Origin of the sequence: Bartonella sp. AP20NXHL, assembly GCF_042196165.1 — a bacterium.
In the GTDB taxonomy this organism is placed as follows: Bacteria; Pseudomonadota; Alphaproteobacteria; order Rhizobiales; family Rhizobiaceae; genus Bartonella.
On sequence record NZ_JBHIPV010000001.1, the window covers coordinates 115343 to 230685 of the forward strand.

Here is a 115343-nt window from a genome sequence, read left to right on the forward strand (position 1 = left end):
ATGACAATAAATATGGTTATGAGTTTTATGTCATTCACGGAAGCTTTACCGTTATACTTTCTACGCACGCTATCGTGAAATGAGGTCGAGTGTATTGAGAGATATTTATTTAAAATACGTGCACAAATATGCAACACAAACGCATTTTGTTTAAAGCATTCTGTTTTACGTGAGAAAGTGACACCATTACGCAATACACAAAAACATAAAGCACGGCGCAATTCTATTTAAAGTGTCCTTTAAACACCTGAACCAATCGACAAAAGCAAAAGCGCAATCAATGAGAGAAAATACTCCTTTTTTCATTATTTGTTCATTTTGAGCGCTTGAATAAATGCTGATTGTGGAATTTCTACTTTTCCAAATTGGCGCATCCGCTTTTTGCCTTCTTTTTGCTTTTCCAAAAGTTTGCGCTTACGCGTAACATCACCCCCGTAACATTTCGCTGTTACATCTTTACGCAAAGCACGAATCGTTTCGCGCGCTATAACTTTACCACCAATAGCCGCTTGAACTGGAATCTGAAACATATGCTGGGGAATAAGATCTTTCAGTTTTTCACACATGGAACGCCCGCGCTTTTCTGCAATCGTGCGGTGAACAAGCATCGATAATGCATCAATAGGCTCTCCATTCACCAAAATAGACATTTTAACTAAATCACCTTCTGCATAATCTGTCATTTGATAATCAAAAGAAGCATAACCCTTTGAGATTGATTTTAGCCGGTCATAAAAATCAAAAACAACTTCATTCAGTGGTAAATCATACGTTACCATAGCACGGGTTCCAACATAGGACAAACCAACCTGTACCCCGCGCCGCTCTTGGCATAGTTCTAAAATTGACCCAAGATAATTATCAGGAGTCATGATTGTCGCCCGAATCCACGGTTCTTCTATGGAAGAAATTTTAACCACATCAGGCATATCCGCTGGATTGTGCAACTCTTTAACAGAACCATCATTCATATTCATGCGATAAACAACCGAAGGTGCTGTCGCGATTAAATCCAAATTAAACTCACGCTCTAATCGCTCTTGAATAATTTCAAGATGCAGAAGTCCCAAAAATCCACAGCGAAAACCAAACCCCAAAGCCGCAGATGTTTCCATTTCAAAAGAAAAACTCGCATCATTTAAGCGTAATTTGCCCATGGCTGCACGCAAATCATCAAAATCGGCAGCATCAATTGGAAAAAGTCCACAAAAGACAACCGGTTGCGCAGGCTTAAAACCAGGTAAAGCATTTTCACAAGGACGGCGCTCTTCAGTAATCGTATCCCCAACCCGTGTATCTGCTACCTCTTTGATAGAAGCAGTGATAAAACCAATCTCGCCCGGTCCTAATTCATCAACCTGTACCATTTTAGGTGTAAAAACCCCAACGCGCTCAACTGGATATTTTGCTCCTGTACCCATCATACGAATGGTTTGGCCTTTTTTTAAAATACCATCTATCACCCGTACCAAAACAATAACACCAAGATATGCATCATACCAGCTATCAACCAACATTGCTTTCAAGGGATTTGCAACATCGCCTATATGTGGAGGTGGTAATTGTGCAACAATTGCCTCCAAAACATCAGGAACACCCAAACCTGTTTTTGCTGATATTTCTACTGCTTGAGATGTATCAATGCCTATTACATCTTCAATTTGTTCTTTAACACGCTCAGGTTCTGCTGCTGGAAGATCAACTTTATTGAGAACAACAACCAACTCATGGGAATTATCAATGGCTTGATAAACATTTGCTAACGTCTGCGCCTCTACGCCTTGGCTTGCATCCACCACCAACAGAGAACCTTCACAAGCTGCCAATGAACGCGAAACCTCATAAGCAAAATCCACATGACCAGGTGTATCCATAAGATTTAAAATATAGGTTTCACCATTCTTTGCCTTATAGTGTAAACGTACTGTTTGTGCTTTAATAGTAATTCCACGTTCACGCTCAATATCCATGGAATCGAGTACTTGTTCTTTCATCTCACGTGTATCAAGCCCACCTGTTATTTGAATCAAACGATCAGCTAAAGTTGATTTGCCGTGATCAATATGCGCCACGATGGAAAAATTACGAATATAATTACGATCTATTGTCATATAAGGCGATTTAGCAAAGAATAATACAAAACGCAAAGACCAATTATGTTCCGGCTTCTATCAAAATAATATAAACCTAAAAAGCTTCTCAAAACACAACTTTTTATAGCCTAAAAAATGAGGCTTTTGTTTGCTAAATTAAATCCAAGGTGATAAAATGATCCTTTCACATCTTATTTGATAACTCATATCTGTAGTAAGCCGGCACCATCACACACTTTGCCAGCCTCCAATATTACGACGATCCTTTACACTTGAAAAAGTTTATAAGAGATATGCCTTTCTTGTACAGTCTTTACCCACATGCCCCCACCCACTTGTGATGTGTAAGCAAGTGATTTGGATTGATTTAACATGAAAATGATTTGACGTGAGAAAATTTTACGGTATTCAGGGTTCTAATTCAATGTGAATAGTGCTATATTATAATTATAAATCAATGTATTATCATATTTATATGATGGGCGTGTATATCACTTAGGCTTGCAATAAATTCGCAAGAAATGCTTTTTTATTTGTACGCAATAATCTTCTTTTTTAGTAATCTTATATAAAATAATATGAATATCGAGGGAGTTTCTTCTCAATTTTTAAAACTTTAGAAATATGCTCTATTGAGTGATGTTTTTATATACTTTTTATATAACTCCTTCCTTCCTCCATTAAGCATAAAGCACACCAATCCTCTTCGATTCATTGGATAACACATTGATTTATAATGATCGTTTATTGTTTTGCGATTTAAATTAAAACTCTGAATATCGCGAGCCTCTCTCATTTTAAATCTTCTCATAATGAATCAATAAATTTTTTGCTTTCCCATTATAAAACAGAGCTAGTGTATGGATAAAAACGTTTAAGAAATGAGTAAAAATGCCTCTCTCTTTCAAATGCCAAAGGCTATCATAATATTGAGAACTGATAAAGAAAATGCTAGTGCCCTTTATTTTAAGTAAAATGATGATGCTCTGTGGTTTTTCTATACTTCATGCGGACTGTCAATGAATATGATGTATATTGAGAAAATTATCTTTTAAAAAACGATTTAATGTACAACGTTATGGGGATACTTTGGGCGTTCTATTTTGCATGAGAAGCGTAACTCTATTAAAGGACAAAAGAAATAACGTGCGACAGTGCGTAATTCTCATTATTCAAAAACATTACCGTAGATGTTTTTGAAAGTTGTTAAAGCCAAATTTAAACATGATCGTAAAGATGAGCGTTAATTTTTACCTTTATATCACCTCATGCTTTGGCTCAATAAAGGTTGTCTTCCCGTTTCAGAAGTTAGGCAAACAGATACATGCAAAAGCTGGAATAACTTATAGAACTTCTTAATCATCTTAATATTAAAAAAGCTTCAAAAATGAAAACTCTACAAGCAAAAATCTCATGCAATAAAATCATAATAAAAAAATGTATAGCTAATCAATTTTTTTAATTGCTTTATTTTTTTTACGCCATTGTGAAGGTTGTAATTCAGCCACAATTATCCCAATCAGAATAAGCAAACCGCCCAATAAAGCTAAGGGAGATAAATGTTCGCCAGCCAAACGCCCAACAATACCAGCCCATACCGGTTCACCTGCGTAAATGAGTGTCGCACGCGTAGGGGAAATAGACTTTTGTGCCCAATTCATAGCTAATTGAATGATGGCACTCATTAATGCCAATCCTATACCAATATTAAACCACACCCACGAAAATTCAGGGATGCTTTCACCCATCAAAGGCATACAAGCAAATGAAAAAAAACCACTAAAAAATAACTGAATAATGGTTACACGCCGACTATCAACCTTGTTCGCAAAAATTCCGATGAGTATGACTTCTCCAGCAATCGCTAAAGCGCCTAACAAAGTTAAAATTTCGCCTTTTGAAAAATCAAAATTTCCCGGCTTTTGCCCTGAAATAAATACAAGCCCAATAAAAGCGAAAATAATACCAATCCAACAAGCTAAACGGGGAGGTTTTTTAAAAACAATCCATTGCAAGATTGGAACCATCGGTACATAAAGCGCTGTGATAAAAGCTGACTGACTACTAATAATTGTTTGAAGTCCAGCTGCTTGAAAAGCATAACCAAAAAACATGGCTAAACCTATCGCCATCCCAGCGAAAACTTCATAAACAGTTATACCTTTTATAGAGCGCCAAAAAATTACCCCACATATAAGAGATGCAACAATAAAACGAAATCCAACAAAAAACAGAGGACCACTATAGCGTACCGCAATGTGAATGACTAAAAATGTAACGCCCCACAATATTGTCGCAGTAAATATTGCCAATTCTGGCTTACTTAATAAAGGATATTTAAACTGTTTTAGATTCACCATGAAAAACTTTCTCTTCCAATTTTCCCCACAATTTATGAAACAATAAGCGTTCCAACTCCCTGTTCGGTAAACAGCTCTAGTAAAACAGAATGAGGAGTTTTACCATTTAAAATGACAACACCTTCCACGCCATTTTGAAGGGCTTTTATACAAGTCTCTACTTTTGGAATCATGCCTCCTGAAATTGTCCCATTTTTAATAAATTTCTCAGCTTCAGAAACTGTCAATTCTTTTAAAAGTTTACCCTGGTTATCCAAAACACCAGGAACATCAGTGAGAAATAAAAGGCGTTTAGCCTCTAATGCACCAGCAATAGCTCCAGCAAAAATATCAGCATTAATATTATAAGTTTTACCATCGCGTCCTGGAGCCACAGGAGCAAGAACCGGTATCATTTCAGAACATGCTAAAAGATCTAGCAATGTGCGGTCAACTTCAACAGGCTCACCAACAAACCCCAAATCTAAAACACGTTCAATATGCGAATCAGGATCAATGACAGTTTTATAAGCCTTTTCGGCAAAAACCATATTGCCATCCTTGCCGCATAATCCTATTGCCCATTCTCCCTCAGCATTGATGAGAGCAACAATTTCTTTATTTATGGAACCCGCTAAAACCATTTCAACCACTTCAACGATTCGCTCATCGGTTACCCGTAATCCGTTTTCAAATCGCGATTCAATCCCCATTTTCATTAAAATTTCAGCAATTTGAGGCCCACCACCATGAACAACAACAGGATTAATCCCCGATTGCTTTAATAGAGCAATATCACGCGCAAATGCTCGCCCCAAAGCAGGATCACCCATAGCATGGCCGCCATATTTTACCACGACCGTTTCATTTTCATATTTTTGCATATAGGGTAAAGCAGACGATAAAAATGCTGCTTGTTTTTCCAAAACATCTACATCACCGTTTTTAGCATCATCCATCAATAGAGCCTCCTCATCACTTTTTACCATCTCTTAATGAAATTTAGGAAAAGTGAAAACAATAAAACCAAACTTTACTCTATCCACCCCCCTGAAAATCGTCAATTTTCCTCTAAATTACGAAAAAGGAATAGCGAAATGAAATACAAAAACTTCCTTTAAAAATTGACAGCGAAAAATTAAACAAAATAGGCGTAAAAAACGTCATTATTTTATGATCTTATATATAAAATTGAAAAGCAAAATTTTGAAGCTACGCTGCACATTCAACTCATTAGTTTATCCCTACGGATACTTAACAATGAATAGGAATATATACAACCATTGATTTTATAAGATAAAAATAAAGTTTCTTATAATAATAAAATTAACATATTCCCAAGATTAAGAAATCACTCAACTGCTTTATAGCTTATCCCAATAAACTATAACTTTGGTTTTAAAAATTTGACTTTTTCTCAATCATAAAACATGAGGAAATGTCAACTGAACGCTCCTTATGGAGAATCATAATAAGTTAATTTATAATAATAATTTATCTTTTTATATCGTAAAATCGAAAAAAGGCTTTGCAACATTATCCATATATTGTGATAGCTCTTCAAAAGCATCTTCGTAAAAGCATTTAATTGTTTAGATTACTCTCTTCGTAAGATTTGATAAAATTTCTCATTTTCATGATCTGTCATTAAGTTTTTCTTTTTGCATAGCAATACATGCTTGAATTATTCAATGTTTTTTAGAATTGTTAATTCTTTTAATGTATTATTTTAATTATGTTATTTTATGAAAAAAGATTCATTTCGTATACTTCTCTTTCCATATCACTAACAATTTCAATAATATATCGTGCTGTTTTCTAAGCATATTGTGCTATTTTTTTATTGTATTTATTTTTTCTTTTTAAAGGTAACTTCCTCTATCTTCCCACCAACTTTTTATTATGCCAATAAATTCAATTAAGTGAATTCCATCGAATCTGTTTCCCTACAAGAGAGATACATCGAATACCTCAAAACGTGTTTTGTTATGTCTTCTTTAGCATTAAACACACATTATCTCATTCCACAATTTCTTTGGAACAAAATAAACTTGATTATAGCGTTTTTTATTATCTGGAAGAAGTATTTATGACATCAGAAATACAAAACTAAATCCGCATCTAAAAAGACATGATTACGGCTAAAAGCTAAGATGAGGCATATAAAAGCTATTCCAAATAAAATAACCCTTATTTTAAAGGAAGCAGTGATTAAAACTATGAAAAATGCCAAAAATAAAATCGGTTATAAGAAGTTGATACTTTATTTGAAATAAGATGGATTGCCTAACAGCTTATTTAGCGTTTCTTGGCAAGCTGCTACCTATTTTACAGTTTTATTATAGAGCCTTTAAAAAGAAATACAAAAAATACTGAATGCATAAAGGCAGTTATCATGACACTGGCAATATTTATTATCAATCACTCAATTGCGTTCTTATATGGATAAGCCCTTTTTAAAATGTCATAGACACTCAAAAATAAGACTTATCCATAAAACTCATGAAATATAAAAACTATCAGCAGCAGGAGTTTATCCTAAATTAGCTGTCTCTCTCTTTTCTTTTCAAGAAAAAATGCTTTTCAAAGACAATGAGATAATAGAAAACTTAATGAAAATAACTTTCCTACAGCTCTCACTAATTATTCTGAGAACATTCACATAATTTTAACCAGAAATATTTTCAAAAAATTCTTTCATACGTGAAAAAAAACCATGTGATTGCGGTGAATTTTCATGATTTGAGAGCTTTTCAAATTTTTGCAACAATTCACGTTGTTCTTGCGTTAATTTCTGCGGTGTCTCAATCGTGATATGGATGTAAAGATCACCCCTTGCTTGCTGACGGCGCAACATGGGCATACCTTTGCCTCTAAGGCGGAATTGACGTCCATTTTGTGTCCCTTCTGGAATCTTAACGCGTGCTTTAACACCATCAAGGTCGGAAACTTCAAACTCTCCTCCTAAAGCAGCTGTTACCATTGAAATAGGAACGCGACAGTGAAGATCTGCTCCTTCTCGCTGAAAAAACTCATGCGGTTTAATGGAAAGGAAAATATAAAGATCACCATTGGGGCCACCACGAATACCAGCATCACCCTCACCAGAAAGGCGAATACGCGTTCCATCTTCAATACCAGCTGGAACATTTACGCTCAATGAACGTTTTTTCTCTATGCGTCGTGTCCCCTGACATTTGGGGCATGGATCCGTAATAGTTTCACCACGTCCATGACATGAAGGACATGTTCGCTCAATAGAAAAGAAACCTTGTGCTGCACGCACACGACCAGATCCATGACATATTCCACAAACTTGCGGCTTAGAGCCCTTTCTCGCTCCTGATCCCTCACAAACATCACACGTGACGGAACTGGGAATATTAATTTCTGCAGTTTTTCCTGAAAATGCCTCTTCTAAAGTCACTTCCATATTATAACTCAAATCTGCACCACGTTCGCGACTATCACCACGCTTACGGTGTGTCCCTCCCATAATCTCACCAAAAAAGTCTTCGAAAATATCCGCAAATCCACCACCAGCAGCAAAACCGCCAAAGGGATTTGCTCCCCCTTGACCACCGCTATTTTCAAAGGCCGCATGGCCAAATCGATCATAAGCAGCACGCTTCTGAGGATCTTTAAGAACTTCATAGGCTTCGCCAATTTCTTTGAATTTTCGCTCTGCCTCTTTATCCCCCGCGTTGCGATCAGGATGATATTGCATTGCCAACTTACGAAAAGCAGATTTCAACTTTTTATCATCACATTCGCGAGTCACGCCAAGAATTTCATAATAGTCAACCTTCATCATGTATTCCTGATAATTTTTCTGTCATCCATCTTTATGGATAATATTGCTTTTAATTTATATTTTTAGCAACAAAGTTGCAACTTATCTCAAATAATAAAGCCCAGCCTTATATTTCAAAGGCCGGGTTTATAAATTAATCAACACATATGCTGACACTATTTCTTCTTATCATTAACTTCTTCAAAATCAGCATCAACAACATCATCATTCTTTGCCTCTGTTTCAGTGTCAGCGCTCGCTGCTTGTGAGGCTTCGTACATAGCCTGTCCAAGCTTCATACTGACTTCTGCTAATTTTTGCATCTTTGTTGTTACTTCTTCCGTATCACTGCCTTCAAGCGCAGATTTCAAATCAGATATTGCTGTTTCAATCTGTCCCTTTTCTTCAGCTGATACTTTATCGCCATATTCATTGAGCGACTTTTCAGTTGAATGAATAAGAGCCTCCGCTTGATTTCTAGCTTCAACACCTTCACGGCGTTTTTTATCCTCAGCCGCGTGCTCTTCTGCATCCTTTACCATTTTTTCAATATCAGCATCACTTAAACCACCTGATGCCTGAATACGAATTTGATGCTCTTTACCTGTTCCCTTATCTTTGGCCGAAACATTAACAATACCATTCGCATCGATATCAAAAGTAACTTCAATTTGAGGTATACCACGTGGTGCTGGAGGAATACCAACAAGATCAAATTGAGCCAATAACTTATTATCACTTGCCATTTCCCGTTCACCTTGGAAAACACGAATCGTCACAGCACTCTGATTATCATCAGCTGTCGAAAAAACTTGCGATTTTTTTGTTGGGATAGTGGTATTGCGCTCAATAAGGCGTGTGAAAACCCCACCCAAGGTTTCAATACCCAAAGATAAAGGCGTTACATCTAGCAACAACACGTCTTTGACATCGCCTTGCAATACACCTCCTTGGATGGCAGCACCCATTGCGACCACTTCATCAGGATTAACACCTTTGTGTGGATCCTTACCAAAGAAGCTCTGCACGACTTGCTGAATCTTGGGCATACGTGTCATACCACCTACTAAAACAACTTCGTCAATTTCACCAGCCTTTAATCCAGCATCTTTCAACGCAGCTTTACAAGGCTCGATGGTACGCTGCACTAAATCGTCAACGAGAGATTCAAATTTTGCCCGAGTCAATTTCATTGTTAAGTGCTTGGGACCTGATTGATCTGCCGTGATAAATGGTAAATTGATTTCTGTTTGCTGTGACGAAGAAAGCTCAATCTTTGCTTTTTCTGCCGCTTCTTTTAAGCGCTGTAAAGCTAATTTATCATTTTTCAGATCAATTCCTTGCTCTTTTTTGAATTCATCTGCAAAATAACCAACTAGGCGCATATCAAAGTCTTCACCACCTAAAAACGTATCTCCATTGGTTGATTTAACTTCAAAAACGCCATCTCCAATTTCAAGAACTGAAATATCAAATGTACCACCACCAAGATCGTAAACTGCTATTGTTTTTCCGTCTTTTTTGTCCAAACCATAAGCTAAAGCAGCAGCTGTTGGCTCATTAATAATCCGTAAAACTTCAAGTCCAGCAATTTTACCCGCGTCTTTCGTAGCTTGACGTTGCGCATCATTAAAATAAGCAGGAACCGTAATAACGGCTTGTTCAACTTTTTCACCAAGATAAGATTCTGCTGTTTCCTTCATCTTTTGCAAAATCATAGCTGAAATTTGCGACGGAGAATATTTCTTTCCCGCTTCTTCAACCCATGCATCACCATTGTCACCTTTAACAATTTTATAAGGCACAAGTGCTTTATCTTTTTCAACCATAGGGTCATCAAAACGGCGCCCTATCAAACGTTTAACTGCAAAAACTGTCCCTTCAGGATTTGTCACCGCCTGCCGTTTAGCAGGCTGCCCAACAAGCCGCTCCCCCCCATCAGTAAAGGCAACAACGGAAGGTGTTGTTCGCGCTCCTTCTGAGTTTTCAATAACTTTTGCGTTTTTGCCATCCATAACAGCCACACAAGAGTTCGTTGTCCCCAAATCAATACCAATTACTTTTGCCATATTATAATCTCCATTCAGCAAGCTACCTCAACCTTCATAAAGCATCTTTTTAAGATAGCTCCTCATAACACCTAAAGCCCGTATATTGCTTCAAGCAACATAAAATAATAATAAACTGCAAGTCGCAACAAGCCTTGCTGCCTCGTATATAAGAACAGGCTTTTATTGCTACAAGAGAATAATGAGAGAAACATCTCCAAAATAAAAAATTTATTTTAAAATAGGCGCTCTAATGACCCATAAATACCATATTTATGAGAGACTTGAGATTATAATATATTTTTCTTGCAATTCTCAACAAATATATCTTTCTATAAAAATTAAAAAAATAAAAGAGTGATTGCACTCTCGCTCTTGATCTTCTCATCATTGATAAAAAATACCCACGTAAAAGCTTTTTAAAAGGCGAATAATTTATATCACAAATATTACAAATTTTCCCCAGACTAAAATAGTCATCATATCTAATGCTCATATCAGTAAAGATATTATCTATCAATCTCCTTTCAAAAATTCTCCTTCTAATGGTCTCATTGTTTACTGCTATTTGAAATCTGTGCTTTAAACTCACCTAAAGCGTTTTTTCCTAACTGTATAATTTTGAACTTTGAAAATATATAAAAATGCCTCTGTATAAACGCTTTAAAATGCCAAGAGCTGTTATAATATTAAAATTGGTAAAGTGGTTGATGATTGTTCTATATTATATTTTATTAAGCAAAATAGTAGTGCATCATAGATTTTATACCATTTACAAATATTATTTATGAGATGAATACGGAAGTGTTGAGAGGTGTGTTGTCGTTGTAAACCTTACTGCCTTCCTTTAGAATCAAATAATTCTATGATTTTTATTCTCATACTCAAATCAATTTCATTTTAGTATTTCTTTCTTTTATTTTAAATAAAAGCTCTGCTAAAATAAAAAAATATTCAAAGTATGAATCTTATGAAGGAGGGTAAATCAATGATGACATCTATTATTAAGAAAATAACAAATCTCATCTTTAAGAATATAATCCATACACAATATCCATACAAAAAGGTTATCATAAATATCGTGTGTGCTCTTCTCTTTGCTGGTATAACCCTGCCAGCAGGTGCTCAGCAATATAAACTTGGCGACATAGAAATTCTCAATCCTTGGACACGAGAAACACCTAAAGGTATAAGAGTTGGTAGCGGTTATCTCTACATTATTAATCACAGTAATACCCCAGACCGTTTGGTTTCTATTTCCACAAACGGAGTAAAAACAACAGAGATACACTCTATGGCTGTCGTTAATGATATTATGAAAATGGAAAAAATGCACAATGGCATTGAAATTCCGGGAAATGGAGAAATCACGCTTAAGCCTGGCGGTGATCATATTATGTTTATGGGGCTTTCAAAACCATTCAAGTTAGGTGATAAAATTAGCGCAAAATTGACATTTGAGAAAGCAGGAACCATTGATGTTGATTTCTCTGTAAACGCTATGAAAGTACCATCACCTTCTAAATCCTCTCTTGTTCACTAAGCTCCTTTTATATAAATACACAATAAATACACACTTTATAAAATGAAGGAGCGTGAATTTTTTTTACGCTCCTTTATTTTTTGTTTAATGCCATCAGTAAAAAATTATCCTCTTTGATGAATTAACTATGGTCAATTTCAGGAATACGTAAAACTTGTCCAGGATAAATTTTATCGGGAGATTTTAGCATTGGCTTATTGGCTTCAAAAATAAATGTGTTTTTATTACCTTGCCCTTTTCCATAAACCTCTTCAGCAATTTTCCAAAGATTATCACCAGATTTAACCTCATAAAAGCGAGAAGTTTTTCTAGGCGTTGTATCTATAACCTTTAATTGATCAACATCTACAGAAGAGATACCTTGTGAATTGCCAACAACCAGCAGTGCTTTTTCAAGTGTTTCCCTGTCTGGAACTTCACCGCTTAAAATAGCTTTACCGTCTTCAACTTGAATATTGACTTTTTCTGTACCGAGTTGAAAATCATCAAATGCTCTTTTAAAATCCTTTTCTTTTGGTTCATGGTCCCCAATACCTAACTTTTCCCCTACAGTTTTAATAAAATTAAAAAATCCCATTACGACCTCCTTTCGTGTAGCAGAAACAAATTTTTGTGCATATATTGCCACATTCTTTTCTTTGCTCTTAAAACACATAGGCAGATTTTCTAAACTTCAACAATCAAAACTACATCTGTTCAATTATGAGACAAATACAATAATAAACTTTGTAATAAACCTTGATAAAAAAAGCCTTTATGAAAATTTTCTCTCAAATGAAGGGATCTTAATAGACATAGAAACATTATAAATTATGAAAGCAAAACAAGATTTTACAGTAATGACAAAAGGTTTTTTACTTTGCTACAATTTGTATCATATTTGTTTTGCAAAAAAAATATGAACTCCCATATAAATAAGTGTGGGTAATTTGCTACCACAGCAATAGAAAGGTCTAAGAAACCATGAAAGATACACCAACAATCACACAAACGATTGTACTTGTTGATGATGATCGCAATATTTTGACATCTTTATCTTTTGCGCTTGAGACAGAAGGATATCGGGTTGAAAGCTATACAGATGGAGCATCTGCACTCAAGGGTCTCACACTTCACCCTCCACACTTAGCTATTTTTGATATTAAAATGCCCCGAATGGATGGGATGGAACTTTTGCGTCGTTTGCGTCAAAAATCTGATCTTCCAGTTATTTTTCTCACCTCTAAAGATGATGAAATTGATGAATTATTTGGTCTCAAAATGGGAGCTGATGATTTTATTACTAAACCTTTCTCCCAACGTCTTCTTATTGAACGCGTGAAAGCTATTTTGCGCCGTTCTAATGCACGTAACCAACCGCTTTCTACAGGAACTTCTTCCACCTCTTCTCTCAAACGTGGAGATCTTGTGATGGATCAAGAACGCCATACCTGTACATGGAAAGATAAACCTGTTATTTTAACCGTTACGGAATTTTTGATTCTGCAAACCTTAGCACAAAGACCAGGAGTTGTAAAAAGTCGTGATGCTTTAATGGATGCTGCCTATAGTGATCAAGTCTACGTAGATGATCGCACCATTGATAGTCACATTAAACGTCTGCGTAAAAAGTTTAAACAAGTGGATGATGATTTTGCAATGATTGAAACACTTTATGGTGTAGGTTATCGTTTCCACGAGGTATAAAACTACTTTGTCGCAAAAATTTGAACGGCAATCAAATCGATGACAGACAATTCTCAACTGGAAACTTTACAAAAAACAACCGTTAATGGTACATCCTCAACGCCATTTCTTATGTTTTCTCGTTTGCATCTTCGAATACAACGTCTCTTTAGACAATTGCTTTTTTCCAGCCTTACACGTCGCATTGTTATATTAAACATTGCTGCCCTTGCCGTTTTAGTTACAGGCATTTTATACCTTAACCAATTTCGCGATGGTTTAATTGAAGCAAAAATTAAAAGTTTATGTACCCAAGGAAAAATTATTGCTGGGGCTATTGCTGCTTCTGCAACAGTAGATACAAATTCTATCCTCATTGATCCCCAAAAACTCTTAGAGTTACAGACTGGTGAAAGCGTTACACCAGCCCCTCAATCAACCGATTCTTGGGATTTTCCTATTAACCCTGAGCAAGTTGCCCCTCTTTTACGGCGTCTCATCACACCTAAAACGACAAGAGCACGTATCTATGATCGTGATGCTACTCTCCTTCTTGATTCGCGCGTTCTTTATTCTAGTGGAGAAGTTTTTAGTTATGATTTACCCCCACTTAAAACAGAACAAAACATGTGGGATCGCCTTACTTCATGGTATTCAAGCGCATTTTATGGTAAAGGTATTGCTCTTGACAGAGAACAAACAAAAACCAGTGGTATTGCTTATCCAGAAGTGTACCGCGCATTAAACGGATCTCTTGCTACGGCAAAAAGACGCAACAGACAAGGGCAATTAATTGTTTCTGTTGCCGTTCCTGTTCAACGCTATCGCGCAGTGGTTGGAGCTCTTCTTCTTTCAACCACTGGTTCCGATATTGATAACATTGTAAAAGGCGAAAGACTGGTTATCTTTAAAGTTTTTGCCGTTGTAGGTAGCGTACTTTTGGTTCTTTCTCTCTTTTTGGCCCATACGATTGCCCATCCATTAAGTAAATTATCTGCCTCGGCTAATCGAGTGCGTAATGGCAATAATCAGCGTGTAGAAATTCCTGATTTTTCAATGCGTGAAGATGAAATTGGTCACCTTTCAACTTCTATTCGTGATATGACCAATGCCCTTTATATGCGTATTGAAGCCATTGAACGCTTTGCTGCTGATGTAAGCCACGAATTAAAAAATCCTCTCACCTCTCTACGCAGTGCTGTTGAAACGCTCCCTCTGGCTAAAAATGAAGAAGCACAAGAGAAATTGCTTGAAATTATTCAACATGATGTGCGCCGCCTTGATCGGTTGATTACAGATATTTCTGATGCATCACGGCTCGATGCAGAGCTTGCACGAGAAACCGCAGAGATTGTTGATATGACACCGCTTTTGGAAAGTCTTGTTCATGCTGTTCAGGAAGTGTATCGTAATACGCAAACCATTGATATAAGCCTTAATATTGTCCCACGTCCTCATGGAAAAGCCTATCTTGTATTGGGACACGAACTCCGTTTAGGACAAGTGATTTCAAATCTTCTTGAAAATGCGCGTTCTTTTATTCCTCGGAATCGTGGCAAAATTTGCATTACTATGAAAAGTCATGCTTCAACCCTTATTTTAACCATTGAAGATAATGGCCCAGGTATTCGTTCAGAAAATATTGAACGCATTTTTGAACGTTTTTATACAGATCGACCAAATGAAGATGCTTTTGGGCAAAACTCTGGACTTGGCCTTTCTATTAGTCGGCAAATCATCGAAGCTCATAATGGGACAATTACAGCCGAAAATATTATTGATCCTACACTTGGGAAGTGTAAAACTGGTGCACGTTTTACTATTATGCTTCCGCTTGCTAAATAAATCTTTTATCCAAAGTAAAAGACATGAAAACAAAATGTGAAATACTCCACGCAAATTGCCTTCAACTAGGCGGCAAGGGGCTGTTAATTATAGGTCCATCGGGATCAGGAAAATCAACCCTCACCCTTTCTTTGCTTGACCGCGCTGAGTGGTCAAAACGTGAAGCGAAGCTTATCAGTGATGATTATACAATGTTGCGTGCGGAAAATGGAAAGCTTCACGGATACACTCCCGATAATTTAGAGGGCGGCATCGAGATTCGTGGCGTTGGTCTTTATATGATAGAATTTGAAAAGCACACAACTATCGATTGTGTTATTTTTCTCGGTCCGGAATATGAACGTTTTTCCACAAATAAAACTTTTCAATTTGAAAATTTGCACATTCCTCTTTTAAAACTTCCCTCTCTTCGTGAAGCCGATTGTACCGCCATTTGTCAAGCTATTGAAGCATTTTTGTTTAAAAAAATATGGCAAAAATCTGTCTAATTTTTTTCTAAAGATAAAAAAATCACAATTTTTGCCTTTTTTTTGCAAATTTTTCTTGGCAGCAAGATAAAGCCTTGTACAATGTCTTTCCCACCAATATGGTTGGGTCTTATTAGTTAACAGGAGTTTGCGTAAATGATTGGACTCGTGCTTGTAACGCACGGTGAGCTGGCTGTCGAATTTTTACATGCCGTGGAACATGTTGTTGGAGTACAAGAAAAGTTCGCAACAATATGCGTTTATCCCGATGACGATATAGATCAGCGCCGAGGTGATATTATAGCCGCAGTAACCGATACAGATACGGATCATGGCGTCATCATATTAACAGATGTGTTCGGTGGAACACCATCAAATATAGCTATTCCTGCTATTGAAAAAGGACGCGTTGAAATGATTGCGGGTGTTAATTTGCCCATGCTTATTAAACTGATTTCTATTCGCAAATGTCCGGATATTTCATTATCAGACGCGTTAAGAATAGCACAAGAAGCAGGGCGTAAATATATTAATGTACCAAGTATGATTAGCGGATAATAAAATACCAATGTTTTCCAAAGATACCCTCCCGTGTATAAGTCGTCATTTCAATATCTGTAATAAACGTGGGTTACATGCACGTGCTTCTGCAAAATTTGTACAAACTGTTGACAATTTTAATGTTACTGTTGAAGTTGAAAAAGATGGAAAAATTGTTGGCGGATCATCAATTATGGGACTTATGATGCTAGCGGCTTCATCCGGTTGCAACCTCACCATTCGTGTTTCAGGACCAGAAGCAACAGATGCTCTTAATGCTCTTGAAAAGCTCATCAATAACAACTTTGGAGAGGAAAACTAGTGCTTTTTCATCATAAACAAGGATGATAATTCTTAGAAAATAGGAACTTTCCATCATTATTTTGAAATTTAATTTCTCTTCCGCTTTTATACCAATATTCATATCCATTATGGATTGGTATAATTATCATAAATGTAAAAGCTTATAGTAATTTTGTTATGCTGGTTTTTTTCTTCCTTTCCTAACATTATTTGACCAATTTGAATAGTTTTGCGTATTATGGCTATTCCCCGACTTAATCATATAATTAAATCTTTACAGAAAAGAGAACTCTTCACCTTGTATTAGAATATGCTTTATTTTAGGCTAAAGATAAATGTCAAAATAATTTCGCACATCAACAATCTATCAACTTTTCTTATTTTCTGCTAACTTTGTAGCCTTTATAATACACAAGTAATCTTCCATTGCACATCATTGTGATACAGATCATGAAAACGCAATTCTTATCAATGTCATAACCATTTTCTTAAAACGAATAAGCTTTGTACGCTCATAATTATAGTAAGCATTTTTTAGACATTCTTTTTCTATACTATTGCCTTGTTTTATGTGGTACGTGCCCCGCCCTTATTATCTATATTGCGCTTGGGATAGCATCTTTCATTATAAGGAGATAATATCATGGGTCGTCTATTTAGTGCTCTCCAGATTCCTCAACAAACAACAAAAGCCCTCGTATCATTGCAAAATGGCTTACCAAAAGCGCAATGGATCAACCCGCAAAATTTTCATGTCACCTTATCTTTTTTTGGCGAAGTTGAAAGTTCTACAGCAGATGAAATTATGCATACCTTTAACACTATAGAACTTCCTTCTTTTACGCTACAGATAAAGGGTTTTGAAGTTTTTGGTTCAGAAAATGCTCCCCATTCTCTTGTGGTTCGCATTGAACCTTGTGAAAAGCTTACTCTTTTACATGAAAAGATGCAATATATTCGGAATAAATTAGAGTTAAAGCCTGATGAAAGACTGTTTATTCCGCATATCACTCTTGCACGAATATTTGATATTAATCTTAAAGATCTTTCTTCTTATCTATCTTTTCAAGATGATTTTTTTGTCCCTCCTTTTGAAGTTGATCATTTTGTTTTATTGTTATCGGCCTCTCCCTTAAATAAGGCTCCCTATATTGTAAAAGGAAATTGGCCACTTCAAAAATAAAAGGGTGTTTGTCACACCCTTTAAAAACTCTTTGAGAAAAGACCCTATATATATATGAAACTGCAGGGAATACTGCATTTTACGATAGAGGTTTGTTATTGATGTGTTTTAAGCCGAATCAGCTTCAACAGAAGCTTCTTTTGCTCCTCCTTTAGCTACACCCACTATAGCTGGACGTAACACCCTTTCCCCGATAATATAACCTGCCTGAACCACTTGTTGAACAGTATTATCTGGAACATCAGCATTGGGAATTTCAAACATCGCTTGATGAAAGTGAGGATCAAATTTTTGCCCCTCTGGATGAATTTTTTGCACCCCATGACGTTCTAATGCTGCCATCATGGCACGTTCAGTCATTTCAACGCCTTCTGCCAATGATTTCAAACCAGCATCACTCTCCCGTGCACCTTCTGGAATAGCTTCCAAAGCACGATTGAGATTGTCAGAAACCGATAACATATCCCGTGCAAAATTAGCAATGGAATAAGCCTTTGCATCCGCCACATCTCGCATAGTACGGCGTCGAAGATTTTCCATATCTGCAACAAGACGTAAAAGCTGATCTTTCAGTTCTTTATTTTCATCCTGCAAAGACGCTAAAAGATCACTAACCTCATTGCTTTCTGTTTCAATGACTTCGTGTTCCTCTGTTTTATGTGTTTTTAAAAATTCATCGGCTGCCTGTTTAAGTGTATTACGATCAGCTGGATTTTTTAAATCACAATTTTCAAATGAAGCGTCAGTAAATTTGTTTTTTTCATCAGACATAAAAATTTTATTCCTTCATAAGATTCGTTATTCTCGATATCGAAATTCTACAGACAAAAATCAAGGGGTAGCGATGTATATAATACAATGAGCTTTTATAGTACAAATACTTACTTGCATCGTTTTAACGCAATAACTGTGACACAAGTTGAGCTGTATAATCAACCATGGGCACAATCCTTGCATAATTAAGCCGTGTAGGACCAATAACACCTAAAGCACCAATGACTCTTTGTTGTGAATCTCGATAAGGTGCTACAACTAAAGAAGAACCAGAAAGAGAAAATAACTTATTTTCTGAACCAATAAAAATTCTAACCCCAGAACCTTCATCCGTTAAATCGAGAAGCTGTGCCATACTCTCGCGCGTTTCAAGATCATCAAACAAATGGCGTAACCGTTCTAAATCTTCTTCTGCTTTTACATCTTCAAGTAAATTGCTACGCCCGCGAACAATGAGGTGTATTTTATGATCAGCATCTTCTCCTCCCCAAAGAGCTAATCCCGTTTCAACAAGATGATGTGATAAATCATCAAGTGCGGCCCTTGTTTCTGCGCATAAGCGGGCAATTTCCCCTTTAGCTTCACTCAATGTACGCCCTTGAATATGGGCATTGAGAAAATTCGTTGCTTCCGTCAATTGTGCATGGGTAACCCCTTCTGGTAAATGAACAATACGATTTTCAACTTCACCTTGTTGAGTCACCAAAACGGCAAGAGCGTGCTCCCTATCAAGGCGCACAAATTCAATATGTTTCAATGTTCCTTCTTGTTTTGTTGCTAAAACAAGCCCTGCCCCACGTGAAAGATCTGAAAGAACTCGGCTTGCTTGAACAAGAAAATGTTCAACCGATTGTGCATGACCAGCCTCTTTGACTTGCATTTCAATATTTTCTCGCTCTTCGTTTGGCAAATCACCCGCTTCCATAAATGCATCAACAAAAAAGCGTAAACCTGATTGTGTCGGCATTCGACCCGCAGAAACATGTGGTGCATAAATCAAACCGAGATGTTCAAGATCACTCATCACATTGCGAATCGTCGCAGGCGATAATGTCTGTTGTAAAAGCCGCGAAAGATTACGTGACCCTACAGGTTCACCATCATTAAGATAAGCTTCAACAATATGGCGAAAAATATCACGCGAACGTTCATCAAGATATTTTAGTTCATTATCAATAGTTTTGTGCTTCATCACAATTGTTTCACTACTTTTAAAATCCTCATCTCTTATATAAGTTTTGTCAAGGTTTGGTCAAATAGTCTAAAGTAGTATAAAAATATATTATCCTATTGAGCTGTAAAATGCTACCTTTCAGAGTAATGCTTGATAAATTACGCAGGAAATATTTTTTGTTAGAGTGTGTGAGAAATATTTAAGATAAGAGTTGATCTGTAAAATGGTCTGCTGTAGGGACTTATCAAGAGAATCTAGATTGATTAAAAACCGCTGTAGATAGAAAATTTCACCCTTTAGAGCAAGCAGGAAATTGGAAATTTACCATAAAAATGCTATATAAATAAAGAGATGTCTTTCATATCTTTGCAAGGTTATCTTCATACAAGATAAAAAATTTTATTGGAATAAAATATCATTAAACGTGTAAAATAATCATATCATGTAAAATGTGTGTGTATGAGCATTAAAGTCGGTTTTTAGCACAAAAATAATTCCCCTTTCATTTTTGGAGAAATCTATATGAGAAGCATAGCAGATAAAAAACTTGTCATTGCTACACATAACACCGGAAAATTGCATGAAATCACTACTTTAATTACGCCTTTCGGTTTAATAATACAATCGGCAAAAGAACTGGGCTTGCCAGAACCAAAAGAAACGGGAAAAACATTTGAAGAAAATGCTTATATTAAAGCTTTTTCAGCAGCAAAAAAAACAGGACTTCCTGCCCTATCTGATGATTCAGGCTTAGAGGTAGATGCATTGGAGGGTGCGCCAGGCGTTTATACCGCTGATTGGGCAATTCAAGCCGATGGTACACGTAATTTTCCAAAAGCTATGAAAAAAATAGAAAATGAACTCCAAAAAGTCGGAGCACGAGAAAAAAGTCAACGGAAATGCCGTTTTATATCCGTCATTTGCATTGCATGGCCTGATGCTCATGCAGATTACTTCCGTGGATGCGTTGAAGGAACGTTCATTTGGCCTCCACGGGGAGATAAAGGCTTTGGTTTTGATCCTATTTTTTTACCCGATGGATGTGAAAATACCTTTGGAGAAATGTCAACAGAGCAAAAACACAACTGGAAACGTAATGATATTCCCCCTCTTTCACATCGCGCACGTGCTTTCAAACTTTTGGCAGAAAACCTTTTAGCATTCTCATGAATGAACCTTTTGGCATTTACATTCATTGGCCCTTTTGTGCAGCTAAATGTCCTTATTGTGACTTTAATTCGCATGTTCGCATCCATGGTGTTGATCAACCACGTTTTGTCACCGCCTTTAAGCGCGAAATAGAAACGCAATACCACAAAATAGGCCCACGCCATATTACAAGTATTTTTATTGGTGGAGGAACCCCTTCCCTTATGGAGCCGCAAACTGTCGATGCCCTATTGCAAGCACTTGCAAAAAAATGGGTAGTCGATGATAAAGTTGAAATTACATTAGAAGCTAATCCATCCAGTGTGGAAGCAGAGCGCTTTCGTGGATACCGTGCGGCAGGTGTTAATCGCTTATCTCTAGGGATACAAGCGCTCAATGATAAAGCATTGCGCAAACTTGGCCGACTCCATAATGTGGAACAAGCTCTTTGTGCCATTGCTTTAGCACGGCAAATTTTTCCACGTTTATCCTTTGATCTCATTTATGCCCGCCCCGAACAAACCCTTGAACAATGGAAATCTGAACTTGTACAAGCAATTGATTTAGCAGCGGACCATCTTTCTCTTTATCAATTGACGATCGAAGAAGGAACCGCCTTTAAACGGCTTCATGATGCAGGAAGACTTATCCTTCCCCCATCAGAGCTAGCAGCAGATCTGTATCATCTTACTCAAGAAATAACGGCACTACATGGACTTCCTGCCTATGAAATCTCAAACCATGCAATGCCCGGTGCCGAATCAGCACACAATCTTCTTTATTGGCGTTATCACCAATATGCAGGCTTTGGTCCAGGAGCACATGGACGTTTCATTGAGCACGCATCGAATCATTCCTCTTTCTGTTCAAAAACATTGTCATCACACCTTGAAAACCGCGAACGTTATGTCACAATAAATGAAAAGCATCCCGAACAGTGGCTTAATTTGGTAGAAACAACAGGACATGGCTGTATTGAAACGGAACATTTAACCACTGAACAACAGGCAAATGAAATGCTCCTTATGGGATTACGCCTTTGCGAAGGCTTAGAACTTATACGCTATGAAACCTTAAGCCCTAAACGTATCCCAATGGAAAAACTGATCGATTTACAACACCAAGAATTGATAGAAATGGTGGATAACCAACGCTTAAAAGCAACAACCAAAGGACGTATTGTTCTTGATCACATCATAAGCCAACTTGCAAATTAAAGTTTTTATAACAACATACTTATTTTAATCATAATTATCATTTTTCATAGCAAGGTGAGATTAGAATATTGTGAGCTTCTCTCATTTCAAAACTATTTATAGCAAGTTAGTTATCGCCATTTGCTTACACCTTAAAAATAGAGAAGCATGTGGATAAAAACTATAAAAAAGGAGTAAAAAGGCCTCTTATGAACACTCTTAAGTGCTAAAAGCTATTGCAATATTTTGAGCTAGAAAGTGTATGGTGCTCTAACTTTATTTTTCATAAACATAAAGATGGGGAAGCATTATAGATTTTATATTACAACATTCATAAGCACCGTAGTAGCACAAATGTGACAAACATTGAGAAAATTTCTCTAAAACAAATACGTGAATGCATAACACGATAATGTATTTTTTCTTTATGAAATCGTGGCACCATTAAAAGAACCATAGAAATAAGCATGAAACCATGCATCAATTTCTGATTATTTAAAAAGATCTTACTCTATTTACTTTTGAAAACTGTAAAGCCGAATAAAAAAGAAAGTAAAAAAGCACGCTGATTTTCACCTTTATACCTTTATATTTTTCCTCAATAAGATTGTATGTCTGTTTCAGAGATTATAAAAAATAGATATACGCAATACTTTTATCCTATTCTGGCATGTAAAAGCGGTTATCGCAAAAAGTACTGAACCAATATTTATTTGAGATACGCGGCTGTATGATTGGTATTGATTTATAGGTCACAGCAAAATCACGAGCTTTATTAAACAAATAATGCACTCAAATGGCAAATATACCCGATATGAATCGAGATTGCTTTGTTAGCGAGCGAAACGACGTTAATCCCATATAATCTTACTTGTATGCATAATGCTTATGAGTATCTGTACGCGTCCTTTAAGGTTATTTTATTAAAAAATTGAGAATAATACTAGGACAATCCTTGGCTCAAGAAGTCAACGTGCTGCTACAAAAAATTCTGTGTATCTTTATCATAACCAAGATTAAAGCTGATTAAATAAGCTCACCTTCTATCTCGTAATGATTTTGCAACGGAAGTTCTTGGGGACAAAAAAAGCATGGCAAAATATATGAAATAAAACAAACTTAAAGCGCTTTTCCTATAGGCTTTATTCTAAGAGAGTCTAATTGGAACAAGAAGTACCTTTTATGAGAGTGCAGAAAACATATCAAAACATGAGCTGTGAATGAGCGCATTTATGTTGTACGAACTTTTTACAATAGCAGCATGTTTTTGTGTGTCTTTATGGCTTCAACCTGTCATCACACAATGATGATATAATATTCATTGTTTTCCATATATGATTGCGTGTGACTTCCTTTCTACACTTTAAAGAACGAATATTTTCAATCCAATATGGTCTAAACAGTTCTACTTCTTCAAGCAGGTCTCTCTTGGCTTTCCAATTATGTAATTCACTTAACTAAAAACTCTACAGGCAAGAATCCCAACTTAAGAATATTCATCACTTACTCTAAAACCACTTAATATATTAAGTCTTACGAGACTCATATCACCACACCTTAAATGTCAATATCTTATAGCTCAACAAGATAAAGGTATTTTTGAACCAAAAATCTTTTCTTTATGCAAAAAATTCAATAATAAAACGCTCATAAATAGCAGTAAGAGTTTCCACTGCATCAAGGGCCACACACTCATCTACCATATGCATCGTTTGCCCTGGTAAGCCAAATTCAATCACTGGGCAATAATCCTTAATAAATCGCGCATCTGAAGTACCACCAGAAGTGGAACATTCTGGTATATTCCCTGTTACACTTTTAATAGCATTGGATAAAGTTTGAATGAGTTTATCATTTTTGGTCAAAAAAACATCTCCTAAACTTGGAATCCATTCAAGCTGATAAGAGGGATATTGGTCACCATTGTTTTTTGATTGCACCAAAGCAAGACGCTTTTCAATTTCCTTCATCAGTGTTTCTTTTGTCCAAAGATCATTGTAGCGTATATTAAAATGAACTGTTGTCTGCGCTGGGATAACATTGACCGCTAAATTACCGGTATCGATGCTTGTTAGCTCTAGATTACTGGGTTGAAAATTCTCTGTCCCTTTATCTAAATCAGTTTGTGTCAATGCTTGAATAAGCTTACTTGCCAAAGGCAAGGGATTAGCAGCCCGCTCTGGAAAAGCAACATGACCTTGGCGACCTTTCACGGTAATGATACCAGAAATCGATCCGCGGCGACCGATTTTGATGACATCCCCAACAGTCTTTACACTTGTTGGTTCCCCCACAAGAGCCGCAGTCCATTTTTCGCCTTTTTTTTCTGCCCATTTGAGAAGTTTGACGGTACCATTAACAGCAGGTCCCTCTTCATCACCGGTAATCAAAAAACTTACCATTCCTTTAATGGATCGTTTCTCAAGAACTCGCGCTAGCGCCGCAATAAAACAAGCGATTCCGCCCTTCATATCAACAGCACCCCGCCCATATAATTTCCCCTGATCTATGACAGCTTCAAAAGGTGAATAAGTCCAATCTTCCAATGCACCTGGTGGTACGACATCTGTATGACCCGCAAACATAAGATGGGGTCCTTCATTTCCCATTTTTGCATAAAGATTTTCAACATTATCTGTATTTTTATCCGTAAAAATAGGGCGCTCGACGTGAAATCCCATTTTTTTCAAAAATTGTTCCAAAGTTGATAAAGCCCCCGCTTCATGAGGTGTAACAGAAGGACAACGGATAAGTCTCTTTAGTAGCTGAAGTGGATCTGTAAGAACAGGCATAAGGTCCCTTCCCATTTTTTATAAGTCATCGGAACTTAAGGTTATTACGCTGAATTACAAAAAAGATAAAGAAAAAACATTGAAGACACTCAGCAAACCAAGCAGGGGAGAACAATCGTGCTGAGAGCTTCAATGGCTTCCTCATTATAAATGAGCAAGCACACACACAACAAAACACTCAACAAAAAGTTCCGTTAAATGTTGCCTTCATTTGAAAGTTTTTTACGCCTCTAAATTATATGAATCAAAATTAATTGCTTGCAATCTATGGGCATTTTCCTTCAACCAAGCACGGTACGTTTTACTATCAGGACATAGCTCTTCACAAAGAGCCCAAAATCTTGGTCCGTGATTCATTTCAACAAGATGAGCAACCTCATGAGCAACAACATATTCCACAACTTCTTTTGGTGCCATAACAAGGCGCCAAGAAAAAGAAAGACGCTTATCTATTGAACAAGATCCCCAACGACTTCTCGTATCTTTATAACAAATTGATTTGACTTTACGCTCTACTTTATGGGCATAATGTGCCACCAAAGGTGTTATAATAAGTGCTGCTTGTTTTTTCAAAACGTCAGCAATGCGTCTTGGGAGGTATTCTAATTGACCATAAACGATAATTTTAGGTCCTTGCTCCGCATCTGCTGTAATGATTTCTGTTACCCCACGCCCTTCTCTATGCTTTATGGTATGGGAAACACCTAATAAAGGAATCATTGCCCCCTCTTTGAGATAAGCATTTTCATGAGAGATTTGTAAACGAGCAAGACGTGCCTCAATCCAAGATCGATGCTTTTCAATAAAACTTTGAATCGTACAGAGACTTATCGCTGGTGGTGTTGTTACACAAATCTCTTGACTGCTGGTATCAATACGTAAGGTAAGACGGCGTGCATACTTATTTTCCCGCACCCGTACAGGTACAGAGCGATCAGAAAAAATAAAATGCTGCTTAGAAATGCTCATATATTTTTATCTTCATCAATAAATGTACCCCTTATTTTGCATTAATCTGATTAATAAAAGATCTCAATACTGTTTCAAGGCAATCTAAATCTTGTGGACGAGAAAAGCGATGATCTGCATCACGAACAAGTGTCAACGTTACATCATGGAGAGGTAAATGATCAAGTAAAGTCAATGTATGCTGATAGGGAATATCTTCATCTTCCATCCCTTGTAGAATATGGACTGGACACCCAACATCAATGCATCCTTGCATAACACAATTTTCGCGCCCATCTTCAATTAATTTTTTTGTAAAGGGCATTGGCTCTGTATCATCAACAGCAGGTCGTTCAATATAGCCTTTTTCTTCCAAAATCTTCCATTCTTCTGGGCCTAATTTTGGTTCCACCAATGTTTGTGTAAAATCAGGCGCTGGAGCAATCAATATCATGCCAGCAAGCTTCTTATTTTTCTGTGCTAGCATCATAGCAAGCCTTAGTGCAATCCACCCACCCATAGAGGAACCAATCAAAATTTGTGGACCCTCACAATAGGTTTCAAAAGTCGCTAAACTTTCCTTAACCCAACGCGAAATTGTTCCTTGAAAAAAATCACCTTCAGATTCTCCATGTCCAGAATAATCAAAACGTAAACAAGACAAATCATTCTTCTGAGCAAACTGATCAACTAACGTTGCCTTACTTCCCAACATATCGGATTGATAGCCAGGAAGCCAAACCAAACCTGGAGATTGGCGCCCCTTGCGATAGCGTACTGCAAGTGTGGTGTTCTCAAACGAAAAAAACTGACAAGGAATATGTTGATCCATGATTCTTTATCCTCCATAAAACAATTTCTTTAAATTAAGAGAAAACTTTTATAATCTAAATCATTCCAAAAAGTAATAAATCAAATAATGAAAATAACACGAATTATAGTTGTTTTTAGGTGCATAATTGTATATTAAATTAACTGTAGTTGAATCAAAATTTAAGGAGCATAAACCATTCGTAAACCGTTTAAAATGACACCTACCCAAAAAGACGGACCACGTTCAAATAAGGATATTCGGGTACCTCATGTTCAGCTTATCAATGATGAGGGACAACATCAGGGAGTTGTTGCGATACAAGAAGCTCTTGCTATGGCTGCAGATGCGGGACTTGATTTGGTTGAGATTGTACCAAATGCAGAGCCACCCGTATGTAAAATCATCGATTTGGGAAAATTAAAATATCAAACCCAAAAAAAAGCTGCTGAAACACGTAAGAAGCAAAAAGTCATCGAAATCAAAGAGATTAAGATGCGCCCAAATGTTGATGTCCATGATTATGGAGTCAAGCTCAAGGCTGTTCATCGCTTTATTGATCATGGTGATAAAGTAAAGATTACTTTGCGTTTTCGTGGTCGTGAGATGGCTCACCAAGATCTTGGATTAAAGCTTCTTCAGCGTGTGAAAGAAGATACAAGTGAAATTGCCAAAATCGAATTGGAGCCAAAGCTTGAAGGCCGGCAAATGATGATGGTGATAGCACCTAAATAGTTTTGCATTGGAATAATATTCGCATGCAACTCATCAGCATGAGCGTATGGTATTTTTAGAAGCACCACATAGAGTTTTTGTGGTGCTTTTAAGGTTTTATAAATGTGTATAAAGCCTTTTAAGAGTTTAATAATGCTTGATCGATTTATAAGAAGAATTCGTTATTTTGCATATTAAATGAGAAAGCTCAAACATCGTAAGGCCTTCTTATTTCAAGCACTCTTATCATGCAATGCGGCGAAATTGTTTGCTTACACATCACAAATGGAGATGATACATAAAAAATTATTAAAAAAGCAGAAATGTTTTTTGTGAGCCATTTCAAGTGCCAAAGGCTATCACAATACGGAAATTGGTAAATACAATAGTGAAACTCGCCGGTATCTTTTATTGAAAACTAAAAATAATGATGAACAACGAATTTTCGTTATACCTTTTACAGAAACTTTGCACTACATTCTTCACTCTCGCCGTCGTGAAATTGATATGATGAGCCTTGAAAGAAAAGACTATTTTTGTAAAAAAGATTAAGGGGCTTTTTAATTAAGAGTGTTTCAATCTTGCATAAAATAATGAGAGAATATAGAAGCACTTCATGGCTAAAAAACAAATTTCCTCTTTCGACAAACATCTTATTATCCGCCTTTTACGAGAAAATTTTCGTAAACATATGCGTTGGTACAGTGCGGCTATCTTCTCAATGATCATCATTTCTTGTACCACAGCAACCAGTGCATGGATTATGCGGGATGTTGTTAATCAGATTATTGATGCACAAAATTTTCCTATGATTATTTTGATTTCTAGCTTCATTGCTTTTATCTTTATTCTCAAAGGAGTTGCAACTTTTTTCCAAACTTACTTTCTAAACAAAGCAGGCAACAGTATCATTGCTGAACAACAGCGTAAAATTTTTGCACGACTTATGGAACAAGGAGTCTCTTTTTATCATAATAATACTTCATCTGATCTTCTTGTTCGTGTAACTCATAATGCAACAGCCGTACGTAATATAATTGATACTATTATCACAACTTTTGTACGTGATTTGCTTTCCGTTAGTGGTCTGTTGCTTGTCATGTTCATTCAAAACTTTGTGTTAATCTCCATTACTTTAATCGTAGGACCACTAGCTTTTTTAGGCGTTCGAATGGCTTTAAAACGCGTTCGCAGCTTGATGGAAAAAGAGCTCCTTTCACTTGGTGAAATTATCAAAATCGTACAGGAAACGGCTGTTGGTATTCGAATCATCAAGGCCTTTTCACTAGAAGAAGTCATGAAAAAACGGATGGACAAAGCCATTTGTGATGTTGAAAAACAAACAAACAGTATTGCAACACTCGAAGCTATTACCAATCCAATTATGGAAACACTCACGGGTGTTGCCATTGCAGGTATTATTTGTTTTTCCGGTTATCTTGCAACCCAACGCGCAGGTGTTCAAGGTGAATTTATGTCCTTTATTGTTGCTTTACTTTTAGCTTATGAACCCGCAAAAAGACTAGCAAATGTACGTGTTAAAATTGAATCTGGCTTGGTCAATATCCGTACGATGTTTGAAATACTCGATTGTCCCCTTACAGTTGTAGAACATAAAGAAGCTAAAGATCTGAATAAAACGCAAGGAACTATTCGTTTCGAACATGTTTCTTTTGCATACACTAATAACAAAATGATATTGAAAGACATCAATCTAGAAATAGAAGCCGGAAAAATGACAGCATTGGTGGGACCATCCGGTTCGGGAAAATCAACCCTTATCAACCTTATTATGCGCCTCTATGACCCCACAAAAGGACGCATATTGATTAATGATCAAGACATTCGCTACACAACATTTCGCTCTCTGAGAAACCTGATGGCCTATGTAGGACAGGATACTTTTCTCTTTCAAGGAACTGTTAAATATAATATCGGGCTTGGAAAAGAAGGGGCTAGTGATGACGAAATTATCGAAGCAGCAAAAGCAGCAAATGCTCATGACTTTATTATGAGTTTGCCAAATGGTTATGATACACAGATAGGTGATAATGGCTGTAATCTTTCAGGGGGGCAAAAACAACGACTCGCTATCGCTAGAGCAATGATTCACGATAGTGAAATTCTGATTCTTGATGAAGCAACAAGTGCGCTCGATTCACACACCGAAGCACAAATTAATGAAGCCATTCACCACCTTACTAAAGGACGCACAACGATCATTATTGCTCATCGCCTTTCAACGATTGCTCGTGCTCATAAAATTGTGGTCATACAAAATGGACAACTGATTGAACAAGGTACTCAAAAAGAATTGCTAGCAAAAGAAAATGGGTTTTATAAAAAACTTCATAATATCCAGTTCAAAAAACATACCTCCTAATTTCTAGATCCTTAAATAAGATTTGAAATAAAAAATGGATAGAAGGTAATGCTCCATTTATAAAAAAAGACTTGTTATCAAGAAAAAGCATTACTTCAATCAAGAATTGGTAAAGAATTTATGGTTTATTGAAAATAAAATCCTTGGATTTAGATGAAAACTTTACTCGTTGTTTTGTTGAATGCAAAAGATAAGATGTAATTTGCTTATTGCAAATTTTCTTTATATTTATGATGAATCAATCAAAAGCGCTTGTTGTACGTCATAAGAGATATTGGTATATGCATAAAAACTCTTAAGATAAGCAATAAAAATACCTCTACACTTTCAAGTGAAAAGATTGTCAGCAACATGAAAAGCTGGAAAATAGAATGATAATGCCGGCTTATAGCTTTAGCAAATACTTATACCTTTATTAATAACGGTAGTGTAGATTTTATACCATTCATAAGAGGTACTTTATACCATTTCACAAGCAATCTTATGAAATAGACTCAAGCGCACACTGAGAAATGTTCCTTTAAAACAAGTACATAAACTTGCAACACAATAATGTTATATTTTGGAGTATTCTGTTTGGGGAGCTATTCGTTATAAGAAAAGTGATCTCATTCAAGACACAATAAACAAAAATCTAAAATAATAGGTAATTTTTATTATTAAAAAATATTGCTTTAAATGCGTTTGACAATAAAATTGATATCTTATGAATTCTCTGCTTGCCTCATGCTTTTGACGGTCTTTAATGGAATCATGTCCTTCACGTAAAAACAGAATGCCATTGTGTTGCAAATTCACGTACTTGTTTTAAAGAGACCTCTCTCAAAGTCTTCCCTAAGCCCATTTCGCGATAACATTCGTGAATTGTATAACGATAAATCCATTAACCCCTCTATCTTTACGCTTATGGAGTAATAAACCGGCACCATTCACACTATTCTGCCAGTCCCTAATGTTGCGACAGCTCTTAGCTCTCGAGATGATTCATAAGAGGCATTTTTAGTCATTTCTTAATAGTTTTATCCACACAGGATTCCCCGCTTGTAGCATACAAGCCGAATGGTTTTGATTGATTCAATACGAAAGAGATTCGTACGATATTCAAAGTTCTAATTCAAGTTGAATAACAATAAATTATCTTTATAAATCAATATATTGCACACACTACATTCTTTAGGCAACAGCACGATATGGGCTTGAAAACAAGGTAAGGTATTTCTCTAAAATAAATATATAGCAGCAAAATAACATACTATCTTTCGTGAAGATTTTGTCCCTTTAGAGAATAGCATAACAAAAAATCGAATATTTCAGATATATCTCTTCACGCCTCAACAAAAAGCTTCTTCTTTTATAGGATTTCTAGTCTATGCCTCCTTCCTCAGATTTAGAAATGAAAGACAAAAAACGAAGAAATTGTTTTTTTAAAATTCAATCTTTAATAATCTCTTTCATAAAAGAGACCTATACTAGAATTTTGTTCATTTCCTATAGCACCTTTAGCTTTGAGATGACGCGAAATATCTAAATTAATTGTCCCTTTCGTCGTTCCATCAGACCCTGCTTCAAAGCCCAAATAAATATTATTGTGTATGTAGCGTCCAATACGTAAGCCTGTATTACCCTTCTCATTAACGATAACATCAAGATCATCAAGTCCAATTTTAGTTCGTAAAGTATTCAACAAAGATGTATTAGAAGCACCTGCAAGATCAGCCGCTGCTGCTGCAAGTTGAGCAATCTGAAATGGTGATAATTCATTAAGAGAGCGATTAAAAATCAAACGAGCCAAAATCTCATCCTGAGGCAAATTTGGTTGTGAAGAAAAATTAATATCAAGATTATCAACCGTCCCACTTACAGTTACAGTGACGCGAATATCACCACTGTTATTGTTGGTTACAAAATAAACCGTAGGATTAAGATTACCACTAAAACTCGCTTGTCCTTGATCAAAATTAAGACGTTGCGACAGGATATCAAAACGTCCACGAATCATTCTAAATTCACCAACTGGATGCACATCATTCAATGGACCTGCTAGATTAATGCGTCCTCCCAGTTCAGCATCTAAGCCTTTTCCGCGTACAAAAAATTGATTGCGTGCTGTAATACGCATATTTGATAGCACGACAGATGACGATTCTTGTGTAACTATACGGCTTTTGCTTTTGTTCGTGTTCTTAACATCAGCACGTTCAAGTGTTGTTTGAATCGATTTAGTTAAATTCTTATTTCTAACATCAAGAAACTTGGCACTTTTAAAATGATCAGGAACAAAAACTTCAGCTTTTTCAACGATGATATCACCACCAAGAACAAGATTATTTAAAAAATGACCTGTCATTGTCATCTCACCTGATAATGTTGCCAGAATCATAGAACCATCATTATAATTGGCATTATCAAGATGAAATATCAAATCTGTCTCTAGACTATTAGAGATACGACCTGAAGCAGAAATTCCCCCCCCCTCAAACGAAGAAGCTGAAGCTTTCTCTATAAGGATATGATCACCTTTCAATTTGCCTTCAAGCTTTATATTATTCAATCCTACATTTGTTTGTGAATCAAAAAAGCTACCGTCGCCTATAGAAATATTTCCTAACAATTGTGGCTTTGATAACGCCCCATTAAGAGCTGTATCAATTCTTGCTGTACCCGTTATATGTGCACCACGCTTGGCTAATAAGAGATTAACAAAATCAAGAGGCATTATCCCTTTAACGTTTAATTTTGCCTCTGAACCATTAAGAGACACAGGCCCATGGATGGAAAGATCTAATCCTTTATCTCCAGTAGCTATCATATTTTCAATATGAAATGTCGATTTTTTATAAGAACCACGAGCATTTATATTGATTGACATCGGTCCTTTATGCGTCATAGCGGTTAAATTTTGACTAGAAAGCTCAAAATGAGCAGATGGATCCTTCATTGTTCCACCAATATCAACTTTACCTATCACTGTCCCATCAAGCGCTTGTCCTGCAATAAAACCATTCGCCAAACGTGCAGATAAATTTTGCAAATTAATATGAAGATCAAGCGCATTTTTCTCTAGAGATACATGCCCCTGAGCTTGTGCTTGTACTCCTTCTCCTGTTAAATTTGCATTCAAAGTAAGATTTTGATCTACAGTGTTCCCCGTAGCAGAAAGAGAAAAAGGCATAATTTTTTTATCTTGAAAAGCAACGGTTGTCAGTCCCTCACCTTTTATATCGTAAGTTATATTAGGTTTTTTTAAATGACCACGAATCATAACCTGCCCTGTTACACTCCCTGCTGCTCCAAGATCAGATTTCCACAGATTGACTAAAGCAGCAGGAAGCGCATTCATTGTAAGTTGCAAATTCATGGTATCTTGAATATTCCCTGCTAAGATGATGTTGCCTCCATTTATTGCAATTCCTAATTCATTGATTGTCATTCCATCTTTATCAAAAGCAATTATGGATGGCTTCGGCAATGTTGCATGAAAAGTATGTTGTTTTAAGTCCACAGTTTCAATTTGCACTTCTCGTTTTATACTTTCTGGAAGTTCCTCAACCATTAAACGACCAGAAAGCCGTGCATTGAGAGTATCATGCAACATCGCTTGGACAGTAAAAACCGTTTGTCCATTATTCCTATCAGCGTGAGCATTTAAACGATTGATCATTACCAAAGGTGTTTGAATATGTTCTGCATTGATAACTCCTTCAAACTGAGTCATGCCAAAAGGATCGAATATGTCAGCATCTATTGCCAATTTTTTTATTTTATTCTTGGAAAAATTCAAATGGTTAACATGCGCCTTCACATTGGTTTTTTGTCTGCCATTTTGTTCATAAAAAATAAAATCTCCTTTTACTTTTCCACTACCATCCTGCAAAAATAACGCTGAAAGTACGGAAATATCATCGGCATCAATATGCAGCGCTCCTTTCAAAAAACCGCCAAGTTGTTGAGAAAGGTCACCCGTTATTTTTGCACTTCCCCCTCTAATATCGATATTTTTAAGTTTTCGAATTTTATGAGAATCTTCAAAAGAAGCCGATACATGCAAAGGTTTCTTAGCAAAAATCCCTTCACCTTTTACCACCCCCGTTAAAGAAGTAATTGGTGCTGTATTATCTACAAATGCATCTATGTTAAGTGTTGTGTTTTGAAGTTTCTTCCCTACAATTAATGCTTCAGCAATATGGGCACGTGTATTTAGTTTTATATGGCTATTGCGCCCTCTCGCCGTACTTTGAATTGTAAGCGCACCGCTTATCTTTGGATCTAATTTGGACAAATCAGATATTTGAGCAGATAGATCCATTTTAGCGCTTTCATCTGAAAAATAACCATTAGCCTCTATGTTTGTATATTGATTTTTCAAATTAAAATGACGAAAAATGACACCCCTCGTATTTCGAGTAACACCACCTGAAAGAGTGATGTTTCCTTTGAATAAACGATCAAAAGACTGCATGCCTATTTTCATATCGTCAGCCATTCCTGATAATTGGAGATCAAAAATGCCACTCAATAAACTGATCGTTCCTTTGGCTTTAATATCTGCACTACCAGAAAGTGATTGTTTACTGAACACTTCCAAAGGAGTTAATGTTTGAGCTTTTAAACCGAGATCGCCTTTAAAAATAAAATTCTCCATTGTCCCTTTTAACCAAGAAGAAAAACCCTGAGCCGTAACACTCAGATCATGAATCAAAATTGGTTTGTTCGAAACAATATCCGTATCTAAATGCACATGAACCGCTTGGCTTAAATTTTCTACTAACGCTCCCTTAATCTTTTTAACCCCTTGAAGCGTCCCTTTAACCTGAACACCAACATGACGAGAAGCTGCATTATCAAGATTTTCGCTTACTCCTCCCATATCAAAAATTGCATCGCGAATATAAATATTTTTATTGCTTAAATGATTTACAACCAACCGCCCACTCCAAGATTGTTGACCTTCGCGACCATAGTCAATGTTCAAAGCAAGAGTATTCGCAGATTTTGGCACGTCTGATATAGGTAAATGAACAGAATCCTTTTCGTTATCAAGAGCCATTTTTCCATCAACAAAAAGCCGTCGCAAAAATCCATCGGCGGTTATTTCAGCATTGGCTATAACGTTCATTGCTTTGTTCTGAATAACCATCTGATCAAGGTGTGTCACACCTTCTTTTGTTCTTCTTGCCTTTGCTTTTAATGTTATATTAGATTCGAAGAGACTACGATATTGAGAAGGTATTAAAGGGCTCAGTGTTCCCTCTAGTTTCGTAGAAAAACTCTGTCCTTCTGGAACACTTGCAAGAATAACATTACCATCTACAATAGAATGATGATCAGACTCTAAAGAAAGTTTGATAACCAAATCATCAAAAGTACCATCACCTTTCAGGACGAGATTTAATGCTGGACATTGTTCAATGTTAAAAACATTTGCCAAAATACCATTTTGTGGTTCGTTAGCAGAAATATCAATTTGAGCTGTACGATTACTATCAGATATCTTGGTGAGAACAGAAAAAGAACCCGGTGCATCTAAACGATGCGCCGCTATATCGACATCAAAATTACCACTAGCCAAGGTGAAATTGCCTTTTAAGGACATATCAGCAGAAAAACCAAAAAGATTCTGTTCAAATGTCACATGTTGAGCTGTAAGCGTATTGATAGAAAGAGCAAGCGGTAATTTTGGTAAAGAGAACTTACCCGTCTCAAGGGAAGAAACAAAAGAAGAATTGCCTTGCGGTTTGCGTAAAAATGTAACCTGTTCTGCCGAAAGCTGGTTAATATCCATCCGCCCTCTCAGCAATGCTAGACGATTCCAATCCATTTTAGCATTGGTAATTTTAAGCCAAACCCCTTTTTTATCACTGACAGTAATAGTATCAATTGATGTTTGAGAAGACAGTGTCCCTTGCATATTGTGTAAACGAACTTGACGATTAGGCGCTGAAAGCTTTCGTTCAATTAAAGAAACAAACCATGAGCGATCATCTGTTTTCATTTCGCTAGAGGGAAGAATGTCTCCTCTTTGCGCAAAAACAAAACCACCCACCCCAAAAAACAAAAATACAAAGAAGAAAGCTGATAAACGTACACCTTTTTTCATTAAAATGCTTGCCCTATACCCACATAAAAACCAATGCGAGGGTCACCCTTCTCTCTCTTTAAAGGAAAGGCTAAATCAACGCGTAAAGGACCAAGACCCGTCATATAACGTCCTCCTATACCGGCTCCCCATTTAATTTTTTGAGAAAAATCAAAATTCGCCTTTTCCCCTACTAAACCTCCATCAAGAAAACCGACAACCCCTATTTTATCATTTAAAGAAACACGCAATTCTGCCGATCCCTCAATAAGCGCCCGTCCACCAACAACCGCATCATTTTCTATTTTGATACCAATATTACGGTAAGCATAACCACGAACAGAGCCCCCACCACCAGCAAAAAAAAGCGTATTTGCGGGTACTTGTGCTGTATCATTCCCAAGAATTGTACCAAGCTTTGCCCGCGCAGCAACAACAAAACGATCCCCTTCATCCAACGCCCAATAAGAACGACCTTCTGCTGTTACTTTTGCAACAAAGTTGCTAAAACGCATCTCATAAAAAGGCTCAATGAAAACTTCACCATATAAACCTTTTGTTGCATTAAACTTATTATTACGACTATCGTAAATCAAGCCGCTAGGGAAACCGATTGTTGTAAAATTACGGCTCCCAAAATAGATATCACGTGAATAACCATTTGAAACTTCTACAGCAGCCTGTCCCGATAGATTACCATTGAAAATATGCGTAATACCTAATTTTCCTTTGATGGCTTTTGTCGTATAATTTTCTAAAACATCTTGTTGTATTTTTAATTCTGACCTGAGATCTGTATCTGGCGTGAGTACCCCAGGCTTTATAAACGTGCCACCGAAAAGATAATCAAAATTTTTAAAATTATATGATTGCTTTTTATTGCTACCAACACCACTTATTTTTGTTTCAATTTTAAGAGTCTCTGCATGACCCAAAAGATTGTTATGCATCCAATAAGTCTCAAAACCAGCACCATCTAATGTTGAATAGCTACCGCCTACACCAAAACGACGCGGTTTACGTTCTTGTACAACAAGCATAAGCGGTAAACTACCATCTAGATTAATAGTATCAGCCTCACGTATATTGATAGCACGAAAAACACCAAGGCGCGCAAGACGTTCATTTGCCTTAGCTAACGCATCGGAATCGTATATCTGCCCTGGTTTCAATCCAGTCATCCACGCGATATAAGCTGAATCTACACGTGGTTTCTTACTTATATTACGCACACTTAAAGGACCATAATGAGCCTTTTGTCCAGGACCAACAACAATCCGTCCTTCAACACGCAATGTAGCATGATCAGCCACGACTTCACTCTTCATAATTTTAGCTTTAGCATAACCTTGTTGCCGCCATCCTTCTATCGCCCATTTTTCTGCTTTCAAAATGGTTTCAGATTTAGCAATAGCCCCAACTTTATAGCCCAATTCTTCAATTGTGGGCATTTTATGCGCTTTACGTTTTTCAAACGGAGCTACTTTATCAATATTGGCAATACTAAAAACATATTGTGGACCAGCATTAATTGTAATAACGATATTCGATTGTGCTGGAAGTTGAGTTACCGGACTTAAATCAGCGACTTCTAAGCCATTAATTTTAATACTAATAACACCACCATAGCGTCCATCAGCATAAAGAGCAGAAAGAATTGCTCGATAATCTGAACGCGCCTTGGCTAGCAAACCAGAAGAACTGGCGGATGCTTTCTCTTTATCAGCAACAAGAGAAGAAACAGATTTAACTATTTTTATACCTTCTAATGGCGCACCTGGCGGTGCAACAACATCAACTTTATAAAATCTCTCTGTACTTTTTGCATAATGTGAAGGAGAATTTGTTTTCTTTTTACCAAAAAGAGGAATGCCGAAAAAATCAAATGCAGCAAGAGGCTGTGGAAAAGAAAAAGAAAAACACAAGCCTATAAAGACACAGCGCACAGTCCCTGATTTTAACAAAACTCTTGTCTGGTATACCATAAAATCAGATACCTTATAATACACTTTGCCTCTACTACGCTTTAAATAATATAAAAATAAGAAAGGTAAATATAATTACTTTGCACATTTTACGCGTTTTATCACATCAAATAACACTCTGCGATACATAACGTCACCCTCCCCTTATATTTTCATAAAATTCTGCACTGTTGTATAACACGAACAGCCTCATTCTTTTTTTCTTAACATATTTATTTAGCTTATTATAAATGTTTTATTGCGTCCCATATTATCATGGTTAAATTTGTACAAATGACTTTCCATGAGAACGCTAAAAACTGCCCATGTATATAGATCTCTCTATAAAAAAAACCATAGAGATGCTTCTTGATTTTTATAAATAGATATGATTGTCTCTACCAAGTCTAAAGGGGGAAAATAAATAAATGATCGCACGTATTACAACTGTTGCTTTTCGCGGTCTAGAAGCAGTCCCTGTCGATGTACAGGTTATGATTTCGTCTGGTAAAATAGGAATGGCTATCGTTGGATTAGCTGATAAGGCAGTTGCAGAAAGCCGTGAACGTGTACAAGCAGCCCTCCACGCTTGTGGACTTTCTATGCCTACTAAACGAATTACGATTAATCTTGCACCAGCTGATTTGCCTAAAGAGGGATCGCATTATGATTTGCCAATCGCCGTAGGCTTAATGCTTGCTATGGGAATCCTCCCTCCTGAAGTAGCACAAGACTATATCATTTTAGGAGAATTATCACTGGATGGTTCGCTTACCGCTGTTAATGGTGTTTTACCAGCCGCCATGACAGCTTTATCACTCGATAAAGGGCTGATTTGTCCCTTCCAATGTGGACCTGAAGCAGCATGGGCAAATGCAGAAATAAATATTCTTGCTCCAGAGACTCTGCTCACTATAGTCAACCATTTCAAAGGAACCCAAATTCAAAAACGTCCACAACCGCGCCAATATACTATCGAAACTGAACTTCCAGATCTTTGCGAAATCAAAGGACAAAAAACAGCCAAACGTGCCTTAGAAGTTTGTGCTGCTGGACGCCATAACCTTTTGTTTGTAGGCCCCCCTGGTGCTGGGAAATCTATGTTAGCGCAACGCTTACCTTCCATTTTGCCACCTCTTGATAGCCGTGAGCTTTTAGATGTCTCTCTGATTGCTTCTATTACAGGAGAAACGGTTCATAATACCATTTCACTTCATTGCCCCTTTCGTTCCCCACATCATTCTGCTTCCATGGCCGCAATGATTGGTGGGGGGCTTAAAGGACGACCGGGAGAGGTCTCCCTTGCCCATAATGGTGTGTTATTCCTTGATGAATTGCCTGAATTTTCTCCGCAGGTTCTTGATTCTCTTCGTCAACCTTTAGAAAGTGGGGAGTCAGTTATCGCCCGCGCTAATCACCATATTAGCTATCCTGCTCGCTTCCAACTCATTGCCGCAATGAATCCTTGCCGATGTGGTATGGCAGGCGAAAAAGACCATGTTTGCCCTAAAGGAATACGCTGTCAAATCGATTATCAGTCCCGTATTTCTGGTCCTCTGCTTGACCGAATTGATTTACGGATTGATGTCCCTGCTTTGACAGCTATGGACCTTATGCAACCAGAACAATCAGAAAAAAGCTGCGACGTTGCCAAACGCGTCGCACGATGCCGTACCATTCAAGCTAAACGTTTTTCAACAATGGGGTTTGATCATATTCGTACCAATGGCGATTGCCCTGCCAAAATTATAGAACAGATTGCCATTCCTGATAAAAGTGCGACCATACTCTTACGAGATGTGAGTGAAAAAATGCACCTCTCTGCACGCGCTTATCATCGCATTCTCAAAGTTGCACGCACAATTGCTGATCTTGACGGATCAGATACTCTTTCACGCTATCATCTCGCAGAAGCTATTTCCTATCGACTAGGCGCAGAAAGATTAACAGCCCTTAATTAAAAAACTATTCATCAATAAAAACTTATTGGAAAATAACGCAAATAAAGTTCTGTAAGTTTACCATCTTCTTCTAGTGATTTCAGCGCATAATTGAGTATATCAACCAATTTTTCATTCTTTTTTGCAACAGCAAGCTGCATTCCTTGCCCCAATAACTGTGGCGCCATATATGCCCCCCCAACAAAATGGCAGCAATCAACAGATTTTTGTTTTTTGAACCATAATGATAAAGCAAATCCATCATCAAAAATAAGGTCAATTTTACGCTCTTGTAACGCTTTATAGAGCTCTTCTCTCTTTTTAAATCCTTGCCATTTGGCTTTAGGAAAATAATGTTGAAAGAGTTTTTCGTGAACACTTTTAGACAAAACACCACTGGTTAAATGTATCAATTGATCGCTTATTGGCTCATCGAGATTTAAACGTCGAGAAGCAACAAATCGCGCTGGAAAACGTAAATATGACTTTGTAAAAACAAGATCTTGCTGGGTTTTACTTGTTTCTTTTAAACCCGCAATAATGACTTCCGCATCACCATTTTCAACATGTTCTACAAGCTCTTTCCAAGGAATCACTTCTACTTCACAAAGCTTCTCTAATTTTAATTTTGAACAAATAGCGCGCAATAAATCGATATTATAACCTGCAAGATGCCCCGTTTGATCAATAAAATTAAAAGGAGGAAAATCAAAAGTTGTTACAAAACGCAAACGAAAGATATCCGTTGTATCAGGTTGTACCAAGTGTTCATGCGAATCAAAAAAAGAAGGCAGCCTTTCAGCTTCTGCGTAAGAGGAAAATAGAACCCCCCCTGCTACAAATAAAATACGAATAAAAATATTGTATGGATTATTGAATAAAAGATACCGTAAACGCAATTGAAGATGTTTTACATATATAGATTTTTTTATTTTCAAAATCTCTCCCCCATTTTTCAAAACTAAGATGCAACTCTTCTTAACTATTATCTAACGCACTTCACCAAAATATCTGGCGTTTAATAAATAAAATTCTTGCTATTTTTTAAAACTGTTAAAAAATTTAACAGTTTTCATATATTTTTTTTGAAACCATTGAAAATGCTTAGATTTCTGATGTTAATTTTCCAAAATAAATATATAAAAGGTAATTTTAGAGAAAGGCGATTTAATTTTTTAAATATAAGAAATAGGCTGTATATACTTTAGTGGCACACTTTATTTTATCAAAATATCTCGCGTATCTTAAAATATTAAGACCATTTCCTTGCGTATCACAACTAGGGAAGTATATAGATACTATTGAAGAAAAGAGTAAAAATACCCCTCAAATGCCGAGGTTTTTCTCAACATTAAGGTTGCATCAACATTTAAGAGTTGAAAAATAAAATGATGATTCTGGTTTGTGCTTTATTGTCAAGATGGGAAAGGTGGGAGACATGAATCTTGTAGTATTCACAGGGTATTTTGCGCTATATTATTCAAACATCGTTGTAAAATGAGTTTGGAAACATTGAGAGATGTTCCTTAAAAAAGTGCGAGAATATCAGCGCAATGGTGCTTTGTTTTAAATGAGGGACGTAACCTCCATTACAGGAATGAGAAAAACATAAAGCGTAAGATAATGCGTCATCACCCTCATTATTCAAAAACATCACCGTAGACGTTTTTTAAAATTGTAAAGTTGAATATAAAAGATGATCGTGGAAACGTGTTTTTATATTTACGCGTTTATATTTTCCTCAAATGAGGCTTTTTTCACATTTTAAAGATGACACAAACCAATATACACAATATTTTCGCCTCAATCTAACATACAAAAGTTTGAACTGCTTAGAGAGCTCGTAACCTTTGTTTTAAATATATGGTAGAATTAGGATTGAAAATTGATTTATGGATAAAACAAGTAAGACCTCTGTTAGAGTAACACAAAAATGCATAACTAATTTTAAAACATTACGCATATGCAAAAATAAACAAAGTAAATAGCATCGTTTTATGAAACAACTTTTTGTATAAGTCAAAAGTGTTTATTCGCCTTATATCACCGCCCTCGTGTTTTACAGCATAACAGTACACTATCATTTCATCATTCTCTCCATTATATATCGACAGATATTGAATCTAGATCTGATATACGGTAAATATTTAATGTGGTTATTCCATAAATAACTGATCAGAACATTGAGCTTTGAAAAAAGCGGATAAAATATTGTAAATTGAACACAGGAATGGACTAACTTATGAGTGATGAAATAACCTCACCAGTACAAAGCAATAACTATGATGCCGCTTCTATCAAAGTTCTCAAAGGTCTTGATGCTGTACGCAAACGTCCTGGTATGTATATCGGTGATACTGATGATGGATCGGGTTTACACCATATGGTCTATGAAGTTGTAGACAATGCTATTGATGAAACTCTAGCCGGTCATGCTACTCTTGTAAACGTCACGCTCCATGCTGATGGTTCTTGTTCTGTTCGTGATAATGGACGTGGAATTCCGACAGATATCCATCCAACAGAAGGTATTTCTGCAGCTGAAGTTATTATGACACAGCTTCATGCCGGCGGAAAGTTTGATCAAAACTCTTATAAAGTTTCAGGCGGATTACACGGTGTTGGTGTCTCTGTTGTGAATGCATTATCCGTTTGGCTTAAATTGCAAATCAAACGCAATGGTAAAATTCATGAAATATCATTTACCCACGGGGTAGCTGATGCTCCATTAAAAGTTATTGGCGATTGCGATAGAGAAAGTGGAACAGAAATCAGATTTTTACCAAGTTCTGAAACTTTTACTATGGTTGAGTTTGATTTTGAAACTTTGGAGCGCCGCTTACGGGAATTAGCCTTTCTAAATTCTGGGGTTTATATTCTTCTTGTTGACGAGCGTCATGCTGATATTAAATCAGTTGAATTGCATTATGAAGGTGGATTAACGGAGTTTGTCAAATATATTGACCAATCAAAAAAAGCCCTGCTTGATAATCCTATTTATATTGCAAGTGAAAAGGATGGTATGAGCGTTGATGTTGCCCTATGGTGGAATGATTCCTATCATGAGAAGGTCTTGTGTTTTACCAATAATATTCCTCAGCGTGACGGTGGAACTCATTTGATAGGTTTTAGAAGTGCCCTTACGCGCCAAATTAATGGCTATGCTGAATCTTCAGGTATTGCTAAAAAAGAAAAAGTGAACTTAACCGGTGATGACTGCCGTGAAGGATTAACAGCTATTCTTTCTGTCAAAGTTCCTGATCCAAAGTTTTCTTCACAAACAAAGGATAAGTTAGTCTCTTCTGAAGTGCGCCCTATTGTTGAAAATTTGGTCAATGAAGGTCTTTCAGTATGGCTGGAAGAACATCCTCATGAAGCAAAACTTCTCATTAGTAAAGTGGTAGAAGCTGCAACAGCACGTGAAGCAGCGCGCAAAGCACGTGAACTCACAAGACGAAAAGGGGCACTTGATATCACTTCTCTGCCAGGAAAGCTTGCCGATTGCCAAGAACGTGATCCTGCAAAATCAGAAATCTTTATTGTCGAGGGGGATTCGGCTGGCGGTTCAGCAAAAAGTGGGCGCTCACGTCAAAATCAAGCAATTTTACCCCTTCGTGGTAAAATCCTCAATGTTGAACGAGCACGTTTCGACCGCATGCTCTCATCTGATATGATTGGAACACTTATTACAGCTCTTGGAACGTCTATCGGTAAAGATGAATTTTCACCGGATAAATTACGTTATCATAAGATTATTATCATGACGGATGCGGACGTTGATGGAGCCCATATTCGAACTTTGCTGCTTACTTTCTTTTTTAGACAAATGCCTGAATTGATTGAACGTGGTCATCTTTATATTGCTCAGCCTCCTCTTTATAAAGTATCGCGTGGAAAATCTTCCCAGTATATTAAAAATGAAGCAGCGTTTGAAGAATTCTTGATCGATACTGGATTAGAAGAAACAACGCTTGAGCTTTCAACGGGAGAAGTTCGTGCAGGGGCTGATTTGTATCAACTCGCTAAAGATGCTCGTATATTACGTCAACTTTTAAATGGTCTTCATACCCGTTATGATCGTAATATTGTTGAACAAGCAGCAATTGTTGGCGCTTTTAATCTTGAAGTCTTTGCATCACAAGAAAAAGCGCAAAAAATAGCAGATACTATAGCACACCGCCTTAATCTGATTGCTGATGATATGGAACAAGGTTGGAGTGGACAATATACAGCAGATGGAAGTTTATGTTTTGAGCGTATTTTGCGTGGTGTTAAAGATGTTGTTACGCTTGATGTGGGACTTATAAATTCAACTGATGCACGTCAAATTGATCGCATTTCCCAAAATTTTATCGACATATATCATCCTCCTGTTCTTTTACGTCGCAAAGATAAAACAGAGCGTATTTTTGGTCCTATGAGCCTCTTAGAAAGCATTTTTACAAACGGTAAAAAAGGTGTTACTCTTCAACGTTATAAAGGTCTTGGGGAAATGAATGCTGAACAACTTTGGGAAACAACGCTTGATCCCAATGCACGTTCTCTTTTACAAGTAAAAATTAATGATGCAACCGATGCAGATTCACTTTTTTCTCGTCTCATGGGTGATGAAGTTGAACCTAGACGTATTTTTATTCAAGACAATGCCTTAAACGTTGCCAATCTTGATATCTAAAGGTACTCTTCTGTTTTTGGCTGTGTAAATGTCGTAGTTTTATACGTTGTTTTTTCGTAGTTGAACATTCCCTCTCTATTTCATTTACGATAAAAGAAAAATAAGGAAGATCATATACATGGCAATTGAAACAGAACGTGTAGGAACCAAGGGTGGCATGGAGCACTCTTTTGGTTTTAAAAGAGTAGATGAAACGCAAAAACAATCCATGGTGGATGGTGTGTTTCATTCTGTCGCTGAAAATTATGACAAGATGAATGATATCTTATCCTTAGGGCTACACCGTGTGTGGAAAAATTCCATGGTTGCTTGGCTTTCCCCACCAGCACTTTCTCATTGGAAAGTTCTTGATGTCGCTGGCGGTACAGGTGATATTGCTTTTCGTATTCTTAATGCTTCACGCCAAAAAGCCCATGCTACAGTACTTGATATTAATGGCTCAATGCTCAGCGTTGGCAAAAAACGCGCACAAAAAAATGGTCTTGCCCCTCTGATTGATTTTGTTGAAGCCAATGCAGAAAATCTACCTTTTGAAGATCAAAGCTTTGACGCTTACACGATTGCTTTTGGAATTCGCAATGTTCCTCATATTGATCAAGCTCTTAGAGAAGCTTTTCGTGTTTTAAAGCCCGGTGGACGTTTCTTATGTTTAGAATTTTCAAATGTCGAGATGCCTTGGCTCGATAAAATTTATGATCTTTGGTCTTTCCATGCTATCCCTACGCTGGGTCAATTTATCGCAAATGATGGCGATGCTTATCGTTATTTGGTTGAATCTATCCGCAAATTTCCTAAGCAAGATGATTTTGCCCATATGATCAAGCATGCGGGGTTTTCGCGGGTATCGTACCGCAATCTCACCGGTGCGATTGCAGCGCTGCATTCAGGTTGGAAAATTTAAAAATGGTGCAAATTTCCCCTTACTTTCAATTGATGCGTGCAGGATGGGTTTTAACACGTGAAGGTGTTTTAAGTGCTCTTCCTCATGATGATCTTCAAGGATTTCCAGCGCTATGTCATCGTATAGCGGGCGCATTAGCAAGACGCAAAACAAAAAAGAAACAGCGATCTGAAAATATTTCGTATGCCATTAATAAGCTTGGACCCTCTTACATAAAACTTGGTCAATTTCTTGCAACAAGGCCTGATATTGTCGGCCATGATATTGCGAAAGATTTGTCACAACTACAAGATCGCGTCCAAACATTTTCTTGTACCGCCGCTATTGCTCAAATTGAAAGTTCTCTTGGTCGCTCTATTGATGATTTATTCGTAAATTTTTATCCCCCCATTGCCGCCGCTTCTATTGCTCAAGTTCATCCAGCTGAATACAGTGATGAAACTGGCCATACGACAAAATGTGCTGTAAAAGTTATTCGTCCCAATATCAGAGCACGTTTTTCTAAAGATCTTAGAGGATTCTATCTCATTGCTCATTTACAAGAGCGCTATATCCCTGCCTCTCGAAGGCTTCGTCCTGTTTGTGTAGTGGATACTTTAGCACAAACAACACGGCTTGAAATGGATTTACGCCTAGAAGCAGCAGCTATATCTGAAATGGCTGAAAATATTCAACATGATACAGGCTTTCGGGTTCCACGTATTGACTGGGAACGGACAGGACGTAATGTCCTTACAATGGAATGGATTGATGGTATAAGAATATCCGAAACTTCCAAACTTAAAGAAGCAGGTTTTGATTTGAAGGCGCTCGCTATTACGCTTATTCAATCTTTTCTTCGCCATACATTGCGTGATGGTTTTTTTCACGCCGATATGCATCCTGGTAATTTATTTGTAGATGAAAAAGGATGTATTGTTGCTGTTGACCTAGGCATTACAGGAAGGCTTGGTAAAAAAGAAAAGCATTTCCTTGCTGAAATCCTTTATGGCTTTATTACCCGCGATTACCATCGGGTTGCACGCGCCCATTTTGAGGCAGGTTATGTTCCTTCACACCATAATATTGAAAGCTTTGCGCAAGCCAACCGCGCTATTGGCGAACCAATTCACGGACAATCAGCACAAAGCATTTCCATGGCTAAATTGCTCACTTTATTGTTTGAAGTCACTGAATTATTTGACATGCAAACGCGACCTGAACTTTTATTGTTGCAAAAAACGATGGTTGTTGTGGAAGGCGTTGCCCGCACATTAGACCCCACTTTTAATATGTGGAAAGCTTCTGAACCCGTTGTCAAAGAATGGATTAGTAAAAATTTAGGACCCGTAGGCGTTGCCAAAGACTTTAGTGAAGGAGCACAAGCTCTCCTTTCGCTGGCACGCAAAACACCACAATTGGTTCAAAATTTCCAACGGATAGAAGAAGATTTTAATCAAATGAGAAAAACAGGTTTTAATCTTTCTCCTACTACCCTCAAACAACTTGCTGTGGAACAAAGTCATCGAAACCGTTATGGTCGTTATAGCCTTTTCATCATTGCACTTTGTTGCACTTTTCTTACTTTTTACTTTTTTCATCTTTTCTAATCTCCTTAATATGCTAAAAATATCAACAATGAAATCATTGCAATCATTTTATTTCTTGGAGGTATTTTATGGCCAGTATTACCATTCGTAACCTGTCTCCTGAAACCAAAGAAGCTTTGCGTATACGCGCCGCGCAAAATGGTATTTCTATGGAAGAAGAAGTCCGACGCCTTTTAAGCAATCCCACTCCTCTCACCACACAACCCCTTCATGCTAGTGCTGTTGAAATGAAATCATTGAAATCAAAATCTCTCCTTCTTATTATTGGTGGAAGTATTGCATCCTATAAAGCACTTGATTTGATTCGCCGTTTACAAGAACGTGGAGCACACTTAAAAGTTGTAATGACAAAAGCAGCGCAAAAATTTATTACGCCTTTAGCCGCTGAAGCTTTAAGCGGTGGTACTGTATATACTGATTTATTTTCACGCGAAGAAGAACATGATATTGGACATATCCGATTAGCACGTAATGCTGACCTTATTATTTTAGCCCCTGCTACAGCCAATCGCATTGCAAAAATAGCCAATGGCATAGGAGATGATCTGACTGATTGCATTCTTTTAGCGGCACGCTGTCCACTCTTAATTGCACCCGCCATGAATCCGTCCATGTGGGCGCATCCTGCCACTATTCGCAATGTTGCACAACTGCGCGCAGATGGCGTTCATATCATCGGACCAGAAATCGGAAATATGGCTGAACGTGACGAGATAGGATATGGGCGCATGAGCGAACCTTTAACTATTGTTGCTACCATAGAGGCTCTTTTGAATGGGCATGAAAAACCTCTCTCTGACCGCCATTTCATCGTTACCTCTGGCCCTACCCATGAACCAATTGATCCAGTACGTTATCTTGCTAATCGGTCTTCAGGTAAACAAGGCCATGCCATCGCAACCGCTCTTGCGCATTTGGGTGCAAAAGTAACACTTATTTGTGGACCTGTTAATCTTGCAGACCCACAAGAAGTAAAAACCATTCATGTTGAAACAGCACAACAGATGTTACAAGCCGTTCAAACCGCATTGCCTGCTGATGGTGCCATCTTTGTTGCCGCTGTTTGTGACTGGCGCAGTCAAACGCAGTCTTTACACAAAATTAAAAAGAATGCTCATAAAATACCACCATCCCTTCATATGGTCGAAAATCCTGACATTTTAGCAACGATTGGACACGCTCCAAACCGCCCCTCACTGGTCATTGGTTTTGCTGCAGAAACATGTGATATCATTGCCAATGCGCAAAAAAAATGTGTTGAAAAAGGAGCTGATTTCATTCTTGCTAATGATATTTCTCTTCAACTAGATGGCACAAGTGTCATGGGTGCTGATACAAATCAAGTTTATCTCGTAAGTAGAAAAAAAGTTGAACAATGGCCCCATATGAGTAAACAACACGTAGCGCAAAAATTAGCAAACGTGATTGTATCATTTTTTGCCCCCAAAACACCTACTCCTCATGAGGAAAATATACCCCTTTGCAAATAATAACTCTTCAAACGCGTTGATATTAAAAAAACCTATAAAATAGAACTGACAATAGGTGTCTATTCATCTCGATTGTTATACAATATTTTTGATTTATAATGATAATCTCGCATTGTTCATATTAAATTAGAACCCAAATATCGTAAGATTCTCTCATTTCCAATTTCTCTCATGTTAAAGCAATAAAAATCATTTTCTTGTACATTGCAAACAAGGATAGCTGTATGAATACAAAACGTTTAAGAAAGAACTAAAAACGCTTATAATGGGCCGTCTCGGGCAACACTGAGGATGATGGCGCCAGCGTGCTCTTTTTATTAAGCGTAAAGATAGTGATGCCCTATAAGTTTTATATTATTCACGAGAACTTTGCCCTTATACCATTCACAAGCGCTGTCGCGAAATGGGTGTGACGAGCGTTGGGAAATATTTTTTTTAAAATCCCGTATCACCTTAGCCTTCATAAAAGTAGGATCTCTTGCACCACTGTCTCCCCAGCTTATAAAAAAACAAGCTATCATTCACTTTGGCTACCATCAATTTTGACAAAGCTCTTGCACTGGATAAAATTTATAAAAAGCATTTTCTTTCTTCAATGTTTTTATCCTCATATTGGTCATATTTATGATATGCAAATAAATGATTTTGATTGTTTCATGATGAGAGCAGCTAATGAGAAAATATGACAACTTTATTTGGAGCTCTTATTCACTATGAAAAATAATATATAAATCAATATATTATAATATCTCAATGCAATTTAAAGCATATCTCACATTAACGCTTATAAAGAGTATAGACAAAATTCACTGCACCACTGTCTAAACTGACGCCTTTATTATTTTCCTCAGTGATCGGTCTTTAAGATTAAATGTGTGTGTCCTCTCTCCAGCATACCAAGACCACAAAGATTAGAATTTTATCCATGATATCCTCACATTGTAATGATTCATGAAAAGCATTTTTATTCCTCTATCGAAAGCCTTGTATCCATACATTGGTCTCGTCTATAATGTGCAAGTAAATAATTTTTTGATGTTGAATAGAGACTTTGAAATTAAAGAATATTTCTATATTTTGGATTCTTATTCAAGTTGAAAATGATCAATTCTCTTCATAAATTAATGGTGTTATTATCTAAAAATTATTTGATACAGTGCACCACTTGTACGAAAAGTGCTTCAATGAATTCTTATTTCATTGCACTTATAGCTTTTAAAATCTCATCATTTTTAATCATCAGTGGTGTCTCTCATTCTTGGCTTCTTCTTAAGAAAGAGCTCTTCCATGGGATCGGACGGTCAATCGCCTAAGCTTATTTTTTCCACTTTTATCATATTAATCATTCTGTTGTCCAAAATCAGAATATCTACGGCGCTACTACGTTACTCCTATATAACTACGTGCTTGTTTTACACAGATATCTTTCAATAATTGCCAAAACACTCTTATGAAGAGTATACACTCTCCATGAATGGTATAAAATACATTATGCTATCCATTTTTACTGAAATAGAAGGTACAAAGCGGCACCATCATACTCTTTTTCAGTTTTCAATGCGACGATAATGTTTGCATTAAGAGGATTCATAAAAGATATTTCACGCCTTTTTGAAAGTACTTTTATCTGCACACCACCTCCGTTTATGACATATTAACAAACGATTTCAATTGATCTAATATGAATAGGACTAAAATAAGAAATCCTCATGATATTTAGGTTTTTCATTCATGTTGTGAAACAATAAATTATCATTATAAATCAATATATTGCTTTAATAAAAGATAAAGCATAAAATTTTATATTATGCTTTCTTTGGCTAGCAAGTTTTATTAACCTTAAAGTCAAGGAACACTATTTTTGTGTAATGCGTGCCATGGTCTTTTGGGAAAGCATTTTGTGTAAATATGTCATAAAGGCGGCTGCAAAAAGCGGTGTTGCTAAATTAAGAATTGGAATTGAAACAAAAAGCGCTATCAATAATCCTGCACCAAAAACCGTTGTGTAATGAGTATGTAAAAAAGCACGTGCATCTTGCTCTGTTCGAAAACGATAAGCAGCAAACAAGAAATATTCATGACCGAGCAAATAACCATTAATAAGATAAAAAGCAATTAAATTAATACCTGGTATGAAGAATAAAATAAAAGCAATTCCATTACCAAGAAGGCTTAAAATAACAAATTTAAAGGAAATGATAAGAGAACGCCGAAACGGCAAAGCTTGTCCAATAGGCTCGTTTGGGTAATCCTCTTTTTCAATAATTTCAGCAGCAGAGTCAATGAAAAAACCACCAATCATAGCTGCGATTGGTGCAATCAAAAAAGCCAACAAAAGAGCCAAACCAAGATTAAAAATGATAAGCATGCTAAAACCAATCCATCCTGCCCAACTAGGGAGTCCAGGAAGAAATTGAGCAATCCAGGGCCAAAAGTAAGACACAAAAAGTTGGTGCACACATAACCATAAAATGGTGAGAGTGAAAAAAGTAACCCCCAATGCTTTCAGTATCATAATACGATATTGCGAGGTCAAAAGACGTTGTAAAGCACGATAAGCAGCAGTAAAAATCATAGATTAATAAACTAAGGAAAGACGCAAAAAAAACAAGAAATATATTTAAAGAATGTACTGTATAATTTTTTCTTTCTTTGAACTACAAGATTTTTTTCAAGAACATTATAAAAAACGGCTAGGGCTTCTTTGTTTAAAATAAAGTTTTAATGAATAGAAATTTTGAATTTTAAAAACCAAGAAGAATTTAAAAAGCAGCTGTTGTAGAAGAAATTTTTAATATTTTTGTACAGAGTGTAGATTATTGCATTTGTATGATATATGTAAAAAATTAAGGAATAATAACTATTTGGGAGGAAAGTTGTTTACTTTTATTTATTCAGTAGAGTTGTTTAACTTCGTTTAGCTACGTGCTTAATTGTTTTGCACAATTCCTAATACTCTGTACTTTTCTACTATTTGGCGGCATGCTTTTTCCTCTTGTTTTTATTCAAAACAATATTGAGTTCAATGGAATAGGAGTATTTTGAGCGTATTCAATTTTAATTGTAAAAAGCATACGCTTTAAAGAAACCTTTTGAAAAAAACCTTGCTCTGATGTTAGCGTTTCGCTAATATAGCGTTGTCGTATTCATTATCTTTAATGGATTATTTTAGCCTTGTTAGCGCCTTATACTATAAGGTTTCTTTTCTTCAAAACTGTTGATACGAATGATTAATTGGATATTCATTTTTATTAAAAAATAAGGCGTTTGTTAACCACACAAGGAGTGAATTTTAATACCAAAGTAAAAAATAAAAAAATGTAAGTTCTTAAAACTTATGAGAAATTTATTATAGGAAATACTCTTCATGATGCATATAATTGTTATGATATGGGAAAAATTAAAAATTAAAAAACAAGCTATACGTACACTGATAAAAGTATTAAATAGACTCCTTTGTTCAACCGGTAAAGCAAATGTGACTGCTTAAGTTCTATATTCTTTCAAATCATGCAAAAGATGCACAATATTTAAAGGAAGGTTATAAAGATGAACTGGATTACAAATTATGTTCGTCCTAAAATTAACTCTATATTGGGGCGCCGTGAAATTCCAGAAAATCTATGGATTAAAGATCCTACCAGTGGTGAAATGATCTTCCATAAAGATCTGGAAGCTAATCAATTTGTAGCTCCCAATTCTGGCCATCATATGCGTATCAGTGCTAAAAATCGTCTCATGCATTTTTTTGATGATGGTGTTTATACAACTCTTGAAAATCCAAAAGTTGTAACAGATCCTTTAAAATTTCGTGACGAAAAACGCTATATTGACCGGTTAAAAGATTATCGTTCTAAACTTGGTGTTGATGACAATATTTTAAGTGCACGTGGTACGATTGAAGGCTTACCAATTATTGCAATCGTTCAAGATTTTGCCTTTATGGGTGGATCACTCGGTATGGCTTCAGGAGAAGCTATTATCAAAGCTTTTGATACTGCTATTGCTGAAAGGCGCCCGCTGGTTCTTTTTGCTGCTTCTGGTGGTGCACGCATGCAAGAAGGAACACTCTCGTTGATGCAAATGCCTCGTACAACAGTAGCGATTGAAATGTTGAAAGAAGAAAAACTTCCCTATATTGTTGTGCTGACCAATCCAACCACCGGTGGTGTTACTGCTTCTTACGCCATGCTTGGTGATATTCACATTGCCGAACCTGGCGCTATGATTGGTTTTGCTGGTCCACGTGTAATTCAACAAACTATACGCGAAACCCTACCAGAAGGTTTTCAAAGTAGTGAGTATCTGCTTGAACATGGTATGATTGATATGGTTGTATCGCGTTTAGACATGAAAACAACCATTGCACGTCTTTTACGCTTGATGATGAAACGCCCTGCTGTTTTTAACCCTTCCGATCCATCCCCAACAGACTCTCAAACATCGCTTTCTACAACAAAAGCAGCTTAAATTTATGCAACAAAGCCAAATACAAAGGGTGGTGGATGATTTACTAAAAAATTATCCGAAAAAATTTGATCTTTCTTTAGAGCGTATTGTTCACCTTTTAGAGCGTCTTGGTAATCCACATTTAAAACTTGCACCTGTTATTCACATCGCTGGAACAAATGGCAAAGGATCTGCCTCAGCAATTTGCCGTGCTCTTTTGGAAAGTGCAGGCTACCGCGTTCATGTCTATAGCTCACCTCATCTCGTCAACTGGAATGAACGCTGCCGGTTAGGTCAAAAAGGAGGTGGTCAACTTGTTACAGAAAACCAATTAGCTGAGACAATCCATGAAATTATAAAAGTAAATCGTCAAGAGCCGATTACTATTTTTGAAATTTTTACAGCCGCTGCCTTTATGCTGTTTAGTATACATCCAGCTGATGTTGTCATTTTAGAAGTTGGATTGGGAGGACATTTTGATGCTACCAATGTCGTTAACAAACCAGCTGTATCACTTATTATGCCCATTGATTATGATCATGAGATCTTTCTTGGAAAGACAATTGCTCAAATCGCTTTTCAAAAAGGAGGGATTATCAAACCAAACGTTCCTGTAGTCATTGGAAAGCAAAATTATGAAGAAACTCTTGCTACTCTAATACCCCTTGCTAATAAAAATAAAGCATCTTATTCTCTATTTGATCAAGATTATCAAAGTTATAAAGAACATGGACGTATGGTTTTTCAAAACAATCAAGGTCTCATGGATCTTCCCCTTCCTAACCTTATTGGAGACCACCAAGTTGCTAATGCTGGCGCGTCTCTTGAAGCAGTCTTTCAAGCAGGTTTTCAACTTTCAGAACAAGCCATAAATGATGCTTTGAAAAATATTTATTGGCCCGCACGAATGCAACATCTTACCCAGGGACATTTGGTTGATCAACTGTCTCCTAATATCGATTTATGGTTAGATGGTGGTCATAATCCTGCTGCTGGAAAAGTTATTGGAGCAGAACTTGCACAATGGAGAAAAAAAACAGATCGTCCTATTATTATGATTGCTGGCATGCTCAATACCAAAGATGCTGTCGGTTATTTTCGTTCCTTAGCAAACCTTGTCGATAAAGTATATACGATACCGCTGATTAACAATAATGCAAGTATCTCTCCAATAAACTTAGCTGAATCAGCGCAAAAAGCAGGAATCCTTGCTACTCCACAAGCTCATCTACAAGATGCTTTGCATAAGATTAAGGTGGAATATAAAGAGGCAATTGTCCTTATTGGTGGTTCCCTTTATCTTGCGGGCGATATTTTGCGTGACAATAAAACACCTCCGTGCTAAAAATTAGCCATTTTTAAAACTTTGAAAGATAGACTTTTTCATCATGCAACTTGATTGTGCACTTTATCAACATCCTAAACTTATTACTGTTTTTGGCGGATCTGGTTTTGTAGGACGACATGTCGTTGAAACTTTGACTAAGCGGGGGTATCGCGTTCGTATCGCTGTTCGTTGTCCACAAAAAGCTTATTACATGCTTCAAATAGGAGAAGTAGGACAAACCCAAATGCTTAAAACAGATATCAAGCATCGTGCTTCTGTTGCACGCGCATTGCTTGGAGCTGATGCAGCAGTGTTTTTGCCTGGTAGCTTAAAACAAGCAAATCAATCGAATTTTAAAAAAACACAAATTGATGGTGTTTACAATGTTGCTGAATTAACAGCAGAAACTGGTATTCCGCTAATCTATATGTCAACACTTGTGGCTAACGAGAATGCTTCATGTCTTTATGCACGTGTTAAGTTTATGGGTGAACAAATCATTCATAACAAGCATCCTCAAGCAATTATTATCCGTCCATCCGTTATCTTTGGACCAGAGGACTGTTTCTTTAACACCTTGGCAGATTTGTCACGTTTTTTACCAATTATGCCTCTTTTTGGAGGTGGGCAAAGCAAATTGCAACCCGTGTATGTTGGTGATGTTGCTGAGTTTATCGCGCGCGCTTTAGATGGACAAGTTGCTTGGGGAAAAAATTATGATCTTGGTGGTCCCCAGATTATCACCTTCCAAAATACTCTTGAAAATATACTCAAAATTATTCACCGTAAAAAAACAATCCTATCCATGCCCCTTTCTGCTGGTCTATTGATTGGAGGAATTTTGGGAACAGTCGGTAAATTGCCTTTTGTACCAACACTCGTAACAGCCAATCAGATACGTTTTTTGCAAATGGATAACATTGTTTCTAAAGAAGCTATAGAGAATGGATATACTCTAGAAGGTGTGGGAATTACCCCCAGAGCAATGGCAGCATTCTTGCCAAGTTATCTTTGGCGATTTCGTCCACATGGTCAATTTTCCCAAAACCTATTCGTTTAGAATAAATTCTTCTAAAACTGAGTTAATTATTTGATTTATAATTCATCGCTCGTTGTTAGCAGTTTTAAAATCAGAGTGTTCAATAGAGTGATGTTTTTACATTTTAAATACTCTATTCAGTATCACAAAAAATGTTTAATCGTATATCTATAGTCTTTTGATAAAAATCTTTGAAAACAGGAGAAAAGCACTTCTTATAAACTGTCTTTATCCAAGAGCAGATGCAATATTGGAATCCTAAAGAACCGATTCTGAATTGCCTATTCATAAACATGATAGCCTATGGCTTTGCATTATATTATTTTGCTAAAAAGCTTAATAATGAGATTAAAGTAATACTTCCTTTTTCAACAACCGCATAAGTGAGTAGAATATGGGTATACTACTTTCGATATTATCCCATAAAAAATCGATATAAAAACTGTGAAGCAATGCACCATTTTTATTATTTAAAAGGTATTCCCTCTAGAGATTTTAAAAGAGCTTTTTCACATAGAGAAGTCCTCTTCTTGTCTTGCATTTTTTTTTAATTTCTCCTACCGTCTTGGAAAAACTTATTTTAAAGGAATGAAGAATGGCAGCTCAAGATTTTGTTGTCAAAGATATTGCACTTGCCGCTTATGGTCGTAAAGAACTTAATATTGCTGAAACTGAAATGCCTGGTTTGATGGCTTGTCGTAAGGAGTTTTCTTCCAGCCAACCTTTGCGCGGAGCGCGTATTTCTGGCTCATTGCACATGACAATTCAAACAGCTGTTTTAATTGAAACATTAAAAGCGATTGGCGCCGATATACGGTGGAGCTCTAGCAATATTTTTTCTACGCAAGACCATGCAGCAGCAGCTATCGCCGCAACTGGCATTCCTGTATTTGCCGTTAAGGGTGAAACATTGGAAGAATATTGGACTTATATAGATGCAATCTTCCAATGGCCAGATGGTAATCCTTCCAATCTTATTTTAGATGATGGAGCTGACGCCACAAACTATATTTTAATGGGAAGTCGTGCAGAACAAAATAAAGATATTTTATCGCATCCCAAAACAGAAGAAGAAGAAATTTTTTTCAAACAAATACAAAAGCGTATGGATGCAACGCCAGGTTTTTTTACACGACAGCGTGCAGCAATTAAAGGTGTAAGCGAAGAAACCACAACAGGTGTAAACCGTCTTTATCAGTTACAAAAAGAAGGACTTCTACCTTTTCCTGCTATTAATGTTAATGATAGCGTCACTAAATCAAAGTTTGATAATAAATATGGATGTAAAGAATCATTGGTCGATGGTATTCGACGTGGAACAGACGTGATGATCGCCGGTAAAATTGCCATTGTCTGTGGTTATGGTGATGTAGGTAAAGGTTCAGCAGCATCTCTTTCTGGTGCTGGGGCTCGTGTTAAAGTAACAGAAATTGATCCTATTTGCGCTCTTCAAGCCGCTATGGATGGCTATGAAGTTGTTAATTTGGATGATGCTGCTTCCAGTGCTGATATTATCATCACGACAACAGGCAATAAAGATGTTGTTCGTTTAGACCATATGCGACAAGTAAAGGATATGTGTATTCTTGGAAATATTGGTCATTTTGATAACGAAATCCAAGTCGCTGCCCTTAGAAATTTGCCATGGACAAATATAAAACCACAAGTTGATATGATCACCTTTCCCGATGGAAAACGCATCATTTTGCTCTCTGAAGGGCGTTTGTTAAACCTCGGGAATGCGACTGGGCATCCTTCTTTTGTCATGTCAGCCTCGTTTACTAATCAAGTTTTAGCGCAAATTGAACTTTTTACCCGTGCAGAACACTATACAAATGAAGTCACTGTTTTGCCTAAACATCTTGATGAAAAAGTTGCACGTCTACATCTTGATCGGTTAGGAATAAAATTAAGTGTTTTATCAGAAGAACAAGCCGCCTATATTGGAGTCTCACCACAAGGACCTTATAAACCAAACCATTACCGTTACTAATACGTTTCCTTGGGTTAAAAAAGGGAAAGATGCCGTGCCTAGCTTTGGTGACTATACCCCCAAAGAAAAAGCTCAAAAAGAGATCCGAATCTATACGTATATATTTTGCCTTTTTTTCTTTTTTTCTCCAACATGCGCTGTTGCTCAGTCATTGGAAGGTTATTTACCATTTTTCTTCACTTTTCCAAATAGTCCATGGCTGCTTTTAGCGCTGTGTGGAGGAATTTCTTGTGCTTCACTTCTCTCGTGCATAGCTGTTACCGTGCGTGCAAAAAAAACTGCACAGAAGCCTTTGAAGATACTTCAGGCAAATTTTTCTGAAAAACTTAAATATTATGAATGGCTTCTGAAAGAAACCGAGCAATTCCTTCTTATTTGGGAAAATCCAACAACCTTACCCCGTGTTGTTGGTGCTCTTTCTGCATTGCAAAAAATAGGAATCGATCAGAAAGATTTTCAGCGTTTTGAGCTCTGGGTTGAAGAAAATTCTCTGCGAGAACTTGATTATGCATTGACTCAACTACGTTGTAAATGTCACCCTTTTGATCTTTCTATCACCACCACAAACAATGTACTGCTACAAGTTACAGGAGTCATCGCAGGAACAGTCGCTATTGCTCGTTTTCAAGATATCTCAAAACAACAGAGTGAAAATGCTCGTTTAGAGAAAGATATAGCCCGCCTTCTTACTGAACTGAGAATGCAGCGTAATCTTCTTGATCTTATTCAAGAGCCCGTATGGATAAAAGATTGTGAAGGAAAAGTTTGTTTTATCAATCGCGCCTTTAGAGAAATGACAGACTTTCCTGAAGACAGTGATGACGTGGGGGATCTTTTCAATGAAAATACACAACGCAAAACAGATGAAACAGAAACAATTTTTCAAGAACATGTTCATACGGTTATTGGTGGAGAACGGCACCGTTTTCATCTCACACGTATTACAACAGCTGAAGGAATGGCAGCTTTTGCACGTGATGACAGCGCATATGAAAATCTTGCTCATGAATTAAGATATGTTCTTCAAAGCCATTGTGAAACACTTGACCAAATTTCAACAGCTGTAGCCATTTTTGATACAAACCAAAAATTAAAATTCTGTAATCATGCTTTCAAAATTTTATGGCCGTTGGAGAGTTCTTTTTTAGAAAGTGAACCAAGCCATACATTGTTTCTTGAACGTTTACGTGAAAAGGGGCTCATTGCTGAACACCCTGATTGGCGCGCATGGAAAGAAGAACTTTTAAAAGCCTATTGGCAAACAGAATCAAACCAACAAATTTGGAATCTTCCAGATGGGCGTACGGTGCGTGTTGTCTCGAACCCTCATCCACAAGGAGGTGTCACTTGGCTTTACGAAAACCTTACAGAAAAAATTGATCTTGAGCGCCGTTATAATACACTTATTAAAATACAAGGTGAAACACTTGATAAACTTTCTGAAGGCGTGGTCGTTTTTGGTACTGATGGACGCCTTCGCTTATCGAATCCTGCCTTGTCGAAATTGTGGTCTCTTCCTTATAATTTACTGGTAGAAGGAACCCATATTACACAGTTACAAAGCCATTGTTCAGCCTTAACCTTGGGGACAGAATGGGATCAGTTTACCAAGTTCATTACCGGTTTTGCTGAAAAACGTGAAACATTTTCAGGTCGTATAGATCTTAAAAATGATATGATTATTGACTATACTCTGGTCCCTCTTCCTAATGGACAAACGATGCTTACTTTTGTGAATGTTACGGATACTGTCCATGTTGCTCGTGCTCTTCAAGAAAAAAATGAAGCATTAGAAAGTGCTGATCGTTTGCGTAATGAATTTGTCCAACATGTTTCTTATGAATTGCGCACACCTCTCACAAATATTATTGGATTTTCCGATATTTTACGTGATCAAATTTTCGGCTCTATCAATGAACGTCAACAAGAATATCTTGAACACATTCATTCAGAATCAGGAACTCTTTTAAATATTGTTAACGATATTCTTGATCTTGCTACCCTTGATGCAGGCATTATGGAGTTGGACATAAAATCGGTTAACATTGCCGATGCTATGATACAAGCAGTAGCACGCGTAGAAGATCGCCTTAATGGACGTCATATTACGCTTTTACAACAAATTTCCCCTTCCTTAAATTCTATTTCTGCTGATGAAAAACGCTTGCATCAAATTTTTGTGAATGTACTGAGCAATGCTATTAATTTTGCAACGGAGGCGAGTACTATTGAATTTTGCGTCGATGAACAAGATGATAACATTGTCTTTAGCGTTCACAATCAGGGCTCTGACATCCCAGAAGACGTCCTTGATCGTATTTTTAAACGTTTTTCTTCCCATTCACACCATGGTGGGCGTGCGGGAGCGGGTCTTGGCCTTTCCCTTGTGAAAAGTTTCGTTGAACTACACGGTGGACATGTTGAAATTCTTACCGGTTCTGGAAAAGGAACAACAGTTAAATGTTTTTTCCCACTCTCCAAAGGAGATAAGATTTTTTAATTTTAACTTTTATGATAACAAAAAATTTTCATCCATTTCATGGAACTTTTAATGAATTTTAGTTTTTTTCTTGAAAATGAAGAGGCAACAAAGCTTTTTGCACAAAATTTAGCTCTTTCTTTAAAGCCAGGAGATCTTGTAACGCTGCAAGGGGATCTTGGAACTGGAAAGTCAACCATTGCACGTACAATCATCCAAACACTTGCAAACGATAACACTATGGATGTTCCAAGCCCTACTTTTACTCTTGTGCAAAGCTATCAACTTCCAAAGTTTGAAATTATTCATGCTGATCTTTATCGCCTTTCTATGGCAGAAGAAATTGATGAATTAGGGCTTCATGAAGCTCGTGAGAAAAATATTTTACTTGTTGAATGGCCAGAAAGAAATACAGCTCTTTTAGAGCTTGCCACTTTTGCACTCACCTTACACTATAAAGAACATGGGCGTCATGTAACAGTTAAATCAGCACAACATTCCATTGAATGTTTGCAACAGTCTTTTACAATTCGTACATTTTAAAAAACATAGATATAATCATGGGCATCATCATTTTTTTAGTTGGTAATATCTCAGGATATACCTATGAAATTTGAGATGATGAACAACATAAATAAGGCTTCATGGAGGCACCGACCATGGAAGATGAAACGAAGTGCTGACTCTTTCATATAACAATGACATAAATTGCAAAGGACAGCCGTTAATTTATAGGAATTCATCAATTTATTTTAGAGAATCTGATACCTACAATTTTGATTCTAGAGAATAGTATAAGAGAATTTTAAATTGAAGTGGTAACCCTTTAGAAGAGCATTCTATAACCTGTAGTGAATTGCTTGTTTCTTTCTGCTTAAAAATTGTGAGCTTCAGAAAAGTAATTTGCAAAGTTTTTGCTTAAAATCTCCTTTTATGTGTTGAAAGCACTATCTATCTCAATAGTCTTATCTAAGAAAAAATACCTTTATGAAATTATCATTCACCCAATATTTTTTAACACGCATATAAGGAAAGAATTGCCTATATTCTTCATACAAAGCAATTTTTTATAAAAATGGTCAATTGAATCATGCATAAAAGCACGAATTCTTAAATTCATTTAAAATTTTGATTTTTATTGTCTTTTCATTATAATATAATGCAAAAAAGAATATTTTAAAAAAGTCAAAAGGAGAGACAAAACTTCTCTCCTTTATAGTGATTATATGTGGAATTAACTAAGCCCATCTTTTATCCATTCAGAAAGACGTCCTTTAGAGGTAGCGCCAACCATATTCGATGAAATATTTCCATTTTTAAACATTAATAATGTAGGGATAGAACGTACTCCGTATTGGGTAGCCAGTTCCGGATTTTCATCAATATTTACCTTAGCAATTTTAACTTGATTTTGCATTTCTATTGAAATCTCATCCAACATTGGAGCAATCACTTTGCAAGGGCCACACCATTCTGCCCAAAAATCAACCACAACAGGGGTGGAAGAGGTTAGAACTTCACTTTCGAAATTGTCCTTATCAACTTTTATACACGTCATTGATTTATCCTTTATATTCACTTTTTATAGATTGGTATAATAACAATTCATATCAAGTTATTGCAAAGATAAATTATTAAAGGACTTTTTTACACTGGAGATTGTGCATTGTGTTTGTTTGGGCGATTTTATGAAAGTAAATAAAGTGTAAAGATGATTTGCAAGGAAAAGAGTAGCTTATAAAGCAACTTCACTAAGAAATGCCTCAAGTTTTTCTGGAGGAAGTTTAAAAATTTTGGCTTCTTTACTGTAGATAAGCAGAGCCTGGATATCTTTATCGGGATGAATAGCTTGCAACAATTTTCGGTAAAGAGCCATTTGCAACCAGTGATGGGAAGCAATAGCAGCTTCATTTTCTGGCGGGGTTCCTGTTTTAAAATCGGCAAAGATAATACTGTTTTGCGTGATGTAAAGACGGTCAATTTGACCAGAAATTGCTTGTTCTTTTCCACGAATTTTCACAATACCCATTAAGGAGACCTCAGCACGTGAATGCTCAGAGAAAAGGGGCTTGAGGTAAACATGATCTAATATTTTCCAAACATGGCGAAGAGCATCTTCTCTTTGGCTTTCATCCCAATGAGAGGCTTTGATATTGAGATAGTTTCGAGCATAATCTCGACGTTTTTGTGGGGGACAATCGGGTAAGTATTGTAACAATCGGTGAACGAGATTACCATATTCAATGGAAAAAGCCCTGTTGGTATTTTTTTCTCCCAAAACAGGCGAGACGCTATGATATTGTGAATTAGAAGAAATATCGGTATCAGCCTCAATGGAAAGACTAGCAACAGAGGGTCTCAACGGTTTTGGTAGCACTGGTTCTTCTGGTATTTTATGGGAGAAAAAAGCAGGTAAAGGTGGTAAGGTTTGGCATTCAGCACAAGGGACTTTTGAGTTTATAGAAGCAGAAGAAGCAGGTGTAATGCAATAACGCAAAGCTGCAATATCTTCCGAAGAATCTTTTATAGCAAGGGCATGCGGTTCGAGGGCTTTTTTTACGAGTTGTAACCATGTATGAGATGGCGTTTTCGGGCCTTTATATCCACAAATAAACAAGCGATCTTCAGCACGTGTCATTCCTACATAAAGAAGACGCCTATATTCTTCTTCTGCACGCTCTTTTAAATATGAAATTGCTTGTTTAGAGAGTTTTGTATCAAACTTTTCATTGGGATGCCAAATAAAGGCTTGTTTTCCATTCCATTGTGCATTGTTTAAAGGAACTTTAAGCAAGTGAGGCGCATGCTGAGGATGCCAAATCGCACTACCTGGATCGACTAAAAACACAACAGCAGCCTCTAGTCCTTTTGCAGCATGAACAGTCATAATGCGAATTTCTTCATTACTTTGTTCAAATTCACGTTTAATTTCTGGTTCGCTTGCACTTAATGTTTCTAAAAAAGCTTGTAATCCTGGTAATCCTGTTTTTTGAATAGTGAGCGTATAATCCATAAAAGCATCGAGCACATCATTTGCTTCAGATCCTAAACGAGACAGAATTTTTTGTCTTCCCTTATCATTATTCAAAATATGGCTATAAAACTCGAAAACCGGTATTTTATCCACTAAAGCGCGATAATGGTTTAGCCTTTCAAAAGCATCTTTAAAAGATGCCTGCGATGATGCGTGCGTAAATAAGCTTTGCCAAAGAGAGCCGGTGCGGTGTGCAGCAAGCTGATAGAGTTCCTCTTCACTAAGAGCAAAAAGTGGGCTTTTTAAAACACAAGCAAGAGAAAGATCATCTTGTGGCTGTAAAACAAAACGTGCAAGCGCCATTAAATCACGGATACTAATATGTTTGGTAAGCTGTAAACGATCAGCTCCTGCTACGGGAATATTACGGTGTTTAAGAGCACGAGAAAGAGCTGAGACAAATTGATCACGTTTACGGACCAAGATCATAATATCACTTGCACGTATTAAGCGTCCTTTTGCTGGAAGCATTTCGCCTTTTTGTAACCAGTCGGCAATCGTTTCAGCAATTTTTTCTGCTAAACGCACTTCAGGTGTATCTAAATGATTAACAGTTGTATGCCAATCTTGAGGAAAGTCACTCGTTTCTTTGGAAATGGCATCCCATATAACAACTTCACCGGGACTATGAATACGAATAGCTTCATGCACCGTTTTTGTATTTTCTGCCGAAAGTCCTTTATAGTTTTCTGGTGTTTCAAAAACAAGATCAACACTTTTAAGAACATCTGCTGTAGAGCGAAAAGAATAATGCAGTTGTATTTTTTCAAATTGCTGATTTGTTTGCTGCACTTTTTTTTGAATAATTCGTCCATTTGCAGCAAAATTTTCTGGAGCAGCGCCTTGAAAAGAATAAATAGATTGCTTTTCATCTCCAACAGCAAAAAGAGTGCGTATGTTTGTTCGTTGGCTATACCCTGAAAAAAATTCCTGTGCCAACAGTTGAATAATTTGCCATTGCTCAGGGTTGGTGTCTTGTGCTTCATCAAGTAGAATATGATCAAGTCCCTGATCAAGTTTATAGTGCACCCATTGGCTTGCACCTTTGCGCTGTAACAAATGAAGTGTACGCTCAATAAGATCATCAAAGTCTAAGAAGCCATTGGACTTTTTTAGATTCTTATAAATTTTGAGATAAATAGCACAGAGCTGAAAAGCAGCCATATTGAGAGTGGCAACCTTTGCGCATTGATATTTTTCTAAAAAAACAGAAAGCTTGTTTTGTTTATCTTCAAGCATTTGTTGAATAAAAGGCCAAATTTCGTCTGATTTTTTACGAGATAAATTTGAAAAATTACGCGGCTCACCTTTGATTGTAAAATAAATATCAGAAATAATATTGAGAATATTTTTCTCATCATGCACCTTTTCTAATTGGGAAAGTTTTTCCACCATATCCTTAAAGCTTTGACTACCATTGATTTCACAATGCTTAAGAGCATAAAGAGGAAGGCGCGCTGTTTGTTTAATTTGTTCCAGCAGATATTGATTTGTTTCATTGGGCGCTAAGTTAAAAAGCGCGCGCAATTTTTCTTCTCCATTTTCAGATAAAAGAGAAGATAAAAAATCAGACAATTTATGTTGCTTTTCAACTGCTTCATAGAGCAATTGGTTAAAAGTATGTTCGCTAATAACTTGAAGTAACTGTTGCAAAGCAGGTTGTACATCACGACGGGCTAAAAGTTGACGACGGGATTCTTGTCGTAATTTTTTTCGACCGATATCATCGGGAAGTTCAAAATGCCCTGCAATATTGGCTTCTAACATAAATTGATGTAAGAGAGCTTCACAAAAAGCATGAATCGTTTGAATTTTTAAGCCACCAGGCGTTTCGAGAGCACGCGCGAAGAGTTGTCGTGCATAAGTTAGTTTTTGCGCATTAACAGGCTTTTTTTCAAACCGTGTTAAGGTTTCTTGCAGCTGTGCATCATCGAGCTCATTCCAACTGGAAAGCGTGCGAAAAATTCGTGATTGCATAACAGCAGCAGCAGCTCTTGTATAAGTAAGGCATAAAATACGTGCTGGAGGCGTACCGTTTAAAAGCAAACGGATAACACGTTCACTTAAAACGTGGGTTTTTCCAGATCCAGCATTTGCAGAAACCCACACGTTTTTTTGGGGATGTGTTGCTGTTGCTTGTGCATCAAGAGCGGCTTCAGGAATAGAAAAAAACGTCATGATTACTCTTCTTTATGAAAACCACTTGACCATTCCCACAACCGAGCCAAATGGTCGTAGTCACCTTCATATCGTTTTGACATAGGGACAGCATGTGAGAGATAACCTTGTTGTGGATTTTGATAATAAGTTATGAGTGCGATAAGATTTTCCCATGCATTGTCAGCAAGATCAACAGCACTTAGATGAGTTTTTCCGTCTTTTTTCTTTAAAAGAATTGATTGGGATTTAATTTCACCTTTTTTGTTAAGAGGAATGTAAAATAAATTTGAGGGGGTAAAATCTTGAAAATCTGGGAAGCCCCCTTGTATGAGTAAAGCTGTTTCTAAAGCCAATTGCGGAAATAATAATTCACGAACTTGTTTTGATGAAGGAGGGGTTCCGGTTTTGAAATCTAGAATTTCAACCGTTTTATCTGGCAAAACATCAAGACGATCAGCACGTCCTGAAAGGGTTACTCCTGTTGTTCCTATAGAAATTTTTTGTGATACCACTTCCGAATATCGCTCTCGCAGTCCTAAACTTTGTTCCCATTGAATAAAGCGTGGAGCAAGGTTTTCAAAACTATTCCACCAAATTACTTCAATATCGGGTGGAAAATTGAATTTATCAAACTCTTTACGCCCAATAGCAAGCAGTACATTGAGTGCATTTGCAGCATTTGGATTTTTCATTTGTGTGCAAAAAGCTGCAAGAATAGCGTGATAAAGTGTTCCTCGTTCTGAAGCGCTAGGATCATGAATAAGTTCTTTAAGTGGTTTGAGCCTTAAGATTTTTTTAGCATAAATAGCATAGGGATCATATCGCAATGTTTCTATTTCAGTAACTGAAAAATGACGCGGGCGTATATCAAGAGGCGGAGCAGGGCAAGGACGTTCCACCTCAGAAGTTATGCTTGTATGATCAAGCATCTTTGCCCAATGGCGTAGTATTTCACCTCGTTCACGGATTTGTTCCCAAACCTGTTTTCCTACAACTGTTTCCATGCGTTGTAGCCAGCGTGAAGGAATGGAAGGCGTATGATTAACGCGCAATGCGCGACTCATCACCACTTTTTCCATTCCCATCGCCCATTGAAAATCATGCGCAGAAATACCAATACGCTGCTCTGGTGGTTCCAGAGTTAACATCATTTTCATCGGTCGCGATAAAAAAGCATCATTTCGGGTTGATATCGGCCATGACCCTTCATTAAGACCGCCGATGACCACTGTATCAACCGTTTGCAAACGCGATTCCAAAGTACCCCAGATGAATAAACGTGGATGTCCTCCAGGCGAAGGTGCGACGGAACGGGTTGCTATTATGGCAGAAAACATAGCGGGCCATTCACAAAGATGAAATGTTAATCCTGATTGATCACTGACCAATTCACGCAAAAAATTTGATAGGGCTTGTCCTGCTTCGTGTTGATAAAGATGTGCAAGAGAATTATCCTCATTGCGACCAAAATTTTCAAAAACCTCAACAGTTGCTATTGCAGCCTCATTGATGGTGCATTCTTTCTCTTGTTTCATAAGAGATGTTAAAGGTTCAACAGCTTTTTTCAAAAGATGACAAAGGAGACGTGCTTCTTCACATTTCTGCTGATCAAGGGTGTTGACTTCAGAACTATTATGAAAGGATGTATCAATCCATTTTTTGAGAAATTGATCACACTCGCAAAGATTGATGCGCCCTGTATTCCCTCGAAGAACAAAAAGTTCAAAATTTTCTGCCATTTCCCGTAAACGATGACGGTTTTGTTGGAGTGTTGTAAGGGGATGTTTAAGAAGAGAAAGAAAAGCAATGGGATCATCAGCTTGTAACACATTTTCTAAAATAAGTCGTAAGAGAGTTACAGGCAATGTTTGTGCAAGTGGTATTCCGCCTGAATCATTTGCTTCAATTCCAAATCGCTGTAATTCCACAGCAACACGGCGTGCTAAATTACGGTCATTTGTAATAAGGGCTGCAGTTTTTTTGGGTTCTTCAATAGCTTTGCGTAAGGTAACAGCAATCGCAAGAGCTTCTTCACGTTCATTTATAGCTTCAATAAATGACCAATCTGCACAAAGATTCTCATAATCATCACGGACAATTTGTACCCATTTGTCTGTTGTAGAAGCTGGTCGGAGTGCTTCTGATAAAAGAGCCATTCGTTTTTTCTTTATGCTACTCTGTTGGCCAATTTCGCAAACATGATGACGTTGACACTCCATGAGAGTTAGAAGTTTTTTTAAATGATATTGAGGATGGCTAAAAACATTTTCTGCAGGATCAAAAAAATCACAAGCTGTTTTTTCTTTATTGCTTGTGCTTAGTGCATTCCATTGTTCTTCATCCATATGAAGATCAAGACCAGGAAGAACAACAGCCCCTTTGGGCAGAGAAGATATAACCTTTAAAAGATGAGAAACTGCGGGCATAGAACCTGACACACCAGCTGCAATGATCGGTTTATCAGGCTGCATGCATCGTAAAGTCTCTGCATGCATTGTGAGTACTTGATTACGCCATTCAGCGGGATTACTTCGTTGTTTTTCTTTCAAGATTTTTGGCCAATTTTGCGTAACAATAGTCAAGAAATCGAGCGTTATTTGCCACCATTCAGCGACCATATCAGGTGCAATATTTTTAAGTTCTGACCAATCTGCTCCTTCTGCTTCAATTTCGTCCATCAAATGTGCTAAATCTTGCGCAAGCCAAATCGCATCAGCACTATGAGCCGGAATAAGTACATCTTCTGTACCAAACATGGCACGCAGATGCGCAGGCAAATTTTCACGCCATGGACGGATAAGGCGCGCTAAAAGTAAAAGACGTTCGCTTTCTCCAATAGGTGGATCTAGAGCACTGGTATGATTTTCAACAAAAAGAAAACTGTCTTCATCGACATCTCCTAGAGCACGAATGGTTGGCAAAAATGTTGATTGTGTATCACTTCTTTCAACAAAGGCTAAACGCAAAGCGCGAGCAGCACGACGTGTCGGAACATAAATAAGGCTATCGGCAAAGGCTGTTTGAATGTCTCCACTTGAAGCGAAATTATCAATAAGGCTACCAGAAAGTAGTGCATCAACAAAGTGAGGCAAAAAAGCAGTTCCCGGAGAAATAGAAAAGACATGCGGTTTATAGGTCATATGATCTCATATTTGGGATAACAAATTTCAGCTTATTGATTATTTGTATTATTTTGACTGTATACAATATTTATACAAGGAAAAACTGAAAAGCTATGTTTATAAAGCAGATTTTTTAGTTTAGATTTAAAAAATATCGAAATAAATTATATGTCTTAAGTCATCGCGAAAAAATATATAAAATTTTTCTGATATTTTTCAACGTAGAATTGGCTACAGTTTATTCTCTAACTCAAATAGGTAATATAAAAATAAATATTAAAGTTTTAAAAGGTTCTAGAGGTACCAGTGCGCTGTAACTCTTTTAATAATAAATAAATTTACCGTATTTTTTATACAGTTCAATCTAAAAATATCCTTTACATACTCCATCACTTTCAGAAAAAAATAGATATCATGATATTGCAAAACTTAAAAATCAGTTTCATAAATAATATTTTAGAATCCCATAAAAAGCTTGGAAAAAAATAATAATATTTCCACATTTCACAGCGAAAACAGATTACTTTGAGGGAGAGAGTTTTGCGAAATTTTATCGTGCAAGCCTCTATCTTGCTAGAATTACATCCCTTATGCAAAATAGAATGCCCAAAAATATCATTATGTTGCAATTTTATATGTTTGTTTTTAAAGGGACATTTTTCATTGTACTTGATCTTACCTCGTCATGTCATCCCGTAAATAATATAAATGAATAGTATAACGTAAACTTCCGTGAATGGGATAAGATACATCACACACCACCATCATTACATCATAACGCTATAACCACCATCATCATTTTTACCCTCACCCAATATTTTGAAAGCTCTTGGCTATAGAGAAGATCTATAAGAGGTATTGTATTTCTTGCTTCAAGTGTTTTACGCACACACCAATCCTACTTATGATTTTTAAACAAATGATTTTGATTGTTCCCATATAAAAAACGATAAATTATCATTATAAATCAAATTATTGTAGAAAATATTTTTCTTTATTTTAAGAGCGTACTTGATAATCTTTAAAAGCAGAAAATTTTATTTTAGGAGCTCTTTCTGCCTCATAATTCAATGAAAAATGGTTCTCCGCTAAAAAAACTGGATCACCTTCTAAATCATACGCAATAGCAGAGCGGTGATTGCTGAGAAACTTTTGCAACTCATCTTTGCTCTGCGCTGAAATCCAACGGCATAAATTAAAGCGCGCAGACTCAAAATTCACTGGCAAAGAATATTCTATTTTTAATCGTTCTTTTAAGACATCAATTTGCAAAGCACCAATAACACCAATGAGAGAAGGCGACCCATCATCAGGAATAAACAATTGTACAACCCCTTCTTCAGCCATTTGTTGCAAAGCTTCTTTGAGCTTTTTTGCTTTCATTGGATCGCCTAAACAAACACGACGCAAAATCTCTGGTGCAAAATTCGGTACTCCCTTAAAGAGGATATCTTCTCCTTCAGTCAAAGTATCGCCGATACGCAATGTTCCATGATTAGGGATCCCTACGATATCACCAGCATAGGCTTGATCAGCAATTTGGCGCGAACGCGCAAAGAAAAATTGTGGAGCCGAAAGTGTCATCGGTTTTCCTGTTCGAACCAACTTTGTTTTCATACCACGTTCAAGCGTTCCCGAACATACCCGAAAAAATGCAATACGATCACGATGATTAGGGTCCATATTCGCTTGAATTTTAAAAACAAATCCCGTCATTTTAGGTTCAGTTGCTATGACATTGCGCTGATCTGCACTTTGATCACGAGGACTTTGACCAAAATCTATAAGCGCATTGATCAAATCACGAACACCAAAATTTCGCAAAGCTGAACCAAAATAAACCGGTGTCATATGACCTTCACGGAAAGCTTGCAGATCAAAATTCTTGCAAACACTTTGAGCAAGTTCTACCCCTTCAATAAAAGTTGAACGTTGATATTCAGGGAGTAAATGGACAACCTCTCTGGGATTTGAAACTATCTGCTGTATTATCTCATCATCTTTTTGACGAAAACGATTATGATGAAGGTCATAGGTACCAACAAAATCTTTACCCGACCCAATTGGCCATGTTATAGGCGCGGTATCAAGAGCAAGCTTTTCTTCAATTTCATCTAAAAGCTCTATAGGATCACGTGCCTCACGATCCATTTTATTGATAAACGTAACAATAGGAATATCCCGCATCCGACACACTTCAAACAATTTTAATGTTCTAGGCTCAATCCCGCGGGCCCCATCCAATACCATGATAGCACTATCAACAGCTGTGAGAGTGCGATACGTATCATCCGCAAAGTCCTCATGTCCTGGGGTATCTAGGAGATTAAAAATATGATTTTCATATTCAAACGTCATCACCGAAGTCACAACGGAAATACCACGATCACGCTCAATATTCATCCAATCAGAACGGGTTTGAATACGATCTTTTTTGGCTTTTACTTCTCCTGCAAGTTGAATAGCACCACCAAACAATAAAAGCTTTTCTGTTAATGTTGTTTTCCCCGCATCTGGGTGAGCAATAATTGCAAATGTACGGCGTCGCTTTACTTCCTGCACTCTTCGTTCCATTATTCCTCCGTCGGCCGTGCAAGTGTTTCAGCAATCAGTGCACGCATTTCATTAATCCCATAAAGCGCTATAAATGATCCCCATCGTGGACCTCGCTCTTGTCCAAGAAGGACCTCATACAACATTTGAAAAAAAACATTAGAAACACCAGGCCCACCTTCAGGGCTTTTTTTGCTATGATCTTGATAACGTTCCGTTAATCGTGCAACATCAAGAAGCATATTTTGTAATATGTTGCCATCAACAGTTTCAGGTAAATGAGCTAATTTTTCATCAATTTGTGCTAATGTTTCTCGTTCGCTATCATCTGGTATACGAAATTTCTTGTTTGGTTTAACAAAAACATCAAAATATTTAATAGCAAACTTCACCAATTGATCAAGTTCTGGATAAGTTTGTGCATTTGCTCCTTTAGCGTAACGAGAAATAAAACCCCAAAGAACTTCTGCATTCTCCGCATTTGAAGCACTTACCAAATTTAGGAGCATCGCAAAGGATACAGGCAAATCAACCTGCGGCGGACAACCATTATGAATATGCCATACAGGATTATTCAGACGCTCTTTCCATTCTTGGCGACCATAGGCTGAAAGATGCGCATAGTATTCATCAACCGCTTTAGGAATGACATCAAAATAAAGCCTTTTTGCTGTTTTAGGCTTTGAAAACATATAAAGCCCTAAACTCTCTGTTGGAGCATAAGTAAGCCATTCATCAATGGTTAAGCCATTTCCCTTGGATTTGGAAATTTTCTGCCCTTTCTCATCTAAAAAGAGCTCATAGTTGAATCCTTCTGGGGGGTTTCCACCTAATACTTTACAAATTTTAGAAGAAAGATTTGTGGAATCGATAAGGTCTTTTCCGGCCATTTCATAATCAATGCTAAGTGCTGTCCAACGCATTGCCCAATCTACCTTCCACTGACACTTAACTTTGCCCCCCGTAACCTCTGTTTCTATGGTTTCTCCTGTTTCTGGCTCAATATAAGTGACTGTACCTTTTTCAACATTACGCGCAATCATCGGTACCTGTAATACTTTTCCAGAAAAGGGAGAAATCGGTAGAAAGAGTGAATAGGTCGCTTGCCGTTCTTCACCTAATGTTGGTAAAATAATTGCCATAACCTTGTCATAACAGGCAAGGATTTTCAAAAGTGTTTCATCAAAACGACCAGAATTGTAATAATCCGTAGCACTTGCAAATTCATAATCAAAACCAAAACGATCAAGGAAAGCCCGTAACCGCGCATTATTCGCTGCCCCAAAAGAAGGATAATCATCTCCAAAAGGGTCGGGTACACGACTCAACGGTTGACCAAGATAATGTTCCATCCTTTCGCGATCAGGCACATTCTCAGGAACCTTGCGCAAACCATCCATATCATCAGAAAAACAAAGTAATTTTGTTTTTACTTTATTCTCCGTGAGAATATGAAATGCATGACGCACCATGGTTGTACGTGCAACTTCCCCAAAAGTTCCAATATGCGGTAAACCAGAAGGGCCATAACCTGTTTCAAATATCACATTGTCTGGATAACCCGTTTTTTCATATCGTTTGATAATCTTACGTGCTTCTTCAAATGGCCAAGTTCTCGATTGAGAAGCTGCATCTTTTAATTCAGGCGTAAGGTTGAGGGTATCACACTGATCACGCATCATTATTTATCCTAAAAATTACACTCTTTCAAAATAGGGTGTATGGTTCTTGAATTTATTCGTCAATAATAGCAAGCAAAAAGATGAAAATTTCTTTATACTCTTAAGTCACAATACAAAAACCGCCCTCGTTATAAACATGTTTTGTTCTGATAAAAATCAAAAACATTCAATATTATAAAGCAAAATTGACTTGTTTTGATTATCGAAGCCTTCATTGCTATTATTATCATGGGTTTTGCTTATTATATTTATTAGCGCAGAAGATAAGCTTCTAGTATTGAACGAAAGAACGGTAAAAACCAACAGAAAAATGCTTAAACTAGGCATTTCATACAAAAGCACTAATCCATATTACACTTGTCACCGTAATTTTCTATTTCTTTTCTTTATCACCTTGATGACGCATTGCTAATGTACGCAAACGTAGAGCATTTAATTTAATAAAACCAGTTGCATCTCTTTGATCATAAACACCTTGATCATCCTCGAAAGTTACCAACTCACTAGAATAAAGTGATTTTTTACTTTGGCGCCCTTCAATAATTACATTCCCCTTATAAAGCTTTAACGTGACTTCACCTTCAACATGTTCTTGAGATAAATCAATAGCTGCCTGCAACATCTTACGTTCCGGCGAAAACCAAAATCCATAATAAATGAGTTCTGCATAACGTGGCATCAATTCATCTTTCAAATGAGCTGCACCACGATCTAGTGTTAAAGATTCTATCGCTCTGTGAGCCGTCAAAAGAATGGTTCCACCTGGTGTTTCATAAATACCCCGCGATTTCATACCCACAAAGCGATTTTCTACCAAATCTAACCGACCAATACCATTATCGCGCCCATAATGATTTAATTCTGCAAGTAAAGTTGCAGGAGATAAATTTTTTCCATTGATTGAAACAGCATCGCCTTTTTTAAAGCCAAGAGTAATTCTGGTTGCTTGATCTGGAGCATCTTCCGGCGAAAGAGTACGCATATGGACATATTCAGGAGCAGGAAGTGCTGGATCTTCTAAAATCTTTCCTTCTGATGAAGAATGCAATAAATTTGCATCCACTGAAAAAGGCGCTTCACCTTGCTTATCCTTTTCTACAGGAATTTGATGAATACGAGCAAATTCAAAGAGATCTGTCCGACTCTTAAAATCCCAATCACGCCATGGAGCAATAATCTTTATATCAGGATTAAGCGCATAAGCGGAAAGCTCAAAGCGTACCTGATCATTGCCTTTTCCTGTTGCCCCATGAGCAATGGCATCAGCCCCTGTTTCCTTAGCAATTTCAATAAGGCGTTTTGAAATAAGTGGACGTGCAATTGATGTTCCTAAAAGATAAGTCCCCTCATAAATGGTATTGGCTCGAAACATCGGAAAAACAAAATCACGCACAAATTCTTCACGCAAATCTTCAATATAAATTTCTTTAACACCTAGCATTTTAGCTTTACGACGAGCAAGTTCCAGCTCTTCCCCCTGCCCCAAATCTGCTGTAAAAGTTACAACTTCAACGCCTAGCGTACTTTGCAACCATTTAAGAATAATTGACGTATCCAATCCACCTGAATAAGCCAAAACAACTTTTCTAATATTTTGCCACTTTTTCATTTTAACGTTCTATATGAGCTACTTTTTTTATTTCTACCCAAAAATCAAAACGATACAAGAAATATAAAAATAAATTCTTTTTAAGCAACATTAAAAAGACGTAAAAAGCGTAAATAAAGGTGCCTCAAAGTATAAATAGTGAACACTGCTTAAAAATAAAAGGAGATTTACGTGTCATTTCTACCGGAGTGGTCTATTGTTGTACAATTTGCTTTAGCATCGTTGATTTTAGCACTTATTCCAGGACCAGATATGATGCTTTCTGTAGGACGAACCATTACACAAAGCAAAAAAGCTGGAATTATGTGCGCCTTGGGTAGTGCAACAGGGTTTGCCATTCAGGTTACCGCTGTAGCACTTGGCTTATCAGCGCTTATTTTTGCTGCACCACATACTTTTGTTCTTCTGAAAATTGTTGGCGCCTTTTATCTTTTATGGTTTTCCTTTCAAGCGTTACGGAGAAACCCCACTTTTTCCTTTGAACAGACATCTTCTAAATCTCAAAGCGCTAAACGTAATTATCTTGCTGGTATTGGAATTAATCTTCTCAATCCTAAAGTTATACTCTTTAACGCGACATTCTTACCACAATTTATCAATGCGAATGATCCTATGGCAACACAAAAATTGCTCTTTTTAGGACTCTCTTATATTCCTATTTCTTTTCCCATTACAATTGCAATCGTTTTTACAGCGCATAAACTTACCAAAACTCTCAAAAAGAACCCTCTTTATATTCGCTTTCTCGACTGGCTTATTGCTGGTACTTTTACCAGCTTTGCCCTCCATCTCCTTATCGTTACAAAACATTGATTTATATGTGTAATGTATCGCTTTTAATTTAAATAAAAAAACAAATATTATAAGATTTTTTCATTTCAAACCCGTTTATGTTGAATAAAACAATACCTTTCCTTTGTACATCACAAGCGAAGCTGGAGTTTTCGTATGGATAAAAACTGTCTAAGAAAAGAATAAAAATACCTCTTATGAACCATCTTAAGTGCCAAAAGCTGTTTACAACATTGGGAGCTAAAAAATAGAATGGTGGTATCAACTTACACCTTTATTAAACATAAAGGTGTAGGAGTACAGTACATTTCACAGAGCCTTTTTGTTATACTCTTCACAGGCATTGTCGTGATATAAAGAGTGCACTCAGAGATACCTAAAAAACATATCAATGGACAACACAATGGTATTTATATTTTAGATCCTCTGTTGTGCTTGTGAAGCGTGATCTTATTAAAGAACGTAATAAACAAAAGCATGAGGCAGTGCACCATCTCCACTTTTTAAAAGATATTACCGTAGATGCTTTTAAAAGACATAAAACCGAATTAAAGAGTATGATAATAAGGTAAAAATTAGTTACAATCCTTAAGACCTCATATTCCCTCTAAATTAGGCTTCCTTCTTATTTCAGAGATTATGCAAACAGACTATAGACAATATCTTACCCCATTTAGCATATAAAAGCTGAGACTGTTCGTCTAGCACTTATCTATCTTAATCTCTGTCTCACACATGCTATTATATGATGATTTACTGAAAAAAAGCATAGGCCTCGATATCGCTGAAAATTGCGTTAACTAATGACCAATGGCATTTTCAAGTCGTAACCGTTCAGATTTACGTAAGCGCTCTGAAGCTGATTTAAGCTGTCCACATGCAGCTAAAATATCGCGTCCACGCGGTATCCGAATAGGAGAAGCATAGCCCGCTTGATTAACGACATCAGCAAAACGCTCGATTTGCTCCCAATCAGAACACTGATAATTACTCCCTGGCCACGGATTAAAAGGGATTAAATTAATCTTAGCAGGAATCCCTTTCAATAACTGAATCAATCGCTTAGCATCATCTAAACTATCATTGATATCTTTCAGCATAACATATTCAAATGTGATTCGTTTTGCATTGGAAAGACCAGGATAATTACGGCAAGCCTCCATTAGTAAAGCAAGCGGATATTTTTTATTAATGGGAACAAGCATATCCCTTAGTGTATCGTGTACTGCGTGGAGTGAAATTGCTAACATAACACCAATTTCTTCTCCGGTTCGGATAATTCCAGGAACAACCCCACTAGTTGAAAGCGTAATTCGACGTTTTGATAAAGAAAGGCCATCGCCATCAGAGGCAATCAATAAAGCTTTTTTAACAGCTTCAAAATTATAAAGAGGTTCTCCCATTCCCATCATAACAATATTGGTAATTTTTCGTCCTTCAATGGGAACAATTGCTCCATCAGGGGTATTCTTATCAGGAAAATCACCCAAACAATCACGTGCAACCAATAGTTGTGCCAAAATCTCTTCTGCGGTCAGATTACGAACAAGCATCTGCGTTCCCGTATGGCAAAAAGAGCAGGTTAACGTACACCCTACTTGCGATGAAAGACATAAAGTACCACGTCCTTCTTCAGGGATATAAACCGTTTCAATTTCAACAGGTCTTCCAGCTCCACGTGCAGGAAAACGTAAAAGCCATTTACGTGTACCGTCTTTTGATATTTGTTCTCCAACAATTTCTGGACGCATAATGGAAAAATGACACTTAAGTGTTTCTTGCATTGCTTTAGAAATATTCAGCATCTCATCAAAATTTGAAACACCACGCACATAAAGCCAATGCCAAAGCTGACGCATACGCATACGCGTCTGATGCTCTGGTACACCAACTGTCTTTAAAGCTTGTATCATTTCATCTTGCGACAAACCAATTAAAGAGAGCTTAGAACTCTCCTTCACGACCACATTATCTTTTTTTCGTGCAAAACATGAACCAACTGGTCTAAGGTCATAGGAAATGGCCATTGCTTTCCAATTCACATCACTATTTTAGAAGTTATCGAAACCTTAATGGCACTTTTGAGCTGCGTTTAATGCAGCAGTGACCCCTTTTAAGGAATAAGTGTAGGTGGTATGCGTTCCTCTTTTTGATATCGCTTGCACTGTCATATTGTTTCCAGCACGTATAGCAGAAACAAGCTGCTTTTCTAGCTCTGATGACGCCAACCAAGCTGAGGAATCCTTCGTGAAAAAATTAAAGTCCTTATTTCCAATGGTCACTGTCACTCTCGATCCTTCTTGAAGCGTATAACCAGCCATAAACTGCGGTTCGAACGAAACAGGTGAATGAGAACGCTTGGTAATTAAGAAAAAATTATCACCATGATTAACCGTCGTTGGAAGAGCCTTCAAAGGTACCGATAACACATAGCAAATCGTATTTTGGGGCGATTTATAAGAATAGACCCCCCATGCTTCAAATTGATTTAAACGATTTGGCGTTTGTGCACATGCTGCCCCAGCTGTAACCAGAACCATTACAGATGCAGCAATAACAGTCTTTTCAAACATCTTTATTTAGCTCACTTCTTTAGTCTCTAACAAGATTCTCTTCATTGGAAAAATTCAAAAAAAACTCGATACTCATGTATCACTGTCCTAATTCTTCCAATAAGCAAAATATTTTCACACCAATTAAAATAGATCTCTACGTTTCATTGTGACCTTTTAGGTGTTACCAAAATATAAACTTCTTATTCAATAACCACATTAAAAAATAACATTTTCATTTTATGCTACTCATTTCGTTTTTGTATAAAAAACGATTTCTTTAAGCAATAGAACTTCAAAACGAGATGAAAATACACTACCACTCTGTTAAGAAATAAACTATACTCTTTAATATCACAAGAAATCTGCTGCAAAATTTTGCAAACACACCCTGACCTCCCCAAAAATTTCACAGCCTTGCGAATATCACTTCTCGACTTCACACATTCAATACATTTATGTTCGTAAATACCTCACCTTTTATCCATTATAGTGCATTCATACTTCGTATTCAACATCGTTCCCATATCGCCTTTTCATAATCTTCAAAATATCTTAAAAAAATAATAGACTATTATCACTACATTGGTCATGAAACATAAAGTACTAGATTTTGTCTCAACAACTACATGTAACTTTGTTTCTTTTGCTCCTATTAACTCTTCCTATATATTTCATCTCCAATTTTAAGTTCTAAAGTGATTCTAGTAGCTTATAATAGCTTAAACATATTATTTTAAATGTATTAGACAATTCCTTTCTTCCTGTTACCAAAAATGTTTTAAGAATTTTTTGACAAGTTCTCTTATCTTATTTCTCAGTAATTTATAACAAGAAATATAAAACTTTTTTCTATAGAAGTTCTAACATTACCGTTTTTTAAACAACATTTTAATCAATTAAAGACACTTGAATAAATCTTCTTATGCATAAAAACTCTTTCACCCAACCTAAAGGTATAGTTTTCATTCTTACCGTACAAAATTATTTTTTAGTATGAGCTTTATACAACAGCTGACATCTAAATCATACTTAATCACACTTTGCCAGCTTCCAATATTGCTACAGCCCTTGGCATTTGAGACGGTTCATAAGAAGCATTTTTACTCCTTGTCTTATACAGTCTTATCCACACGGCTTTCCTTAATTGTAATCGTGTAAGTGAATGGTTTTGATTGATTCAACATAAATAGGTTCGGCATGAGGGAATCTTATGATATTCGGATATCTCATTCAACATGTAAAACAGTAAATTATCTTTATAAATCAATATATTGACACACACAGGATACAATATCCCCTATTTTCTACTTGAATCTTAATAATATTATCCCTAAGTACCAAAATTTAATTTACAAAAAAATTCAATGCACGAATAAACTTTTCTATTGATTTCTTCCCCACCCTCAGAGGGTGAAGATTTTTAACCCAATTTGGTGTATAAGAAGTTTGGATTCTTGTTGAGTCGAGTTCCCCTTGCCTTTCCACTCATGTGATTCACTTAACTAAAGGCTCTACAGACAAATCCTGCTTAAAAATATTTACCACGCACTCTAAAAGCACTTAATATATCAAGAAGATTTCCAGAATTTATCTCACCACACCTCAAATGATAGTGTTTTTACAGTATAACAGGATAAAAGAATCCATGAACATAATAATTAGGTGCTTTAATATACGAGAACAAGAAAGGACAACTCCTTCGTTTTTGTTGCTTGCTCTTTAAAAAGAAGGTTCACTTAGAAATGATTTTTTTTAAATCTCATGACATAACCTTTTGTTATTAGTCTTAAGATGCAAATTATATTATTTCCTACGCTCTGTGGTGCATACCTCGCAATTTATACGCTCATAATACCTTTTAAGCTGCATTTGATTCTGAAGTTTGAATCAATAAAGCATAAAGCGCATTGGCATTATGCGTATTGCGCAACTTTTGCACAACATCAGCATGGCGCAAAACACGTGCAATCTGAGATAAAGCTTTTAAGTGATCTGCACCAGCATTTTCAGGTGCCAAAAGGAGAAAAACGAGATCTATAGGTTCGTCATCGAGAGCTTCAAAATCAACAGGACTTTCAAGACGTGCAAATATACCAACAATCCGATCAATATCAGGTAATTTCCCATGAGGAATCGCAATACCACCACCCAAACCCGTTGAACCAAGCTTCTCGCGTTGCAAAACAACATCAAAAATTACATGCTCACTAAGACCTGTCAGCTTAGAAGCCTTTTCGGCTAAAATTTGTAGAACTTGTTTTTTCGAATTAGCCTTAAGAGCCGGAATGATCGCTTCCGGTGCTATTAACTCACTCAAATTCATACTTTAATTTTCCTCTTACACGCTCAAATGCTCATCAATAAACCTATAAACGGTATAGATACTTAATGTTCTTTCACTTTTCGCAACATCGCATGTGTTTTTATTTTTCAATTTATAACGGATGATAACTCAATACATGTCATATCACTTTTAACACAACAATAAATAGTATTTAGCTCCTCATTAATGGCATGAGAAAACAAAGAAATGAAGTTGTTCATAAAGTTAATTTCCTTACGACTCTAGAAAAGGTCATTATTCATAAATTTATTAAACTTGTCATAAGAATTGATGTATAATTCGCTATCAGAGTTTTTCTTTCCTTAAAAATGATCCCTTAAATTAAGATGAAAAGCATACTGAGCAAAATGGACCTTTACTTTGAAAATTACTGTATAGCTTGAATACCGCCTTATAACAAGAATATAAAGGTTTTTAGAGATTTAATGGTTATTTTAAAAGATTTATAGATTTAGCCTGATATCTGTAGTCAAGCTCCTATTTTTTAATAGGGCCATATAAACCAATAAAATACGACAACTCCTATTGAATAACCGGCGCTCCTATTAAAATACCTAAACCAGCATCATCGATATATTACAGAGAAAAATATGATAAACATCTCTTACCTTTCAATAACACACGCATTTATTGAGAGTTTCATTTATCACTCATTATCACGTTAATCTAGTGATATCTTTTCTATGATACAATCATGAGTAAGCTAAACTTATAAAAAAACAAACTGACTCTTTAATGATGAAGCTTTTTTCACCACTCAATAAAAACATTCTAAGGTTATAGTCATAAAAGAAGTTTTGGCATAAATAAGGAGATTTTCAGTAATAATGTTTGGTTAAACTTAAATGGAAACTCGTGAAAGCTGTAAAATCAAAGAGAAAACTGATTTCCTAAATAAATTCTGCGTACATCAACGTTGTTGATAATATCGTTAGGACAACCGTGAACTAACACCCGCCCTGTATGAATAATATAAGCGCGGTCGACAAGCCCTAATGTCTCACGCACATTATGATCCGTTATTAAAACACCAATGCCACGCTTCGTTAAATGACGAATAAGTTGTTGAATATCGAAAATAGCGATAGGATCAATTCCTGCAAATGGTTCATCAAGTAACATAAAATGGGGACGAGAAGCTAAAGCGCGCGCAATTTCAAGTCGCCGACGTTCACCTCCAGATAACGAAAGTGCAGACATTTTACGTAAATGATCAATTTTAAATTCATGTAAAAGGCTATCTAACTCTTCACGCTGTTTAAGGCGATCTTTTTCAACGACCTCTAAAACAGCTTTAATGTTATTTTCTACTGAAAGACCACGAAAAATAGACGCTTCCTGTGGAAGATATCCAATACCTAAACGCGCACGTCGATACATCGGAAGATGCGTAATATCAAATCCATCAATTTTAATGGATCCTCCATCAGATTTTATAAGCCCCGTAACCATATAAAAACAAGTTGTTTTACCTGCCCCATTGGGCCCTAAAATGCCAACGGCTTCTCCCGTACGAATGCCAAAAGAAACACCATTAACAGTTCGCCTTCCTCGATAAACTTTAATCAAATTACTGGCAATCAAGGTCCCTTTTAAGGGGTTTTTTGAAGCTTCACTTTCAAGATTATACCTATCGGTCTGTTTTTTTATTTTGATTCCAAACATGAAATCTTAATGACCATTCTTTTGATTTTGTTTTAAAATAATAGAAACACGACCTTTTTTCTTAGGTGTCTCACAACCTTCTAAAAAAGCCTTTCCGCTTTCCATATTTGCCGTTAGTTTGCACCCCGTTGCCACATTGTCACCATCAGTTAACACAACATGATTCCCTGTCAAACTCATCATTTTTGACTTTCCATCAAAAACGCCTTTATCACCCGTAGCAACTTGCGTAGCAATTTTTATATAAACTTTTCCTAAAGCTTCCATTTTTTGTATACTCGACGAACCAAATAAAGAAACAGATGATGCCTTTGTATTTTCCTGATTTTTATCAATTTCTTTATATGCTTTATCGTAGTAAACAACTAATTCTGCCGTTCTTAAAAGACGTTCACCTTGCACCACTGAAACATCACCCTTAAAAAGCGCTATCCCTTCTTTATCACGTATTTCCAAAGAATCTGCATGAAGTTCTACTGGTTCTTTATCGCTTGATAGACTTATTCCAAAATGGGCCACTTCAGCATATCCTAAAACTGCTCCTCCTCCTAACATTCCCATGCTAAAAGCCAACATCACACCTATCCATCTTTTGTACGATTTCATTATTTCAATTCTTTTGTTTGTATATACACATACTTCTCTTTATAAATATCCTTTAAAGATTTGTATTGATATTGCGTTATTGCTTTTGAAGCACTAAATGCACTCCACCATGGAAATACATGTTTTTTCCTTTTTCTCGAATTTGTAAGGCGTTTGCGGCAAGATGAAAACCGGCTTGCTGAATATTAACACGTTGATCTGTTTTTAACTGTCCCTCGGATAAGTTAATACTAGCTGACATAAATTGTACCATCATCCCATCATTCGTCGTAATGGTGAATGGCTTGTCCAACTGTAAAAAACCATTAATGTTATCGTAAACCCCCCCTTGTGCTGCGAGAAAAATCTGTCTTTGTTGGCCCATAAATGCTCTAGCTGTAATGTTTTGCAACCCAATCATTCCAGCGTGTGTATGGTCTTGAAATGCCTTTTCTGCTTTAAGCCAATAAGGTTCATGAGCACGCGTATACCCTTCTAATTTTGGATTGAGCATCGTCAAATTCATCACGCCACTTTCTCCATTGTTCAAAGGCATAGAATCAGAAGTAATGGGAACCAAGAAAAACGTAAACCAGCAAAAAACCAGCGCTGAAATCAACGCTAAGAGAGGTAAAAAGATTTTTAATATGCTAATGCGACGCGAATGACGGGATGCTTTTTTTAAAACATCTCCACAAGATGATTGCGTTGAAAAGGCTTCATAATGATTGTGTACGGACATACTCTCCTGATCTCTTAAATACTCCGCATTTTTAATCTGTATAACCTTTATAGAAGGTATTTTCAAATTTTGTTTCTTGCAATTTGTTTTTTCTTGATTTTATTTTGCTTTTATCCGTTTATATATTGTAATATGCATTGGAGTGCACAATTACAAAATTTTTTTGTGTGAAAGTGAGGCTATTGTGGTAAAATCAGAGCTTGTGCAAATTATCGCTCGTCATAACCCGCATCTTTTTCAACGGGATGTGGAGAATATTGTAAACGCTATTTTTGAGGAAATTGCAACAGCACTTGCAAATGGCAATCGCGTTGAACTTCGTGGATTTGGAGCTTTTTCTGTAAAAAGCCGTTCAGCCCGTAATGGACGTAATCCACGAACAGGTGAAGCTGTTTCTGTTGAAGAAAAGTGGATTCCTTTTTTTAAAACTGGCAAGGATTTACGCGACCGTCTTAATCAGTGAGAAACTTATGATAATTAAACGTATTCTTCTAACAAGTATCGGTGTGATTCTCGCAGCGGTTTTGATTGTTTTTATCGTGGCTAATCGTCAAATGGTTCCGTTAACCCTTGATCCTTTTCGAGCAAATCCTGAAAGTTTTACTTATCATGCTCCCCTCTTTATATGGCTCTTTATTTTCTTTGGTTTTGGTATTTTATTAGGAAATCTGATAAGTTGGTTTTCCTATCACAAATACAAAAAAGCTCTCAAAAAAAGTAAAGCCGAGATTGAAAAATTGAAAACATCTATCACAAATCTGGTGTAATGGTATTTAAATGAAATCTTTTCTCTTTAGTATTTTATATTCAGTACAGAGTTAAAAGTGCTCTTTTTCTTTTTTTATACATGTTTTAATTGACTTTAGCTTTTTTGCACTTTTACGAAACATTTAAGAGCTTTATAATATCTTTTTATACCTCATATACCGTGATACAAAACATGCCCGCACAATACTTTCAATCCTCCCATAACAATAGATATCCGCAGGAAAAGTTGCCCCTTATTTTAGAAACGGGTATAAGCGAAAACTATGCTCTCATTGATTCTGGTCATGGACAAAAATTAGAACGTTATGGAGCTTACCGCATTATTCGACCAGAAGGTCAAGCACTATGGAAACCCGCTTTACCTCAACAACAATGGGCTGATGTTGATGCTATTTTCACAGGAAACCTTGATGAAGAAGGGGTTGGGCGTTGGCATTTTCCTAAAAAGCCACTTGATGAAACATGGGCTCTTGCTTGGAATGGATTGTCTTTTCTAGGCCGTTTTACTTCCTTTCGTCATGTGGGGGTTTTTCCTGAACAAGATGCCCATTGGCGCTCTATGGAAGAACAAATTGTTCAAGCCAAACGCCCTATAAAATTGTTGAATCTTTTTGGCTATACAGGTATTGCCTCTTTGATTGGAGCACGAGCGGGTGCGAATGTTACCCATGTTGATGCTTCTAAAAAAGCCATTGCGTGGGCAAAAGCTAATCAAGAAAGAGCAGGATTACCAGATCATTCTATTCGCTGGATTTGCGATGATGCTATGAAATTTGTCGAGCGTGAACTGCGTCGTAAAAAAAGCTATGATATGATTCTTCTTGATCCCCCTGCTTATGGGCGTGGACCCCATGGTGAAATTTGGCAACTGTTTGATCATTTACCCGCCATGATCACAAATTGTCGTAAACTTCTCTCTGATAAACCGCTCTCTGTTGTCCTTACAGCTTATTCTATTCGTGCTTCCTTCTTTGCACTTCATGCTTTAATGCGTGATGCATTTGTAAATCTTGGTGGTACGGTCGAATCAGGAGAACTCATTTTGCGTGAAGAAGTTGCAGGACGTGCTCTTTCTACTTCTCTTTTTAGCCGTTGGATTGCTTGAATATGTGTAGACCCAAAACTGGTAGAGTGAAAGAAATTACCTCTCTTAGCAACCCCATCATAAAAGATCTTAAAGCACTTAGCCAAAAGAAAAACCGTAATAGAGAAAGTCTTTTCATGGCAGAAGGATTGAAATTGGTCATTGATGCTCTCAATCTTGGCTGGACAATACAGACGCTTATTTTTTCTAAAAGTAAAATCGGTAATGCTACTATCGAAAATACTGCCGCACGTGCTGTAGCCAACGGTGGTTTTGTTATTAAAGCCTCACAAAAAGTTATGGAATCACTTACCCGACGCGATAACCCACAAACAGTTATTGGTATTTTCAAGCAAAAATGGCACTCTTTTGAAATGATAAAAGGACAGATTAAAGATGTTTACATCGCGCTTGATCGTGTGCGTGATCCTGGAAACCTTGGTACCATTATTCGAACCGCTGATGCTGTAGGTGCTAAAGGTGTTATTTTAATTGGTGAAACAACAGACCCTTTCTCGCCTGAAACGGTCCGTGCAACCATGGGATCTATTTTCTCTGTACCACTTTATCGTTTTGATGAAAGCGCCTTTTTAAACTGGTCTTCTCACTTTAAAGGTATGATCGTTGGAACACACCTCAAAGGATCTCTGGATTATCGCACACTTGACTTCAAAAATGGCCCTATTATCCTTTTAATGGGGAATGAAAAACAGGGATTATCAGATCTTCTTACGAATCGGTGTGATAAACTTACGCGTATTCCACAAAGCGGACGAGCAGACTCGCTTAATCTAGCTGTAGCAACAGCTGTTATGCTTTATGAAATCCGTCGCCCCTATTTAATACTGGAACCATGTGAGGAAAAACATGATTCGTAAATCACTCCCTTTTCTTCTCTTGGGCTTGGCTTTTACAGTAGTACTTGATCAAGCTGTCAAATACTGGGTTATGCACAATATGCCTTTAGGAACAGAAATTTCGCTTATTCCTTTTCTTTCCCTTTATCATGTGCGCAATTCTGGCATTGCATTTTCGTTTTTTTCTTCCTTTTCTCAGTGGGGAATCATCGCCATCACGATCATTGTGATTATCTTCCTTCTATGGTTATGGAAAAATACTGAATATAATAAGTATTTAATGCGCTTTGGCCTTATTTTTATTATTGGAGGAGCCATCGGCAATCTCATTGATCGTATTCGCTTTCATCATGTCACTGATTATATACTTTTTCATATTGATGATATTTTTTATTTTGCTATTTTCAACCTTGCAGATAGTTTTATCACTCTCGGTGTTATTGCCATCCTTATTGAAGAATTGCGTACTTGGATGAAAGGAAGGCGTCATTCCAATAGTACATCTCCTCATTGATATGTTCATTGCCTTAGAAAACAGAGAGCTTTGATCATCACAAGTCTGATTACGCATTGATTTCTCTTAATCAATTCTTGTTGCTCGTCATTTCACGTGTTTCTCTTCATGGGACGATAAGATCTTACTTTCTTTTCAACTTCACATTTCTACACTTAGTTAGTGCAAAAGAAATGAACTCAAATAGAAATCAATATTTTTTATCCATGTGTCCTACATCATAATTTTTGAGGAGATATTTCACAGCATTTAAAGTTCCATTTATTTAATTAGAACAATTGCTTTTCGTATGTTTTTTAGTTTTTACAGATATCGCTTTTACAGAGCTTTTCTTAAGTGCTTCGTTTAAAAACTCTCCTTTTTTATTTTATATATTGTTTAATAAAAAACATTTTTTCAACTATTTTCAATGGTACCTTGTTAAAGCAACATATTGATTATAAATATAAATTACCTTTTTTCATATTGAATAAAAGCCCTTAATAGCCTAAATCTCTTTTATTTGGAATCTGTTCATGTTGAATCCATAAAAACCCTGTCTCTTGCAAGACACAAGCAAGTTAATAATCTTGATTGATTTAATATGAACAGATTTGAAACCAGAGAAGCTTGCGATATTCAGAGTATCATTTAGCATTCAAAAAGACAATTTATCATTATACATCAATATATTATATAAAAATCCAATTCAATAGCTCTTATAACCGTGCAAAACAGATGCAATATTGGAGGTTGAAAATAGTGTGATGATACTTGCCGCTCTTCTCATAAACGCAAAAATAGTGAATATTTTATAAGGGATTGTATTACATAGTTTCTGTGAAAATAGAAAAGTTTTTAAGTATAGTCTTTTTATCTTGCAAAAATATGGCAAAAAATGGAAATATTTTTTATTAAAATGAACTATTTCCTTACCAATTTGTAAGGTTCCTTCTTCATATAAATCTCTTGTAATTTTTAAATAAATCTCCATAATAAGAGCATATATGCTGGAATTCTGTCAGTGATTCTTAAGGGTTTTTGTATTTGCCCAATTAAGGCTTATACCAAGCTTATCTGTGTAATGACAGAGACACTTTTAAAGCCCTATACCTGACAGAACATATGCTAAAGGATTTTATATTATGGCTAATTTTAAAGATTTACGTTCGGCACCTGCTTCTCATGCCGATGCATCAATTGATCAGGGATTACGCGACTATATGTTGGGTGTCTACAATGCAATGGCCATTGGTTTGCTTATTACAGCTGCTGCCGCTTATGCAATTGTATCATTAGCAACGACAACAGATATGAGCCAAGCAGCAGCTCAAATCAATAGCAGTGTTTATCTAACACCACTTGGAGTAACATTTTATACATCGCCATTCTCTTATATTGTTATGTTTGCACCACTCATAGCAGTCTTATTCCTCAGTTTTAAAATTAATACATTGAGCACAAATGCTGCTCGTAGTCTCTTTTTTGGTTATGCTGCTCTGGTTGGTCTTTCACTGTCTTCAATCGTTTTGCGCTATACGACAGAAAGTGTTGTGCAAACCTTTGTCATTTCCGCCGCAACTTTTGGAGCTCTTTCACTTTATGGATACACAACAAAGCGTGATCTCACAGCAATCGGTTCCTTCTTATTCATCGGATTGATCGGCTTGTTTCTCTCCATGATTGTGAACATTTTTCTTGGATCAAGCGCTTTGCAGTTTGCTATCTCTGTGATTGGTGTTTTTATCTTTGCTGGTTTAACAGCCTACGATACCCAGAGCATTAAGTTGATGTATTATGAAGGAGATGAAAGCGATACCAGAGGACGTAAAGTTATTATGGGCGCGTTGAATCTTTATCTTGATTTCATCAATATGTTTGTCTTCTTGCTACAGTTTCTTGGCTCAAACCGTGATTGATTGCAAAAATCATAACTTAATTAAAGAACCTTGTTTCTAAAAGAGACAAGGTTCTTTTGTTTTTAGTGTAAGTCTTTACCCTTGGCCTCTTAGGGACTATTCTTTTCGTAAAATGACAAAAATACCTTATAAGCAAAAATTCCCTTGGTTTACCGGTTTTATCCAACAAAAACTCCACAGCTCCCTTTTTAATGCAATTCACAGCCGCTCTCATCATCAATCAAACATCATCAATCAAAATAGTAATTATGATCTGACCGTTGCTTCCTATAATGTGCATAAATGTGTAGGTGTTGATAAAATTTTTAATCCTACAAGAATTGTCCGTGTTATTACTGAATTACAAGTTGATATTCTTGCTCTTCAAGAAGCAGATAAACGTTTTGGGGAACGCATTGGTTTGATTAATCTTCAGCTATTAAAAGCTGAAACCGGTTTGATTCCTGTACCTCTTAATACTATGTCACCTCATGGCCATGGTTGGCATGGGAATGCTCTTTTTTTGCGAAAGGGATATGTACGTGATACTTTACAAGTCACTCTTCCTAGTATTGAACCACGTGGGGCTGTAGTTGTAGAGTTGGAAATGGAAGCAGGCCCTATTCGTATTATTGCGGCTCATTTTGGCTTATTACGTTACTCTCGTAAACAACAAACAAAAATGCTCCTTGAAATTTTCCAAAAACGCCCCCTTATGCCTACACTCCTTATAGGAGATTTTAATGAATGGCGGATGGGAAAAGGCTCATCTTTAAATCATTTTTCTCCCTATTTTGATAGCACTTTTGAAGTTGTACCAAGCTTTCCCTCTCGCTTTCCTTTTTTAGCCCTTGATAGAGTTTTTTCTTTTCCCCACCAATTGGTAACAAGTATTGAAAATCATCATTCACCGCTTGCACGCATTGCTTCAGATCATTTGCCTATCAAAGCCTATCTTAATCTTTCTAACGCAATCAACATTCTTAAAAATAAATAAAAAAATTAATGTGCCTCATCCCAATTTTGAGCCGTCATGACTTTTACTTCAAGCGGTACAGATAAAGATAGAACCGGTATTGTAGCATTTTCCATAACATTTTTAACAACAGTCATGGTTTTTTTACTTTCTTCTTCTGGTACTTCAAAAATCAGTTCATCATGCACTTGCAGCAACATTTTTGCTGATAGTTTTTCTTCTTTTAAAGCATCTTCCATATGTATCATAGCGCGGCGAATAATATCGGCCGCAGAACCTTGAATTGGAGCATTGATAGCTGCTCGCTCATTAAGAGAACGAATTTTTACATTCTTTGCTTTTATTTCTGGATAATGGATACGACGTCCAAAGATTGTTTCTACATAACCATTTTCACGTGCAAAGATTTTAGTTTTCTCCATATAATCTTTAATTCCTGGAAATCTTTCAAAATACAGTTGAATATAACGACCCGCTTCTTGGCGTGAAATTCCCAATTGATTAGCTAATCCAAAAGCTGAAATACCATAAATAATACCAAAATTAATCGCTTTTGCACGCCGTCGTATATCTGAATGCATTCCTTCTATCGCAACACCAAACATTTGTGATGCCGTTATAGCGTGAATATCATGCCCTTTAGCAAAAGCTTCTTTTAATGCTTTTATATCCGCAATATGTGCAAGAATGCGCAACTCAATCTGACTATAATCAGCAGAAAGTAACACACGTCCTTTGGGAGCAATAAAAGCTGTTCGGATTTTACGCCCTTCAGCAGTTCGCACTGGAATATTTTGCAAATTTGGCTCTGATGATGATAACCGACCTGTTGATGTTATTGCCAAAGAATAATTCGTGTGAACTCGCCCTGTTTTTGAAAAAATATAAGAAGGCAAGGCATCTGTATAGGTAGATTTTAGCTTTGCAAGTTGACGCCACTCAATAATTTTACGCGGTAAAATATGACCTTCAGCAGCCAACTCTTCTAAAGTCTGTGCAGAAGTTGACCATTGTCCACCCTTAGTTTTGGCGCCTCCAGGCAATCCCATTTTGCCAAAAAGGATATCCCCTAATTGCTTTGGCGAAGCAATATTAAACTTTTCATCAGCTTGTTTGTAAATTTCCTCTTCTAGAATCAAAGCAGCTTGTGCCAACTCTCCGGAAAGACGCAATAAAATCTGCCTATCAATAAGAATCCCCCGTTCTTCCATTCTTGCAAGAACTTTTACAAGGGGTCGATCAAGACGCTCATAAATTTTTGTCATCCCACGAGCAACAAGTTGTGGTTTCAATACTTGCCAAAGGCGTAGCTTTATATCAGCATCTTCCGCCGCATAAAGGGTTGCTTGTTTTAAATCTACTTGTGCAAAAGAAGTAATTTTTTTTCCGTTATGCGTTAAATCTTTATAGGCAATTGGTTTATGCTCAAGCCAACGTTCAGACAAATCATCCATATTATGGGTTAAAGTTCCAGCATCAAAAGCATATGATAAAAGCATGGTGTCGTCAAAAGAGCTTATCATAATGTCGTATTGCTTCATCACCAACCAATCATATTTTATATTATGACCAATTTTTAACACCGCTGAATCTTCTAATATCGGTTTTAAAAGTGCTAAAGCTTTTCGGGCCTCAATCTGTGAGGCAATGCGCCCGCCCCTCAAAAGGTCCTCTTCTCCTTCATCAAAATGTTCAAGAGGTATATAAGCTGCTTTTTCCGGCTGTAATGCGAGTGAAAAACCAACAAGCTTTGCTTGCATCGGATCAAGAGATGTTGTTTTAGTATCAAAAGCGAAAAAACCCTGCTCCTGTGCTTGTGATAACCACTCTTTTAAAATTTTCTCATCAAGAATTGTTGTATAAGCAGCTCTTGTAATTTTTTGAGTCAGCGCTTGATCTTTACGTTTTTGTGCAAAAACTTGTGGAGAATTTTCAGAAAAACTATGAAGAGATGCGTGCTCAGTATTCTTGATCTCAGAATCATGCCTGGGGCTTAGTTTTTCCCATTCAACATCTATATCAAGTGCGTCAATAACAGCTGCATCGCATGACGTTGCCTCTGCCACGCGACGCGTTAATGTTGAAAACTCCATCGCTTTCAAAAAAGCAATTAAACGTGGACCATCTTGTGGCTCCAAAACAAAATCATCTAAATCATTATCTATAGGAACATCTGTTTTAAGCCTGACAAGTTCACGAGACATTTTAACTTGTTCTCTATAAGCTTGAATGTTTTCACGCCGTTTTGTTTGTTTAATTTCTGTTACGCGTTGCAATAAAAGATCAAGGGAACCAAATTCATTTAATAACTGAGCTGCAGTTTTTGGACCAATGCCTGGAATACCCGGTACATTATCTGTTGAATCTCCAATTAATGCTTGTAAATCAATCATTTTTTCAGGCGCAACACCCCATTTTTCTATAACTTCTGAGATACCTATATGCTTATCTTTCATTCCATCATACAAAGATACATGCGTATTTACGAGTTGCATAAGATCCTTATCAGAAGAAATAATGGTTGTTTTTGCCCCAACCTTTGTTGCAAATTTTGTATAGGTAGCAATTAAATCATCCGCTTCAAAGCCTTCCTTTTCAATACAAGGCAAATTAAAAGCCTTCGTTGCTTGGCGTATTAGCGCGAATTGAGGAATTAGATCTTCAGGAGGTTCAGCGCGATTCGCTTTATATTCAGGATAAATTTGTTTCCGAAAAGTATCAGATGAATAATCAAAAATAACAGCAAAATGTGTTGGAACAACACCCGTAGCTGTATTACGAGCATCACATAGTAATTTCCATAACATATTGCAAAAACCAGCTACTGCTCCTACAGGAAGTCCATCCTTTTTACGTTTTAAAGGCGGCAAAGCATAATAAGCACGAAAAACATAGCCTGATCCGTCAACCAAAAAAAGATGATCTGCTGCTTTCATTACAATTTTTTCTCCATTTCAGCTAAAAAAACAATTTGTCCTTATATATTTTTTCACTTTGCCTCTAAAAAGCCATTTTTTCTTTTCATAAGACATGAAGTCGTTGCACTTTATATTAAGTACCTAGAGCTTTTCTTTGCTGTTACAGGATTAATAGCTTTCATTTTGCTCCTCCTATGATAGCTGAGGTACGATGTAGCGACAGGGTCGTTGTGGTGTTCCCCTCCCCACAACGACCGTTTTTTTTGACATCGATATTCTTTAATTTCAATCGTGACTTTTTTAGAGAAAAGATGATGTTATTCATGAATTTTGAAATTATTCCACAGAGCTTTTTCACCCATTTTGTAGATAAAATCAGCGTGTAACTTTTTTTCTTGCGTACTCAATCTTGAAGGTAAAGCCTGTGGGCGAATTTTAACGGCATAAGATGTATCTTTATCATTCTGGATATGTTCATCAACACCCCTTCTGTTATCAAAACCCAATACACCTTGTTTTCCACCGATAAGCTCAATATAAACATCGGCTAGAATCTCTGCATCAAGCAAAGCACCATGAAGAACACGATGGCTGTTATCAATTCCAAAACGTTTGCATAAAATATCAAGAGAATTAGGACCCATAGGAAATTTACGCCGCGCCATAGCCAGTGTATCAAGAATATTATCAACACTGATAAGCGGTTTGTTGACACGTTTTAATTCTGCATTAATAAAACCAATATCAAAACTCGCATTATGCGCAATCATTGTCGCGTCTTTGATAAATTCTAAAAACTCATCAACAATATCACTAAAACTTTTCTCGTTTTTTAGGCGTTCATTGGTTAATCCGTGAATTGCTACAACTTCATCAGGAATAATAACGCCTTCAGGGTTTAAATAAACATGAAATTGGCGTCCTGTGAGATAACGATCAACCATTTCTACACAACCAATTTCGATTATGCGATCTTTTTCTTTATCTAAACCTGTTGTTTCTGTATCAAAAATAATTTCCCGCATAACTTCAATTCTTTAGTTTTTTTATTACATCAAAAACCTGTTGACGTGTATTCTCTAAATCTTTCCCTGTATCAATAATAAAATCAGCACGTTCTCGTTTTTTTTCATCTGGCATTTGTTGAGCATTGATAAAGGCAAATTTTTTCTCATTCATACCTTGGCGAATCATGACACGTTCTTTTTGTATTTCTGGTGGAGCAGAAACAACAATAACGCTATCCACACGACTTTCACCATTTTTTTCAAACAAAAGTGGAATATCAAGAATAACGAATTTTTTCCCTTGTTCACGCGCTATATCAATAAATACCCTTTCTTTTTCTTGCACCAAAGGATGAATTATTTTTTCTAATGTTTGTAATTTTTCTTTATCATCAATCAAAATTTCAGAAAGTTTCAAACGGTTAACTTCACCGTTTTCAACAACACCAGGAAAAATACGCTCTATGAATGACAAAGCTGGCTCACTTTTATAAAGCTGTTTTACTGCTTCATCAGCACTAAAAACAGAAATACCCGCTTGCTTGAAAAAATCAGCAACTGTTGATTTTCCCATAGCAATTGATCCCGTTAATCCTATGATCTTCATTCTCTTTTTTCACTCATATCCTCTAAAATAGCTGTCCGTAAAGCTTTTGTTACCTGTGGTCTTATTCCAAACCACTGTTCAAACCCTATAACAGCCTGATGTAGAAGCATCCCAAGTCCATTAACCGTCTTGAGATCACAAGCCTTTGCCTGTTGTAAAAAAGGAGTTATCAATGGTGTATAAATAATATCTGTTACTAACGCCGTTTTTTTTGCTTTATGAAAATCGCAAAAAAAAGAATCACTTTTTTCTTCTGGATTTTTTATACCAATAGAGGTTGTATTAACAATCAAATCAGCTTGATGAAGTATTTCATGGATTTTATGCCAATCGTAAACTTTAATGATTTTTCCAAAATGCTGAGCTAAATTATCAGCACGTTGTTTTGTACGGTTAATCAGATAAATCTGTTCAAATCCGCGTTTTTTTAAGGCATATATGATAGCGCGTGCGGCACCACCTGCTCCAAAAACAAGAGCTGTTTCCCCTCCCCAATCAGATGCAAAATCATCAAGATTAGCGCTAAAACCATAGGCATCGCTATTCGTGGCACAAAGCTTATCTCCTTCATACCAAAGTGTATTAACAGCACCAATCATTGTTGCTCTCTCATCTTTATAATCTGCTAAACGAAAAGCTTCCTGTTTATAAGGTAAAGTAACATTTCCTCCACAAAAGCCTATTTTTTGTAAAGACGCAATAAAATGACTGAATTCTTCAGATGTTACTTCTTGTGCAAGATATTCTCCTTGTAAACCATATTGTTTAAGCCAAAAATTGTGAATTTTTGGCGATCTTGAATGATGAATTGGAGAACCAACAACAAAAGCACGCGGATAATTTGTTTTTTTTATTGTTAAGTCAACCATCAATAATTCCTAAGTGGCGCAGTTTTATGAGTAGAGGCAGTAAAGGTAAACCAACAATGGTAAAAAAATCTCCTTCAATTTTTTCAAAGAGATGAATTCCTTCTCCTTCAATTTGATATACTCCCACGCTGTTTAAAACATCTTTTCCTACGCGTGCTAAATAACGTTCAATAAATTCTGATGAGAGTAAACGAACGGACATATGTGCACTAAAAGCTTCAACCCAAATTTTTTGACCATTTTTAAATAAAGCTACCGCACTATGAAGAGAATGGGTTTTTCCTGATAATTCACATAAACGTTGATGTGCTTCTTTAATATTTGTTGCTTTGTGAAAAACTTGACCTTCAAAATCAAGAACTTGATCACAACCAATAACGAAAGCATCAGGAAAACGATCTGAAACATTTTTTGCTTTTGCGCTCGCAAGAAAACAGCTGAGTTCTTTAGGTGTTTTTTCTTTTGCTTTTTTTTCTACTTCTCTTTCATCAAAAGAAGCTCCTTCAATGGAAAAATTTAAGCCTGTTTTTTTTAATAATTTTGCACGATAAAAACTAAGAGATGCTAATATTAACGTATCTGCGTTCATGAGAATTTTCTCTCATTTCCTTCACGAAATCGTGATAACAGTTCAAATATTGCAGCAGCAGTTTCTTCAATAGAACGTCTTGTGACATCAATAATAGGCCAACCAAAACGTTCGCAAATGCGTTTTGCATAGATTAATTCTTCAGCTATGTTGATACGATTTGTATAATTATCAAGAGCAAAACTTTCTCCCAAATCTCGATTTTGGCGGATATGTGAGATTCTTTCAGCTGAAGCAATTAAACCAATAATTAAAGAATTTTTTGCCTCTAAAAGGGATTCTGGCAAATCAATATTAGGAATAAGAGGAATATTAGCCGTTTTTATTCCGCGATTTGCTAAATAGATACTTGTTGGCGTTTTAGAGGTTCTTGAAATTCCCACAAGAATCACATCTGCTTCGGATAAGCTACTGGAAGACTGTCCATCATCATGCTCTATTGTAAAATCCAGTGCCTCAATACGGCGAAAATAATCCGCATTAAGATCATGTTGTGCGCTCGCACGTAAATGTGTTGGCATTCCAAGGTAAGACTGAAAAGCATTTAAAACAGGATGTAATATATCAATACAGGGAACTTTTATTTTTTTACACATTTTTTGAAGGAGAAGTTTAAATTCTTCATCAATCATTGTGTAAAGAACAATACCTGGTTCTTGTTGTATTTCATCAAGAGCTTTTTGTAACTGTATTCTATTACGAATCATAGGATAGATATGCTCTGTTGCCTGACTCATTGCATATTGCGATGCTACAGCTCTTCCAACAGAGATTAATGTTTCTCCCGTTGCATCAGAAAGCATGTGTAAATGAAAGAATTTTTTTTCTTTTGTCACAAAAATTTTAACTCCTTGTTAAGATATGTGTATATATCTTCACCGTTTTTTATAAAACTAAAATTTAGGAAAAATTCTCCTTTTTTATGCACAAATTAAATGTTTGTGATAATTTAATCCCTCTTATAAAAAAAGAGGGGATAATATCTTTAAGATAGTGTTATTTTTATTCTTTTTTAACTTCCTTTTGTGGATAAAATTGAGGATAAATAATAATCCACACTAAACACAGTTATAAATAAGAATAATCCTTTCTTTAATATAAATTTATTAATATAAATTTCTGTAAAAATACTTTTGAATAGCATTTCATTAATGCTATAAATTTAACTTACATTTTTGTTATTAAAATAATTAAATACTATTTGGATTTTATATTTTTTCAAGTTTTTCATATAATTACTTAATATTACAGGAATAAATTTCATATAAATGGTACTTGCAGATTAAAAAAATTGAGTGTAGAATATTTTTTTCTTAATAATATTTCACTCATAAATTTCCATAAATTATTTAGAACAATCTTCTCCATTACAAAGAGCATATTTCATGCAAAAAATGAAACTACAAGAACTTAAAAGCAAAAATCCCGTTGAGCTTGTTTCTTTTGCTGAAACATTAGAAGTTGAAAATGCCTCCCTTATGCGCAAACAAGAATTAATGTTTGCTATCTTGAAAAAACTTGCTCTACAAGATGTAGAAATTATAGGAGAGGGTGTTGTTGAAGTTTTACAAGACGGATTTGGATTCTTGAGATCTGCTGATGCTAATTATCTTCCTGGTCCTGATGATATTTATCTTTCACCTGCACAAATACAGTCGTTTTCTTTAAAGACAGGTGATACAATTGAGGGTCCTATACGCAGTCCAAAAGAGGGAGAACGTTATTTTGCTCTCCTTAAAATTAATACAATTAATTTTGAAAAACCTGAAAAGATTCGTTATAAAATTCACTTTGATAATCTCACTCCTCTTTATTCAAATGAACGTTTCCAAATGGAAATACAAGATCCTACAGAGAAAGATATGTCATCACGCGTGATTGATTTGATATCTCCATTGGGAAAAGGACAAAGAGGGTTAATTGTAGCTCCTCCTCGGACGGGAAAAACAGTTTTACTTCAAAATATTGCTCATTCTATTACCACTAATCATCCTGAATGTTATCTCATTGTTCTTTTAATCGATGAACGACCAGAAGAAGTTACTGATATGCAGCGTTCAGTGAAAGGAGAAGTGGTTTCTTCTACTTTTGATGAACCAGCAATACGTCACGTACAAGTGGCAGAAATGGTCATTGAAAAAGCCAAACGTCTCGTTGAATATGGGCGTGATGTTGTTATTCTTCTCGATTCTATTACACGTCTTGGGCGTGCATATAATACAGTTGTTCCTTCTTCGGGTAAAGTTTTAACAGGTGGTGTGGATGCAAATGCTCTCCAGCGTCCAAAACGTTTTTTTGGTGCAGCGCGTAATATTGAAGAAGGCGGATCTTTAACCATTATTGCAACGGCTTTGATTGATACAGGAAGTCGTATGGATGAGGTTATTTTTGAAGAATTTAAAGGAACAGGTAATTCGGAAATTGTTCTTGATCGAAAAGTTGCTGATAAGCGTATTTTCCCTGCTATGGATATTTTAAAGTCAGGAACGCGTAAGGAAGAACTTCTGGTAGAACGACAAGATTTACACAAAATTTTTGTTCTTCGTCGTATTTTAGCATCTATGAATGTAACAGATGCAATTGAATTTTTGATTGATAAATTAAAGCAAACAAAAAACAATAGTGAATTTTTTGATTCAATGAATACGTAGAGTCATTAAAGTTTTTATTAGGATAAAACCTGTGGATACAATCTTTGCTGTTTCGAGTGGATTGTTACCTTCAGGGGTTGCAGTCATTCGGCTTTCTGGTCCTCATGTTGTAGATATAGTTAAAACGCTTTGTGGTCGTTTACCTAAAGCACGTTTTATGCATTATGGAAATCTTACTGCTCGTGATGGTAGTTTTTTAGATTCTGGTTTAACTGTTTTTTTTCCTGCTCCTCATAGTTTTACGGGGGAAGATTGTGCAGAATTCCATTTACATGGAGGAAAAGCCGTCGTTAATCGTTTTCTCGATGAATTATCGACATTTTCTGGATGCCGTATTGCAGAGGCAGGTGAATTTTCACGTCGTGCTTTTATGGAAGGAAAATTAGATCTTGTTCAAGCAGAAGGTCTTGCTGATTTAATAGAAGCAGAAACGGAAAGCCAACGGCGTTTAGCTGTTATGGGTACAAGTGGACATTTAACGACGCTTTATCGTGATTGGCGTCATAAGCTTATGAAGGCGCGTGCTTTTATTGAGGCAGAACTTGATTTTGTTGATGAAGCAGATATTCCCAACGCAATATCTGATAAAGTTTGGAAAGATATTGAAGATCTTTGTACCTCTCTTCGAGAATATATTACTGAAGGAGAGCGTGCGAGTATTTTACGTGATGGATTAAAAATTGTTATTGCTGGTGCTCCTAATTCTGGAAAATCAAGCATTATGAATCGTCTTTCAGGAAGATCTGTTGCTATTGTAACGGAAGAAGCAGGAACAACCCGTGATGCTTTAGAAATGAGAATTATTCTTGGTGGTTTACCTATTTTTTTAACGGATACTGCTGGTTTTAGAAAAACAGAAAATAAAATAGAACAGATGGGAATAGAAGTTGCTAAACAGCATGTTATGGAAGCTGATTTGGTTATTTTGGTTTATGATATAGGAAATCCTAAGCAAGTTGATTTACCAGAAACATCGGCTGAAATATGGTGTGTTGGCAATAAGCTTGATCTTTATGAAAAAAATGATCAGCGTTGGTCTATACAATTTTCCGCATTAACTGGTTTAAATTTTGATTATTTTATAAAAGAACTTGAATCATTTTGTCATCATCGTGCTTCTGAAATTGGAAATATTGTTCCAGCACGTAAAAGACAACTTCAATTGTTAAAGGAGGCTGTTAAAGAGATTGAATTTTCTCTTAATTATCATTCTCTTGATCTCAGTTTACGTGCAGAACATCTCCGTTGTGCAAGTGATTTTCTTGGTAAAATTACAGGAGATATTGATGTTGAAGATTTGCTTGATATTATTTTTTCAGAATTTTGTGTTGGTAAATAATGATTCACGTGAAACATTGATTATTTCATAGACAGATTATAAAGATTATGTAATTTATATATTGTTTCACGTGAAACCTTAGAATATTTTCTACGGAATGAATTAAATGCAATCATATGATGTTGTTATTGTTGGTGGTGGTCATGCTGGCTGTGAAGCAGCTTCAGCTTCAGCACGTGTAGGAGCCAAAACAGCGCTTGTTACACATAAAATATCAGCATTGGGAACAATGTCGTGTAATCCTGCTATTGGTGGACTTGGAAAAGGGCATCTAGTTCGTGAAATAGATGCATTAGATGGTCTCATGGGAAGAGCAGCAGATGCTGCTGGAATTCAGTTTAGACTACTTAATAGACGTAAAGGACCGGCAGTAAGAGGACCACGAACACAGGCAGATAGACAACTTTATAAAAAAGAAATTCAAAAATTATTAAAAGAACAAGAAAATCTTACTCTTATTGAGGATGAAGTTATTGATCTGGTTGTTAAAGATAATTGTGTATCAGGTGTTATTTTAAAAAAACAAGGAATAATTTTATCTGGTGCTGTTGTTTTAACAACAGGGACATTTTTAAATGGCTTTATTCATATTGGTGATAAAACATGGGCTGCTGGACGTATGGGGGATCAGTCAAGTGTGAAACTTGCTAAACGTTTAAAAAATTATCATATAAAACTTGGTCGATTAAAAACAGGAACCCCTGCTCGTTTGAGTAAAAAAACAATTGCTTGGGAAGCTCTCCAAAAACAACAAGCAGATGAAAATCCCATACCCTTTTCTCTTTTAACAGAGAAAATTGAACAACCACAAATTGAATGTGCAATAACACGTACAAATGAGAAAACACATCAAATTATTCGCGATAATATTTATCGTTCTGCTTTATATTCTGGAAATATTGAAGGGTTAGGACCACGTTATTGTCCTTCTGTTGAAGATAAAATTGTTAAATTTGGAGAACGTGATGGACATCAGATTTTTCTAGAACCAGAAGGATTAAATGATGATACCGTTTATCCAAATGGTCTTTCTACTTCTCTTCCTGAAGATGTGCAAATTTCTCTATTGAAAACCATTGAAGGATTGGAAAATGCTATAGTTTTGCAACCTGGTTATGCTATTGAATATGATTTTGTTAATCCACAACAATTAACGAGAAGCTTAGAATTACGCTCTTTACCAGGTTTATTTTTAGCAGGACAAATTAATGGTACAACAGGATATGAGGAAGCAGCAGCACAAGGACTTTTAGCTGGATTAAATGCTGCACGTAAAGTAGGTAAATTAGATGAAATACTTATAAGTCGATCTACGGCTTATATTGGTGTTATGGTTGATGATTTGGTTTCACGTGGTGTTTGTGAACCTTATAGGATGTTTACATCACGTGCCGAATTTCGTTTATCTTTACGATCTGATAATGCTGATACGCGTTTAACACCTTTGGCACAAAAATGGGGTATTGTGAATAAAATACGTTGGGAATGTTATCAGAAAAAACAACAACGGCTTGATCAAGCACGATCAATATGTCAAAATATTTTTTTTACACCTAATGAAGCTTCTGCTCATGGATTACATGTTAATCATGATGGAATTCGGCGTTCGGCTTATGATTTTCTTGCTTATCCTCATATGACCTTAGAGCGTCTTTCAGATTTTTGGCCACAATTACAAAAAATTGATTCTAAAACAGCAGAATCTTTAGAAATTGAAGCACAATATGCGGTTTATTTAGATAAACAAGCACAAGATATTGCTTCTCTTCAGAGAGATGAGCATTTAGAAATTCCTTCTTCTCTTGATATTCAGGCAATTTCAGGTCTTTCAAATGAACTTAAATCAAAAATTAAAGAAGTATCGCCGCGTTCAATTGCTGATGCACAAAAAATTGATGGCATGACACCCGCTGCTTTATCTCTTATTATTACATATATTCAACGTCAACGACGTGAAAAGGCTAAAACAGCTTAATGGATTTTTCTATAGAAAAAAAATATCAACAATTATTAAATATTGTTCCTTCTGTTTCACGTGAAACAATGGAAAATTTAATTCAGTTTGAGTCTTTAATACTTCAATGGAATGCGCATATTAATTTGATATCTGCTACAACAATACCAGATCTATGGACACGACATATTCTAGATTCAGCACAAATTTTTCCTTTGTATGCTCATTCTTTACATTGGTGTGATTTAGGATCAGGAGGAGGTTTTCCTGCAATTGTGATTGCTATCTTTTTGAAAGAAAAAAAAGAAGGACATATTAATCTTGTTGAAAGTAATGGGAAAAAAGTTGCTTTTTTGCGAACAGTTATTGCTCAACTTAATCTTCCAGCAACGGTTTATCACGCTAGGATTGAAGATATATATCAAAAAATTCCCATGTCTGATATTATAACGGCACGGGGATTAGCGCCGCTTAATACTCTTTTACAACTTATTTTTCCTTTATTAACAGAAAAAACTATAGCTCTTTTGCAAAAAGGTCGGGATTACGCTACAGAAATAAAAAATGCCTCTGCCAATTGGCACTTTGATCTGTTAAAACATAAAAGTAAAGTTGATGAAAATTCTGTTATTTTGGAAATTTCTCATATTCGATCATATAGAGGGTAGAGCAAAATGAGCGAAACACGAATTATCGCTATTGCAAACCAAAAGGGTGGAGTCGGAAAAACAACCACAGCAATTAATCTTGCAACAGCTTTAGCAGCCATTGGTGAAAATGTTCTTATTATGGATGTTGATCCACAAGGTAATGCAAGTACTGGTTTGGGGATTGATCGTAATAGCCGTCCTTTATCGTCTTATGATGTTTTGGTTTCGGGCGTTTCAATTACACAGGCGGCTTTAAAGACAGCTGTACCCAATCTTTATATAGTTCCCTCTACACTTGATCTCTTAGGTGTGGAAATGGAAATTTCTTCATCAAAAGATCGCATACAACGCTTACGTAAAGCTCTCTATGATGATCCGGAAATGGAAAAAAAATTCAATTATATTTTAATTGATTGTCCTCCCTCCCTTAATCTTTTAACACTTAATGCTATGGGGGCCGCGGATTCTGTTTTGGTACCTATGCAGTGTGAATTTTTAGCACTTGAAGGTTTAAGTCAATTACTTGAAACAGTAAAACAAGTGCGATCCGTACTTAATCCATCTTTAGAAATCCAAGGTATTGTTCTAACAATGTATGATGGACGTAATAACCTTTCAAATCAAGTTGTTGAAGATGTACGTTCTTTTATGGGAGATAAAGTTTATCGTACTGTTATTCCACGAAATGTAAGAGTATCAGAAGCACCTTCTTTTGGAAAACCTGTATTGCTTTATGATCTCAAATGTGCTGGAAGCCAAGCTTATTTGCGTCTAGCATCAGAAATGATACAACGTGAAAAACAAGCACGCGCTGCTGCTTAAAAATATAAAAAAATAATCTAAAAATTCAAAGAGAAAAATTATGAATGATGATCTCTCAAAAAAAAGACTAGGACGTGGATTAGCTGCATTGATTGGAGATATCAATTTAAACAACAATATTGCACGTTCATCAAGCTTTGATAAATTAAATGAATCCGGTAGTATTTCTGAGCGATTTATTTCTATTGAATCTATTTCATGTAATCCTCACAATCCTCGGCGTCATTTTACTGAAACAGAGCTTGATAATTTGGCACAATCAATTCGTCAACACGGTGTGGTTCAACCGGTTATTGTAAGGCCTTTAAGAGATCATCCTCATCGGTTTGAATTGATTGCGGGTGAACGGCGCTGGCGTGCAGCACAACGTGCAAATTTAAGTCAATTACCCGTTATTATTCGTGATGTGGACGATAAAACCGCTTTGGAATTGGCTATTATTGAAAATGTTCAGCGGGCAGATCTTAATCCTATCGAAGAAGCAAAAGGATATGAGATGCTTTTGAATGAGCATGATTATACACAAGTAGATTTAGCACAAGTTATTGGAAAAAGTCGTAGTCATGTTGCAAATACGCTTCGTTTATTAAAACTTCCAGAAAGAGTACAACAATTCTTAACGGATGGACAACTTTCTGCTGGTCATGCACGTTGTCTTATAACCGTTGATGATCCACAAAATTTAGCTGAGAAAATTATTCGTGAAGGGCTTTCAGTACGTCAAACAGAAATACTTGCATATGAGAAAGCCAATCCTAAAACTAAAAAGCGTACCAATACGGAAAAAGATGCTGAAACAAAATCTTTAGAAAAATTACTTGCAGATGTGATAGGAATGAAAGTTATTATTCGGCATGGTAAAAAAGGTGGCGATTTAAAAATACATTACTCTTCATTAGAACAATTAGATGAAATTTGTCGGCGTTTACAAAGTTAATCAATTGTTATAAAAAGATTTTTAACAGTTATCTCTTAAAATTTGGATTATTCTATACATATGTTCTTTAACAAATTCTAGATTTCTTGAAGGTAAAGAGTTTTTTTCATAAGTATAATTTTCCTCATCAGTAAGTACATATAATGTCGCTTTAAGTGCTAGGTGAGCAACAACAAAATCTTTTGGTGTGATATTATTTTCTTTTAAAATATTCACAAGTTTTGGATTATTAGAAATATAGGCAGCATATTTTTCAATATGATCATCATAAGTATTGATATCACTTTTTGTATTTGTTTGTTCTGGTTCTGAAGCTAAATTTCTACATTCTTCTTTGATTTTTTCCAGCTTTAAAAGAATATTTTCTGTTAAGGGATAATTTGCAATGAAAGGCGGTATAAAAGAAGGATCATCTATTTCTTGTTTTTTTTCTTGAGCGTATGATACAAAAGGAAAAATGAAGAAAAAACACAATAGAAGTTTAAACATGACTAAAAATTATCCTTTCTTTTTTGAATTTCAATAAATACTTTTCCGTCTGTTATTCTTTATTTTTAGAAAAACATTTGTAAATATAATCGAAATAAAAACAATTATTAGGAATGATAAAAATACGGTGATTTTTTAATGCACTGACTTCTTTATTAGATTAAAGGGGTGATATTTTCTAACATTTCATAACTGATTAGTTGCTCAAAATGAGTTTTTCACAGCTATCTAAAAGAATTGTTGCTTTGTAAAAATGTTTTTTAACAAATTCAAGATTGTTTAGAAATATAATATTTTTCTCAGTAGAATATTCCTTTTCAGGTGCAAATATGAGAAGCGCGGATATTTCTTTAAGTACTAAGGTTCCAGCAGCAAAATCTTCTGGTTTGATATTATTTTTTTTTAAAATATTCATAAGTTTTGGTTTACTAGAAATATAGGTAGTGTAGTTTTCAATATTAGAGTGGATACTAGAATCATAAGTGATAAGATCATTTTTTGTTTCTGGAAGTAAATTTTCACATTCTTTTTCAATTTTTTCCAGTTTTAAAAAAAAATCTTCTGTTAAGGGATAATTTGCAACGAGAGGGGATATAAGAGAAGAATTATCTGTTTCCTTTTCCTCTGCTCTTGTTAGTTGAATATGTATCACGAAAAGAAAAAGGAGAAACAAACGTAATACGAACTTAAGCATGGTTAAAAATTATCCTTTCTTCTTCGAATTTCAGCAAAAACTTCTTCATCTGTTTCTTCTTCCATTACAAGGTTCCTTCGCAACACACTATCATCCCAGCGGAGAAAGGGATTGGTGGCTTTTTCTTGCCCTAAAGTGACAGGTAAAGTCATAGCGTTTTTTGCACGTAGCAAAAAAACTTCCTCTATTCTTTGGTGGAGTTTTTTATTATGTGGGTCAATTGTTAGTGCGAAAAGAGCGTTATTTTTTGTATATTCATGTCCACAATAGAGAAGTGTTTCATCAGGAAGTTTACGAAGTTTTTTTAAAGAATTTAACATTTGTGCAGGTGTTCCTTCGAAAAGACGTCCACAGCCCAATGAAAAAAGTGTATCTCCAGCAAAGAGTAAACTCTTCTCAGGAAAATAGTAAGATAATGCGCCTAAAGTATGACCAGGTGTTGAAAGAGCTAAAAGCAGGTGTGTGCCAAAAGAAAAACTTTCATCAGGTTGAAGTGTTTGATCAAGATAATTGATCTTTTCTTTTTCTGCTTCTGGCCCGATAACCATAGCGTTGTAAACTTGTTTTAATTCTGATAGGGCTTCTACATGGTCGTGATGATGATGAGTTACAAAAATAGTGTTAAGTGTCCAATTGTGGCGCTTTAAAGCATTGTGGATTGCTTTGCTTTCAGGAGCATCTATTGCAGCTGTCATACCACTTTTTTCATCATGAATGAGTATACCAAAATTGTCTTCTCGACAAATAAACTGTTCAATCAACATATTTTTTTCTCCCGAACAGTGTTTGGCGATGAATCTATAAAATAATCGGTAGTGGTGATTTTTTTAAGAATCAGATTTGTCCTCTTCTGTAAAAAGTCCTTTTGAATGTTTTATAATTATAGGCATTTGGGTAAGCATGAAAAGGACTGTTATAGGCATGACGCCAAATACTTTGAAACTTGTCCAGAAATTATCGCTAAAATTACGCCAAATTATTTCATTCAAAAGGGCAAGAAAAATGAAAAAAAACGCCCAACGATAGGTAAGTTTTTGCCAACCTAAATCATCAAGTTTTAAGGTAGAATCAAGAGCATAACGTAAAAGTGGTTTTTTAAAAAACATCCCACCAAAAAGTATAAAAGCAAATAAGCTATTAATGATTGTCGGTTTCATTTTTATGAAAGTTTCATTATGAAGCCAGAGAGTTAGAAAGCCAAAAACTAAAACAAATATTCCCGAAATAAGAGGCATAATAGGAATTTGTCTTGCAAGGATCCATGATAAGCTTAGGGAAATAATTATCGCTACCATGAAAATAGCTGTTGCAGGGAAAATAGATTTGTTAAAATTTTGAAAAAATCCAATGTTTTTTATCAGCCATTCTCCCTTATAATTGGCAAAAAAGAAGGCAACCAATGGACCCATTTCCAAAAGAAACTTAAGTGTTGGTGAGAGAGATTTTTTTTTATTGTTATTCATTTTTTTTTCAGAATTATTGTGTAAATTAGGATTAGATAAAGGCTGTTTCATGCATGTTTTCCTGCGATAGTTTCGGCAAAGTCAGAAGCAGAAAAGGGTTGAAGGTCTTCAATATCTTCTCCTATACCGATAAAATAAACGGGTAATTTATATTTTGCTGCGATAGCGACAAGAATTCCTCCTCGTGCAGTCCCATCTAGCTTTGTCATGACTAAACCATTAACACCAGCAATATCGCGGAAAATATCTACTTGGTTGAGTGCATTTTGTCCGGTTGTTGCATCAAGCGTTTGAAGGATTGTATGGGGTGCTTGGGGGGTATGTTTTTTTAAAACACGAATAATTTTTGCTAATTCATCCATCAATTCAGATTTATTTTGTAAACGCCCTGCTGTATCAATAATTAATACATCACTGTTTGTTTTTTTTGCTTTTTCATAAGCATCAAATGCTAAGCTGGCGGCATCTGCACCCAATTTTGTTGAAATAACAGGAGAATTGGTACGTTCACCCCAGATGTGTAGTTGCTCAATAGCTGCGGCTCGGAAAGTATCACCAGCTGCCAGCATAACTTTTAATCCCCCTTCTGTTAATTTTGCTGAAAGTTTTCCAATAGTTGTCGTTTTTCCAGTGCCATTTACACCTACCAGCAAAATAACATGCGGTTTATGGCTGAGATCAAGTTCCAATGGTATTGCAACAGGTTCCAGAACTTTTTTGACCTCATCCGCTACAATAGTATGAATATCATCTGGGGAGAGGTCTTTTCCGTAACGACTGGAAGCTAAAGTATTTGTGATGCGTGTTGCCGTCTCTACACCTATGTCAGCTTGGATAAGAATATCTTCGAGCTCTTGCAATGTGTCTTCATCAAGTTTTCTTTTAACAAAGAGATCGCTAATTGATCCGCTTAAGCGTTGTGAAGAAAGGGATAGACCTTTTTTAAGGCGCCCAAACCACGCTGTCTTTTTTTGTTCAACAGAAGGTTCAGATAAAATTTCTTCATTCTTTTTTTCACGGATGTTGTCTGTGACAATAATTTTACCAGAAAAAGGAATTTTATCAGAACGGGATTCTAGAAATGGAGATTTTTCATCATATTTTGTAAGTATTGACTCTGGATTTTTTGTTTGTTCTTCTTTTTCTGTGTCTATAGAAACTTGGTTATTTTTTGTCTTTTCATTTTTGTCTTTATTTTCTTCTATTATATCGCTTTTATCAGGAATAGAAATCTGTTGTTCAATTTCTTGCTCTTGAGATTTGTTAAAAGAGAATATTTTTTTAATAAAAGATTTCGTCATAAGAATTTTCCTGCTCAAGCAGCGTTTAATTTTGGAAGGACAGCAATCAATTTATCGCCATCATGATCAACGATAAGGGCTTGAACAATTGTTCCTGCTTTTGCACCTTTAACCTGTACAAGGGTATAATCTTCTGTTCGTCCGATTTCATCTTTTTCAACGAGAATTGTTTGTAGACTGTTTTGTAAATGAGCAAGATGCTTTTGGTAAGCCATCTCACCTGCTTTACGCAATTTTTCAGCACGCATCTTAACTATTTTACGGTTGATTTGTGGCATACGTGCGGCAGGTGTTCCTTCTCTTGGACTAAAGGGGAAGACATGGAGATGGGTTAAATTACAATCTTTGATTAAAACAAGACTGTTTTGAAACATCTCTTCTGTTTCTGTAGGAAAACCAGCAATTAAGTCAGCACCATACACCATTGTAGGACGTTTGGCACGCAACTCTTGGCAAAATTGAATGGCATGTTCGCGCAGATGACGCCGTTTCATCCGTTTTAAAATCATATTATCACCTGCTTGCAAAGATAAATGCAAATGGGGCATGATTCTTGTTTCATAAGCTAAAAGATTGATGAGTTCTTCGTCTGCTTCAATAGAGTCAATAGATGAGAGGCGTAATCGCGTTAAGTCAGGAACATGATGCAAAATTGCTGAAGTTAATTTTCCTAGAGTAGCTTTTCCAGGAAGATCGTGGCCATAGCTTGTAAGGTCAACACCTGTAAGGACCACCTCTTGGATACCCCCACCTATTAGCTTTTTAATTTGTTCTATGACAGCACCCATGGGAACTGAACGAGATGGTCCTCGTCCATAGGGAATAATGCAAAATGTACAGCGATGATCACATCCGTTTTGTACCTGTACAAAAGCGCGGGTGCGCTCTTGCATTGCACTGACCATATGTGGGGCAATTTTTTGTACTTCCATAATGTCATTGATACGCACCTTTTCAGAATGATTAATACCAAAATCAGGAAGTTGACGATAAGAATGGGCGTGAAGTTTATCTTCGTTTCCTAAAACGAGATCCACTTCTGTCATTGAGGCAAAATTTTGTGCTTCTGTTTGGGCTGCACACCCTGTTACAATGATACGCGCATGAGGATTTTCACGTCGTGCTTTGCGGATAGCTTGTTTTGCTTGTCGTACGGCTTCGGCAGTGACAGCACAAGTATTAAAGATAATAGCACCATCTTTCAGTTGATCTAGCCCTGAAGAAGTACTTTCTTTGCGAATGATTTCCGATTCGTAGCTGTTAAGTCGACAACCAAAAGTTACAATTTCTATTGCCATCAGGAGTGATCCTTTTTGTAGGACCCTGTTAAAGGGCTTAAAAAACCACTAAATTGATATTTTATTGGTCCTGTCATAATAATGTGATCGTCTTCTCGGTAAAAAATATTAAGTGTTCCCTTTGGTAAGTTCACATCAATATGGCGCTCTGTAAGTCCACGACGATAAGCAGCCACTGCACTTGCACAAGCAGCACTCCCACATGCTTGTGTTAATCCTGCTCCTCGCTCCCATGTACGTAAATTTAGACTTTTCTTTGACGTTATGCAAGCAATGGAAATATTGCACCGTTCGGGAAACAGGGGATCATGTTCAAGGTTTGGCCCATATTCCTCTAATGGAATATGTTGAATATCATTTTCAACAAAAAAGATAGCATGGAGATTGCCAATGGATATGAGACAAGCGTCTTTTAGGGGACCAGCCGTAATTTCTACGTGATTTGTATCAACTATTTCACGTGAAACAGGCATCTCTTTTGCATTGAAATTTGGGCATCCCATATCAACAGAAATGAGATTGTCGGTTTGGTATTTCCCTTCAATAATTCCAGCGGGAGTTTCTAAATGAAATTTTTCACCAAAATTGTGATCTTTAAGCCATGCGATGACACAGCGGGTACCATTGCCACAAGCTTTAGCCATTGATCCGTCGGCATTCCATATTTCGATGCGGAAGTTGGCTTTTTTCTGGGTAGGTGTGTGGATAGCCATGATTTGATCAAAATGCATTTCAGGATCTGCTGACAAAGCAAGGATTGCTTTTGGTGTAAGAGCATGAGTGCTTTCACGCATATCAACAACAATAATTTGATTTCCAAGACCGTCCATTTTGCTAAATGGCGTTTTCATGAAACTTCTCTATTTCTAATGATTACTTATAAAAGAGATATATGGCTGAAAATATTATAAATTTCCAGTGTTTAATAAATATAAAATTTGGTACATAAGTTATTTCGTTTAAAATAAGTGATTTTAACCTGTTTTTTTTAATTTGTTAATTTATCTTTGTAACTATAACAAATATTCGCTTAATTTTTTTGTGAACTTATTTATTGTCGTGGGAGAGAGTACAGACATGGCGTTTTCAAGAGTTTCGTTTTTCGTTGCACTATCAACTGTAATGTTTTTAGGGGGATGTTCAACAACACGGTTTGATGGTAATGACGATAATAACGCATTAGAAGTTTTTTATCCATCTCAACAAATGACAATATTGGAAGCGTCTGATCTGTCGTCTCCTTCTTCGTCGATATCTGAAGACGCAAACGCTTCGGTGTATGAAAAAGGAGATTCTCAGAGCGATGGACGAATGGCTAGTCTCGAATTGCCAAGCAGTGCCACTGATTTATTTCCTGCAAGTATTGCTGGGGTATGGAATCTTTCTATGGGAGGAAAAGTTTGCCGGATTGCAACTCCACAAACAAAGTTTGGAAAAGGGTACCGTGCTGGTCCTTTACACTGTCCAGGAATTGCTTCCCAAGTGAGATCGTGGGACGTTAAAGGAAAAAGATTATATTTTTATAATAACTCTGGACGTGTTATCCTCGTTCTTTATTCTTCAAATGTTGATCGTTTTGAGGGACGTACACTTGATGATCATCCCGTTGTTTTAAGTCGTTAAATCATTTTTGACCGTTTATGACAAGCTAAGCTAGACGGACAGATTCGTGAAAAGTATTTGTATTTTTCATTGAGATCGGTTTGAAAAAGGTTTTTTGGATGATTCTCGTTTCAACACGTTATAAGGAGCTTGTCGCTAAAGGAGAGGTTTGTTTTGATCCCGCTCAATTAGCTATAACAGAATATTTTGATCATTTATTAAAAAAAATTACGGAACAAAATATCCCTCGTCCTTGGACTTGGATATTTTGCTCTTTCTTTAATAGAATATTTAAAAGGAAAAAACAAAATATTTCTTGTGTTGTAAAACAAGGAGATGAAACAGGTTTTTTTCAGGGACTGTATATTTATGGTGAAGTAGGACGGGGCAAAACCATGCTGATGGATTTGTTCTTTTCTTGTTTGCCTAAAGGTCATAAAAAGCGTGCCCATTTTAATGATTTTATGGCTGATGTACATGAGCGTATTAATTTTTATCGTCAAGCATCTGGGTGTGCAAAATTTAAACAAGATAATCCTATTTTAGCTGTTGCTGAGGATCTTGCACGAGAAGCAAAAATACTTTGTTTTGATGAGTTTAGTGTAACAGATATTGCTGATGCTATGGTATTGGGGCGGCTTATTTCTGCTTTGTTTGATAAAGGAATTTTCTTTATTGCAACCTCAAATGTGGCGCCGGATAACCTTTATTGTAACGGTTTAAATCGTGAACTCTTTTTGCCTTTTATTCAAGTTTTGAAAGCATATGTTCGCGTTGTTAATCTTGATGCAAAAACAGATTATCGCCTTGAAAAATCAAATCTACAACAGGTGTATGTGTCGCCGTTGGGGGTCCCGGCAAATGAATATATGGATCAAGCATGGGCACTTGTATTGCAAGGACATAAGGAGACATCTGATGAGCTTTCTATAAAAGGGCGCCTTATTCCTATTCCGCGCTTTGGTGCAGGATGTGCTCGTTTTGATTATGGGGATTTATGTGCAAAGCCTTTGGCCGCGGCTGAATATTTGTTATTAGGAGAGCGTTATCATACGCTTTTTATTGATAATGTACCGGTCATGGATGATACATGTCGCAATGAAACAAAACGGTTTATTTTGCTTATTGATATTCTTTATGAACGCCACATACGGTTGTTTATGTCGGCTGCGGCAGGGGTAGGGGATTTGTATAAAGGGCATGCGCAGATTACGGAAACATTTGAATTTAAAAGAACACAATCACGTCTTTTCGAAATGCAAAGCTACGATTATTTAAAACTTTGGGAAGAACATTTTCTTTTGAAGAAGAAGCATTGATTATACTTTTACCTTTACGTAAACTGTAAAAACAATAACTTTTTGAAATTAAAGAAATATAATAATTCTGTTGTATTTTTTTTAAATTCACTTTATCGATACATCGTGATAATTTTCTAATAGTTGTTTCAGCGGAGGGTTGTTGTTTCTGTAAAGAGAGAAATTTGTAAATTTCATTTCTTTACTCCTTTTTATGATATTGTTTGAATATGGTTGAAGTCAAAAATATTCAGTATACGGACGCTGATGGGTGTGCGCTGAATTATCTAAAAGTTAGGAAAAAATAAAATGGCACGGAAAAAAATAGCTCTCATTGGTTCAGGTATGATTGGTGGTACTTTAGCACATATTATTGGGCTTAAAGAGCTTGCTGATGTGGTCTTATTTGATATTGCAGAAGGTGTGCCACAAGGTAAGGCTCTAGATATCGCCGAATCTTCTCCTGTTGATGGTTTTGATATCAGTCTAAAAGGTGCTAATGCTTATGAAACAATTGAAGGTGCTGATGTTGTTATTGTAACAGCAGGCGTTGCGCGAAAACCTGGTATGAGCCGTGATGAACTTTTGGGCATTAATTTAAAGGTTATGGAACAAGTTGGAGCTGGAATTAAAAAATACGCTTCTTCGGCGTTTGTTATTTGTATTACTAATCCCCTTGATGCGATGGTGTGGGCTTTGCAGAAATTTTCAGGTCTCCCTACACATAAAGTGGTTGGTATGGCAGGTGTTCTTGATTCAGCGCGTTTTCGTCATTTCTTATCTGAGGAATTTAAGGTCTCTATTAAAGATGTGACAGCGTTTGTTTTAGGGGGCCACGGTGATACAATGGTTCCTCTCGTGCGTTATTCAACGGTTGGTGGTATTTCTTTGCCTGATCTTGTAAAGATGGGCTGGACAACACAGGAAAGAATTGATCAAATTATCCAGCGTACCCGCGATGGTGGTGCAGAAATTATTGGTTTGTTAAAAACAGGTTCTGCTTATTATGCACCAGCAGCTTCTGCTGTTTCTATGGCTGAGGCTTATCTAAAGGACACTAAGCGTGTTGTGCCTGTTGCAGCTTATCTTTCAGGGGAATATGGGGTTAATGATACTTACGTTGGTGTTCCTGTTGTACTTGGTGCAGGTGGTGTTGAACGAGTCATTGAAATTGATCTTGATAAAGAAGAAAGAGGTGCTTTTGATCATTCAGTAAATGCGGTTAAAAAGCTTTGTGAAGCTTGTATTGCTCTTGTACCTAGTCTCAAGTAAATTGAACAAGGTTTAATTCATTAAAATAAGTATTTAGAATATTAAAACTTTAGGATTAATAAGATCCATGATCCATAAAAGAAAAGGACAAATGCATGAATATCCATGAGTATCAGGCCAAACGTCTGCTTCATGAATATGGAGCACCAATTGCAAATGGTGTCGCTGTTTATTCTGTAGAGCAAGCGGAAAAATGGGCGGAAAAATTGCCCGGACCTCTCTATGTGGTTAAAAGTCAGATACACGCTGGTGGTCGTGGTAAGGGTAAGTTTAAAGAACTTGATCCTGATGCAAAGGGTGGTGTTCGGCTTGCACAATCTGTTGAAGAAGTTGTTGCAAATGTTCAAGAAATGCTTGGAAAAACTTTGGTAACCAAACAAACTGGTCCAGAGGGTAAGCAGGTCAACCGCCTTTATATTGAAGACGGTGCCGATATTGAACGGGAGCTTTATCTTTCACTTTTGGTTGATCGTAGCATTGGTCGAATTGCTTTTGTTGTTTCAACAGAAGGTGGAATGGATATTGAAACGGTTGCTGAAGAGACACCAGAAAAAATATTCACGCTTCCCATTGATGCTGGAGAAGGTGTTACTTCTGCTGATTGTGCAAGACTTTGTGATGCGTTGAAACTACAAAGTAGTGCGCGAGAAGATGGTGAAAAGCTTTTTCCGATTCTCTATAAGGCATTTTGTGAAAAAGATATGAGCCTTTTAGAAATCAATCCACTTATTGTGATGAAAGATGGTCGTTTGCGTGTTCTTGATGCGAAAGTTTCTTTTGATAATAATGCTCTGTTTCGTCATCCAGATATTTTAGAATTACGCGATCTTTCAGAGGAAGATCCAAAGGAAATAGAAGCATCAAAGCATGATCTTGCTTATGTTGCTCTTGAGGGTACGATTGGTTGCATGGTTAATGGTGCTGGGCTTGCTATGGCAACAATGGATATCATTAAGCTTTATGGAGCAGAGCCAGCGAATTTTTTGGATGTTGGTGGTGGAGCATCAAAAGAAAAGGTGACAGCTGCTTTTAAGATTATTACGGCCGATCCAAATGTTAAGGGCATTTTGGTTAACATTTTTGGTGGTATTATGCGTTGTGATGTCATTGCTGAAGGTGTGGTTGCTGCTGTTCGTGAGGTTGGTTTGAAAGTTCCCTTGGTTGTTCGTCTTGAAGGCACTAATGTTGAGCAGGGTAAAGCAATTATTAATAAGAGTGGTTTGAATGTTATTCCTGCTGATGATTTAGATGATGCTGCCCAAAAAATTGTTGCAGCCGTGAAGGGAGCTTAAGCTATGTCGATTCTTGTGAATAAAGAGACAAAAGTTCTAGTTCAAGGGCTTACAGGAAAAACAGGAACATTTCATACAGAACAGGCGCTTGCTTATCATGGTACGCAAATGGTTGGTGGCGTTAATCCTAAAAAGGGTGGAGAAACATGGGAAGGTTCAAAAGGTGAAACTCTTCCTATCTTTGCTAATGTTGCAGAAGCAAAAGAAAAAACAGGTGCGGATGCTTCCGTTATTTATGTTCCTCCTGCAGGGGCTGCGGCAGCTATTATAGAGGCTATTGAAGCTGAAATTCGTTTAATTATCTGTATTACGGAAGGTATTCCCGTTATGGATATGGTTAAAGTGAAGGCGCGATTAGAAAACTCAAAGTCTCGTCTTATTGGTCCTAATTGTCCCGGTATTCTTACACCAAATGAATGTAAAATTGGTATTATGCCTGGTTCTATTTTTAGAAAAGGTTCTGTTGGGGTTGTCTCGAGGTCGGGAACTTTAACTTATGAAGCCGTTTTTCAGACGAGTCAGGAAGGTCTCGGACAAACAACTGCTATAGGGATTGGTGGTGATCCTGTTAAGGGTACTGAATTTATTGATGTGTTGGAAATGTTTTTAGCAGATGATGAAACTCAGTCTATTGTTATGATTGGTGAGATTGGTGGTTCTGCTGAAGAAGAAGCAGCACAGTTTCTGCAAGATGAAGCAAGAAAAGGTCGAAAAAAGCCAGTTGTTGGCTTTATTGCTGGCCGTACGGCTCCTCCAGGACGGACAATGGGACATGCCGGTGCTGTTATTTCTGGTGGTAAGGGTGGAGCAGAAGATAAAATTGCAGCAATGGAATCAGCAGGGATTCGTGTGTCTTCTTCGCCATCACAGATAGGTAAGACTTTGATGTCAGTTTTGAAAGGCTAAAAGAAAGTTTCACCTGAATAAGCAAAGGTTCTTAGATTCAGGTGAAAAAACTTGAGTATAAAAAGGTAAAACTTTTTTGAATGTTCAAATCACTGCTTGTTTGTAAGCATTTAAAGGTCAAAAGAGATATAAGGAGACGGAATAGATGTTCCGGAGAGGTATATGGCAAGGCAGGACGAAATAAATAGCCTTTTTGCACAGACATCATTTCTTTATGGTGGGAATGCGGATTATATAGATCAACTTTATGCTCAATATGAAAAAGATCCTACCAGTGTTGATTCACAGTGGCGTGCTTTTTTTGAAGGACTTCATGATAATAAAGAAGATGTTCTTAAAAATGCTGAAGGAGCAACATGGCAGCGTGATCATTGGCCATTAAAAGCAGAGGGTGAATTGGTTTCTGCTCTTGATGGTGATTGGTCTTCTCTTGAAAAATATCTTGGCGATAAATTAAAGGAAAAAGCAATAACAGGTGTTGCACAAAAGGGAAAAACTTCCAGTAAACAAGATATTATTCGTGCAACACGTGATTCCGTTCATGCAATTATGATGATTCGTGCGTTTCGAGAACGGGGACATCTTCATGCGCAGCTTGACCCTCTTCAATTGGCCGAAAAACAAGAAGATTATAAGGAACTTTCTCCAGAAGCTTATGGTTTTACTCCAGCTGATTACGAGCGTCCCATTTTTATTGATAATGTTTTAGGATTGGAATATGCAACTATTCCGCAAATGCTTGAGATTCTCAATCGGACCTATTGTTCAACAATCGGTGTGGAAT

At 36.5% G+C, this 115343-nt stretch carries 83 protein-coding genes (1 of these 83 cut by a window edge); 43 read left to right on the forward strand and 40 right to left on the reverse strand.

What is annotated here, in order from left to right; genetic code table 11:
* Positions 1 to 305: 305 nt before the first annotated feature.
* The 5 genes from lepA to dnaK all read right to left on the reverse strand — a co-directional run bounded on the left by lepA (position 306) and on the right by dnaK (position 10294).
* Complete coding sequence (lepA, locus tag ACFILL_RS00415) at positions 306 to 2111, reverse strand: translation elongation factor 4 (RefSeq protein ID WP_375643000.1); 1806 nt, start codon at positions 2109 to 2111, stop codon at positions 306 to 308.
* 1427 nt (positions 2112 to 3538) lie between these two features.
* Positions 3539 to 4453: a DMT family transporter gene (locus ACFILL_RS00420; protein WP_273790236.1), complete on the reverse strand. Its 915-nt coding sequence runs from the start codon at positions 4451 to 4453 to the stop codon at positions 3539 to 3541.
* 32 nt (positions 4454 to 4485) lie between these two features.
* Positions 4486 to 5391 (reverse strand): acetylglutamate kinase, encoded by a 906-nt coding sequence (gene argB / locus ACFILL_RS00425; RefSeq protein ID WP_273790235.1) that lies wholly within the window; start codon positions 5389 to 5391, stop codon positions 4486 to 4488.
* A gap of 1709 nt (positions 5392 to 7100) precedes the next feature.
* Positions 7101 to 8243: a molecular chaperone DnaJ gene (dnaJ, locus tag ACFILL_RS00430; protein WP_273790234.1), complete on the reverse strand. Its 1143-nt coding sequence runs from the start codon at positions 8241 to 8243 to the stop codon at positions 7101 to 7103.
* A gap of 158 nt (positions 8244 to 8401) precedes the next feature.
* The gene (gene dnaK, locus ACFILL_RS00435) at positions 8402 to 10294 is read right to left on the reverse strand and encodes a molecular chaperone DnaK (RefSeq protein WP_273790233.1); all 1893 of its coding nucleotides are present in this window, start codon (positions 10292 to 10294) and stop codon (positions 8402 to 8404) included.
* Positions 10295 to 11261: 967 nt separating this feature from the next.
* Here dnaK and ACFILL_RS00440 point away from each other — a divergent pair.
* Positions 11262 to 11816 (forward strand): copper chaperone PCu(A)C, encoded by a 555-nt coding sequence (locus ACFILL_RS00440; RefSeq protein WP_273790231.1) that lies wholly within the window; start codon positions 11262 to 11264, stop codon positions 11814 to 11816.
* A 121-nt stretch (positions 11817 to 11937) separates the two neighbouring features.
* Here the strand turns inward: ACFILL_RS00440 and lysM are convergent, their stop codons facing one another.
* Positions 11938 to 12393 carry a peptidoglycan-binding protein LysM gene (gene lysM / locus ACFILL_RS00445; protein WP_273790230.1) on the reverse strand — a complete coding sequence of 152 codons (456 nt, stop codon included), beginning with the start codon at positions 12391 to 12393 and terminating at the stop codon, positions 11938 to 11940.
* Between the two features lie 386 nt (positions 12394 to 12779).
* Between lysM and ACFILL_RS00450 the strand changes: the two genes are divergently transcribed.
* The 6 genes from ACFILL_RS00450 to thpR all read left to right on the forward strand — a co-directional run bounded on the left by ACFILL_RS00450 (position 12780) and on the right by thpR (position 17819).
* Positions 12780 to 13502 (forward strand): response regulator transcription factor, encoded by a 723-nt coding sequence (locus tag ACFILL_RS00450; RefSeq protein WP_005774392.1) that lies wholly within the window; start codon positions 12780 to 12782, stop codon positions 13500 to 13502.
* Between the two features lie 39 nt (positions 13503 to 13541).
* A complete protein-coding gene (locus ACFILL_RS00455) occupies positions 13542 to 15326 on the forward strand; it encodes a sensor histidine kinase (RefSeq protein WP_273790229.1) in 1785 nt (594 codons plus the stop codon).
* A 23-nt stretch (positions 15327 to 15349) separates the two neighbouring features.
* On the forward strand, positions 15350 to 15814 hold the full coding sequence (locus ACFILL_RS00460; protein WP_375630571.1) for an HPr kinase/phosphatase C-terminal domain-containing protein: 465 nt from the start codon (positions 15350 to 15352) through the stop codon (positions 15812 to 15814).
* A 135-nt stretch (positions 15815 to 15949) separates the two neighbouring features.
* A complete protein-coding gene (locus ACFILL_RS00465; RefSeq protein ID WP_273790227.1) occupies positions 15950 to 16351 on the forward strand; it encodes a PTS sugar transporter subunit IIA in 402 nt (133 codons plus the stop codon).
* A 10-nt stretch (positions 16352 to 16361) separates the two neighbouring features.
* The gene (locus tag ACFILL_RS00470) at positions 16362 to 16655 is read left to right on the forward strand and encodes an HPr family phosphocarrier protein (protein ID WP_012754483.1); all 294 of its coding nucleotides are present in this window, start codon (positions 16362 to 16364) and stop codon (positions 16653 to 16655) included.
* Positions 16656 to 17279: 624 nt separating this feature from the next.
* A complete protein-coding gene (gene thpR / locus ACFILL_RS00475; RefSeq protein WP_375637228.1) occupies positions 17280 to 17819 on the forward strand; it encodes an RNA 2',3'-cyclic phosphodiesterase in 540 nt (179 codons plus the stop codon).
* 108 nt (positions 17820 to 17927) lie between these two features.
* On the opposite strand, the gene grpE is transcribed toward thpR, so the two are convergent.
* On the reverse strand, positions 17928 to 18590 hold the full coding sequence (grpE, locus tag ACFILL_RS00480; RefSeq protein ID WP_375637230.1) for a nucleotide exchange factor GrpE: 663 nt from the start codon (positions 18588 to 18590) through the stop codon (positions 17928 to 17930).
* A gap of 124 nt (positions 18591 to 18714) precedes the next feature.
* Positions 18715 to 19785 (reverse strand): heat-inducible transcriptional repressor HrcA, encoded by a 1071-nt coding sequence (hrcA, locus tag ACFILL_RS00485; RefSeq protein WP_273790224.1) that lies wholly within the window; start codon positions 19783 to 19785, stop codon positions 18715 to 18717.
* 504 nt (positions 19786 to 20289) lie between these two features.
* On the opposite strand from hrcA, the gene rdgB reads away from it, so the two are divergent.
* Complete coding sequence (gene rdgB, locus ACFILL_RS00490; protein WP_273790223.1) at positions 20290 to 20937, forward strand: RdgB/HAM1 family non-canonical purine NTP pyrophosphatase; 648 nt, start codon at positions 20290 to 20292, stop codon at positions 20935 to 20937.
* Positions 20934 to 22133 carry a radical SAM family heme chaperone HemW gene (hemW, locus tag ACFILL_RS00495; RefSeq protein WP_375643001.1) on the forward strand — a complete coding sequence of 400 codons (1200 nt, stop codon included), beginning with the start codon at positions 20934 to 20936 and terminating at the stop codon, positions 22131 to 22133. The genes rdgB and hemW overlap by 4 nt, the downstream gene beginning before the upstream one ends.
* Before the next feature lie 1598 nt (positions 22134 to 23731).
* On the opposite strand, the gene dapE is transcribed toward hemW, so the two are convergent.
* From dapE to ACFILL_RS00510, 3 genes are all read right to left on the reverse strand, one after another.
* On the reverse strand, positions 23732 to 24904 hold the full coding sequence (gene dapE / locus ACFILL_RS00500; RefSeq protein ID WP_375643003.1) for a succinyl-diaminopimelate desuccinylase: 1173 nt from the start codon (positions 24902 to 24904) through the stop codon (positions 23732 to 23734).
* A 222-nt stretch (positions 24905 to 25126) separates the two neighbouring features.
* Entirely contained in the window at positions 25127 to 25873 is a 747-nt protein-coding gene (locus tag ACFILL_RS00505; protein WP_375643004.1) for a M48 family metallopeptidase, read from the reverse strand.
* A gap of 31 nt (positions 25874 to 25904) precedes the next feature.
* Positions 25905 to 26684, reverse strand: coding sequence for an alpha/beta hydrolase (locus ACFILL_RS00510; RefSeq protein WP_375643005.1), 780 nt, complete (start codon positions 26682 to 26684; stop codon positions 25905 to 25907).
* 195 nt (positions 26685 to 26879) lie between these two features.
* Here ACFILL_RS00510 and infC point away from each other — a divergent pair, with 195 nt between their 5' ends.
* Positions 26880 to 27398, forward strand: a complete 519-nt coding sequence (infC, locus tag ACFILL_RS00515) for a translation initiation factor IF-3 (RefSeq protein ID WP_273790218.1) — start codon at positions 26880 to 26882, stop codon at positions 27396 to 27398.
* 595 nt (positions 27399 to 27993) lie between these two features.
* A complete protein-coding gene (locus tag ACFILL_RS00520) occupies positions 27994 to 29760 on the forward strand; it encodes an ABC transporter ATP-binding protein (RefSeq protein ID WP_375643006.1) in 1767 nt (588 codons plus the stop codon).
* A gap of 1438 nt (positions 29761 to 31198) precedes the next feature.
* Here ACFILL_RS00520 and ACFILL_RS00525 read toward each other — a convergent pair.
* Together ACFILL_RS00525 and ACFILL_RS00530 are read right to left on the reverse strand one after the other, a co-directional pair.
* Complete coding sequence (locus ACFILL_RS00525) at positions 31199 to 35857, reverse strand: translocation/assembly module TamB domain-containing protein (protein ID WP_375643007.1); 4659 nt, start codon at positions 35855 to 35857, stop codon at positions 31199 to 31201.
* On the reverse strand, positions 35857 to 37821 hold the full coding sequence (locus ACFILL_RS00530) for an autotransporter assembly complex family protein (protein WP_375630583.1): 1965 nt from the start codon (positions 37819 to 37821) through the stop codon (positions 35857 to 35859). The genes ACFILL_RS00525 and ACFILL_RS00530 overlap by 1 nt, the downstream gene beginning before the upstream one ends.
* A 407-nt stretch (positions 37822 to 38228) precedes the next feature.
* Between ACFILL_RS00530 and ACFILL_RS00535 the strand changes: the two genes are divergently transcribed.
* Positions 38229 to 39761: a YifB family Mg chelatase-like AAA ATPase gene (locus tag ACFILL_RS00535; RefSeq protein ID WP_375630585.1), complete on the forward strand. Its 1533-nt coding sequence runs from the start codon at positions 38229 to 38231 to the stop codon at positions 39759 to 39761.
* An 11-nt stretch (positions 39762 to 39772) separates the two neighbouring features.
* Here ACFILL_RS00535 and ACFILL_RS00540 read toward each other — a convergent pair whose 3' ends face one another.
* Positions 39773 to 40678, reverse strand: coding sequence for a transporter substrate-binding domain-containing protein (locus ACFILL_RS00540; protein WP_273790212.1), 906 nt, complete (start codon positions 40676 to 40678; stop codon positions 39773 to 39775).
* A gap of 1304 nt (positions 40679 to 41982) precedes the next feature.
* Here ACFILL_RS00540 and gyrB point away from each other — a divergent pair.
* The 4 genes from gyrB to coaBC all read left to right on the forward strand — a co-directional run bounded on the left by gyrB (position 41983) and on the right by coaBC (position 48395).
* Positions 41983 to 44415 (forward strand): DNA topoisomerase (ATP-hydrolyzing) subunit B, encoded by a 2433-nt coding sequence (gene gyrB / locus ACFILL_RS00545; RefSeq protein WP_273790211.1) that lies wholly within the window; start codon positions 41983 to 41985, stop codon positions 44413 to 44415.
* 118 nt (positions 44416 to 44533) lie between these two features.
* The gene (gene ubiE, locus ACFILL_RS00550) at positions 44534 to 45316 is read left to right on the forward strand and encodes a bifunctional demethylmenaquinone methyltransferase/2-methoxy-6-polyprenyl-1,4-benzoquinol methylase UbiE (RefSeq protein ID WP_375643008.1); all 783 of its coding nucleotides are present in this window, start codon (positions 44534 to 44536) and stop codon (positions 45314 to 45316) included.
* A 2-nt stretch (positions 45317 to 45318) separates the two neighbouring features.
* Positions 45319 to 46905, forward strand: coding sequence for a 2-polyprenylphenol 6-hydroxylase (ubiB, locus tag ACFILL_RS00555; RefSeq protein ID WP_273790209.1), 1587 nt, complete (start codon positions 45319 to 45321; stop codon positions 46903 to 46905).
* A gap of 68 nt (positions 46906 to 46973) precedes the next feature.
* Positions 46974 to 48395, forward strand: coding sequence for a bifunctional phosphopantothenoylcysteine decarboxylase/phosphopantothenate--cysteine ligase CoaBC (gene coaBC / locus ACFILL_RS00560; protein WP_375643010.1), 1422 nt, complete (start codon positions 46974 to 46976; stop codon positions 48393 to 48395).
* A gap of 1855 nt (positions 48396 to 50250) precedes the next feature.
* On the opposite strand, the gene ACFILL_RS00565 is transcribed toward coaBC, so the two are convergent.
* On the reverse strand, positions 50251 to 50970 hold the full coding sequence (locus ACFILL_RS00565) for a sulfate transporter family protein (protein ID WP_375630592.1): 720 nt from the start codon (positions 50968 to 50970) through the stop codon (positions 50251 to 50253).
* A gap of 974 nt (positions 50971 to 51944) precedes the next feature.
* Here ACFILL_RS00565 and accD point away from each other — a divergent pair.
* The 6 genes from accD to tsaE all read left to right on the forward strand — a co-directional run bounded on the left by accD (position 51945) and on the right by tsaE (position 60225).
* A complete protein-coding gene (gene accD / locus ACFILL_RS00570; RefSeq protein ID WP_375630594.1) occupies positions 51945 to 52865 on the forward strand; it encodes an acetyl-CoA carboxylase, carboxyltransferase subunit beta in 921 nt (306 codons plus the stop codon).
* 4 nt (positions 52866 to 52869) lie between these two features.
* Complete coding sequence (locus ACFILL_RS00575; RefSeq protein ID WP_273790205.1) at positions 52870 to 54189, forward strand: folylpolyglutamate synthase/dihydrofolate synthase family protein; 1320 nt, start codon at positions 52870 to 52872, stop codon at positions 54187 to 54189.
* A gap of 43 nt (positions 54190 to 54232) precedes the next feature.
* Positions 54233 to 55231 (forward strand): complex I NDUFA9 subunit family protein, encoded by a 999-nt coding sequence (locus ACFILL_RS00580; protein WP_273790204.1) that lies wholly within the window; start codon positions 54233 to 54235, stop codon positions 55229 to 55231.
* Between the two features lie 574 nt (positions 55232 to 55805).
* Positions 55806 to 57203, forward strand: a complete 1398-nt coding sequence (ahcY, locus tag ACFILL_RS00585) for an adenosylhomocysteinase (protein WP_375630596.1) — start codon at positions 55806 to 55808, stop codon at positions 57201 to 57203.
* Between the two features lie 34 nt (positions 57204 to 57237).
* Complete coding sequence (locus tag ACFILL_RS00590) at positions 57238 to 59703, forward strand: PAS-domain containing protein (protein WP_375643011.1); 2466 nt, start codon at positions 57238 to 57240, stop codon at positions 59701 to 59703.
* Between the two features lie 51 nt (positions 59704 to 59754).
* Positions 59755 to 60225 carry a tRNA (adenosine(37)-N6)-threonylcarbamoyltransferase complex ATPase subunit type 1 TsaE gene (tsaE, locus tag ACFILL_RS00595; RefSeq protein ID WP_273790201.1) on the forward strand — a complete coding sequence of 157 codons (471 nt, stop codon included), beginning with the start codon at positions 59755 to 59757 and terminating at the stop codon, positions 60223 to 60225.
* 691 nt (positions 60226 to 60916) lie between these two features.
* On the opposite strand, the gene trxA is transcribed toward tsaE, so the two are convergent.
* The 3 genes from trxA to addB all read right to left on the reverse strand — a co-directional run bounded on the left by trxA (position 60917) and on the right by addB (position 68016).
* Positions 60917 to 61240: a thioredoxin gene (trxA, locus tag ACFILL_RS00600; RefSeq protein ID WP_273790200.1), complete on the reverse strand. Its 324-nt coding sequence runs from the start codon at positions 61238 to 61240 to the stop codon at positions 60917 to 60919.
* 177 nt (positions 61241 to 61417) lie between these two features.
* The gene (gene addA / locus ACFILL_RS00605) at positions 61418 to 64894 is read right to left on the reverse strand and encodes a double-strand break repair helicase AddA (RefSeq protein WP_375643012.1); all 3477 of its coding nucleotides are present in this window, start codon (positions 64892 to 64894) and stop codon (positions 61418 to 61420) included.
* Between the two features lie 2 nt (positions 64895 to 64896).
* Positions 64897 to 68016 carry a double-strand break repair protein AddB gene (addB, locus tag ACFILL_RS00610; RefSeq protein ID WP_375643014.1) on the reverse strand — a complete coding sequence of 1040 codons (3120 nt, stop codon included), beginning with the start codon at positions 68014 to 68016 and terminating at the stop codon, positions 64897 to 64899.
* Positions 68017 to 68334: 318 nt separating this feature from the next.
* Here addB and ACFILL_RS00615 point away from each other — a divergent pair, with 318 nt between their 5' ends.
* On the forward strand, positions 68335 to 68487 hold the full coding sequence (locus ACFILL_RS00615) for a hypothetical protein (RefSeq protein ID WP_375637353.1): 153 nt from the start codon (positions 68335 to 68337) through the stop codon (positions 68485 to 68487).
* Between the two features lie 510 nt (positions 68488 to 68997).
* On the opposite strand, the gene ACFILL_RS00620 is transcribed toward ACFILL_RS00615, so the two are convergent.
* From ACFILL_RS00620 to ACFILL_RS00630, 3 genes are all read right to left on the reverse strand, one after another.
* Positions 68998 to 70572 (reverse strand): peptide chain release factor 3, encoded by a 1575-nt coding sequence (locus ACFILL_RS00620; RefSeq protein ID WP_375643015.1) that lies wholly within the window; start codon positions 70570 to 70572, stop codon positions 68998 to 69000.
* A complete protein-coding gene (locus ACFILL_RS00625; RefSeq protein ID WP_375643016.1) occupies positions 70572 to 72233 on the reverse strand; it encodes a lysine--tRNA ligase in 1662 nt (553 codons plus the stop codon). Before ACFILL_RS00625 ends, ACFILL_RS00620 begins: the two co-directional genes overlap by 1 nt.
* Positions 72234 to 72606: 373 nt before the next feature.
* Positions 72607 to 73842, reverse strand: coding sequence for an argininosuccinate synthase (locus ACFILL_RS00630; protein WP_375643018.1), 1236 nt, complete (start codon positions 73840 to 73842; stop codon positions 72607 to 72609).
* A 171-nt stretch (positions 73843 to 74013) separates the two neighbouring features.
* On the opposite strand from ACFILL_RS00630, the gene ACFILL_RS00635 reads away from it, so the two are divergent.
* Positions 74014 to 74655: a LysE family translocator gene (locus ACFILL_RS00635; RefSeq protein ID WP_375630609.1), complete on the forward strand. Its 642-nt coding sequence runs from the start codon at positions 74014 to 74016 to the stop codon at positions 74653 to 74655.
* Positions 74656 to 75434: 779 nt separating this feature from the next.
* On the opposite strand, the gene rlmN is transcribed toward ACFILL_RS00635, so the two are convergent.
* The 6 genes from rlmN to lptC form a co-directional block, all read right to left on the reverse strand.
* A complete protein-coding gene (gene rlmN, locus ACFILL_RS00640; protein WP_375643019.1) occupies positions 75435 to 76661 on the reverse strand; it encodes a 23S rRNA (adenine(2503)-C(2))-methyltransferase RlmN in 1227 nt (408 codons plus the stop codon).
* Positions 76662 to 76703: 42 nt separating this feature from the next.
* Entirely contained in the window at positions 76704 to 77207 is a 504-nt protein-coding gene (locus ACFILL_RS00645) for an invasion associated locus B family protein (protein ID WP_273790192.1), read from the reverse strand.
* A 1840-nt stretch (positions 77208 to 79047) separates the two neighbouring features.
* Positions 79048 to 79512: a PTS IIA-like nitrogen regulatory protein PtsN gene (gene ptsN, locus ACFILL_RS00650; protein WP_273790191.1), complete on the reverse strand. Its 465-nt coding sequence runs from the start codon at positions 79510 to 79512 to the stop codon at positions 79048 to 79050.
* A gap of 891 nt (positions 79513 to 80403) precedes the next feature.
* The gene (gene lptB / locus ACFILL_RS00655) at positions 80404 to 81198 is read right to left on the reverse strand and encodes an LPS export ABC transporter ATP-binding protein (RefSeq protein ID WP_273790190.1); all 795 of its coding nucleotides are present in this window, start codon (positions 81196 to 81198) and stop codon (positions 80404 to 80406) included.
* Between the two features lie 6 nt (positions 81199 to 81204).
* Positions 81205 to 81804, reverse strand: a complete 600-nt coding sequence (locus ACFILL_RS00660) for an LptA/OstA family protein (RefSeq protein ID WP_375643020.1) — start codon at positions 81802 to 81804, stop codon at positions 81205 to 81207.
* 76 nt (positions 81805 to 81880) lie between these two features.
* Entirely contained in the window at positions 81881 to 82525 is a 645-nt protein-coding gene (gene lptC / locus ACFILL_RS00665; protein WP_273790187.1) for an LPS export ABC transporter periplasmic protein LptC, read from the reverse strand.
* 184 nt (positions 82526 to 82709) lie between these two features.
* Here lptC and ihfB point away from each other — a divergent pair, with 184 nt between their 5' ends.
* The 7 genes from ihfB to ACFILL_RS00700 all read left to right on the forward strand — a co-directional run bounded on the left by ihfB (position 82710) and on the right by ACFILL_RS00700 (position 88622).
* A complete protein-coding gene (gene ihfB / locus ACFILL_RS00670) occupies positions 82710 to 82988 on the forward strand; it encodes an integration host factor subunit beta (RefSeq protein ID WP_273790186.1) in 279 nt (92 codons plus the stop codon).
* Between the two features lie 7 nt (positions 82989 to 82995).
* A complete protein-coding gene (locus tag ACFILL_RS00675; RefSeq protein ID WP_273790185.1) occupies positions 82996 to 83292 on the forward strand; it encodes a lipopolysaccharide assembly protein LapA domain-containing protein in 297 nt (98 codons plus the stop codon).
* Positions 83293 to 83465: 173 nt separating this feature from the next.
* The gene (locus ACFILL_RS00680) at positions 83466 to 84398 is read left to right on the forward strand and encodes a class I SAM-dependent methyltransferase (RefSeq protein ID WP_375637260.1); all 933 of its coding nucleotides are present in this window, start codon (positions 83466 to 83468) and stop codon (positions 84396 to 84398) included.
* Positions 84399 to 84400: 2 nt separating this feature from the next.
* On the forward strand, positions 84401 to 85255 hold the full coding sequence (locus tag ACFILL_RS00685) for an RNA methyltransferase (protein ID WP_273790183.1): 855 nt from the start codon (positions 84401 to 84403) through the stop codon (positions 85253 to 85255).
* Entirely contained in the window at positions 85245 to 85748 is a 504-nt protein-coding gene (lspA, locus tag ACFILL_RS00690; RefSeq protein WP_375630620.1) for a signal peptidase II, read from the forward strand. The genes ACFILL_RS00685 and lspA overlap by 11 nt, the downstream gene beginning before the upstream one ends.
* Before the next feature lie 1124 nt (positions 85749 to 86872).
* Positions 86873 to 87646: a Bax inhibitor-1/YccA family protein gene (locus ACFILL_RS00695; protein ID WP_273790181.1), complete on the forward strand. Its 774-nt coding sequence runs from the start codon at positions 86873 to 86875 to the stop codon at positions 87644 to 87646.
* 112 nt (positions 87647 to 87758) lie between these two features.
* Complete coding sequence (locus ACFILL_RS00700; protein WP_375643022.1) at positions 87759 to 88622, forward strand: endonuclease/exonuclease/phosphatase family protein; 864 nt, start codon at positions 87759 to 87761, stop codon at positions 88620 to 88622.
* A 5-nt stretch (positions 88623 to 88627) separates the two neighbouring features.
* Here the strand turns inward: ACFILL_RS00700 and polA are convergent, their stop codons facing one another.
* The 6 genes from polA to ACFILL_RS00730 all read right to left on the reverse strand — a co-directional run bounded on the left by polA (position 88628) and on the right by ACFILL_RS00730 (position 95427).
* On the reverse strand, positions 88628 to 91537 hold the full coding sequence (polA, locus tag ACFILL_RS00705) for a DNA polymerase I (RefSeq protein ID WP_375643023.1): 2910 nt from the start codon (positions 91535 to 91537) through the stop codon (positions 88628 to 88630).
* Positions 91538 to 91836: 299 nt separating this feature from the next.
* The gene (gene dnaQ, locus ACFILL_RS00710) at positions 91837 to 92544 is read right to left on the reverse strand and encodes a DNA polymerase III subunit epsilon (protein ID WP_273790178.1); all 708 of its coding nucleotides are present in this window, start codon (positions 92542 to 92544) and stop codon (positions 91837 to 91839) included.
* Positions 92545 to 92548: 4 nt separating this feature from the next.
* Positions 92549 to 93133: a dephospho-CoA kinase gene (coaE, locus tag ACFILL_RS00715; RefSeq protein ID WP_375643024.1), complete on the reverse strand. Its 585-nt coding sequence runs from the start codon at positions 93131 to 93133 to the stop codon at positions 92549 to 92551.
* Positions 93130 to 94002: a shikimate dehydrogenase gene (locus ACFILL_RS00720; protein ID WP_375643026.1), complete on the reverse strand. Its 873-nt coding sequence runs from the start codon at positions 94000 to 94002 to the stop codon at positions 93130 to 93132. The genes coaE and ACFILL_RS00720 overlap by 4 nt, the downstream gene beginning before the upstream one ends.
* Positions 93995 to 94591, reverse strand: coding sequence for a Maf family nucleotide pyrophosphatase (locus ACFILL_RS00725; protein WP_375643027.1), 597 nt, complete (start codon positions 94589 to 94591; stop codon positions 93995 to 93997). The genes ACFILL_RS00720 and ACFILL_RS00725 overlap by 8 nt, the downstream gene beginning before the upstream one ends.
* The gene (locus tag ACFILL_RS00730) at positions 94588 to 95427 is read right to left on the reverse strand and encodes a pyruvate, water dikinase regulatory protein (protein ID WP_273790174.1); all 840 of its coding nucleotides are present in this window, start codon (positions 95425 to 95427) and stop codon (positions 94588 to 94590) included. Before ACFILL_RS00730 ends, ACFILL_RS00725 begins: the two co-directional genes overlap by 4 nt.
* A gap of 549 nt (positions 95428 to 95976) precedes the next feature.
* On the opposite strand from ACFILL_RS00730, the gene rho reads away from it, so the two are divergent.
* The 6 genes from rho to ACFILL_RS00760 all read left to right on the forward strand — a co-directional run bounded on the left by rho (position 95977) and on the right by ACFILL_RS00760 (position 102944).
* The gene (gene rho / locus ACFILL_RS00735) at positions 95977 to 97242 is read left to right on the forward strand and encodes a transcription termination factor Rho (RefSeq protein ID WP_015857121.1); all 1266 of its coding nucleotides are present in this window, start codon (positions 95977 to 95979) and stop codon (positions 97240 to 97242) included.
* A 31-nt stretch (positions 97243 to 97273) separates the two neighbouring features.
* Positions 97274 to 98581, forward strand: a complete 1308-nt coding sequence (mnmE, locus tag ACFILL_RS00740) for a tRNA uridine-5-carboxymethylaminomethyl(34) synthesis GTPase MnmE (protein ID WP_375643028.1) — start codon at positions 97274 to 97276, stop codon at positions 98579 to 98581.
* 106 nt (positions 98582 to 98687) lie between these two features.
* Positions 98688 to 100556, forward strand: coding sequence for a tRNA uridine-5-carboxymethylaminomethyl(34) synthesis enzyme MnmG (mnmG, locus tag ACFILL_RS00745; protein ID WP_375643030.1), 1869 nt, complete (start codon positions 98688 to 98690; stop codon positions 100554 to 100556).
* Positions 100556 to 101203: a 16S rRNA (guanine(527)-N(7))-methyltransferase RsmG gene (rsmG, locus tag ACFILL_RS00750; protein ID WP_375630633.1), complete on the forward strand. Its 648-nt coding sequence runs from the start codon at positions 100556 to 100558 to the stop codon at positions 101201 to 101203. Before mnmG ends, rsmG begins: the two co-directional genes overlap by 1 nt.
* A gap of 6 nt (positions 101204 to 101209) precedes the next feature.
* Entirely contained in the window at positions 101210 to 102007 is a 798-nt protein-coding gene (locus tag ACFILL_RS00755) for a ParA family protein (RefSeq protein WP_273790170.1), read from the forward strand.
* A 40-nt stretch (positions 102008 to 102047) separates the two neighbouring features.
* Positions 102048 to 102944 (forward strand): ParB/RepB/Spo0J family partition protein, encoded by an 897-nt coding sequence (locus ACFILL_RS00760; protein WP_273790169.1) that lies wholly within the window; start codon positions 102048 to 102050, stop codon positions 102942 to 102944.
* Between the two features lie 21 nt (positions 102945 to 102965).
* Here the strand turns inward: ACFILL_RS00760 and ACFILL_RS00765 are convergent, their stop codons facing one another.
* The 7 genes from ACFILL_RS00765 to dapF form a co-directional block, all read right to left on the reverse strand.
* Positions 102966 to 103433 (reverse strand): hypothetical protein, encoded by a 468-nt coding sequence (locus ACFILL_RS00765; RefSeq protein ID WP_375643031.1) that lies wholly within the window; start codon positions 103431 to 103433, stop codon positions 102966 to 102968.
* 196 nt (positions 103434 to 103629) lie between these two features.
* Positions 103630 to 104085, reverse strand: a complete 456-nt coding sequence (locus ACFILL_RS00770; protein WP_375643032.1) for a hypothetical protein — start codon at positions 104083 to 104085, stop codon at positions 103630 to 103632.
* 44 nt (positions 104086 to 104129) lie between these two features.
* Entirely contained in the window at positions 104130 to 104891 is a 762-nt protein-coding gene (gloB, locus tag ACFILL_RS00775; protein WP_273790166.1) for a hydroxyacylglutathione hydrolase, read from the reverse strand.
* A gap of 63 nt (positions 104892 to 104954) precedes the next feature.
* The gene (locus ACFILL_RS00780; protein ID WP_273790165.1) at positions 104955 to 105641 is read right to left on the reverse strand and encodes a septation protein A; all 687 of its coding nucleotides are present in this window, start codon (positions 105639 to 105641) and stop codon (positions 104955 to 104957) included.
* The gene (ftsY, locus tag ACFILL_RS00785; protein ID WP_273790164.1) at positions 105638 to 106891 is read right to left on the reverse strand and encodes a signal recognition particle-docking protein FtsY; all 1254 of its coding nucleotides are present in this window, start codon (positions 106889 to 106891) and stop codon (positions 105638 to 105640) included. The genes ACFILL_RS00780 and ftsY overlap by 4 nt, the downstream gene beginning before the upstream one ends.
* 14 nt (positions 106892 to 106905) lie before the next feature.
* A complete protein-coding gene (gene mtaB / locus ACFILL_RS00790) occupies positions 106906 to 108189 on the reverse strand; it encodes a tRNA (N(6)-L-threonylcarbamoyladenosine(37)-C(2))-methylthiotransferase MtaB (RefSeq protein WP_273790163.1) in 1284 nt (427 codons plus the stop codon).
* Positions 108189 to 109040 carry a diaminopimelate epimerase gene (gene dapF / locus ACFILL_RS00795; protein WP_273790162.1) on the reverse strand — a complete coding sequence of 284 codons (852 nt, stop codon included), beginning with the start codon at positions 109038 to 109040 and terminating at the stop codon, positions 108189 to 108191. Before dapF ends, mtaB begins: the two co-directional genes overlap by 1 nt.
* Positions 109041 to 109266: 226 nt before the next feature.
* On the opposite strand from dapF, the gene ACFILL_RS00800 reads away from it, so the two are divergent.
* From ACFILL_RS00800 to ACFILL_RS00825, 6 genes are all read left to right on the forward strand, one after another.
* Positions 109267 to 109812, forward strand: a complete 546-nt coding sequence (locus tag ACFILL_RS00800; RefSeq protein ID WP_273790161.1) for an AprI/Inh family metalloprotease inhibitor — start codon at positions 109267 to 109269, stop codon at positions 109810 to 109812.
* Between the two features lie 98 nt (positions 109813 to 109910).
* Entirely contained in the window at positions 109911 to 111110 is a 1200-nt protein-coding gene (gene zapE / locus ACFILL_RS00805) for a cell division protein ZapE (RefSeq protein ID WP_375643062.1), read from the forward strand.
* Positions 111111 to 111398: 288 nt separating this feature from the next.
* Positions 111399 to 112361 carry a malate dehydrogenase gene (gene mdh, locus ACFILL_RS00810; RefSeq protein ID WP_273790160.1) on the forward strand — a complete coding sequence of 321 codons (963 nt, stop codon included), beginning with the start codon at positions 111399 to 111401 and terminating at the stop codon, positions 112359 to 112361.
* 95 nt (positions 112362 to 112456) lie between these two features.
* Positions 112457 to 113653 (forward strand): ADP-forming succinate--CoA ligase subunit beta, encoded by a 1197-nt coding sequence (gene sucC, locus ACFILL_RS00815; RefSeq protein ID WP_375643034.1) that lies wholly within the window; start codon positions 112457 to 112459, stop codon positions 113651 to 113653.
* 3 nt (positions 113654 to 113656) lie between these two features.
* Positions 113657 to 114559 carry a succinate--CoA ligase subunit alpha gene (gene sucD, locus ACFILL_RS00820; protein WP_273790158.1) on the forward strand — a complete coding sequence of 301 codons (903 nt, stop codon included), beginning with the start codon at positions 113657 to 113659 and terminating at the stop codon, positions 114557 to 114559.
* 162 nt (positions 114560 to 114721) lie between these two features.
* Positions 114722 to 115343, forward strand: the beginning of a protein-coding gene (locus ACFILL_RS00825) for a 2-oxoglutarate dehydrogenase E1 component (RefSeq protein ID WP_375643035.1). Its footprint extends 2378 nt past the window's final position; the window shows 622 of its 3000 coding nt (coding positions 1-622); its start codon is at positions 114722 to 114724; the stop codon falls past the right edge of the window.

Excerpts from the sequence above, each read along its gene's own strand:
- lepA (WP_375643000.1), bottom strand. The coding sequence starts at position 2,111 with ATGACAATAGATCGTAATTATATTCGTAATTTTTCCATCGTGGCGCAT.
- ACFILL_RS00420 (WP_273790236.1), bottom strand. The coding sequence starts at position 4,453 with ATGGTGAATCTAAAACAGTTTAAATATCCTTTATTAAGTAAGCCAGAA.
- argB (WP_273790235.1), bottom strand. The coding sequence starts at position 5,391 with ATGGATGATGCTAAAAACGGTGATGTAGATGTTTTGGAAAAACAAGCA.
- dnaJ (WP_273790234.1), bottom strand. The coding sequence starts at position 8,243 with ATGAAGGTTGACTATTATGAAATTCTTGGCGTGACTCGCGAATGTGAT.
- dnaK (WP_273790233.1), bottom strand. The coding sequence starts at position 10,294 with ATGGCAAAAGTAATTGGTATTGATTTGGGGACAACGAACTCTTGTGTG.
- ACFILL_RS00440 (WP_273790231.1), top strand. The coding sequence starts at position 11,262 with ATGATGACATCTATTATTAAGAAAATAACAAATCTCATCTTTAAGAAT.
- lysM (WP_273790230.1), bottom strand. The coding sequence starts at position 12,393 with ATGGGATTTTTTAATTTTATTAAAACTGTAGGGGAAAAGTTAGGTATT.
- ACFILL_RS00450 (WP_005774392.1), top strand. The coding sequence starts at position 12,780 with ATGAAAGATACACCAACAATCACACAAACGATTGTACTTGTTGATGAT.
- ACFILL_RS00455 (WP_273790229.1), top strand. The coding sequence starts at position 13,542 with ATGACAGACAATTCTCAACTGGAAACTTTACAAAAAACAACCGTTAAT.
- ACFILL_RS00460 (WP_375630571.1), top strand. The coding sequence starts at position 15,350 with ATGAAAACAAAATGTGAAATACTCCACGCAAATTGCCTTCAACTAGGC.
- ACFILL_RS00465 (WP_273790227.1), top strand. The coding sequence starts at position 15,950 with ATGATTGGACTCGTGCTTGTAACGCACGGTGAGCTGGCTGTCGAATTT.
- ACFILL_RS00470 (WP_012754483.1), top strand. The coding sequence starts at position 16,362 with ATGTTTTCCAAAGATACCCTCCCGTGTATAAGTCGTCATTTCAATATC.
- thpR (WP_375637228.1), top strand. The coding sequence starts at position 17,280 with ATGGGTCGTCTATTTAGTGCTCTCCAGATTCCTCAACAAACAACAAAA.
- grpE (WP_375637230.1), bottom strand. The coding sequence starts at position 18,590 with ATGTCTGATGAAAAAAACAAATTTACTGACGCTTCATTTGAAAATTGT.
- hrcA (WP_273790224.1), bottom strand. The coding sequence starts at position 19,785 with ATGAAGCACAAAACTATTGATAATGAACTAAAATATCTTGATGAACGT.
- rdgB (WP_273790223.1), top strand. The coding sequence starts at position 20,290 with ATGAGAAGCATAGCAGATAAAAAACTTGTCATTGCTACACATAACACC.
- hemW (WP_375643001.1), top strand. The coding sequence starts at position 20,934 with ATGAATGAACCTTTTGGCATTTACATTCATTGGCCCTTTTGTGCAGCT.
- dapE (WP_375643003.1), bottom strand. The coding sequence starts at position 24,904 with ATGCCTGTTCTTACAGATCCACTTCAGCTACTAAAGAGACTTATCCGT.
- ACFILL_RS00505 (WP_375643004.1), bottom strand. The coding sequence starts at position 25,873 with ATGAGCATTTCTAAGCAGCATTTTATTTTTTCTGATCGCTCTGTACCT.
- ACFILL_RS00510 (WP_375643005.1), bottom strand. The coding sequence starts at position 26,684 with ATGGATCAACATATTCCTTGTCAGTTTTTTTCGTTTGAGAACACCACA.
- infC (WP_273790218.1), top strand. The coding sequence starts at position 26,880 with ATGACACCTACCCAAAAAGACGGACCACGTTCAAATAAGGATATTCGG.
- ACFILL_RS00520 (WP_375643006.1), top strand. The coding sequence starts at position 27,994 with ATGGCTAAAAAACAAATTTCCTCTTTCGACAAACATCTTATTATCCGC.
- ACFILL_RS00525 (WP_375643007.1), bottom strand. The coding sequence starts at position 35,857 with ATGAAAAAAGGTGTACGTTTATCAGCTTTCTTCTTTGTATTTTTGTTT.
- ACFILL_RS00530 (WP_375630583.1), bottom strand. The coding sequence starts at position 37,821 with ATGGTATACCAGACAAGAGTTTTGTTAAAATCAGGGACTGTGCGCTGT.
- ACFILL_RS00535 (WP_375630585.1), top strand. The coding sequence starts at position 38,229 with ATGATCGCACGTATTACAACTGTTGCTTTTCGCGGTCTAGAAGCAGTC.
- gyrB (WP_273790211.1), top strand. The coding sequence starts at position 41,983 with ATGAGTGATGAAATAACCTCACCAGTACAAAGCAATAACTATGATGCC.
- ubiE (WP_375643008.1), top strand. The coding sequence starts at position 44,534 with ATGGCAATTGAAACAGAACGTGTAGGAACCAAGGGTGGCATGGAGCAC.
- ubiB (WP_273790209.1), top strand. The coding sequence starts at position 45,319 with ATGGTGCAAATTTCCCCTTACTTTCAATTGATGCGTGCAGGATGGGTT.
- coaBC (WP_375643010.1), top strand. The coding sequence starts at position 46,974 with ATGGCCAGTATTACCATTCGTAACCTGTCTCCTGAAACCAAAGAAGCT.
- ACFILL_RS00565 (WP_375630592.1), bottom strand. The coding sequence starts at position 50,970 with ATGATTTTTACTGCTGCTTATCGTGCTTTACAACGTCTTTTGACCTCG.
- accD (WP_375630594.1), top strand. The coding sequence starts at position 51,945 with ATGAACTGGATTACAAATTATGTTCGTCCTAAAATTAACTCTATATTG.
- ACFILL_RS00575 (WP_273790205.1), top strand. The coding sequence starts at position 52,870 with ATGCAACAAAGCCAAATACAAAGGGTGGTGGATGATTTACTAAAAAAT.
- ACFILL_RS00580 (WP_273790204.1), top strand. The coding sequence starts at position 54,233 with ATGCAACTTGATTGTGCACTTTATCAACATCCTAAACTTATTACTGTT.
- ahcY (WP_375630596.1), top strand. The coding sequence starts at position 55,806 with ATGGCAGCTCAAGATTTTGTTGTCAAAGATATTGCACTTGCCGCTTAT.
- tsaE (WP_273790201.1), top strand. The coding sequence starts at position 59,755 with ATGAATTTTAGTTTTTTTCTTGAAAATGAAGAGGCAACAAAGCTTTTT.
- trxA (WP_273790200.1), bottom strand. The coding sequence starts at position 61,240 with ATGACGTGTATAAAAGTTGATAAGGACAATTTCGAAAGTGAAGTTCTA.
- addA (WP_375643012.1), bottom strand. The coding sequence starts at position 64,894 with ATGACGTTTTTTTCTATTCCTGAAGCCGCTCTTGATGCACAAGCAACA.
- addB (WP_375643014.1), bottom strand. The coding sequence starts at position 68,016 with ATGACCTATAAACCGCATGTCTTTTCTATTTCTCCGGGAACTGCTTTT.
- ACFILL_RS00620 (WP_375643015.1), bottom strand. The coding sequence starts at position 70,572 with ATGGAACGAAGAGTGCAGGAAGTAAAGCGACGCCGTACATTTGCAATT.
- ACFILL_RS00625 (WP_375643016.1), bottom strand. The coding sequence starts at position 72,233 with ATGATGCGTGATCAGTGTGATACCCTCAACCTTACGCCTGAATTAAAA.
- ACFILL_RS00630 (WP_375643018.1), bottom strand. The coding sequence starts at position 73,842 with ATGAAAAAGTGGCAAAATATTAGAAAAGTTGTTTTGGCTTATTCAGGT.
- rlmN (WP_375643019.1), bottom strand. The coding sequence starts at position 76,661 with ATGGCCATTTCCTATGACCTTAGACCAGTTGGTTCATGTTTTGCACGA.
- ACFILL_RS00645 (WP_273790192.1), bottom strand. The coding sequence starts at position 77,207 with ATGTTTGAAAAGACTGTTATTGCTGCATCTGTAATGGTTCTGGTTACA.
- ptsN (WP_273790191.1), bottom strand. The coding sequence starts at position 79,512 with ATGAATTTGAGTGAGTTAATAGCACCGGAAGCGATCATTCCGGCTCTT.
- lptB (WP_273790190.1), bottom strand. The coding sequence starts at position 81,198 with ATGTTTGGAATCAAAATAAAAAAACAGACCGATAGGTATAATCTTGAA.
- ACFILL_RS00660 (WP_375643020.1), bottom strand. The coding sequence starts at position 81,804 with ATGAAATCGTACAAAAGATGGATAGGTGTGATGTTGGCTTTTAGCATG.
- lptC (WP_273790187.1), bottom strand. The coding sequence starts at position 82,525 with ATGTCCGTACACAATCATTATGAAGCCTTTTCAACGCAATCATCTTGT.
- ACFILL_RS00675 (WP_273790185.1), top strand. The coding sequence starts at position 82,996 with ATGATAATTAAACGTATTCTTCTAACAAGTATCGGTGTGATTCTCGCA.
- ACFILL_RS00680 (WP_375637260.1), top strand. The coding sequence starts at position 83,466 with ATGCCCGCACAATACTTTCAATCCTCCCATAACAATAGATATCCGCAG.
- ACFILL_RS00685 (WP_273790183.1), top strand. The coding sequence starts at position 84,401 with ATGTGTAGACCCAAAACTGGTAGAGTGAAAGAAATTACCTCTCTTAGC.
- lspA (WP_375630620.1), top strand. The coding sequence starts at position 85,245 with ATGATTCGTAAATCACTCCCTTTTCTTCTCTTGGGCTTGGCTTTTACA.
- ACFILL_RS00695 (WP_273790181.1), top strand. The coding sequence starts at position 86,873 with ATGGCTAATTTTAAAGATTTACGTTCGGCACCTGCTTCTCATGCCGAT.
- ACFILL_RS00700 (WP_375643022.1), top strand. The coding sequence starts at position 87,759 with ATGACAAAAATACCTTATAAGCAAAAATTCCCTTGGTTTACCGGTTTT.
- polA (WP_375643023.1), bottom strand. The coding sequence starts at position 91,537 with ATGAAAGCAGCAGATCATCTTTTTTTGGTTGACGGATCAGGCTATGTT.
- dnaQ (WP_273790178.1), bottom strand. The coding sequence starts at position 92,544 with ATGCGGGAAATTATTTTTGATACAGAAACAACAGGTTTAGATAAAGAA.
- coaE (WP_375643024.1), bottom strand. The coding sequence starts at position 93,133 with ATGAAGATCATAGGATTAACGGGATCAATTGCTATGGGAAAATCAACA.
- ACFILL_RS00720 (WP_375643026.1), bottom strand. The coding sequence starts at position 94,002 with ATGGTTGACTTAACAATAAAAAAAACAAATTATCCGCGTGCTTTTGTT.
- ACFILL_RS00725 (WP_375643027.1), bottom strand. The coding sequence starts at position 94,591 with ATGAACGCAGATACGTTAATATTAGCATCTCTTAGTTTTTATCGTGCA.
- rho (WP_015857121.1), top strand. The coding sequence starts at position 95,977 with ATGCAAAAAATGAAACTACAAGAACTTAAAAGCAAAAATCCCGTTGAG.
- mnmG (WP_375643030.1), top strand. The coding sequence starts at position 98,688 with ATGCAATCATATGATGTTGTTATTGTTGGTGGTGGTCATGCTGGCTGT.
- rsmG (WP_375630633.1), top strand. The coding sequence starts at position 100,556 with ATGGATTTTTCTATAGAAAAAAAATATCAACAATTATTAAATATTGTT.
- ACFILL_RS00755 (WP_273790170.1), top strand. The coding sequence starts at position 101,210 with ATGAGCGAAACACGAATTATCGCTATTGCAAACCAAAAGGGTGGAGTC.
- ACFILL_RS00760 (WP_273790169.1), top strand. The coding sequence starts at position 102,048 with ATGAATGATGATCTCTCAAAAAAAAGACTAGGACGTGGATTAGCTGCA.
- ACFILL_RS00765 (WP_375643031.1), bottom strand. The coding sequence starts at position 103,433 with ATGTTTAAACTTCTATTGTGTTTTTTCTTCATTTTTCCTTTTGTATCA.
- gloB (WP_273790166.1), bottom strand. The coding sequence starts at position 104,891 with ATGTTGATTGAACAGTTTATTTGTCGAGAAGACAATTTTGGTATACTC.
- ACFILL_RS00780 (WP_273790165.1), bottom strand. The coding sequence starts at position 105,641 with ATGAAACAGCCTTTATCTAATCCTAATTTACACAATAATTCTGAAAAA.
- ftsY (WP_273790164.1), bottom strand. The coding sequence starts at position 106,891 with ATGACGAAATCTTTTATTAAAAAAATATTCTCTTTTAACAAATCTCAA.
- mtaB (WP_273790163.1), bottom strand. The coding sequence starts at position 108,189 with ATGGCAATAGAAATTGTAACTTTTGGTTGTCGACTTAACAGCTACGAA.
- dapF (WP_273790162.1), bottom strand. The coding sequence starts at position 109,040 with ATGAAAACGCCATTTAGCAAAATGGACGGTCTTGGAAATCAAATTATT.
- ACFILL_RS00800 (WP_273790161.1), top strand. The coding sequence starts at position 109,267 with ATGGCGTTTTCAAGAGTTTCGTTTTTCGTTGCACTATCAACTGTAATG.
- zapE (WP_375643062.1), top strand. The coding sequence starts at position 109,911 with ATGATTCTCGTTTCAACACGTTATAAGGAGCTTGTCGCTAAAGGAGAG.
- mdh (WP_273790160.1), top strand. The coding sequence starts at position 111,399 with ATGGCACGGAAAAAAATAGCTCTCATTGGTTCAGGTATGATTGGTGGT.
- sucC (WP_375643034.1), top strand. The coding sequence starts at position 112,457 with ATGAATATCCATGAGTATCAGGCCAAACGTCTGCTTCATGAATATGGA.
- sucD (WP_273790158.1), top strand. The coding sequence starts at position 113,657 with ATGTCGATTCTTGTGAATAAAGAGACAAAAGTTCTAGTTCAAGGGCTT.